Annotated in this window: 100 protein-coding genes, 1 pseudogene and 3 riboswitches (2 of these 104 only partly in view); of the genes and pseudogenes, 82 read left to right on the top strand and 19 right to left on the bottom strand. The window is 60.9% G+C overall.

Annotation, left to right across the window (positions count from 1 at the left end):
- From odhB to AC50YL_RS10795, 5 genes are all read left to right on the top strand, one after another.
- Positions 1-901: the 3' portion of a 2-oxoglutarate dehydrogenase complex dihydrolipoyllysine-residue succinyltransferase gene (gene odhB / locus AC50YL_RS10815; RefSeq protein WP_494831806.1), read on the top strand. 380 nt of this gene lie to the left of the window's left edge; 901 of the gene's 1281 nt are visible here — the last part of the coding sequence; the start codon falls outside the window, past its left edge; the stop codon is at positions 899-901.
- Positions 902-1069: 168 nt separating this feature from the next.
- Positions 1070-2386: a deoxyguanosinetriphosphate triphosphohydrolase family protein gene (locus AC50YL_RS10810; RefSeq protein WP_494831804.1), complete on the top strand. Its 1317-nt coding sequence runs from the start codon at positions 1070-1072 to the stop codon at positions 2384-2386.
- A gap of 23 nt (positions 2387-2409) precedes the next feature.
- Complete coding sequence (locus tag AC50YL_RS10805; protein WP_494831802.1) at positions 2410-2640, top strand: hypothetical protein; 231 nt, start codon at positions 2410-2412, stop codon at positions 2638-2640.
- A 66-nt stretch (positions 2641-2706) separates the two neighbouring features.
- The gene (locus tag AC50YL_RS10800) at positions 2707-3621 is read left to right on the top strand and encodes a hypothetical protein (RefSeq protein ID WP_494831800.1); all 915 of its coding nucleotides are present in this window, start codon (positions 2707-2709) and stop codon (positions 3619-3621) included.
- A 184-nt stretch (positions 3622-3805) separates the two neighbouring features.
- Positions 3806-4324, top strand: coding sequence for a glutathione peroxidase (locus tag AC50YL_RS10795; protein ID WP_494831798.1), 519 nt, complete (start codon positions 3806-3808; stop codon positions 4322-4324).
- Positions 4325-4421: 97 nt separating this feature from the next.
- On the opposite strand, the gene AC50YL_RS10790 is transcribed toward AC50YL_RS10795, so the two are convergent.
- Positions 4422-5753 carry an APC family permease gene (locus AC50YL_RS10790; RefSeq protein WP_494831796.1) on the bottom strand — a complete coding sequence of 444 codons (1332 nt, stop codon included), beginning with the start codon at positions 5751-5753 and terminating at the stop codon, positions 4422-4424.
- A 66-nt stretch (positions 5754-5819) separates the two neighbouring features.
- Positions 5820-5929: riboswitch (guanidine-I (ykkC/yxkD leader) on the bottom strand.
- A gap of 112 nt (positions 5930-6041) precedes the next feature.
- Here AC50YL_RS10790 and AC50YL_RS10785 point away from each other — a divergent pair.
- On the top strand, positions 6042-6263 hold the full coding sequence (locus tag AC50YL_RS10785) for a cold-inducible protein YdjO-related protein (RefSeq protein WP_494831794.1): 222 nt from the start codon (positions 6042-6044) through the stop codon (positions 6261-6263).
- A 56-nt stretch (positions 6264-6319) separates the two neighbouring features.
- On the opposite strand, the gene AC50YL_RS10780 is transcribed toward AC50YL_RS10785, so the two are convergent.
- Positions 6320-7219, bottom strand: a complete 900-nt coding sequence (locus tag AC50YL_RS10780) for a DNA-3-methyladenine glycosylase family protein (RefSeq protein ID WP_494831792.1) — start codon at positions 7217-7219, stop codon at positions 6320-6322.
- A 244-nt stretch (positions 7220-7463) separates the two neighbouring features.
- Here AC50YL_RS10780 and AC50YL_RS10775 point away from each other — a divergent pair, with 244 nt between their 5' ends.
- The 15 genes from AC50YL_RS10775 to AC50YL_RS10705 all read left to right on the top strand — a co-directional run bounded on the left by AC50YL_RS10775 (position 7464) and on the right by AC50YL_RS10705 (position 24623).
- Positions 7464-8054 (top strand): Ada metal-binding domain-containing protein, encoded by a 591-nt coding sequence (locus AC50YL_RS10775; protein ID WP_494832531.1) that lies wholly within the window; start codon positions 7464-7466, stop codon positions 8052-8054.
- A gap of 9 nt (positions 8055-8063) precedes the next feature.
- Positions 8064-8579, top strand: coding sequence for a methylated-DNA--[protein]-cysteine S-methyltransferase (locus tag AC50YL_RS10770; protein WP_494831790.1), 516 nt, complete (start codon positions 8064-8066; stop codon positions 8577-8579).
- On the top strand, positions 8576-9898 hold the full coding sequence (locus tag AC50YL_RS10765) for a sensor histidine kinase (RefSeq protein ID WP_494831788.1): 1323 nt from the start codon (positions 8576-8578) through the stop codon (positions 9896-9898). The genes AC50YL_RS10770 and AC50YL_RS10765 overlap by 4 nt, the downstream gene beginning before the upstream one ends.
- 9 nt (positions 9899-9907) lie before the next feature.
- On the top strand, positions 9908-10567 hold the full coding sequence (locus tag AC50YL_RS10760) for a response regulator (protein ID WP_494831786.1): 660 nt from the start codon (positions 9908-9910) through the stop codon (positions 10565-10567).
- Positions 10568-10794: 227 nt separating this feature from the next.
- A complete protein-coding gene (locus AC50YL_RS10755; RefSeq protein ID WP_494831784.1) occupies positions 10795-11754 on the top strand; it encodes a DoxX-like family protein in 960 nt (319 codons plus the stop codon).
- Positions 11751-12428: a DUF4166 domain-containing protein gene (locus AC50YL_RS10750; RefSeq protein WP_494831782.1), complete on the top strand. Its 678-nt coding sequence runs from the start codon at positions 11751-11753 to the stop codon at positions 12426-12428. Before AC50YL_RS10755 ends, AC50YL_RS10750 begins: the two co-directional genes overlap by 4 nt.
- A gap of 92 nt (positions 12429-12520) precedes the next feature.
- Positions 12521-12814, top strand: a complete 294-nt coding sequence (locus tag AC50YL_RS10745) for a DUF6509 family protein (protein ID WP_494831780.1) — start codon at positions 12521-12523, stop codon at positions 12812-12814.
- 105 nt (positions 12815-12919) lie between these two features.
- Positions 12920-13246, top strand: a complete 327-nt coding sequence (locus AC50YL_RS10740) for a hypothetical protein (RefSeq protein WP_494831778.1) — start codon at positions 12920-12922, stop codon at positions 13244-13246.
- 203 nt (positions 13247-13449) lie between these two features.
- Positions 13450-14328 (top strand): radical SAM/SPASM domain-containing protein, encoded by an 879-nt coding sequence (locus tag AC50YL_RS10735; RefSeq protein WP_494831776.1) that lies wholly within the window; start codon positions 13450-13452, stop codon positions 14326-14328.
- Positions 14329-14352: 24 nt separating this feature from the next.
- Positions 14353-16287 carry an LTA synthase family protein gene (locus AC50YL_RS10730; protein ID WP_494831774.1) on the top strand — a complete coding sequence of 645 codons (1935 nt, stop codon included), beginning with the start codon at positions 14353-14355 and terminating at the stop codon, positions 16285-16287.
- A gap of 133 nt (positions 16288-16420) precedes the next feature.
- Positions 16421-16552, top strand: a riboswitch (guanidine-I (ykkC/yxkD leader).
- 107 nt (positions 16553-16659) lie between these two features.
- Positions 16660-17382: an urea amidolyase associated protein UAAP1 gene (locus AC50YL_RS10725; RefSeq protein WP_494831772.1), complete on the top strand. Its 723-nt coding sequence runs from the start codon at positions 16660-16662 to the stop codon at positions 17380-17382.
- Positions 17383-17564: 182 nt separating this feature from the next.
- Positions 17565-18215 carry an urea amidolyase associated protein UAAP2 gene (locus AC50YL_RS10720; protein ID WP_494831770.1) on the top strand — a complete coding sequence of 217 codons (651 nt, stop codon included), beginning with the start codon at positions 17565-17567 and terminating at the stop codon, positions 18213-18215.
- 30 nt (positions 18216-18245) lie between these two features.
- The gene (uca, locus tag AC50YL_RS10715; RefSeq protein WP_494831769.1) at positions 18246-21890 is read left to right on the top strand and encodes an urea carboxylase; all 3645 of its coding nucleotides are present in this window, start codon (positions 18246-18248) and stop codon (positions 21888-21890) included.
- Positions 21887-23911: an allophanate hydrolase gene (locus tag AC50YL_RS10710; protein WP_494831768.1), complete on the top strand. Its 2025-nt coding sequence runs from the start codon at positions 21887-21889 to the stop codon at positions 23909-23911. The genes uca and AC50YL_RS10710 overlap by 4 nt, the downstream gene beginning before the upstream one ends.
- Positions 23912-24041: 130 nt before the next feature.
- Positions 24042-24623, top strand: a complete 582-nt coding sequence (locus tag AC50YL_RS10705; protein ID WP_494831766.1) for a hypothetical protein — start codon at positions 24042-24044, stop codon at positions 24621-24623.
- A 56-nt stretch (positions 24624-24679) separates the two neighbouring features.
- Here the strand turns inward: AC50YL_RS10705 and AC50YL_RS10700 are convergent, their stop codons facing one another.
- Positions 24680-25300 carry a biotin transporter BioY gene (locus AC50YL_RS10700; protein ID WP_494831765.1) on the bottom strand — a complete coding sequence of 207 codons (621 nt, stop codon included), beginning with the start codon at positions 25298-25300 and terminating at the stop codon, positions 24680-24682.
- A gap of 98 nt (positions 25301-25398) precedes the next feature.
- On the opposite strand from AC50YL_RS10700, the gene AC50YL_RS10695 reads away from it, so the two are divergent.
- The 4 genes from AC50YL_RS10695 to AC50YL_RS10680 all read left to right on the top strand — a co-directional run bounded on the left by AC50YL_RS10695 (position 25399) and on the right by AC50YL_RS10680 (position 29854).
- Positions 25399-26256: an energy-coupling factor ABC transporter ATP-binding protein gene (locus tag AC50YL_RS10695; protein WP_494831763.1), complete on the top strand. Its 858-nt coding sequence runs from the start codon at positions 25399-25401 to the stop codon at positions 26254-26256.
- The gene (locus tag AC50YL_RS10690; protein ID WP_494831761.1) at positions 26253-28007 is read left to right on the top strand and encodes an ATP-binding cassette domain-containing protein; all 1755 of its coding nucleotides are present in this window, start codon (positions 26253-26255) and stop codon (positions 28005-28007) included. Before AC50YL_RS10695 ends, AC50YL_RS10690 begins: the two co-directional genes overlap by 4 nt.
- Before the next feature lie 67 nt (positions 28008-28074).
- A complete protein-coding gene (locus AC50YL_RS10685) occupies positions 28075-29151 on the top strand; it encodes a M42 family metallopeptidase (protein ID WP_494831758.1) in 1077 nt (358 codons plus the stop codon).
- 58 nt (positions 29152-29209) lie between these two features.
- Positions 29210-29854, top strand: coding sequence for a hypothetical protein (locus AC50YL_RS10680; protein WP_494831756.1), 645 nt, complete (start codon positions 29210-29212; stop codon positions 29852-29854).
- A gap of 96 nt (positions 29855-29950) precedes the next feature.
- On the opposite strand, the gene AC50YL_RS10675 is transcribed toward AC50YL_RS10680, so the two are convergent.
- Both AC50YL_RS10675 and AC50YL_RS10670 read right to left on the bottom strand, forming a co-directional pair.
- Positions 29951-30904, bottom strand: coding sequence for a DMT family transporter (locus tag AC50YL_RS10675; RefSeq protein ID WP_494831755.1), 954 nt, complete (start codon positions 30902-30904; stop codon positions 29951-29953).
- A 92-nt stretch (positions 30905-30996) separates the two neighbouring features.
- Entirely contained in the window at positions 30997-31776 is a 780-nt protein-coding gene (locus AC50YL_RS10670; RefSeq protein ID WP_494831754.1) for a YheC/YheD family protein, read from the bottom strand.
- 169 nt (positions 31777-31945) lie between these two features.
- On the opposite strand from AC50YL_RS10670, the gene AC50YL_RS10665 reads away from it, so the two are divergent.
- The 14 genes from AC50YL_RS10665 (at position 31946) to rocF (AC50YL_RS10600) (ending at position 43093) form a co-directional block, all read left to right on the top strand.
- Positions 31946-32092, top strand: coding sequence for a hypothetical protein (locus AC50YL_RS10665; RefSeq protein ID WP_494831753.1), 147 nt, complete (start codon positions 31946-31948; stop codon positions 32090-32092).
- Positions 32093-32208: 116 nt separating this feature from the next.
- Positions 32209-32631 (top strand): SRPBCC family protein, encoded by a 423-nt coding sequence (locus AC50YL_RS10660; protein WP_494831752.1) that lies wholly within the window; start codon positions 32209-32211, stop codon positions 32629-32631.
- 1 nt (position 32632) lies between these two features.
- Positions 32633-32974, top strand: coding sequence for an ArsR/SmtB family transcription factor (locus AC50YL_RS10655; RefSeq protein ID WP_494831751.1), 342 nt, complete (start codon positions 32633-32635; stop codon positions 32972-32974).
- Positions 32975-33065: 91 nt separating this feature from the next.
- Positions 33066-33866: an MBL fold metallo-hydrolase gene (locus AC50YL_RS10650; protein WP_494831750.1), complete on the top strand. Its 801-nt coding sequence runs from the start codon at positions 33066-33068 to the stop codon at positions 33864-33866.
- Positions 33867-33929: 63 nt separating this feature from the next.
- The gene (locus tag AC50YL_RS10645) at positions 33930-34676 is read left to right on the top strand and encodes an ABC transporter ATP-binding protein (RefSeq protein ID WP_494831749.1); all 747 of its coding nucleotides are present in this window, start codon (positions 33930-33932) and stop codon (positions 34674-34676) included.
- Positions 34673-35431 (top strand): ABC transporter permease, encoded by a 759-nt coding sequence (locus AC50YL_RS10640; RefSeq protein WP_494831747.1) that lies wholly within the window; start codon positions 34673-34675, stop codon positions 35429-35431. The genes AC50YL_RS10645 and AC50YL_RS10640 overlap by 4 nt, the downstream gene beginning before the upstream one ends.
- 46 nt (positions 35432-35477) lie before the next feature.
- Entirely contained in the window at positions 35478-36398 is a 921-nt protein-coding gene (locus tag AC50YL_RS10635; protein WP_494831746.1) for an aldo/keto reductase, read from the top strand.
- A 211-nt stretch (positions 36399-36609) separates the two neighbouring features.
- Positions 36610-37851, top strand: a complete 1242-nt coding sequence (locus AC50YL_RS10630; RefSeq protein ID WP_494831745.1) for a D-alanyl-D-alanine carboxypeptidase family protein — start codon at positions 36610-36612, stop codon at positions 37849-37851.
- A gap of 92 nt (positions 37852-37943) precedes the next feature.
- On the top strand, positions 37944-38231 hold the full coding sequence (locus AC50YL_RS10625; RefSeq protein WP_494831744.1) for a HesB/YadR/YfhF family protein: 288 nt from the start codon (positions 37944-37946) through the stop codon (positions 38229-38231).
- A gap of 29 nt (positions 38232-38260) precedes the next feature.
- Positions 38261-38773 carry a DUF6886 family protein gene (locus AC50YL_RS10620; protein WP_494831743.1) on the top strand — a complete coding sequence of 171 codons (513 nt, stop codon included), beginning with the start codon at positions 38261-38263 and terminating at the stop codon, positions 38771-38773.
- A gap of 91 nt (positions 38774-38864) precedes the next feature.
- Positions 38865-39740: a LysR family transcriptional regulator gene (locus AC50YL_RS10615; protein WP_494831742.1), complete on the top strand. Its 876-nt coding sequence runs from the start codon at positions 38865-38867 to the stop codon at positions 39738-39740.
- A gap of 184 nt (positions 39741-39924) precedes the next feature.
- Positions 39925-40836: an arginase gene (gene rocF / locus AC50YL_RS10610; protein ID WP_494831741.1), complete on the top strand. Its 912-nt coding sequence runs from the start codon at positions 39925-39927 to the stop codon at positions 40834-40836.
- A gap of 55 nt (positions 40837-40891) precedes the next feature.
- Positions 40892-42082: an ornithine--oxo-acid transaminase gene (locus tag AC50YL_RS10605; protein ID WP_494831739.1), complete on the top strand. Its 1191-nt coding sequence runs from the start codon at positions 40892-40894 to the stop codon at positions 42080-42082.
- A 66-nt stretch (positions 42083-42148) separates the two neighbouring features.
- Positions 42149-43093: an arginase gene (gene rocF / locus AC50YL_RS10600; protein ID WP_494831737.1), complete on the top strand. Its 945-nt coding sequence runs from the start codon at positions 42149-42151 to the stop codon at positions 43091-43093.
- Positions 43094-43181: 88 nt separating this feature from the next.
- Here the strand turns inward: rocF (AC50YL_RS10600) and AC50YL_RS10595 are convergent, their stop codons facing one another.
- Positions 43182-44996, bottom strand: a complete 1815-nt coding sequence (locus AC50YL_RS10595; RefSeq protein ID WP_494831735.1) for a sigma-54 interaction domain-containing protein — start codon at positions 44994-44996, stop codon at positions 43182-43184.
- Between the two features lie 213 nt (positions 44997-45209).
- On the opposite strand from AC50YL_RS10595, the gene AC50YL_RS10590 reads away from it, so the two are divergent.
- From AC50YL_RS10590 to AC50YL_RS10575, 4 genes are all read left to right on the top strand, one after another.
- A complete protein-coding gene (locus AC50YL_RS10590) occupies positions 45210-46124 on the top strand; it encodes a proline dehydrogenase family protein (protein ID WP_494831733.1) in 915 nt (304 codons plus the stop codon).
- A 46-nt stretch (positions 46125-46170) separates the two neighbouring features.
- Positions 46171-47745, top strand: a complete 1575-nt coding sequence (gene pruA, locus AC50YL_RS10585) for an L-glutamate gamma-semialdehyde dehydrogenase (protein WP_494831731.1) — start codon at positions 46171-46173, stop codon at positions 47743-47745.
- A gap of 107 nt (positions 47746-47852) precedes the next feature.
- Positions 47853-49109 (top strand): Glu/Leu/Phe/Val family dehydrogenase, encoded by a 1257-nt coding sequence (locus tag AC50YL_RS10580; protein WP_494831729.1) that lies wholly within the window; start codon positions 47853-47855, stop codon positions 49107-49109.
- Positions 49110-49112: 3 nt separating this feature from the next.
- Positions 49113-50516, top strand: coding sequence for an NAD-dependent malic enzyme (locus AC50YL_RS10575; protein ID WP_494831727.1), 1404 nt, complete (start codon positions 49113-49115; stop codon positions 50514-50516).
- A 124-nt stretch (positions 50517-50640) separates the two neighbouring features.
- On the opposite strand, the gene AC50YL_RS10570 is transcribed toward AC50YL_RS10575, so the two are convergent.
- Entirely contained in the window at positions 50641-50787 is a 147-nt protein-coding gene (locus tag AC50YL_RS10570; RefSeq protein WP_201755251.1) for a hypothetical protein, read from the bottom strand.
- A 288-nt stretch (positions 50788-51075) separates the two neighbouring features.
- On the opposite strand from AC50YL_RS10570, the gene AC50YL_RS10565 reads away from it, so the two are divergent.
- The 19 genes and pseudogenes from AC50YL_RS10565 (at position 51076) to AC50YL_RS10475 (ending at position 73304) form a co-directional block, all read left to right on the top strand.
- Positions 51076-52140: a Gfo/Idh/MocA family protein gene (locus AC50YL_RS10565; RefSeq protein WP_494831725.1), complete on the top strand. Its 1065-nt coding sequence runs from the start codon at positions 51076-51078 to the stop codon at positions 52138-52140.
- 190 nt (positions 52141-52330) lie between these two features.
- Positions 52331-53437, top strand: coding sequence for a Gfo/Idh/MocA family protein (locus AC50YL_RS10560; protein ID WP_494831723.1), 1107 nt, complete (start codon positions 52331-52333; stop codon positions 53435-53437).
- A 72-nt stretch (positions 53438-53509) separates the two neighbouring features.
- Positions 53510-54313, top strand: a complete 804-nt coding sequence (locus AC50YL_RS10555) for a sugar phosphate isomerase/epimerase family protein (protein ID WP_494831721.1) — start codon at positions 53510-53512, stop codon at positions 54311-54313.
- A 22-nt stretch (positions 54314-54335) separates the two neighbouring features.
- Positions 54336-55784 (top strand): sulfatase family protein, encoded by a 1449-nt coding sequence (locus AC50YL_RS10550; protein ID WP_494831720.1) that lies wholly within the window; start codon positions 54336-54338, stop codon positions 55782-55784.
- Positions 55777-56775, top strand: a complete 999-nt coding sequence (locus AC50YL_RS10545; protein WP_494831719.1) for a Gfo/Idh/MocA family protein — start codon at positions 55777-55779, stop codon at positions 56773-56775. The genes AC50YL_RS10550 and AC50YL_RS10545 overlap by 8 nt, the downstream gene beginning before the upstream one ends.
- A 25-nt stretch (positions 56776-56800) precedes the next feature.
- Positions 56801-57370: pseudogene (gene cysC / locus AC50YL_RS10540) on the top strand (adenylyl-sulfate kinase); the annotation flags it as partial.
- A 1-nt stretch (position 57371) separates the two neighbouring features.
- A complete protein-coding gene (locus tag AC50YL_RS10535; protein WP_494831718.1) occupies positions 57372-58796 on the top strand; it encodes a sulfatase family protein in 1425 nt (474 codons plus the stop codon).
- Between the two features lie 55 nt (positions 58797-58851).
- Positions 58852-59736: a helix-turn-helix domain-containing protein gene (locus AC50YL_RS10530; RefSeq protein WP_494831716.1), complete on the top strand. Its 885-nt coding sequence runs from the start codon at positions 58852-58854 to the stop codon at positions 59734-59736.
- Between the two features lie 19 nt (positions 59737-59755).
- Positions 59756-61177, top strand: coding sequence for a sulfatase family protein (locus AC50YL_RS10525; RefSeq protein WP_494831715.1), 1422 nt, complete (start codon positions 59756-59758; stop codon positions 61175-61177).
- Positions 61178-61330: 153 nt separating this feature from the next.
- On the top strand, positions 61331-62356 hold the full coding sequence (locus AC50YL_RS10520; protein WP_494831714.1) for a HoxN/HupN/NixA family nickel/cobalt transporter: 1026 nt from the start codon (positions 61331-61333) through the stop codon (positions 62354-62356).
- Positions 62357-62424: 68 nt separating this feature from the next.
- The gene (locus AC50YL_RS10515; protein WP_494831713.1) at positions 62425-62700 is read left to right on the top strand and encodes a YqkE family protein; all 276 of its coding nucleotides are present in this window, start codon (positions 62425-62427) and stop codon (positions 62698-62700) included.
- A gap of 681 nt (positions 62701-63381) precedes the next feature.
- Positions 63382-65184 (top strand): ribosomal protection-like ABC-F family protein, encoded by a 1803-nt coding sequence (abc-f, locus tag AC50YL_RS10510; RefSeq protein WP_494831711.1) that lies wholly within the window; start codon positions 63382-63384, stop codon positions 65182-65184.
- Positions 65185-65232: 48 nt separating this feature from the next.
- On the top strand, positions 65233-65730 hold the full coding sequence (locus AC50YL_RS10505) for a hypothetical protein (protein ID WP_494831709.1): 498 nt from the start codon (positions 65233-65235) through the stop codon (positions 65728-65730).
- A 104-nt stretch (positions 65731-65834) separates the two neighbouring features.
- Complete coding sequence (locus AC50YL_RS10500; RefSeq protein WP_494831707.1) at positions 65835-66533, top strand: hypothetical protein; 699 nt, start codon at positions 65835-65837, stop codon at positions 66531-66533.
- A gap of 336 nt (positions 66534-66869) precedes the next feature.
- Positions 66870-68225 (top strand): ABC transporter substrate-binding protein, encoded by a 1356-nt coding sequence (locus AC50YL_RS10495; RefSeq protein ID WP_494831705.1) that lies wholly within the window; start codon positions 66870-66872, stop codon positions 68223-68225.
- Between the two features lie 68 nt (positions 68226-68293).
- The gene (locus AC50YL_RS10490; RefSeq protein WP_494831703.1) at positions 68294-69241 is read left to right on the top strand and encodes a carbohydrate ABC transporter permease; all 948 of its coding nucleotides are present in this window, start codon (positions 68294-68296) and stop codon (positions 69239-69241) included.
- Entirely contained in the window at positions 69241-70059 is an 819-nt protein-coding gene (locus AC50YL_RS10485) for a carbohydrate ABC transporter permease (protein WP_494832529.1), read from the top strand. The genes AC50YL_RS10490 and AC50YL_RS10485 overlap by 1 nt, the downstream gene beginning before the upstream one ends.
- 18 nt (positions 70060-70077) lie before the next feature.
- A complete protein-coding gene (locus AC50YL_RS10480; RefSeq protein ID WP_494831701.1) occupies positions 70078-71811 on the top strand; it encodes a cache domain-containing sensor histidine kinase in 1734 nt (577 codons plus the stop codon).
- Complete coding sequence (locus tag AC50YL_RS10475) at positions 71808-73304, top strand: helix-turn-helix domain-containing protein (RefSeq protein ID WP_494831699.1); 1497 nt, start codon at positions 71808-71810, stop codon at positions 73302-73304. Before AC50YL_RS10480 ends, AC50YL_RS10475 begins: the two co-directional genes overlap by 4 nt.
- A gap of 165 nt (positions 73305-73469) precedes the next feature.
- On the opposite strand, the gene AC50YL_RS10470 is transcribed toward AC50YL_RS10475, so the two are convergent.
- Complete coding sequence (locus tag AC50YL_RS10470) at positions 73470-74303, bottom strand: 3'-5' exonuclease (RefSeq protein WP_494831697.1); 834 nt, start codon at positions 74301-74303, stop codon at positions 73470-73472.
- Between the two features lie 180 nt (positions 74304-74483).
- On the opposite strand from AC50YL_RS10470, the gene AC50YL_RS10465 reads away from it, so the two are divergent.
- Positions 74484-75398, top strand: coding sequence for a permease (locus AC50YL_RS10465; RefSeq protein ID WP_494831695.1), 915 nt, complete (start codon positions 74484-74486; stop codon positions 75396-75398).
- A complete protein-coding gene (locus AC50YL_RS10460; protein ID WP_494831693.1) occupies positions 75395-76615 on the top strand; it encodes a TIGR03943 family putative permease subunit in 1221 nt (406 codons plus the stop codon). Before AC50YL_RS10465 ends, AC50YL_RS10460 begins: the two co-directional genes overlap by 4 nt.
- A 59-nt stretch (positions 76616-76674) precedes the next feature.
- On the opposite strand, the gene AC50YL_RS10455 is transcribed toward AC50YL_RS10460, so the two are convergent.
- The 6 genes from AC50YL_RS10455 to AC50YL_RS10430 all read right to left on the bottom strand — a co-directional run bounded on the left by AC50YL_RS10455 (position 76675) and on the right by AC50YL_RS10430 (position 87833).
- Positions 76675-78348, bottom strand: coding sequence for a hypothetical protein (locus tag AC50YL_RS10455; protein ID WP_494831692.1), 1674 nt, complete (start codon positions 78346-78348; stop codon positions 76675-76677).
- Positions 78345-85058 (bottom strand): DUF7507 domain-containing protein, encoded by a 6714-nt coding sequence (locus AC50YL_RS10450; RefSeq protein WP_494831690.1) that lies wholly within the window; start codon positions 85056-85058, stop codon positions 78345-78347. The genes AC50YL_RS10455 and AC50YL_RS10450 overlap by 4 nt, the downstream gene beginning before the upstream one ends.
- A gap of 77 nt (positions 85059-85135) precedes the next feature.
- Positions 85136-85765, bottom strand: a complete 630-nt coding sequence (locus AC50YL_RS10445; protein ID WP_494831688.1) for a class I SAM-dependent methyltransferase — start codon at positions 85763-85765, stop codon at positions 85136-85138.
- A 147-nt stretch (positions 85766-85912) separates the two neighbouring features.
- A complete protein-coding gene (locus AC50YL_RS10440) occupies positions 85913-86422 on the bottom strand; it encodes a C40 family peptidase (protein WP_494831686.1) in 510 nt (169 codons plus the stop codon).
- A 236-nt stretch (positions 86423-86658) separates the two neighbouring features.
- On the bottom strand, positions 86659-87114 hold the full coding sequence (locus AC50YL_RS10435; protein WP_494832527.1) for a cupin domain-containing protein: 456 nt from the start codon (positions 87112-87114) through the stop codon (positions 86659-86661).
- Positions 87115-87275: 161 nt separating this feature from the next.
- A complete protein-coding gene (locus AC50YL_RS10430; protein WP_494831684.1) occupies positions 87276-87833 on the bottom strand; it encodes a superoxide dismutase family protein in 558 nt (185 codons plus the stop codon).
- Between the two features lie 186 nt (positions 87834-88019).
- Here AC50YL_RS10430 and AC50YL_RS10425 point away from each other — a divergent pair, with 186 nt between their 5' ends.
- The 5 genes from AC50YL_RS10425 (at position 88020) to AC50YL_RS10405 (ending at position 92754) form a co-directional block, all read left to right on the top strand.
- Positions 88020-88991, top strand: a complete 972-nt coding sequence (locus AC50YL_RS10425; RefSeq protein ID WP_494831682.1) for a Gfo/Idh/MocA family protein — start codon at positions 88020-88022, stop codon at positions 88989-88991.
- A 151-nt stretch (positions 88992-89142) separates the two neighbouring features.
- Positions 89143-89574: a DUF2203 domain-containing protein gene (locus AC50YL_RS10420; RefSeq protein WP_494831680.1), complete on the top strand. Its 432-nt coding sequence runs from the start codon at positions 89143-89145 to the stop codon at positions 89572-89574.
- Positions 89575-89777: 203 nt separating this feature from the next.
- A complete protein-coding gene (locus tag AC50YL_RS10415) occupies positions 89778-90884 on the top strand; it encodes a glucosaminidase domain-containing protein (RefSeq protein WP_494831678.1) in 1107 nt (368 codons plus the stop codon).
- Between the two features lie 71 nt (positions 90885-90955).
- Positions 90956-91052: riboswitch (purine riboswitch) on the top strand.
- Positions 91053-91148: 96 nt separating this feature from the next.
- Positions 91149-92135 carry an EamA family transporter gene (locus AC50YL_RS10410; protein ID WP_494831676.1) on the top strand — a complete coding sequence of 329 codons (987 nt, stop codon included), beginning with the start codon at positions 91149-91151 and terminating at the stop codon, positions 92133-92135.
- A gap of 79 nt (positions 92136-92214) precedes the next feature.
- Positions 92215-92754, top strand: coding sequence for a DUF1697 domain-containing protein (locus AC50YL_RS10405; RefSeq protein ID WP_494831674.1), 540 nt, complete (start codon positions 92215-92217; stop codon positions 92752-92754).
- 177 nt (positions 92755-92931) lie between these two features.
- On the opposite strand, the gene AC50YL_RS10400 is transcribed toward AC50YL_RS10405, so the two are convergent.
- Complete coding sequence (locus AC50YL_RS10400; RefSeq protein ID WP_494831672.1) at positions 92932-93102, bottom strand: hypothetical protein; 171 nt, start codon at positions 93100-93102, stop codon at positions 92932-92934.
- Positions 93103-93448: 346 nt separating this feature from the next.
- Between AC50YL_RS10400 and AC50YL_RS10395 the strand changes: the two genes are divergently transcribed.
- Positions 93449-94153: an SDR family oxidoreductase gene (locus AC50YL_RS10395; RefSeq protein WP_494831671.1), complete on the top strand. Its 705-nt coding sequence runs from the start codon at positions 93449-93451 to the stop codon at positions 94151-94153.
- Positions 94154-94391: 238 nt separating this feature from the next.
- Here AC50YL_RS10395 and AC50YL_RS10390 read toward each other — a convergent pair whose 3' ends face one another.
- The 3 genes from AC50YL_RS10390 to AC50YL_RS10380 all read right to left on the bottom strand — a co-directional run bounded on the left by AC50YL_RS10390 (position 94392) and on the right by AC50YL_RS10380 (position 97132).
- Entirely contained in the window at positions 94392-95858 is a 1467-nt protein-coding gene (locus tag AC50YL_RS10390; RefSeq protein WP_494831670.1) for a DHA2 family efflux MFS transporter permease subunit, read from the bottom strand.
- A gap of 259 nt (positions 95859-96117) precedes the next feature.
- On the bottom strand, positions 96118-96726 hold the full coding sequence (locus tag AC50YL_RS10385) for a thymidine kinase (protein ID WP_494831668.1): 609 nt from the start codon (positions 96724-96726) through the stop codon (positions 96118-96120).
- Positions 96727-96844: 118 nt separating this feature from the next.
- The gene (locus tag AC50YL_RS10380; protein WP_161741740.1) at positions 96845-97132 is read right to left on the bottom strand and encodes a hypothetical protein; all 288 of its coding nucleotides are present in this window, start codon (positions 97130-97132) and stop codon (positions 96845-96847) included.
- Between the two features lie 237 nt (positions 97133-97369).
- On the opposite strand from AC50YL_RS10380, the gene AC50YL_RS10375 reads away from it, so the two are divergent.
- The 7 genes from AC50YL_RS10375 to AC50YL_RS10345 all read left to right on the top strand — a co-directional run bounded on the left by AC50YL_RS10375 (position 97370) and on the right by AC50YL_RS10345 (position 107810).
- Positions 97370-98476 carry a threonine aldolase family protein gene (locus tag AC50YL_RS10375; RefSeq protein WP_494831666.1) on the top strand — a complete coding sequence of 369 codons (1107 nt, stop codon included), beginning with the start codon at positions 97370-97372 and terminating at the stop codon, positions 98474-98476.
- Between the two features lie 184 nt (positions 98477-98660).
- Positions 98661-100220 carry a spore germination protein gene (locus AC50YL_RS10370; RefSeq protein WP_494831664.1) on the top strand — a complete coding sequence of 520 codons (1560 nt, stop codon included), beginning with the start codon at positions 98661-98663 and terminating at the stop codon, positions 100218-100220.
- Complete coding sequence (locus AC50YL_RS10365; protein WP_494831662.1) at positions 100217-101332, top strand: GerAB/ArcD/ProY family transporter; 1116 nt, start codon at positions 100217-100219, stop codon at positions 101330-101332. The genes AC50YL_RS10370 and AC50YL_RS10365 overlap by 4 nt, the downstream gene beginning before the upstream one ends.
- Positions 101329-102453, top strand: coding sequence for a Ger(x)C family spore germination protein (locus AC50YL_RS10360; RefSeq protein ID WP_494832525.1), 1125 nt, complete (start codon positions 101329-101331; stop codon positions 102451-102453). Before AC50YL_RS10365 ends, AC50YL_RS10360 begins: the two co-directional genes overlap by 4 nt.
- 90 nt (positions 102454-102543) lie before the next feature.
- Positions 102544-103347 carry a DUF2935 domain-containing protein gene (locus AC50YL_RS10355; RefSeq protein ID WP_494831660.1) on the top strand — a complete coding sequence of 268 codons (804 nt, stop codon included), beginning with the start codon at positions 102544-102546 and terminating at the stop codon, positions 103345-103347.
- Between the two features lie 158 nt (positions 103348-103505).
- A complete protein-coding gene (locus AC50YL_RS10350; RefSeq protein WP_494831659.1) occupies positions 103506-105062 on the top strand; it encodes an ABC-F family ATP-binding cassette domain-containing protein in 1557 nt (518 codons plus the stop codon).
- 336 nt (positions 105063-105398) lie between these two features.
- A complete protein-coding gene (locus AC50YL_RS10345; protein WP_494831657.1) occupies positions 105399-107810 on the top strand; it encodes a glycoside hydrolase family 95 protein in 2412 nt (803 codons plus the stop codon).
- A gap of 137 nt (positions 107811-107947) precedes the next feature.
- Here the strand turns inward: AC50YL_RS10345 and AC50YL_RS10340 are convergent, their stop codons facing one another.
- Positions 107948-109855, bottom strand: a complete 1908-nt coding sequence (locus AC50YL_RS10340; RefSeq protein WP_494831655.1) for an ABC transporter substrate-binding protein — start codon at positions 109853-109855, stop codon at positions 107948-107950.
- A gap of 133 nt (positions 109856-109988) precedes the next feature.
- On the opposite strand from AC50YL_RS10340, the gene AC50YL_RS10335 reads away from it, so the two are divergent.
- The 5 genes from AC50YL_RS10335 to AC50YL_RS10315 all read left to right on the top strand — a co-directional run.
- Positions 109989-111530, top strand: a complete 1542-nt coding sequence (locus tag AC50YL_RS10335; RefSeq protein WP_494831653.1) for a DUF4153 domain-containing protein — start codon at positions 109989-109991, stop codon at positions 111528-111530.
- Between the two features lie 181 nt (positions 111531-111711).
- Entirely contained in the window at positions 111712-112239 is a 528-nt protein-coding gene (locus tag AC50YL_RS10330) for an AAA family ATPase (RefSeq protein ID WP_494832523.1), read from the top strand.
- A 10-nt stretch (positions 112240-112249) separates the two neighbouring features.
- Positions 112250-112627, top strand: coding sequence for an MmcQ/YjbR family DNA-binding protein (locus AC50YL_RS10325; protein WP_494831651.1), 378 nt, complete (start codon positions 112250-112252; stop codon positions 112625-112627).
- 424 nt (positions 112628-113051) lie between these two features.
- The gene (locus AC50YL_RS10320; RefSeq protein WP_494831649.1) at positions 113052-114833 is read left to right on the top strand and encodes a proline--tRNA ligase; all 1782 of its coding nucleotides are present in this window, start codon (positions 113052-113054) and stop codon (positions 114831-114833) included.
- 148 nt (positions 114834-114981) lie between these two features.
- On the top strand, positions 114982-115343 hold the 5' portion of the coding sequence (locus AC50YL_RS10315; RefSeq protein ID WP_494831647.1) for a GyrI-like domain-containing protein. It continues 94 nt past the right edge of the window; 362 of the gene's 456 nt are visible here — the first part of the coding sequence; its start codon is at positions 114982-114984; its stop codon lies off the right edge, out of view.

The raw sequence follows: 115343 nt of genomic DNA, 5'->3' as shown, positions 1-115343 counted from the left end.
GATCTCCGCTACGCCTGCCGCGCGCAAGCTGGCCAGAGAACGGGGCATCGATCTGTCGCAAGTACAAGCGAGCGATCCCCTTGGCCGTATTCGCCAAGAAGACATCGCAGCGCATGGTACAGCCGCGCCTGCGGCAGTGCCTGCCGTTGCGCCGGCACCGCAAGCTCCTGCAGCGGCGGCACCTGCCGCTGAGCCAGGCAAACCTGCCGAGCGCCGCAAGATGTCCCGCCGCCGCATCACGATCGCGAAGCGTCTCGTAGAAGCGCAGCACACGGCAGCGATGCTGACGACGTTCAACGAAGTCGACATGACGGCCATCCTGGACGTACGCAAACGCCGGAAGCAAGCATTCCAAGAGAAGCACGAAGTCGGCCTCGGCTTCATGTCGTTCTTCACGAAAGCCGTCATCGGCGCGCTGAAAGCATTCCCGCTGCTGAACGCCGAGATCCAAGGCGATGAAATTCTCGTGAAACAATACTACGATATCGGCATCGCGGTATCCGCGAAAGAAGGCCTCGTCGTGCCGGTCGTTCGCGACGCGGACCGTCTGAGCTTCGCCCAAATCGAGAAGGAAATCGGCGATTTGGCGGGCAAAGCGCGCGCGAACACGCTGGGGCTGAACGACCTGCAAGGCGGAACGTTCACGATCACGAACGGAGGCGTCTTCGGATCCCTGCTCTCCACGCCGATCCTGAACGCGCCGCAAGTCGGCATTCTCGGCATGCACAAGATCCAAATCCGTCCGGTTGCCACCAACGCGACGGAGATGGAAAACCGTCCGATGATGTACATCGCGCTGTCCTACGATCACCGCATCGTCGACGGTTCGGAAGCCGTTCGCTTCCTCGTGACCGTCAAAGAATTGCTGGAAGATCCGGAATCCCTGCTGCTGGAAGGCTAATTCGCCGTCGGACAGCGTTTCGCATCGATTGCGATTCATGACCCAAACCTCACAAGCTGACGTCAGGCCATCTGCCCTGATTCGTCAGCTTATGAGGTTTTTTATTTGCTATTCCCGAACGTTCTACATAAAATAAGAGAAACGAGAGAGAAACGGAGGCGGATGTGCATGAACGTACGTAAAATGCGGCTTTTCGATTACGAGAACATCCACTCCAGCGAGGATCGGGACGAGTTTGAGAAGGACTATGCCAGGTTGATCCAATCGCCGGCGTTCCGGCGGCTGCAGGGGAAATCGCAAGTATTCGGCGCGGGCTCCGGCGACTACTACCGGACGCGGCTGACGCATTCGCTGGAAGTGTCGCAGATTGCCCGCGAGGTGGCGCGGAAGCTTTGCAAGAATAACCCGTTCCTGGCCAAGCGCGAGCATCCGGGTCTCATGATGGACCCCGAAGTGGTGGAATGCGCTTCGCTGGCGCATGATTTGGGCCATCCGCCGTTCGGTCATAAAGGCGAAGAAGTGCTGAATGACATCCTGATGGACGAGTGCGGGCTCAAATACGAGGGGAACGCGCAGAATTTCCGCATCCTGATGTTCCTGGAGAAGCGCGCGGGCAGCGACAGCGGTCTCGATCTGACGGCCGCGGTGCTGCTGGCGATCAATAAATATCCGTTCAGCCTCGAGGATCCCGGCCGGCTCAAAGGCGTGTACGGCATGGAGTGGGAGGGGATCGCCTCCCTGCGCAAAGCATGGGGCATGCCGGAAGGCTGCGCGACGCTGGAAGCCCAATTGATGGACTTATGCGACGACATCGCCTACTCGACGCACGATATCGAGGACGGGATCCGAGCCGGCAAGATCCAGATGAACACCAGTCTGTTCGAGGACGACCGGTTGATCGAAAGCGTCATGCAGGAGATCATCGACGATCCCGGCAATGCCGTCATGCACTGGGAGCAGGTCGACATGAAGCTGATGGTGAAGCAAGCGCTGCATCATTACCTGCAGCAGTGGGAAACCATTTACGTGGAATGCGGCAGGGAGCCCTCGCGCACGCGCAGGGAGATGAAGGCGCGCTGGGTGCGCAAATTCGTCAGCGGCGTCGGCATCATCGACGATCCGGCGACGGGCTGGAAGCGGGTGACGTTCATCCGCGACGGCGTGCAGGACCTGGAGTTGCTGAGGACGATGGAGATATTGAAAAAGCTCGCATGGGTAACCTTGATCAAGGATTTCCGCGTGCAGCGCCTTCACAAGCGCAGCGAGATCATGATTAGACGGCTCTGGGACAGCTTCAGAACGCAGGAATCGGGCAGACTGATCATTCCGCCCGACTGGCTCGAGAGCTACGAGCGGCAGCGCAGCAAATGGCCGTGGGAGCGGATGGTGGCGGATTACATCGCCGGCATGACGGATGCGTACGCCGAGAAGGTGTATACCGAATTTTACGCCAGCCGTTCCGGTTCGATCTACGAACGCGATTAGTCGTTAGCGGAGGAGAGGACGGCATGACGGAGTTTTCCGGGGAGGGCAGCCATTGCGTCGTTCGGCGTATCGGTCTCGTAACGGAAGCGGACGAGAACGGCGCGACGGTCGCGATCGGCGGCAAATCGCTAAGGCTTGCCAGGGAGAAAGTAGCGGAAGACGTCTCGCCGGGCGATGCCGTCGAGTGGGACGGCAAAATTTGGCGCGTGTCAAAGGATGCCGATAAGGGTACATCAAACATGAGAAAAGCTTAATGCCGCCCGCACCCTCTATTGCGGCGGACGATCCGAATCCTTCATAAGGAGAGGATGATGACACCCATGGAAGTATTGGACACCAAGAGATGCCTGTTCTGCGATTCGCTCGTGCAAGTAAAACATAAAGGCGGTTGCGATTGGTACATGAACTGCCTCTGCTCGCCAAGCGGCGCCTACGGCTTGGCGGACGACAGCTACGAACCGTTCCGGCAGCTGTCTTATTCGGATAAACGCAACATGTTCCCGATTATCTCCGCCTACATTCGGGAGAAAAGCGACTGCGAAGAAGTGGTGATCGTTTCTTTCGACGAACGGGACGCGATTCTGCTGTCGCCGCAAATCCCGCTGACGACCGAGGAGAAGGGACTGCGCCTGCTCCGGTATTTGCACCGTCATGCGAGCGGGCCTGACGATCCGGTCATGATCAATCAATTCTCGCAAAGCTTCAATCTTACGTATTCCTTGAACTTGCAAGAGCTCGTCTACATCGCCGAGAAGCTGAAGGAAGAAGGCATGATCGAACGGATCGGCTCGTCGTTCCGCCTTACGGACAAGGGCTGGCTGGAAGCGGAATCCAGCGCGTCGGGCAAGGCGCTCAAGCCTTGCTTCGTCTTGCTGCCGGATGGGGGAGAAGAGCTGGCGCAGGCATGGATGGAGACGGTGTTTCCGCGGTTGATCCAGCTGGGCTATGCGCCGAAGCTGCTGCAGGGGGAAGTGCGGAGTCCTTCCGCCAAGCCCGTTCAGGAAGCGATGCAGGAGGTGCTGACCTGCAAGCTGTTGATCGCGGACATCTCGGAGCCGGAAGCCGAAACGTGGATGTATGCCGGCTACGCGATCGGCAACGAAATCCCGGTGGCCTGGACTTGCCATTCGTCGGCGGCAGGCGCTAGCCGGCCTTCGGGCGTGCGGCCGATCATGTGGGACGATGCCGAGCAGCTTGCGGGCCAGCTGCAGCATGCCTTGGGCAGAGGCGCTTGATGCTCGGCTCGTGACGACGATAGCGGCTCCCATGTTCGATCGTGCATGAATGCAAGCCATGATTCGGATTCGTACGCCTTATCGATAATAAAATTTGCTCCCGGTTCCGGTATTCGTCTATAATGATTTTATGCAATTTAATTAAGCGAAATGTACGAACGACCGATATCGGGAGGGACAAAGCATGCGTATTTATGATTTCAACGTCACGGCGATCGACGGGACGGAACAAACGCTGGCGGCTTACGAAGGCAAGGTTCTGCTGATCGTCAACACGGCGAGCGCCTGCGGCCTGACGCCGCATTACAAGGGACTGCAGCATATTTACGATACGTTCAAGGATGAAGGCGTCGTCGTGCTCGGCTTCCCCTGCAACCAGTTCAAAGGCCAGGAACCGGGCACGAACGAGGAAATCGCGCAATTTTGCGAGCTGAATTATTCGGTTACGTTCCCGATGTTCGCGAAGATCGACGTGAAGGGCGACGACGCGCATCCGCTGTTCAAATATCTCGTCGACGAAGCGCCGGCTCCGTACCATACGGGCGATATCGAGTGGAATTTCGTCAAATTCCTCGTCGACAAAGAAGGCCATGTCGTGAAGCAGTATCCGGCGACGACCGATCCTTCGGCGATCGAGCCCGATCTGCGCAGCCTGATCGAGACGGGCAGCCTCGGCGCGGCTCCGAATACGGTTAACGATTGATTCGCGGCATGCGAAGCTGATCGTTGCAAGTTGCATCATTAACGCAAAAAAGCACCCGGCAACGGGTGCTTTTTTGCATGCGAGCGACTGCGCGCGGCTATGCGTCCCTGCGCGCCTGCAGCTTATTGCGGGCCAGCAGTCCTTTTGCGAAGGCGGTGTTCCGCGCGTTGTAGACGATGCCGGCCAGCAGCCAAGCCAGTCCCATGAGCAAGGCGTCCTTGCTGAGCAGCAAGAACAGCCAGCCGACGATGCCGGCTCCGACGGTCGGAAGGATCAGATAGAGGAGCGTTCCCGAGAAGGAACGACGGCGTTCCTTTGCGTAATAATGGCTGACGACGGATACATTAACGAAGAAGAAGGCGGTCAGCGCGCCGAAATTCACGAATTTCACGGCCAGGTCGAGCTGGATCGCGAGCGAGAGCATGGAGACGATCGCGACGATCAGGATATTGACGACCGGCGTCTTTAATTTGGGATGCACGTACGCGAAGCAGCGCGGCGGCAGGACTTTTTCGCGTCCCATCACGAACATCAGCCGCGAGACGCTCGCCACCGAAGACACGCCTTGGGTGAAGATCGCGAAGAGCAGCACGGCGATGAATACGGTGCCGAGCGCGGCTCCGCCGACCATTTTGACGATTTCGAGACCGGCGGCATCGATGTCGGCGAACGCGATGGCTTTCGGAAATACGAGCTGGGTCAAATATGACGGTGTGACATATAGGATGCTGGCGATTATAATAATAATGCCGATCGCACGGGGGATGTTCTTCTTGGCGTTCTTGGTTTCCTCCGCCATCGTGGTGATGGAGTCGAAGCCGAGAAACGAGAAACAGATGATGGATACGCCGCTAAGAATCGAAGATATAGGGATGGTCGTCTGCAGCATCGGCGCCAAGGGATCATGTAGCGTCGGCAGATTGCGGATCAGCAGCGCGCAGAAGAGCGCGATGAAGCCGATTTGCAGCAGGACGAACCACTTGCTCAGGTTCGCGGAGAAGGACGCGCCCTTCACGTTCACCAGCGTGATGACGAGGTTGATGCCGATGATCCACGCGTACTCCGGGATGGCCGGGAATTGCGCGTGCATATAGATGCCGAACGTCAGGCAAGCAATGATCGGCGAGAACAAGTAATCGAGCAGCAGCGCCCAGCCGACGAGAAAGCCGAGATAGGGGTGGACGGATTTTTTTACATAGGTATAGGCGGAACCGGACGTCGGATGGGCGACGGACATCAGTCCGTAGCTGTAGGCGGTGAACAGGATGGCGACGAACGCGAGCAAGTAGGCTTGCGTCAGCATGCCCGACGACGAATCGTAGGCGATCCCGTAAATGGAGAAATAAATCATCGGCGTCATCCAAGCGAGTCCCAGGAATACGACTTGCGTCAGCGACAGCGTCCGTGGCAGTTTGGCTTCCTCTCTCATGCGCGGCACAACCCTTTCGATGATGGCTAAAATAAAAAAAGCACAGGAGATATCCGTCGACTGATATCCTCCCGGGCTTTTATCCCTCCGTGCACACAGCGGTTGCCGTGCGTTTTCTCTCGGACCAGCCCGTCGGTCAGCTAATCTGCCGCGGCGGAACCCTAGAAAACGATTATGGTTGTTTTATTTGTTTTTCTTGTTAGATAATATAACATGAAGAATGCAATCGTCAATTGAAAACTTTGTTCAACCACGAATTAGCTTGATGGATGGAAAGGATGCTTACAGTTGGCAACGACAGAAGAAGAGAAACCGAAACTGATTCCGACGAAGATTTGGAAATGCAAAAACGCGGAGTGCAAAGCGTGGGTGAGGGAAGAATTCGCCGAGAGCGAGCAAAGCTGCCCAATCTGCAAAGGCCCCATGCATCGCAGCATGAGGCATCTCCCGGCCGTGCAAAACAAAATCAAACGACAACCGCGAAAACCGAAATCGGAATTCGACATCTAGCCGCCGCTTAGGCGGCTTTTCTTTTATGCTTCTCGAGAAAATCGTCCGATCAAGCGTCAGTAAAGCAGCCGCCACAAATAAAACGTCGCGTACGCTTTCCAATCGCCCCAACCGGCGGAAAGCTTCCGGATCTCGGCGATCGACGGTTTGTCCTCGCGGCCGAGCACCGCTTTGAGCGCGTTGTGGAGCCCGACGTCCTCGATCGGAAAAGCGCCGGGCATGCGCAGGCAGCGCATCAGCACGTAATTGGCCGTCCAAGGACCGATGCCGCGGATGCCGGTGAGCGCCTTCTCCATGGCCGTCCAGTCCGGCAGCGACAGCAGACCTTCCTTCGACAGCGCGCCTTCGGCCATCAACCGCGCGGTACCGATGACGTATTCGGCCTTGCGCCCCGTGAATTGCAGCTCTCTCAGCTCCGCGGGATCGATGACCGCGATGCGTTCGGGCGAGGGAAACAACCAATACCGTTCGCCGTTCCAGTCGAGGGCTTCGCCGAATTTTTCCACGAAGCGCCTTTTGAGCGTATAGGCGAAGGTCAAGTTGATCTGCTGGCCCATGATGCCCCAGCAGAGCGCCTCGAACAAATCCGCGATGCCGACGATGCGCAGGCCGCCGAACCGCTCGGCGACGGCGGACAGCACGGCATCGCGGCCCGCCAGCTCGAGGAACGGCGCAAGATCACGGTCCATGTCGAACCAATCGCGGACGTAAGCGACGATGTCCGCCTCCATAGCCTTGGCCTGCGCTTCCGGCAGCATCGGACAAGCGATGGACAGATTGCCGTCCCCGAGCACGGACAGGACGATGAGGACGGGCGAATCGCCGATGCGAATCAGCCGCGACACGATCGCATCGGCGACGCGGTACAGGCATTCATTGCTGGATCGTTCCAGATAACCGAGCGTATGCGGGAAGCTGAACGCTTCCGGCGGGGTTAACGTAATCGGTGCTGTCATTGGATGCGGATTCCTCCTCTACAGGGCAGATCGCCCCGCGTTACTTTACTAGTTGTACCACATTCCGGCGGATCGCGGCTTTCGTAATCTTGCGATTCTATTTCGAAATGGTTACATCCCGGCGGCAAAGCGGGTATACTTTGGCTTGGAGGTGGGTGACATGGCAACGGACGCAACCGGGGTGCCGGACGTACCCGACACGGCATCGAGGATGGAAGAGCCCGGATGGAAGCCGGCGGCGAAGATGTCGGAATCGCCGGACGCCGAACGATTGACCGACGCGAGATGGTCCGCGATCGTCGATTGCGATGCCGGCCAGGACGGCAGGTTTTATTACAGCGTCAGCACGACGCGGATCTTCTGCCGGCCTTCGTGCAGATCCAGGACGCCGAAACGCGAGAACGTGCGGGTGTTCGCCGCCGCCGCCGCCGCGGCTGCGGCCGGCTTCAGACCGTGCAAGCGCTGCAAGCCGGACGGCCTGCGGATGCCGGACGAAGAATGGGTCGACGCCATCGCGGAGTCGATCCGCGCGCATTATCCCGAACGGATCACGCTGCAATCGTTGGCCGAGGAGCAGCATGTCAGCCTGTTCCATTTGCAGCGGACATTCAAGCGGATTCGGGGAGCGACCCCGGCCGAATATTTGATCGGCGTGCGGATCGCGGCCGCCAAGGGGCTGCTTCGCGACTCCCGGCACACGGTAGCCGAGGTCGGGGCGCGCGTGGGCATCCCGAACGCGGCGCATTTCGCGACCGTATTCCAAAAGGCCGAGGGCCGGTCTCCATCTCGGTATAGACAAGAAACCAGCAACCCCATCGAATCGGAAAGCCGGTGAATAATAACCATGACTAAATTGATATGGACATTGATGGAAAGCGGCATGTGGAACATGCACCTTGCGGCCACGGAAGCGGGGCTGTGCTATGTCGGTACTCCGGACGCCCCGTTCGAAGAACTGGAAGCGTGGGCGCGCAAACGGCTGCCCGGCGTCGCGGCGGTTCGCGACGACGCGGCGATGCGGACTTACGTGGAAGCGCTGGACGCCTATTTGCACGCCGGGGAAGTAAGCTTCGACATTCCGGTCGACCTCCGGGGAACCGATTTTCAACAATCCGTCTGGCAGGAGCTGAAGCGGATTCCGCATGGCGAATTATGCGCCTATTCGGATATCGCGGAAAGGATCGGCAAGCCCAGCGCGGTTCGCGCGGTCGGCCTGGCCATCGGCGCCAATCCCGTGATGATCGTCGTGCCTTGCCATCGGGTCGTCGGGAAGAACGGCAAGCTGACCGGTTTTCGCGGCGGCTTGCGGGCGAAGGCCGAGCTTTTGCGGCTGGAAGGAACGCTTCAAGGCATCTCGTGATCTTCTATTTCTTCGCGTTGTCGGCGGCCGCGGCCGTGCTGCTGGTCAGCAATCCCCGCCACGAAACGAACCGCTGGGCGGCGTTCTTCCTGGTCTGCGCCTCGATCGGCGGCGCGGAGCCGACGCTGCGGGAGGCGGGATGGCCGCGGATCGCGGATGCGGCGGTCTACGTCAATCAGACCTTCACGCCCTGCGGCATATTGGCCTTCAGCCTCGCGTATGCGGAACGCTTGCCCCGCGGCCGGACGAGGAGGCGGCTGGCCGCCGCGCTGCTTTTTCTTCCCGCGGTCCTGATGCTGGCGGCGACGCCGATGCGGCCCGCGCTCGAGATCGATTTCCCGCTGCTGCTCTGCTGGGTCGGTCCCTATTACGCGGCGTCGTGTTACGTGCTGCTGCGCGCGCTTTGGAAGGAAGAGGACGCCCGGCGGAAGCGGAACCGGCTCATCACGACGCTCATCATCGTTCCGACCGTGCTGGCGACGTTGGCGTTCATCAATGTCGCCCGCGCGATCAAGCCGGACTTTGATTTCTTTACGTACATCTCGATCTTCATGATTTATTCGCTTGCGATGGCGTTGCTTTGCGTGTTCGTATACGGCTTCCTTGGCGTGAAGCTGCGGATCGAGCACGATCCGCTCGATACGACGATGAAGGCCGTCAGCTCGGGCACCGCGATGCTGAACCATACGATCAAGAACGAGATCGGGAAAATCTCGCTCAGCACGCTTAATCTCCGCCATCAGCTTCCGGACGCGGACGCCGAAACGCGCCAGCATCTCGCCATCATCGCGCAATCCTCCGATCATATGCTGGAGATGGTCACGCGCATCCATCACCGCACGAAGGCCATCGTGCTGCACGAGCAGCCGCATGCCCTGGACGACCTCGTCCGCGACTGTCTGGACCGGTACGCGGGGCTTCTGGAAGAGCGGGGCATCACGTTCGCGTTCAGTCCGCTGGAACGGCCGGTGCTGCTGCTCGACGCCATACATATCCGGGAGGTGCTCGGGAACCTGTTCATGAACGCGGTCGAAGCGATGGAAGGCGGCGGCCATCTTCATGTCGTACTGGACGGGAACAAACGCAATGTCCTGCTGACCGTATCGGATAACGGACCCGGCATTCCGAAGGAACGACTGCAGCGGGTCATGGAGCCGTTCTACAGTACCAAAAGCCGCGTCGACAATTACGGGCTCGGTTTGTCCTACGCCTACAACGTGATGCTGCTCGGCGGCGGAACGTTGAGCCTGTCGGGCGCAGCCGGCGGCGGGACCTGCGCCGCGCTGACGTTCCCGCGCAAGAAACAACGGAAGGAATGAACCGTTCCCATGAGTGTGATCCGCGTTTGTCTGGTCGAAGACGACCTCGATTGGATCAAAGCCATCAGCACGTTCCTGAACCGGGAGGAAGACCTGCTCGTCGTCGGCGCGGCGACGAACGCGCCCGAAGCGGCCGCGCTCGCCCGGACGCTGTCCTTCGACGTGGTGCTGATGGATATTCAGCTGACCGACCGCAAGCACGAAGGCTTGTACGCGGCGATGGAGATTCACGAGCTCGCGCCGGCGGCCAAGATCATCATGCTGACGTCGATGAACGAGGAAGCGGTCATGACGCAGGCGTTCACGGCCGGAGCCGTCAACTATATCGAGAAGACGAACTACCTGCACCTTCCGCATGCCATACGCGCGGCTTATCATCATTCGGCGCCGATGGACGCGCTGCTGAAGGAATTCGCCCGGCTGAAGCGCGAAGAGCAATTGAAGGAGCTGACGGCGGCCGAGCGCGAGGTGTTCGACCTTATCCAAGCCGGTTACACCCAGCCCGAGATCGAACGCAAGCTGTACAAGGCGGAGAGCACGCTCAAGAACCAGGTCAACAAAATGCTGAAAAAGCTCGGGGTCCGCAGCAGCCGGGAAGCCGTGGAGAAAGTGAAGCGCATCGGCATGACGCCGGACAAGCCGGTCAAGCCGGATAAACCGGAGAAGTGATCCGCGCTGCCGCCGCCATCGTCGGCGCTCCGATGCACGCCGCCTGCGGGCCATATCGCGAGCCGGGATCAGCCGACGAAAATACCAAAAAGCCCGCCGCAAGGGACGGCGCGAGCCAAGGGTACTAGGGAACCTAGTACCCTTTTTGCCGTGCGTTCTACGAAAGTTGGTTCTGCTCAGACCCCGCGGGATGCCGCTATACTAGGTCCAGAGGGGAGCTGAACGGAATGATGGCAGGAAGAAAACCGATTTACGTGGAAACGGTGATCCGCACCGACATGGACAGGCTTTGGCTGCATACGCAGCGTCCGGAGCTGCATCGGCAGTGGGATTTGCGCTTCACCGACATTCGGTATCATCCGCGGCAGAAGGAAGACGGCACGCAAACGTTCGCGTACCGGACGAAGATCGGATTCGGCTTGCGGATCTCGGGGACGGGGGAGACGAGAACGAAGGTTTCCCCGAATCGGAATGAACGCCTATCCACGCTGTCGTTCGGCTCGGAGCAGCCGCTGTCGCTCATCAGCCGCGGCGCGGGCTATTGGAAATACACGCCGCTGAACGAGCTTGACGAGGAAGGAGTCGCGCCGGGCATCCGATTCGCGACCCGGTACGATTACCGCACGCGATTCGGCTGGACGGGAATCCTATTCGACCGGTGGCTCTTCCGCCCGATGTTCGGCTACGCCACGGCTTGGAGCTTCGACCTGCTTCGGATATGGCTGGAAGCGGGCATCCCGCCGCGAACCCTGATCCGCCAGGCGCTCGCCCACTACGCATGCGCGGCGGTTCTGGCCGGTTTATGGATCGGGCAAGGGCTGCTGCCGAAGCTGCTGTATCCGGGTACCGGGGAGCTTGCCGTCATGCAGGCGGCGGGATGGATACCCGGCGGATGGGAGCCGGCGCTGCTCGCGCTGCTCGGGATTCTGGAGATCTCGGTCGGGACGGCGTTGCTGTTCCTGCACCGGTCCCGGTTCTATTACCGGTTCCAGACGTTCCTGCTTCTGCTGCTGGCCGTCTCGGGTGCCGCCGGCAACCCCGCGCTGCTGGCATCGCCGTACAATCCGGCCGCGCTCGCGGCGGCGATGATCGTCCTGTGCTGGGCGGCGTATCTGACGAGCCGCGAACTGCCGCAGGCCAGGCGCTGCCGGCGGAAGCCCGGCCCGAAAGGAGGCGGCCGGCCATGAGATCCATTTACGAGCGCGCGCTCGGTTCAAAGTTCGATCGGCTGCATCCGCGCATTCGGGAGCGGTTCGGCTTCGCCAGCGAAGCCGGCGTGGCTTCCATCGGCGAAGGCGTCATGGAACGCGTCTGGTACGCCAAATGGGCGGCCGCCCCGCTGCTGCTCCTGTCCTCGCGGAACATCATGTTTCCGCGGGGCGGGGAGGGCGTTCCGTTCACCGTGTCCAATTACGCGTACGCGGATTCCTACGGGCGCGAGACGGTGACGTGGAGCCGCCGGTTCCGCTTCCCGGACGGCGTCCGCAAGTTCGACGCGACGATGATTCACAGCCCGGTGCGCGGCTGCATCGTCGATTACATGGGCACGAAGCAGCATCTCGCGGTCGATCTGGAGATGGACGTTTCGCCGCTCGGCGGTATGCTGCTCCGGTCCGGCGAACAGCGCTGCTACGAAGGCCGTCTTCGGTTCCGGCTTCCGGATTGGTTGACGGCGCAAGCGATCGTGCACGAATGGTACGACGACGAGGCATCCTGCTACCGGATCGCCGCCGAGATCGCGAATCCGGTGCTGGGACCGGTATTCCGCTACGCGGGACGCTTCGACGCCAGGACGGTACAGATGGCCGGCAGGCGCGTGCCGTACGAGGTCAAGCCGACGCGGGAGGAATACAGGGAGTAACCCTGAGAGCCGTGCCGGCCGCCGAACTCGTAAGCCGTTGCCGAAAACGGTATAATGGGGGCTACGACGTCTGGAAGGATGAGGGAACATACATGGAAATCGAAGCGTACACCGTAGAAAAGATCAAGGATCCGTTCGGCATATTGTCCGGGGACCGGTATGAATTCAGGCTTGAGATCGAGGTCGCGGAAGACGACGATCTGCACGTCGAGGGCGGCTTGTACATCAGGGCCATTTACCGCGTGGACGGAGAGAACGGCAGCATCGTCAAGTACGAGCTGTACAAGCGGTTGAACGACGCTTACGTCGACGCCGAATTGGAAGACGAGGAAGAGCGGATGCTGGAAACGTTCTGCCGGGAGCATTTCTCCGAGGCGGAGGAATAGAATAAAAGCGGGCGGACGCCGGCGTTTCATTCCGGCATGGCCCGTGTAATAAGGAGTACGGCAAGCGGAAGCGGGCCGAAACAAAGTGATTAGGCGGTGAATGACATGACAGTCCATTATCTGTTGAACTGTTACAACAATCAAATCTTGGTGAAGCAGGTGGACGGCGAAGCTGAAGCCTTCCATGTCAACATCCAAAGCAACAACAATCCACTCAGTTTCGGCAATACGTTATATACGGCCGCGAACAAAGACCAGGCCGTGCGGATTGCCAACCAGCTGTGCGCGTTCTACTCCATGGCCAGGGCCAACGGTTACCGGCTCGAGGGCGCTACTTTCCGCAACGAGAACAAGTCGGATATATCCGTCGAGCACGTGCTGAAGGTCGAACGAACGAAGGACGAGATGCACAACCTGCTGCAAGAAGCATAACGATCGCCGAAAACGCTTGCAAATTCGGATCGGATCCCATACGCGCAGGACCTCATCGCGAGGTCCTGTTTCTTTGTTTATCGGGGTGCGGCGGGCGGAGCGGGCCTCGAAAGTGGACAGGCTTTACGCGAACGTCATATAATGTAGGGTATGTTATCGCAATCCATGACAGGTTGAACGAAGGAAACGGGGCTTACGACCGCATGAAAACATTCAAGAAATTTTATATCGAAATCACGAGCGTCTGCAACCTGGCCTGCTCGTTCTGTCCGCCGACCGAGCGCGCGAAGGGCTTCATCGCCGTCGACGATTTCACGAAGACGCTGGACGAGATCCGGCCGCATGCCGACCATATTTATTTTCACGTCAAAGGCGAGCCCCTGCTGCATCCCAAGATCGACGTGCTGCTCGACCTGGCCCATGAACGCGGCTTCAAGGTGAACCTCACCTCGAACGGCACGCTGCTGCATAAGGCGGGTGCCAAAATCCTCGGCAAGCCGGCGCTGCGGCAGATCAATTTCTCGCTGCACAGCTTCGACGGCCACGAAGGCTCGGTCGACAAGGAAGGCTATCTCGGCAAAGTGCTGACGTTCGTCAAGGAAGCCGTCGCCGCGTCGGACGTGCTGATCTCGCTGCGGCTGTGGAACCTGACCGAAGATAACGCGACGAACGTCGAGCGCCAGCGCAACCAGGACATATTGGACCGGATCGAGCGCGAATTCGGCCTCGACTTCCGCATCCAAGACCAGTTCACGCGGGGCAAGGGCATCAAGCTCGCCGAACGCGTCTATCTGAATCACGACCACGAGTTCAAATGGCCGGATCTGAAGGAGAAGGAAGACGAAAGCAAAGGCTTCTGCCACGGCCTTCGCAACCAAGCCGGCGTCCTCGTGGACGGCACCGTCATCCCTTGCTGCCTCGACGGCGAAGGCGTCATCAATCTCGGCAACATCCATCAAACCCCGTTCTCGGAAATCGTCGAAGGGGAAAGGGCGAACCGGCTGTACGACGGTTTCTCCCGCCGCGAAGTGGTGGAAGAGCTCTGCCGCAAATGCGGCTACCGTCAGCGGTTCAGCATGTAAGGAAAGAAGGTTTGTACTTCGCCTATGCGCAATCCCACATCCAAATCAAACGCCTTGTCTCTCCGCCGTCGCGGGGAGCGCAAATCGCGCATTCCCTTGTTCTACGTCGCCGTCGTCGTGCTCTTGGTCAAGCTGGCGCTGCTGCGGTATTTTCTGTTCGGCGACGTCAAATGGCCGCGGCTTGCGGCGGACGCGTCGGCGCTGCTCGTGCTCTTATGCGCGCTCGAGCTCGCGACGCCGGCCCGGTTCAAAGTATGGGCCTACGGCGGACTGAATCTACTCGTGTCGGTGCTGCTGTTCTCGTCGGCCGTGTATTTCGAGCATTTCGGCTCGGTTCCGACCTACTCGGCGCTTTACGAGCTGCATCAGGTCGCCAAGATCGGCGACAGCGTGGAATCCACGATCAAATGGAGCCATTATTGGTTCTTCCCGGACCTTGTGCTCGGACTCGCGTTCTGGCTCTATGCCGCGATCGGCTTGAGGCGCCGCCGCGAAAGCGGCAGACGGCGCTTCGTGCCCGCGACGCCGATGTACCGGGTCGTGCTGAGCGTCCTGTTTATCCTCTGCCTCGTCGCTTCGGCCCGGATCATTCAACTCGGCATGCCGATCGAGAACGAGCTGGTCGAGGCGGAGGACGAAGGCTTCCTGAACTACCAGGTGTCCGCGGCCATCAAGGCGGCGAAGGACAACAGCATTGCCGCGGAGGGCAATACGGCGGAATTCGTCAAGCAGGCAGCCGACCTGCAGGCGACCTTCCCGTACCGGGAAAAGCCGGGCGAAACGCCGGCCTATTTCGGCTCGGAGAAAGGAAAGAACGTCATCGTCATCCAAATGGAGGCGTTCCAGAACTTCCCGATCCATCTGAAGCTGGACGGCAAGGAGGTCACGCCGGTGCTCAACAAGCTGGCCGACGGCAGCTTCTATTTCCCGCATATTTTCCAACAAATCGGCCAGGGCAATACGTCCGATGCGGAATTCATGTCCAACACGTCGATCTATCCGACCGCCAAGATCGCGATGTCGACGGGCTACGGCGACCGCAATATTCCGAGCCTGCCGCGGCTGCTGCAGCAGAACGGCTACGTGGCCGATACGTTCCACGTCAACGACGTGACGTTCTGGGACCGCAACAAGCTCTACGCGGCGCTTAATTTCAACCACTATTACGACAAGCCGTTCTACAAGAACGATAAATTCAACAGCTTCGGCGCGTCAGACGAGGAGCTGTACCGCGTCGCCGTCGACAAGCTGAGCGAGATCGACAACAGCAAGCAGCCGTTCTACGGCCAGCTCATCACGGTGTCCAGCCACTTCCCGTTCGAGGTGCCTGCGGATCGCGCGAAGATGACGCTGCCCGCTAAGCTGAAGGGCACGCAGCTCGGCAATTATTTGCTCGCCGTCAATTATACGGATTACGCGATCGGCACCTTGATCGAACGGCTGAAGAGCGAGGGGCTGTGGGAAGATACCGTGCTCGTGCTGTACGGGGACCACTTCGGCCTGCAGCCTACCGATAACGATCCCGATCTGGTCAGCCGGACGCTCGGCATCAAGTACGATCCGCAGGTGACGCGGTTTAATATTCCGCTCATCGTGCATCTTCCGGGCGAACAGCAGGGCAAGGTCGTGGATCAGGTCGGCGGCCAGTTGGATATCATGCCTACGATCGCCAATTTGCTCGGCATCTCGCTGCAGCAGGAGCAATTCACGGCATTCGGCCATGACCTGCTGAACATCGATCGCAACGTCGTCGGCTCGCGCTATTATTTACCGACGGGGTCTTTTTTCAACGACGACGTGATGTTCGTGCCGGGCAAGGGTTTCGACGACGGGACCGCCGTCGACATCCGGACGCTCGAGCCGGTCAAGGATCTGGAGCCGTACCGGAAGGATTACGATTATATCTTGAAGCTGATGGACTTGTCCGACCGGTACGTTCGGTCGCTTCCGAAGCGGTAATGACGAGCGGCTCGAGTTTTGATGTAATAAAACCTGACATGGAGATTGACATATTGTCGGAGTCGCCTCTATAATGAGGATCAACAGCAGGTAAACACAACTGCATATTGGTTCTCATGTCAGCTATTGAGGACAACAAGCTATCTAGGGTTCCGTTGACGAGCGCGTGCGTCAAGTCTGGTCCAAGAGATAGCGTGCGGAGAAACGGAACGCGCCCTGCGCGTGATCGGCCCGCATAACACGGAAGGATAAAAGCCTGGGAGGTCGCGCTCTCAGGCTTTTTTGTTTTCCCAGACGGCGGAAGAAGCATGCGTACGGGCAAGCAGAGACGATCTTTCTTCCCGTTCGCGACCATTAAAGGAGGGTATTTCAATGACAAGCTTATGGAGCAAAACGCTCGCGCCCGGGGACAAATGGTCCGGCGTCATCGCGAAAGGCCGGCTGCTCGCGTTCACGGCGCTGCAGCGGGACGCGAACGTATCGATGATGCTGTTCAACGCCAACGATTTGACGGAGCGCTACAACATGCCGGATTCGTTGAAAGCCCAGTACACGGCGCGCTTGACGCGCGGCAACGTGCTGATGAGCGACAATGGGCGCGTGCTCGCGAGCTTCGTCGGGGACGATCTCGGCTGGCATGATACGATCAGCGGATATACGACCCGGGAAAGCACGGATGCCAAGTACGGCGCGACCGATTACCAGACGCTGCGCAACGATTGGCTGCGGAGCGGCTACGAGAATTTCGCCGTGGAACTGGTGCGCAGCGGACTCGGCGTTCGCGACCTCGGTCCGGTCGTGAATCTGTTCGCGAAAGTCGCATGCGACGAGGAAGGCCGCATGATCTACGACGCCGCGCATTGCCGCGAAGGCGCGACCGTCACGCTCCGTACCGATATGGACGTGCTGGTCGTGCTATCGAATACGCCGAACCCGCTCAATCCGAGCACGGCGTACCCGACTGCCGCCGTCAGGCTCGACGTGAGCCTTGCTCCCGCGTTCGACGCGGCGACGGATTACTGCTGCAATTACCGCGGCGAGAACCGCCGCGCGTTCGAGAATACGGCGGAATACCACTTGTTGGCTGGAAAGTAAGTAATCAAGGTCAAGTTCCGCATAGCGTAAAAACTTAGCGAATGCTTTCGAAGCGAGTTTTTACTCGTCGAGATGAATCTCGGGAAGCTTCGCAAAAACTGAGCGTATGCTTCCGAAGCGAGTTTTTGCTCGCCGAGATGAATCTCGGGAAGCTTCGCAAAAACTTTTAGGAGGACTCATCCATGACCGCATTTATCCGTTACGAAAGCGACTTGTTGGAAGCGCAGGCGATCGTCGATGAAACCGTTCTGGCCGGCGACGGTTGGATGAAGGTGCTGGAACCGGGCCAGGTGCTTCGCATCGTGGATCTGGAAGGCAACCAAGCGGCGGATACGCTGTTCTTCGACGCCGACAACCCTGAGGATCACTACAGCGCGGTCGCGACGATCGCGGGCCAGGGCAACATTTACCTGACGACCGGCTCCGTGCTGCGCGCGGAATCCGGCAAGCCGCTCGCGAAGATCGTCGCCGATACGTGCGGCCGCCACGATACGGTGGGCGGCTCATGCTCCGCCCAGAGCAATACGGTCCGCTATGCGCACGAGAAGCTGCAAATGCACAACTGCCGCGATACGTTCATGCTGCAGCTGGCGAAGCACGGCGGCGATTACAGCAAGCGCGACCTCGCGCCGAACGTGAACTTCTTCATGAACGTGCCGGTAACGCTGGACGGCGGCTTGACCTTCGCGGACGGCGTCTCGGCGCCGGGCTGCTACGTGGAGATGGAGGCGATCGCCCGCACGACGGTGCTGATCAGCAACTGCCCGCAGCTCAACAACCCTTGCAACGCCTATAATCCGACGCCGATTCGCGTATTGATTTGGAACCCATAGAGAGACACGGATAACCGGGAGGGACCTGACATGTTCACGAAAGTACTTATCGCCAATCGCGGCGCCATCGCCGTTCGCATCGAACGCACGCTTCGCAAGCTTGGGATTCAGTCCGTCGCCGTCTATACGAGCGCCGACCAAGACAGCCTGCACGTGGACGGCGCCGACGAAGCGGTCCTGATCGGAGCGGGACCGGCCAAGGAAAGCTACCTGGACGTCGAGCGGATTCTCCGTACCGCTGTCGAGACAGGCGCGCAGGCCATTCATCCGGGCTACGGCTTCCTGAGCGAGAACGCCGCGTTCGCGCGTGCCTGCCGGGAGCAAGGGATCGCCTTCATCGGACCCACGCCGGAGCAGATGGAAGCATTCGGCTTGAAGCATTCGGCGCGGGAGATCGCCGAACGCGCGGGCGTTCCGATGCTGCCTGGCACGGGGCTGATCTCGGAGCCGCCCGAAGCGCTCTTGCAGGCGGAAGCGATCGGGTACCCGGTGATTCTCAAGAGCACGGCGGGCGGCGGCGGCATCGGCATGCGCGTCTGCGGGGACGAGCGCGCGCTGCGCGAAGCGTTCGACGGCGTGCGGCATTTGGCGGAGACGAACTTCAAGAACGGCGGCATTTTCCTCGAGAAATACATCGCGCGGGCCCGCCACGTCGAGGTGCAAATCTTCGGCAACCGGTTCGGCGAGGTCGTAACGCTGGGCGAACGCGATTGCTCGATCCAGCGCCGCAACCAGAAGGTGATCGAGGAGAGCCCGGCGCCGAATCTGCCGGACGACGTCCGACATGAGATGTTCGCGTCGGCGAAACGTCTGGCGTCCGAGGTCGGCTACCGCAGCGCCGGCACGATCGAATATTTGTACGATCCGGAAGCCTGCCGCTTTTATTTCCTCGAGGTCAACACGCGGCTTCAGGTCGAGCACGGCGTAACGGAGGAAGTGCTCGGCGTCGATCTCGTGGAATGGATGGTAAGGGAAGCGGCGGACGAGCTGCGCGATCTCGAATCGCTCGTTCCGCGCCCGGTCGGCCACAGCATCCAAGCGCGGATCTACGCGGAGGACAGCCTGCAAAATTTCCGCCCGAGCGCGGGCAAGCTAGACCAGGCGAGATTCGCGGCAAATGCGCGCGTGGAAACCTGGGTGCGCGACGGCATCGCGGTCACGACGCTCTACGACCCGATGCTGGCCAAAATCATCGTGCACGGCGAGAACCGCGAGGACGCCATTGCCAAGCTGAGCACGGCGCTGGACGAGACGCGATTGTACGGCATTACGACGAATCTGCAGTACGTGCGGGCATTGCTCGGCGAGGAGGAATGCCTGAGCGGCAACGTGTACACGCAGCTGTTGAACGGCTTCGAGCCGTCCCAGCACGCGATCGAGGTCCTCGACGGCGGCGTGCAGACGACGGTGCAGGATTGGCCGGGACGCACCGGGTATTGGGATGTCGGCGTGCCGCCGTGCGGGCCGATGGATCCGCTGTCGTTCCGCATGGGGAACCAGCTCCTCGGCAACCCGGAGGACGCTTCCGGGCTGGAGTTGACATTGCGCGGAGGCGCGTATAAGTTTCGCAGCGAGATGCGGATCTGCTTGACGGGGGCGGACATGGGGGCCGAGCTGGACGAAGCGCCCGTGCCGATGTATCAACCCGTCCTGGTCCGCCGGGGACAGGAGCTGCGCTTCGGCGAAGCAGAGACCGGCATGAGAAGCTACCTGCTGATCGCGGGCGGTTTCGATATGCCGAAGACATTGGGGAGCGCCGCGACCTTTACGCTGGGCGGCTTCGGCGGGCACGGCGGCCGCGCGCTGCGCGCGGGAGACGTGCTTAACGTGAATCGCGGCCGCGAAACGAACCTGTCGCGGTTACAGCTCCGCGAGAACGACCGTCCGGCGATGACGCGGACATGGACGATCGGCGTCATTCCGGGCCCGCATTGCACGGAGGAATATCTGAAGCCCTCTTATTTAAAGGAACTGGCGAATACGGAATTCGAGGTGCATTTCAACAGCTCGCGCACCGGCGTGCGGCTGATCGGACCCGCGCCGCATTGGGCGCGCGAGGACGGGGGCCAAGCCGGCCTGCATCCGTCCAACATTCACGACAACGCCTATGCGGTCGGGACGCTGGATTTGACGGGCGATATGCCGATCCTGCTCGGTCCGGACGGTCCGAGCCTCGGCGGTTTCGTCTGCCCGGTGACGACGGCTTCGGCGGAATTCTGGAAGCTCGGCCAGCTGCATCCGGGAGACATGGTCCGGTTCCAACTGCTCACGCTGGAGGAAGCGGACGGCCTGCGCCGGCTGCAGGAGGCGAATTTGAACGCCATCGGCGAAGCCGCCTGGAGCAGTCTGGCGCCTGCCGCCCTGCCGCAGCCGAAGACGGAGGTCGTGCCGTCCTACCCGATGCTGCACCGCGAAACGGAAAACCGCCGGTTCCCGATCACGATCCGCTGCAGCGGCGACGAGAATATTTTGGTGGAATACGGGGAGATGGAGCTCGATCTGCTGCTGCGCTTCCAGGTGCATGCCTTGATGGAAGCCATCGAGCGCAGCGGCGCGATTCCGGTTCAGGACCTGACGCCGGGCATCCGTTCCCTGCAGGTGCATATCGATCCGAAAGCGACGACGGTGCAAGAAGCGTGCGAGCGGATCCTGGAGCTGGACCGCTGCCTGCCGCCGCTGGAATCGATCTCCGTGCCGTCGCGCATCGTGCGCCTCCCGCTGTCGTGGGACGATCCGGCGACGCAGCTGGCCATCGACCGTTATCAGCAGAACGTGCGTCCGGACGCGCCGTGGTGCCCGAGCAACCTGGAATTTATCCGCCGCATCAACGGCTTGGACGGCATCGACGACGTGCAGCGCATCGTGTACGACGCCAATTATCTCGTGCTCGGCCTGGGCGACGTGTACTTGGGCGCGCCGGTCGCGACGCCGATCGATCCCCGGCACCGGCTGGTCACGACCAAATACAATCCCGCGCGGACGTGGACGCCGGAGAATGCCGTCGGCATCGGCGGCGCGTACATGTGCATCTACGGCATGGAAGGCCCCGGCGGATACCAATTCGTCGGACGCACCATTCAAATGTGGAACCACCTGAACCGCGAGACGGCGAGCTTTCATTCCGGCAAGCCGTGGCTGCTGCGCTTCTTCGATCAGATCCGATTCTATCCGGTCAGCAGCGACGAGCTTCTGCAGCTGCGGGAAGACTTCACGCGCGGCCGTTTCGAGGCGGATATTACGGAGACGACCTTCAAGCTGAGCGACTACCTCGCTTTCCTGTCTTCCATTGAAGAGAGCGCCGCGGATTTCGTCAGCACGCAGCAGGCCGCGTTCCAAGCCGAACGCGAGAGCTGGAAGGCGCTTGGCCTGGCCGAATACGTGTCCGAGAACGACTCGGCGAAGTCCCCCGAGGAGGAGGAGCTGCCGGCGAACGCGGTCGGCGTGCGGTGCTCGATGCCGGGGAGCGTCTGGAAGGTCCTGGTAGAACCGGGCCAGGCGGTGAACAAAGGGGAGACGCTCATCATCGAGGAAAGCATGAAGATGGAGTTTTCCCAGACGGCGCCGTGCGACGGGATCGTCTCCGCGATCTTCGTCAAACCGGGCGACGAGGTGCATGCCGGCCAGCTGATCGTAAGCCTTGTCCATGAAACCGAAAGAGAGGTGTCGATTGCATGACGACCATGAAATGGCCCGACAAGTTGACCGCAGGATGGCTCAGGGAGCAGTACCTCCGCAAGCAGTTGACGCCCGTGGACGTCATGCAGGAAATCATCCGGCGCTCCCGGCGCGACGAAGCGATGAACATCTGGATCACGCCGCCTTCGCTGGAACGGATACGTCCGTACGTCGAGCGCTTGGACGGGTTGGACCCGGAGCGCTTGCCGCTGTGGGGCATTCCGTTCGCGGTGAAAGACAACATCGACGCGGCCGGCTTTCCGACGACCGCCGCCTGCCCGGATTTCGCCTTCCTGCCGGAACGGAGCGCGGTCATCGTGCAGCGGCTCGTCGATGCCGGCGCGATTCCGATCGGCAAGACCAACCTGGACCAGTTCGCGACCGGCCTCGTCGGCACGCGCAGCCCGTACGGCGAGACGCATAACGCGCTGCGCCCGGAGCTGATCAGCGGCGGCTCGAGCTCCGGCTCCGCCGTCGCGGTGGCGCGCGGGCAAGCGGTCTTCGCGCTCGGCACCGATACCGCGGGCTCGGGCCGCGTCCCGGCGGCGCTTAACGGCCTCGTCGGCTACAAGCCGAGCCTCGGTGCCTGGCCGACCCAAGGCGTCCTCCCGGCATGCGCGAGCCTCGACTGCGTGACCGTCTTCGCACATGGCATGGACGACGCGCTGGCCGTGGATGCGGTCGCCCGCGGCGCGGAGGCGTCCGACCCTTGGTCCAAATCGATCCCGCGGCCGCAAGCGGGCCGCCTGCCGAAGGCGATCTGCGTGCCGGACGAAGCGCCGGCATTCTACGGCCCTTACGCCGAGCAGTACCGCGCGGCATGGGAAGCCGCCGTCGCGGACGTGATGTCGCTGAACCTGCCGGTCGTCAAGGTCGGCATGGCGTTATTCGCGGATGCCGCGGCGATTCTATACGGCGGTCCGTGGGTCGCCGAACGCTGGGCGGACCTCGGCGAATTCGTGACGGCGCATCCCGGTGCGACGTTCCCCGTGACGGAGCAGGTGCTGCGCACGGGCGAATCCCCGGCATACACGGGTGCGGCGGTATTCCAAGCGATGCATAAGCTGCAGGCATACAAACGCGAAGCCTGGAATCTTCTCTCGGACGCCGTGCTGATGATGCCGACTTGCGGCGGAACATGGACGCGCGACGACGTGCGCCGCGATCCCGTCGCGACCAACAGCGATATGGGCCGGTATACGAACCATTGCAATTTGCTCGATCTATCCGCCATCGCGGTGCAGGCGGGCGAAGCCTTGGGCGACACGCCGTTCGGCGTCACGTTCTTCGCGACCGCGGAGAACGAGTCGTTGATTTGCGGCGCGGCCGCGGCTTTCCTTCATGCGAGGGAAACGACGGGGAGCGCGAATGCGATGAACGGTCATTCCCGGGCAGAGCAAGAGCCTGCGCAGGATCTTACGCCGTCTGCGACGGCAAGCGAGTCCGGGCTTGCGTCCGCGCAGCCGGAGGGGTTCGCGCAAATGCTTTCGCATCGGCCCTATAGAATGACGGTTGAGCCCAAGCCGGCATATTCGCAGCCGGAGGCATCCGCGCATATGCCGGCGCAACCGGCGAATAGCGATGCAGCCGAGTCCGTGCCGGGACATACGAAGCCGGACCAGCCGACCGAAGCGGCGATGATAACGACGCTGGTCGCGGTCTGCGGCCTGCATATGCGCGGTCTTCCGCTGGAGAAGCAAATGCTGGCCTGCGGCGCCGTGTTCGTCCGCGAGACGGAGAGCGCCCCGAAATACCGGCTCGTGAAGCTGCCGACCGTGCCCGCGAAGCCGGGCATGATCAAGCAGGAGCAGGGCGGCGCGGCGATCGCGCTGGAAGTATGGGAGATGCCGCTGCAGGCGTTCGGCGGCTTCGTCGCCGCGATTCCGGCGCCGCTCGGGATCGGCAAGGTGGAGCTGAGCGACGGCAGCGAGGTCCCGGGGTTCACCTGCGAGGCCTATGCCGCAGCCGCGTCCGAAGACATCACGGCAACCGGTTCATGGCGCAAGGCCATGCTCCTGTAAAGCTTCCTCGCAATCGGCAGGCCGCGTCCATTCAATGGACGCGGCTTCTGCTCGTTCAGGGCACCGTACGCGGGACTAGAAGGCGAAGCGGAAGGAGGTTTATAATAGGGAAGGTCGGAGGTGACGCCTAATGGTGAAGAAAGGCTTGATAACGCTCGGCGTCTTGATTCTGCTGATCGCCGTTCTCGGAGCGGCTGCCATCCGGTACGTAAAGCCCGGCGAGAAGCTGGACTTGCGGTACGATCAAGTCTCGCTGGCGGATCGCGCCATCGCGATGGTCCGCAATTTAAGCACGACGTTTACGCTCTCGGAAGCGGATGTCGACAATATCGGCAAAGCGTTCATCGCCGCCAATCCGCAATACGGCCCGAACGTGACGATTACGGGCGCGCGCTTTCAGTTCGAAGGCGACCGCGTGGCCGCGCACTATAATTTGAAGGTAAAGGATCGCATTCCGGTCGGCATCGTCGTGTATTACCGCGTGAAGTGGAGCGAGCCCAATCTGACCGCCGTGGTCGACGAGGCGAAGCTGAAGAGCCGTACGCTGCCGAAGCGTTATTTCGACGATATCGTCATCCCGCTCGGCGGGTACGTACCGAAGCCGATTCATATCCAATCCGCCTCGCTCGAAGGAAATCAATTGGTCATCCAAATCAAAAAGCCCACCCTCTCCGAGCTCTCCCGATTGCTGCGGCAGGAGCTTGGTTTCTAGGCGCGCTTCAAGATGATCCGTATCAAGACTACGATACAAGCATGACGTAATAATAATCAACGAAGCCGTGCGAGCAGCGGCCGGAGCGTGCCGATCATGACGCCGCCGACGGCTGCTTTGACGAAGTCGCCGAACAGGAACGGGTAACAGCCTCCTGTCATGGCAGCGCCGAACGAAAGCTTCGCTTTATAGGCCAGCCAGGGCACGCCGCCGACGTAGGCCAGCACGACGCTGAACAGCACGATGCCGACGAACAGGAGCGTCATGCCGCCGCGGTTCAGCTTTGCCGTGCGGGCAAAGAGCCGGTCGCTGACGAGTCCGATCAGCAGCGCGGATATCGGAAACATCCATATGTAGCCGCCGGTCGCGCCGAAGATCGCGGAGATGCCGCCGCTGCCGCCGAGAAGCGGGAGCCCGGCTGCCGTCAACAGCACGACGATCAGGATGCTCAGGAAACCGTAGACGGAACCCAGGAGACCGCCGGCGAGAATGACGGCCAGCGTCTGCAGCGTGATCGGGACGGCCGTGAACCAAAGCGGGATTTTGACGAAGCTGAAGGCGACGAAGAGGGCGGCGAACATGGCGGTGAAGACGACGCTCCGTATCCAATTGGCGGAATGGGCTTGATTGCCGGTCGAGATCTGGATTTGCTCGGTGGTGATCGGGGTGGTTTCCATTGTTTTTTCTCCTCTCGAATGTTAACCTTGTTATCTGTGATTGGTTAACAATTAGCATCTTATCATGGGAGTAAACTTTTGGGAAGAGGGAATTCGGATTGGATGTCAACTTACATACGAATATGATTTTGCGGGATGTATCGATCGAGCGTCAGCTCGAAACGGGCGAAGCGGCGCCGCGGCTGGCGGACGTGCATTTCGAGCTCGGCCGCGGGGAGTGGGTCAATCTGGTCGGCGTGAACGGTAGCGGCAAATCTTCGCTTGCCCGGCTGCTTGCGGGATTGGCCATTGCCGGCGTGCGGGGCACCTGGAACCGCGGCTTCGCCGGAACGTTGCCGTCGCCTTACGTCATGCAGCAGCCCGATGCCCAGCTGTTCGCCGAGACGCCGCGGGAGGAAATCCGTTTTGCGCTGGAGTGGCGGGGGCTGGCGCCGGAGGCGATCCTGCGGGAAACGGAAGCGATCCTGCTTGAAACCGGGCTTCATGCCATCGCCGATCTGCCGTGGGACAAGCTCTCCGGCGGTCAGCGTCAGCTTGCCGCCGTTGCGGCGGCATCCGCCTCGAGGACGCCGCTCATCGTATTCGACGAAGCGACTTCGATGCTTGACGAACAGTCGCGCCGCGGCGTGCGCGAGATCGCGGCGAAGCAGAACCGCGATGGAACGGCCGTCGTCTGGGTCACGCAGCGGCTGCAGGAGATCGGGGCAGGGGACCGGGTCGTCGCCATGTCGGCGGGCAGGATCGTTTTCGACGGCAGCGGCGGGCGGTTTCTGTACGGACGCGATTATCCGCAAGCGATCGGAAGCGAACCGCCGCCCTGCATGGCGTGCGGGCTGCGTCTGCCTTACGTCTCCATATTGGCGATCGAGCTGGCTCGCATGGGCAAGCTGAAGCCGCCGTTTCCGGAAACGGCGGCCGATTGGGAATCCGTGCTTAGGCAGGGGGCGGAGCGATGACCGGGCGTCCACCAGTCCATCTAAACCTGCAGGGGATTCGGCTCGCCGGCGACGGAGATCCCCGATCTGACGGATCCAACTCGGACGGGTTCCTGCAACTACGGGCCGGAACGATTACCGTCCTCGTAGGCGCGAACGGTTCGGGGAAAACCCGGTTCATGGAGATGATTGCCGGGCTGCGCCCGCCGGAGGGCATGGCCGTCAGCTTCGGAGATGAAGCTTTGCGCCTGGGAACGGGGCGGTCGCTCCGAAGAGGCGGCAAGCTGAATCCGAAGGCGCTGCTCGCTTACGCGTATTCCTGCCAGTCGCCCGAAGAGCAATTGTTCATGCGCAGCGTCGAAGAAGAGCTTCGCTATTCCCTCCGTCCGTATGCGCTGCCGGAGCCGGAGCTCGGCAGTCGAATCGCAGCCGCCTTGGCCGCGGTAAACTGGGACGAAGCCTGGCTCGGGCGCGATCCGTACGCGATGAGCGGCGGCGAGCGGCGGCGGACGGCGCTTGCCTGCTTGTTCGCGCCGCCCGCAAGCTGGCTGCTCCTGGACGAGCCGACGGCGGGATTGGACGCCGAAGGGCACGCGCTGCTCGGCGACAAGCTGAGGCGCTGCGCGGCCGAGGGGCAGGGCGTGCTGCTGATCTCGCACGAGAGCGACTGGGCGTTCGAACTCGCGGACCGCATCCTGCTGATGCATGCGGACGGAAGCCTCCGTTCCTGCGACAAATTCGAGCTGCTGTCCAATCCGAGCTGGCTGGCGGAAGCGGGCATGGATACGCCGGATTGGTTCGGCATCGCTGCCTTGAGCGCGCGAATCGGCGTTTCTCCGGAAGCGGTTTGGGATCCCGTCAAGCTGGCGGAGGCGATCGGCGGACTCTCGAACCAAGAGCAGCCTCCCTCGGACACGAGCACCGCAATCGAGGCTGCGCCGATGACGGCGCGCACGGCTGCGAGCGACATGCCCGAAAGCCGGTCGGCCGCATCCCCTGTTCCCGCCAGAACGCCGTTCGCGCTGCGCGCCGGCGCTGCCCGTCCGTCGCCGGTCGCGCGCTTTGACGCGCGGGCGGCATGGCTGACCTACATTCTGCTCTCGACGGCTATCCTTCAAGTGTCGGACTGGCCGACCATCGGCATCGCGGCAATCATGGTCGCGGCGGCGATTGGCTTCGGCCGCATCCCGCTGCGCCGATGGCGGGGAGCGATCAAGGCGATCGCGACGTTCACGGTCGCGATCTCGCTGTTCGCCGGATTCGGACACGGCGGCGACGGGGGCGGGTTTTGGGACGGTTCCGCGAGCCTGGCATCACTGGAATCGCTGGTACGCCCTTTGCTCGTCATGCTGCTCGGTTTCGGACTCCCGATGGCCGTCACGCCCCTTCGGCTTCGGCGCTCGCTGGAGCAGCTCTTCGTCCGGTTCGGCCGTATCCCGCTTTGGGGGACGAAGCTGTTGCTGATCATTACGCTGCTGCTTCGTTTCGTTCCCGTGCTGCTCGCGGAGTGGGAACGGTTCGCGCGGATCGCCGCCGCGAGAGGCAAGCAGACGGGAGGCGCGTGGCGGGGCGGGATCCGGCGCATCCGGGAAACGGCGCTCCCGTTCATGCTGTCGTTGTTCCGGCTGGGCGACGGGGTAACGGACGCGCTCGAGAGCCGCGGCGTCGGCGCGCAGGCGTATCCGACCGTGCTGGTCACGGAAGTCTGGAAGCCGCGGGATACGCTGCTGGTGATCGCGGGAGCGGCTGCCGGCGCGCTGCTATGGCTGTGAAAAATAGGATTTTCGCCCGGAATGGGCTATGATAGTCATAAGGTTTAGGAAAGGAGCATTCCCGTAAATGACGCAGCCGCTGCACCCGAATCTCGACCGCACTTATATGTTGAACATCCTTGAAAAATTGCTTGGAACGCCAAGCCCGAGCGGCTATTGCGCCGCCATCATGAAACTCATCCAGGCGGAAGCCGCGAAGCTCGGCCATGCGTTGGAGATGACGCCCAAGGGCAACGGCATGATCACGATTCCCGGAACGAAGCCCGATCCGATGGAGGTCATCGCGCTGACGGCGCATGTCGACACGCTCGGCGCGATGGTCCGCGCCGTCAAGCCGTCCGGCACGCTCCGGATTACCCCGGTCGGCGGTTATGCGATGGCGACGGTGGAAAGCGAGTACTGCCTCGTCCACGCCCGCGACGGACGAGCGTACGAAGGCACCGTGCTGACGACGAAGCCGTCCGTCCATGTCTATTCCGACGCCCGCGATTTCAAGCGGGAAGAGGCGCATATGGAAATCCGCATCGACGAGCCGGTGAAGAGCAAGGAGGACGTGCTGAACCTTGGCATCGGCGTCGGCGATTACGTATCCTGGGACCCGCGGACGCGCGTCTTTCCGAACGGCCTGATCAAATCGCGCCATCTCGACGACAAAGCGAGCGTCGCCGCGCTTTTCACGCTGCTGGAATGGATGAAGCGCGAAGGCAGAGCCCCGGAGCGCACCGTCAAAATCATCATTTCGACGTACGAGGAAGTCGGCCACGGCAGCTCGTACATCCCGCCCGACATCACGGAGATGATCGCGGTCGACATGGGCGCGATCGGCGACGACCTCTCCGCGACGGAATACGACGTCTCCATCTGCGCCAAGGACTCTTCGGGGCCGTACGATTACGAGATGACGTCGGCGCTGATCGCGCTCGCGAAGCGCGAAGGCATGGCGCACGCGGTCGACGTGTATCCGCATTACGGCTCGGACGCATCCGCCGCGCTCCGCGGGGGCAGCAATATCCGGGCGGCGCTGATCGGTCCGGGCGTCCACGCGTCCCACAGCATGGAACGCACGCATAGCGATGCCGTCGCCAATACGGCCGCCCTGCTGGCCGCCTATCTGTTCGAGCCGCGGGCGCAGATCTTGCCGTAAAATTACAAGTGGACAAGTGCAAAACGTACATTATATGATAATTGGTGGGTGATTCGACATGACGACAGAAAATAACGTATCCAATTCCAAGGATACGCAGGAACAAGGTAATCCATCTGAAGCCGAATTCCGGCAGGTCGTTCAAGCGCTGCACGAGAATGGCTTGAAAGCGCTCCGGTTTAAGTTCGAAGACGAGCAAGTGGACGGACAGGTGTTGAACCACGAGGTATACGGACCGATTTTCACGTTCAAAATCGAGACGAAGGACGGCGGCAAATACGCGACCGGCTTCTTCATGCGCGAGCTGCTGCACACCTTCCAAAACAACGACGATCCCGCGCTCTGGGTCTCCTCGTTCTTCTTCGATCTGATGGAAGGCAACGAAGGCCAGGACAAGCTCCTGCCGATGCCTCCGCAATCGGAAGACGAAGCCAAGGCGCTGATCGATAACGTTATCGTGCCATACTGCGCCAAAACGCTGCGCGAGGAATTTCCGAACGATCAAGTGTACGTCGACCTGGACCTCCACGAAGAGCATGGTCCCGTGCTGGAAGCCGGGTTCACGGCAGTCACGGACGGCAACAACATCTGCGCGCTGCCGCTGCACGTGTTGATCGCGCACTACTTGCTCAACCGCGACCCGGCCGAGCCGATGGTGCAAGGGTTGTACCGCATCCGCGAGGAGCATGGAATGGACGCATGACCGCGGCCGCGTTAACGGCGCAGCCCATAGAAAAAAGCCTGAGCGATCAGGCTTTTTCTTGTTTCCGGGTTCTTTTCGGACGAGCTTCGCGTCCCTTTACGCCTGCAGCGGTTCGGCGTCGACGGCCGTCTCTTGCTGCTCCGCGCTCATGACGGAGGCCGCTCCTTGCTTCTCCGCGCGCATATAGATGACGAGCCCGGCGATGATGAACAGGCCGCCGATCAGTTGGAAGCCGCTGATCATCTCGCGGAACAGCAGCATGCCGAGCAGGCTCGCGCCGACGGGCTCCGCCAGCACCGTCATCGAGATCGTGGTCGGCTTGACGTATTTGAGCAGCCAATTGAAGATCATGTGGCCGAATACGGTCGGCACGACGGCGAGCAGGAGGAAGACGAGCCATTCCTTGACGGGATAACCGGTCATGGCGATGCCCATGACAAGGTTGTAGACGAAGAAGCAAGCGGCCGTAATGCCGAAGACGACGAGGCTGTACAGGTACGACGAGAGGCGGCGCATGATTTGCTTCGCGATCAGCATATTGACGGCAATCGCCAGCGCGCCGAGGAAGGAGAGCATGTCGCCGTAGAACGCGCGCTGCGACAGCCCGATGTCGCCCGAGCCGATGCTGACGGCCCCGACGAGCGCGACTAGCATGCCGATGACCGCGAACCTGTGGGGCCGGTCCTTGAACAGGAAGAACGCGCCGATCAGGACGAACACCGGCTCGAGCGCGAGCAGGATCGTGGAGCTGGCGATGGACGTGTAGGTGAGCGAAGCCATCCACAGCAGGAAATGAAGCGCCAGGAAAAAGCCCGCCGCGGCGAGCAAGAGCCAGTCCTTGCGGCTGATCGTATGTAGCGTTCTCAGCTGTTTCGCGCCGAACGGCAGCATCAGGAGAAAGGTGAAAAGCATCCGGTACATGCCCTGCACGGATACGGGCGCGTCGGAGGCGCGGACGAGAATAGGGGCGAACGAAATAGCCAGCATGCCGATCAGGAGCGGAATGATCGGGGAAATCGGCATTTTGGCGGAATGGGACGATGACTGCACGATGGTGATGTTCCTTTCTGCTTCGGTGCTTGATTGTAGTTCAGCATCCTTCATTATGCACCTCGAGGCTTGTCCAGGCAAGAGAGGAGGAGCTATTTGGCAGAGAACCGCCCATAGCTTCTCGCGAACGACAGCATCCGCCTGTATGCCGGCGGATCGGTAACCCGCAAGGGATGAAATTGCGGGTGGTTGGAGTTGACCTCCAAAATCCATAATTGCCCGTTTCGGTCATCGGCAAAATCGATGCCTACCTCGTGCATGCCGGCTCGCCGGGCGCTCAGCCATACGGCCGTTTGCCGCGCGATGCGCGTCAAACGGGCGATTTTGGCATGACCGGCCGCAGCCGACAGTCCTTTGGAACGGTACATTTGCTTCAGGGTACGGATACGGCCGCCTTGGCTGTAATTCGTGACGATTTTGCCCGGCCTGGCGATTCTCGCGAACGAGCCGGTCACGGTCCAGGCGCCGCGGGGCTTGCGCTGCACCATCATGCGCATATCGTAAGGCCGGCCGCCGACGGTTGCGAGCGGTATGGCTTTCTGCACGATCATTTTGCCCCCGCCGATGCGTTTCGCATAACGGCAGAGCGCGTCGACCGTATGGAAATGCCGGTAGATCTGCCTGCGGTTCTTCACCGCGATGAGCTTGTAGCCGCTCCGCTCCGACGTCGCTTTGCAAACGCCGATGCCGAGCGAACCGACATCCGGCTTGATGTAGACGTTCCGGTACACGGCGAACATCGCCGACAAATTCGCGGCGGTCAGCAGCATGGTGCGAGGAACGAGCGGTCTCAATCGCGGGCTGGAGGCTAACATCGCGCAGACGCGTTTTTTGCCTCGAATCGCGGTACTATTGTACGTTTTCTTGGGCATGAACGATCACCTCATTTGTACCGTATGTCGCCGCAATAACGTCGAACTGTGCCAAAAGGCAAACTTTTCGTCAAAATGTTGTCATTTGAACCGGGTTATGAAGTCTGTTATGCTTTCAGAAAAGACGGGCAGAACCGGATGATCGGCCTGCCGAAGGAGAGACTTCGAGATGGGCGTACCGACAGGGGTGTGGATTTCGGCGGCAATCATCGCGGTGATTGTCACGTGGATGACGATTTGGGTGACGAACAAGGCGTATTCCCGGAGATGGGAAGACCATGGCATAGATAAGGACAAGGAAGACAAGCGCAGCTAAGGCGGATTGACACGTAACCATATGGTGTCCTATACTAAAAGCGAAACCAAAAGGTTTCGCTTTTTCGCTTGGCAACGCCAATTTATAAATCGCCCGAACAAGGAGAGGTACTTATTATGGAAACGCAAAACACGCTGCCCGATATTCGGCAATCGCAAGTCTTCAACGCCCCGATCGCGAAAGTGTGGTCGGTCATCTCGACGTCCGAAGGGCTGAGCGCTTGGTTCATGCCGAACGATCTCGAGCCGGTCGTCGGTCATACCTTCACGATCGATGCCGGTCCGTTCGGCATGCAGCCGTGCGTCGTCAAGGAAATCGAAGAGCCGAACCGCATCGCGTTCGAATGGGGCAAAGAGTGGACGATCACGATTCTGCTCGAAGACCAGGGCGACAACCGGACTTCGTGCACGCTGATCCACTCCGGCTGGCGCGCGGATGGCGTGAACGATTTCAACATTCCGTACAGCGTGGCGCACGATAAAATGGGCAAAGGCTGGGTCGGCATCGTGGCGAAGCTCGGCTCGATCGTCGAAGCCTGATATGGCGGCGCTGCCGTCCGGCAAACACGACGTGTTTCAGGCGATCGCGGATCCGACGCGGCGCGAGGTGCTGCGGCTGCTGGTCGATCGAGAAATGCCCGTCACCGCGATTACCGGCCATTTTGCCATGACGAGAACGGCCGTGTCGAAGCATCTGCGCATCTTGTCGGATGCCGGGCTTGTCAAGGAGCGGAAGGTCGGCCGCGAAACCCGTTACCGGCTGGAGCCGCAGCCGCTGCAGGAGCTGCGCAGCTGGCTGCAGTTTTACGAGCGGTTTTGGGAAAATAAAATGTCCGCCCTGCAGCGCTTGGTCGAAAGCGAAGACGGGCCGGCGGGCGAATAAACGCTTCAATAAAAGCGAGCATCGCGCAAACCCGTGGTTTCTAATCACGGGTTTTTCTGTTACCCTAAGCTTATGAAAGGGGGAATTATCCATGTCATTTTTATCCGCTGCGATCCAATACATCGGACAAGTCGGCGTCATCGTGCGCCGGGGCGGCTTCAAGCTCGCCGTCGATCCGTTTTTGACGGAAAACGTCAATCCGGCGCCGACCGAGTGGGTGCGGAGGTACCCGCCTCCGGTCGATCCCGGCAAGCTGCACGATCTGAATTTGGTGCTGATCACGCATGAGCATTCGGACCATTTGGACCCGGGGACGCTGCTGGCCATCGCCCAGGCTTCGCCTGCCTGCCGGTTCGCCGGACCGAGCGCCTGCGCGGACATTATGAAGAAAATCGGCATCGCGGAGGAGCGGATCGACGCGCTTCGCCATGGCGCGCCTTACGTCTGCGGAGGCGGATTGACGGTACATCCGATACCGGCCTGGCACGAAGTGCGCGACATGAACGCCGAAGGTTGGGACCGCTTTCTTGGCTATATGCTGGATTGGGACGGCATCACGATCTATCATGCGGGCGATACGCTCGTGCATGAAGCGCTCATAGACGCCTTGCGCGGCTATCGGATCGACATCGGCATGCTTCCCATCAACGGCCGGGACATCTTCCGCAACCGGCGCGGCATCGACGGCAACATGAATGCGCGGGAAGCCGCGGATCTGGCGGCCGACTTAGGGATGAGCACGGTCGTTCCGCTTCATTTCGACATGTACATGAACAACAGCGAAGGCATCACCGGCTTCGTCGGCGAGATGTTCGACCGTCATGCGGGACGAAAATACCATATTTTCCAGCCGGGCGAAGTATGGATTTACGTCAAAACCGACGAGATTTGAGCAGGGTTTGATTTCGCGCGCGGTCTCCGGCAATACTAAGCAAATCAGGGAGGCGGTGGTTGAGTGAGCATTCTGGCCTTCACGGACCTGACCAAAACGGTTGCGGGCGGCAGAACGTTGTTCTCGCGAATAACCGCGTCCGTCGAAGAACCGGAATCGATTGCGCTGATCGCGCCTTCCGGACAGGGCAAGAGCACGCTGCTTCGCTTGCTGGCATTGCTCGATGCGCCGACCGCCGGCGAGCTGCAGTTGGAGGGCAAGTTCGCTTCAAGCTGGCAGCCGCAGTCCTGGCGCAAAAGAGCCGCATACGTAGCCCAACAGTCCGTCATGCTGCCTGGTAGCGTAGAGCATAACTTAAGCACCTCCAGCCGGCTGCACGGTACGCCTTTTGACCGGGAGGATGCTGCACGGCTGATGGAGGCGGTAAGCCTGTCGTCCACAGGCTGGGAGAAGAGCGCGGAAGAGCTGTCGGGCGGGGAGAAGCAGCGCGTCTCGCTCGTGCGTTCGCTCCTCGGCCGGCCGGCGGTCCTGCTCCTGGACGAGATTACGGCTTCGCTGGACCAGCACTGCAAGCTCGCGGTTGAGAAGCTGCTGATGGAGATGCAGGCTCCGGCGAAGACGACGCTGGTCTGGGTCTCGCATGATCTGGAGCAAGCGCGTCGCGTCAGTTCGAGAGTCTGGTTCTTGGCGGACGGCAGCCTAGCCGATAGCCGGACGGAGGATTTCTTTCGGCAGCCTCCTACACTGTCCGCCGAACGGTTTCTGAGCAGGCACGACTCGGACGAGCAAGCGCGGGAGGACGAATCATGACGCCGACGGCGCTGGCGTTCACCTTGCTATTCGTCGGCATCACCGTCCTGTTGTCCATGCGCCAGAAACTCGGACTGGAGAAGGATCTCATCATCGGCACGGTCCGCGCGGCCGTACAGCTGCTTGCCATCGGGCTGGTGCTGCAGTATTTGTTCCGGACGCGCCATCCCGCGCTGCTGCTGCTCGTCGTGGCGGTCATGATCGCGGTCGCGTCATGGCATGCCGCCCGGCGCGGCAAGGGACTGCGGGGCATCGGCATCCGAATCGGGATCGCCCTAACGGCCACGGAAGCGCTCATCATGCTGCTTCTGCTTGGCCTGCGCATCATCGATAACACGCCGCAGTACGTCATCTCGATCAGCGGCATGACGATCGGCAACGCGATGGTGGTCGCCGGCTTGTTCCTGAATCACATGAAGCGCGACGTCGAATCGTCCTGCGGCGAGATCGAGACGCTGCTCGCGCTTGGCGCAAGCGCCCGCCAGTCGATTCAGCTCAGCCTGAAGCGGGCGGTCAAGGCTAGCATGATTCCGACGATCGACGGCATGAAGACCGTCGGCATCGTGCAGCTTCCCGGCATGATGACGGGCATGATCATCGCCGGCGCCGATCCGCTCCAAGCGGTCCGCTATCAGATCCTGATCGTGTTCGCGTTCACGTCTTCGGCGGCCGTCACGAGCATTTTGCTCAGCCTGCTCAGCTACAAATTATGGTTCACCAAGGAGATGCAGCTGCGCCAATTGGGTAAGGAATAGAGGCAAGGAATAGAAGGTTGGCCATTCGAGAGGAGAGATAGGAACGATGAAATACCGCAAACTCGGACGTACGGGACTAGAGGTTTCCGTGATCGGCGTCGGCACATGGCAATTCGGAGGCGAGTGGGGGCAGCAGTTCACGCAGGCGGAAGCCGACGCGATACTGGACCGGGCGGCCGAGCTCGGCATCAACCTGATCGATACGGCGGAGTGCTACGGCGACCATTTGTCGGAATCGCTGATCGGCGATTATTTGGCCCGCCGCAAACGCGAAGATTGGATCGTGGCGACGAAGTTCGGCCATCATTTTCACGAACGGTTCACGCGGACCGACGACTTCTCCCCCGGCGACGTCGTGAAGCAGCTGGACGCTTCGCTCAAGTCGCTGCGGACGGATTATGTCGATCTGTACCAGTTCCATTCCGGTCCGGACGCGGTCTTCGATAACGAGGAGCTGTGGTCGGTGCTCGGCGAACAGGTGAAGGCCGGCAAAATCAAGCATCTCGGCACGTCCATCGGCAGCAACGCCAACGTGCATCAAGTGGACGCGTCGACCCGGATCGGCTCCGACGTGATTCAAGTCGTTTACAACCGGTTGGATCAGGTGCCGGAGCAAGAAGTGTTCCCTTCTTGCATCCGCCAAGACTTAGGCGTGCTGGCGCGCGTGCCGCTCGCGAGCGGTTATCTCAGCGGCAAGTACAAGCCGGATGCCGTATTCGACAAGACCGACGTTCGCCACCGTCATGACCGCGAAAGCACCGTGCAAAAGCTGGAGGAAGTGCAGCGCATCGCCGCGGAGGAAGTGCCGCAGGGCGTGGACATGGCGGCGTGGGCGCTGGCCTGGTGCTTGAAGCATCCGGCCGTGACCGCCGTGATCCCGGGCTGCAAGAGTCCGGAGCAGGTGAGCTCCAACGCGAGCGTGACGGCGCTGATCGCGGACTCGCATCCGCAGGACGTGCAAAGGTAATTCGTATCGGCTTGATCAAGAACCGCTCCTTGCCGGAGCGGTTTTTTTGCATGGGCACGGACGGTCCGGATCATGCGGCTTTTGCGAAATTCATGCGGCCGGTCTATGCGGGGTTTCCATAAAATATTAATTGCCGTCCAGCCGACTCTAGTGGTACGGTAGAAGGAAACCGTGCTTTTACGTAGAGACGCAGGAGGTCGGCTGGAATACCATGATCGTTCGTAGACGGAATCGCATTCTCGCGCTGCTGCTCGTCCTGGCCTCGTTCGGATTCGCTTATCCGGTCCATGCGGAGTCTGCGGCCGAGGCGCCGCCCGACCTGGCCTCGGAGGCAGCCGTGCTGATCGACGCCAAGACGGGAACGGTGCTGTACGCGCGCAATCCGGAGAAGCAGGAATATCCGGCCAGCATTACGAAAATCATCACGGGCATCATCGCGATCGAGGACGAGAAGGACCATTTGCAGGATCTGGTCACGACGTCGAAGGAAGCGCGGTATGAAGAAGGAACGCGCATCTACCTGTCGGAGGGCGAGCAGCAGCCGCTCATTAACCTGCTGTACGGCATGCTGATGAATTCCGGCAACGACGCCGCGACGGCCATCGCGGAGCACATCGACGGCTCCAAGGCGAAGTTCGCGGAGCGGATGAACCGGTTCGTGCAGGAGAAGGTCGGCGCGATGCATACGCACTTCGTCAACCCAAGCGGCCTGCCGGATACCCAGCAGTACACGACGGCGATGGACATGGCCGAGATTGCCCGTTATGCGATGCGCAACGACCTGTTCAGAACGATCGTCGGCACGAAGAAGATGCCGTGGAACGGCCAGGAATGGAAATCGACGCTGATCAACCATAACGAAATGCTGGGCAACTACGATGGCACGACCGGCATCAAGAACGGCTACACGGGCGATTCCGGCTTCACGCTCGTCACGTCGGCCAAACGGGACGGCATGGAGATCATCGGCGTGCTGCTCAAGTCACCGACGCAATCCGTGCTTTATAAGGATATGACAAAGCTGCTGGACTACGGCTTTCAGCATTTCGACCTGCAGCGGGTATCGGTCGCGAACCAGTCCTTTCCGCTCGCAAGCGCGGGCGAGAGGGACTTCGTCGCCGAGGAGCCGCTCTACGCCGTCGTGCCGATGGGCGAGACGCCCGTCATCTCCGTCACGGCCGAAGGCGAGCTGCAGGTACGAACCTCGCTCGGCACCGAATCGGCGGGCCGGCTGCAGCCGGTCATGCCGAACCTCGGCGCCGTTGCGCTCCGGTACCCGGAGATCGCGGCGTCGGTGCGGATAGCGCCCGAGCGAGCGAGCGACTCCGCCGAGCCTTCCGCGAGCAAAAAACTGGGCATTTTCATCGTATGGATCGGCTTGATCGCGTATTTATGCCTGTTCGCGTTCATTCGCGCCAAGCGCCGACGGCAGGAACGGGAACGCGGATTCTGAAGTCCCTGAAATAGTTTGAACAAAGAGGTAATTACGACGAATGCGGCGTATATATATCATGTAACCGTATCCAAAACGAGGAGATGGTAGCGATGAGAATATCGGTGGAGCAATCGGCCGCGCGTTGGTATATCCGGGAAATGGACTTGACGGACGGCGATCATTTGCGGATCTTCGTTCGGCTCGGCGGCAGCGGCAGCGTTCAGCCCGGCTACTCGCTCGGCGTGATGAAGGACGTTCCCCGCAATCCGGGCGTCAAGGATATCGTGGAAGGCATCACGTTCTACATGGAAGCGGATAACCTGTGGTTCCTGGAGGACAAGGAGCTGTTCATCCGGTTCCTGGAGCAGGAAGACGACATCACGATGGACGTCGAATAGACGACGCTCCGCGAAACGGAGAGAATCGAGTGAAGCTGTACCATTTTAGCGAAGATCCGACGATCCGCTTGTTCACGCCGAGACAGCTGCCTTACCGCTTGAACGAGCCCGCCATGGTGTGGGCCATCGATGGGACGCATGCCTATAACTATTACTTCCCGAGGGACTGCCCTCGGGTTTGCTTTTGGCTGGACCCGCATACGACCGATGCGGACAGCGACAGGTTCTTCGGATTGTCCCGGACGAGCCATGTCGTCGCCGTCGAGAGCGGCTGGCTCGAGCGCATCCGGTCCGCGAGGTTGTACCGGTACGAATTCGAGCCGGGCCCCTTCGCGTCGTACGACGGAAACGCAGGGTATTATATAACCGAGGAAGCGGTCGAGCCGGCGGCCGTCGAACGCATGGACGATTGCCTGGGCCTTCTGGCGGCAGCGGGCATCGAGGTGCGCATCACGCCGTCGCTTCGGCCGCTGCAGGAGGCGATCCCGCGTTCCACCGTCAACTTCTCGATGATCCGCATGTCGAACGCGGCTGCGGAATAAGGATCTTGGGACGGCATCCGCGCCGCTTGTTCCGGGAGGCGGTTGCCGACTATAATGGTTCCATAGAAACGGGCAAGGACGTGAAGCGCGGATGGATTTCAAGAAGTACAAGACGTTTCAGGTCGTCGCGGACACGCTGAACCTGACGCGCGCCGCCGATCTGCTCGGGTATTCTCAGCCCACGATCAGCCTCCAGGTTCAGTCCCTGGAGAACGAGCTTGGCGTCTCGCTGCTTGGCCGCAGCGGGAAGAGGACGTTCCTGACCCCGGCGGGGAAGCTGGTCAAGCATTACGTGGACCAGACGTTCGCGCTGATGGAGGAAATGGAGACCGAGCTTCGCAAGCTGGAGCATCCTCACGGCCTGCTGACCGTGGCCGCGCCCGAATTTTACTGCACGCAATACTTGTCGCTCATCCTGCATTCGTATATTTCGGAGAATCCGAACGTGAAGCTGCAGCTGTTCTCCTGCGACAGCAACGACGCGATGAAGAAGGTCGCTTCGAACGAAGCGGATCTGGCCATTATCGCGGGTCCCTGCGATTTGCCGCAGATGGAGACGATGCCGCTCGGCAAAGAGGATCTCGTGCTCGTCGCGACGAGCGAGCTGCTCGCCCGTCACGAGCTGTCGGAGCTGCTGGAGCGCTATCCGTTCATTACGTACAAATCCGGCTCCAACATTCAGCGGCTCGTCAACGAATGCTTGCACGAATACGGCTTCACCCCGGATAAGTACATCGAATGCGTCTCGGACGAGACAATCAAGCGGACCGTCATGTACAACACGGGGATCGCGCTGCTCGGAGCGGGTTTGGTCGAAGAGGAATTGCGAAAGGGGACATTGGCGGAAATTCACCGCTTCCCCGGCAAAATCGAGACGAATATGGTTATGCTAAAGAAAAGGCTCGCGGAACAAAACATTCGCTCCTTCGCGGAAATCGTCCAGCGGATCTGGAAGGAATGGGATTGACGCTTGCGCCAACATACCGCTATCGGCCTCGGGCAGCTTCGGCAGCCCGAGGTTTCTTGTCCGTCCGGGCGGATGACGGGAACATTGCGTTTCTTAATCGTAACCATTGGATAATTCAATTTTTTGATCGAAAACCGCTATGCTACAATTAAAATAACCCAACGTTTGAGAAGGAGTGCAGCTTATGGATGCGGTGAAGAACACGAACATCTCGATTATCGGCGTGCCGCTGCCTTACGGGGCCGACCGCAAAGGCGTCGATCTCGGTCCGAACGCGATACGCGGCGCGAATCTTCATGAACGGCTGAGCTCGCTCGGCTATGCGATCGAGGATTTGGGCGACCTCCGGGTCCACGGGACGCTGCCGCACCCGCCGACGGGGGAGAAGCTGAAATATTTGGACGAAATCGTACGGGTCAACACGGAATTGTGCAGCACCGTCGCGGCCGAGATGGGGAAAGGCAGATTCCCGCTCGTGCTGGGCGGCGACCATAGCATCGCGATCGGCACGATCAAAGGCGTATTGCAGCGAGTCCGGCGCCTCGGCGTCATCTGGTTCGATGCGCATACGGACGTGAACACGGATGTCACGACGGCTTCGGGCAACATCCACGGCATGTCGCTGGCGGCCGTGCTCGGCTACGGCCATTCCGATCTGACGTCCGTCGGCGGGACGGACGCGAGACTGCTGCCCGAGAACGTCGTCATCATCGGCGCGCGCTCCATCGATCCCGGCGAACGCGCTTTCTTGAAAGCGAAAGGGATCAAAGTATTCACGATGCACGATATCGACCGCAACGGCATGAAGCAGGTGATGGAAGAGGCGATGGACATCGTGTCCAAGGACACCGACGGCGTCCACCTGAGCCTCGACCTCGACGGCATGGATCCGTGGGACGCGCCTGGCGTCGGCACGCCGGTCTCGGGCGGAATGTCGTACCGGGAGAGCCATCTTGCCATGGAACTGCTGTTCGAACGGAATCTGCTCGTGTCCGCCGAGTTCGTGGAAGTGAACCCGATGCTGGACCAGCATAACAAGACGGCCGTGGCGGCCGTGGAATTGATCGGCTCCGCGTTCGGCGAGCGTATCCTGTGAGCGTCAAGGCGGCTCAAGCCGGCTTCAAACCGGCAATCGAAAGGGGGAAGCGGACATGACGAACACGACGAACCGCATCATCGAACAGACGCAGCGGTACGGGGCCAACAATTACCATCCGCTGCCGATCGTCATCGCGAGAGCGGAGGGCGTCTGGGTGGAGGATCCCGAGGGCAATCGCTTCATGGATATGCTGAGCGCGTATTCGGCGCTGAATCACGGCCATCGGCATCCCCGCATTATCGCCGCGCTCAAGGAGCAGGCGGATAAAGTGACGCTGACCTCGCGCGCGTTCCATAACGATCAGCTCGGCGTATTTTACGAGAAGCTGACGAAGCTCACGGGCAAAAGCATGATCCTGCCGATGAACACCGGCGCGGAAGCGGTGGAGACAGCGCTCAAAGCCGCGCGGCGGTGGGCATACAGGGTGAAGAAAGTGCCGGCGGACCAGGCGGAAATCATCGTCTGCGGCGGCAATTTCCACGGCAGGACGACGACGATCACGTCCTTCTCGTCCTCCGACGAATACAAGGCGGACTTCGGACCGTTCACGCCCGGCTTTCGCGTCATTCCGTACGGCGACATCGACGCGCTGAAGGCGGCGATCACGCCGAACACGGCCGCCTTCATGGTGGAGCCGATCCAAGGCGAGGCCGGGATCGTCATACCGCCGGACGGATTCCTCCGGGCGGCGAGAGCGTTGTGCGACGAGCAGCGGGTGCTGCTCGTCGCGGACGAGATCCAGACGGGCTTCGGCCGGACCGGCAAGCTGTTCGCGAGCGACTGGGAGCGGGTCGTGCCGGATATGTACATCATGGGCAAGGCGCTGGGCGGCGGGGTGTTTCCGATATCCGCGGTGGCGGCGGACGAAGCGATCCTGGGCGTCTTCGAGCCCGGCTCGCATGGCTCGACCTTCGGGGGCAACCCGCTCGGATGCGCGGTCGCGATCGCGGCGCTTGACGTGCTCGCGGACGAAGGGCTGGTTAATCGTTCGGAGGAGTTGGGTACGTATTTCATATCGCTGCTGCGCGGGATCGAAAGCCCGGTCATCAAGGAAATCCGCGGACGGGGCTTGTTTATCGGCCTGGAGCTGCACGGCGAGGCGCGTCCGTACTGCGAGCAGCTGAAGGAGCTCGGCCTGCTGTGCAAGGAAACGCACGAGACGACGATCCGGTTCGCGCCGCCGCTGACGATCGCGCGCGAAGAGCTCGACTGGGCATTCGCCAGGATTCAAGCGATATTTTAACCTCCTGCAGCATGCAATCCGCAAGGCACGCCAAATCATGATCGGTGGAAGGTGGGACGGCAGCCCATGGCAGACGTCAAGCAAACAACGGACGGCAAGACGAAATTAAGCCTCATTCACGTACCCTTCGGACTCGGCGCCGGGAGACCCGGCAACGAAGCAGGTCCGGAATCGATGATGCAGGCCGGCCTGCTCCGGCAGCTGCGCAAGACCGAATTCGAACTGGCGACGGAGACGAAAATCAAAGGCGACTTCCGGGCGGCGCCCGGCTCGGCCGACTCGGCCGGCGAGGGCAACCTCAAGCATCTGCCCGAGGTCGTCGAGATGGGCAGGCAGGTAGCGAACCACGTCTCGCAGGCCGCGAACCGCGGAGAGCTTCCGCTCGTGCTCGGCGGCGACCGTAGCGTCACGATCGGGGTGCTTGCCGGGCTCGCCGCCGGCGGGAAACGGACCGGCGTCATCTATTTCGACGCGCATGCCGGACTGCACGCGGAAGCGGGCAGTCCGACCGGGGGCATCGGCGGCATGGCGCTTGCCGTCGCGCTCGGGTACGCGAAGCACGGGCTGTCCGACATCGCCGATAACGCGGACGTGACCGCGGTAAGCAAACACAACGTCGTGCTCATCGGCGTTCGCGACGTGGAGCCGGAGGAGCGCGAGCTGATCTTGGCCGAAGGGATTACCGTGTTCACGATGCATGAAATCGACCGGTTGGGCGTCGAGCAGGTGATCCGGCGGGCCGTCGAGATCGCGGGCGACGGGACGGAAGGCATCCATGTCAGCTTCTCCGCGGATTGCCTGGACCCGATGGAAGCGCCGGGCGTCGGCATGCAGGTGCCGGGCGGCTTGACCTACCGCGAAGCGCATTTTGCCTGCGAGCTGCTCGCGGAGACGGGGCTCGTTCGGTCCATCGACATGGTGGAGGTCAACGCCATGCTGGACGAAAGCCGCAGAACCGCGCGGCTGGCCATCGGACTGATCGCCTCGCTGCTCGGCAAACGAATCCTCTAAACGACAACAGCCGTTACGCGCCGCGACCTTGCCGGTCGCGCGTAACGGCTGTTGTTTTGTTACTCTGACGTCTTCGGCCGCAGCCCGGCTATTCGAGCCCGAGTTCCTTCATCTTGTTGTACAGCGTGCCTCGGGAGACGCCGAGCAGCTTGGCGGCGGCGCTTTTGTTGCCGGCCGTCTTGGCGAGCGCCTCCTGGATGAGGCGCTGCTCCTCCGATTGGCTGACGCTTGCCTTGAGCGGCTTAGCCGCGGCTTCGGCTCCGGTAGAGGAGGTTGCCGGAGCTTCTTCGCGTTCCCGCGCATGGACGGGCGTGTCTTCCAAGCTCGGCTGCGACGCCTGCAGCGCTTGGGGCAGCTGCTCCATCGTGATCAGATCGTCTTCGCACAGGATGACGCAGCGTTCCACGACGTTGCGGAGCTCGAGGATATTGCCCGGCCAATCGTAGCCCGCAAAGGCCAGCATCACCTCCGGCGACAGCGAAGGCAGGGGCTTCTGGTACTGCAGCGAGAACTGCTTCAGGTACATTTGCAGCATCGCGGGGATGTCCTCGCGCCGCTCGCGCAGCGGGGGCAGCGCGATGGACACGACGTTCAGCGCGTAGTACAGATCCGCGCGGAAATCGCCCTCGCGCGCCTTCGCGGCCAGGTCCGCCGTCGAGGCGGCGATGATGCGCGTCCGAATGGCGATCGGCTTGCTGCCGCCGATTCGCTGGAAGGTCTGCTGCGACAAATACCGGTAAAGCTTCGCCTGGAGCTCGATCGGCAGGCGGTCGATTTCGTTCATGAACAGCGTGCCGTCCTTGGCCAGCTCCAGCATGCCCGGCTGACCGCCCTCGCTGCCGGTGAACGCGCCGCCTTGGTAACCGAAGAGCTCCGTGTCCAGCAGGCCGGCAGGAACGGTGCCGCAGTTCACGTTAAGGAATACCTCGCCGGCGCGCGGGCTGGACTCGTGAATGATCTGCGCCAGCTGCTCCTTGCCCGACCCGCCTTCGCCGACGAGCAGCACCGGCGTGTCCGCGGAAGCGACCTTTTTCGCCCACTGCATGACCCGGCCGAGCGCGGAGCCTTTGCCTTTCGCGAAGGAGAACAGCCCGCTGTCGGCGGCCTTGTGCTGGTGGGAATACGTATGCGCGGAGGTCAGCTGCTCGTTCAGCTTCACGAGCTGCGTGATGTCTTGCTCCGCGGCGATGCCGCCGATGATCTCCCCCTGCGGATCGCGGACGGGAGAGGCGTTGATCAGCACGTGTGTGCCTTCCCGCGGCCGATGGTACGCATTGCGGATGACCCGGCCTTCGTCCAATATTTTGAGCACCATCAACGTCTCCGCTTCGAAATGCTCCCCGATCCGCCTGCCCAATATATCCGCGCCGGGCAAATCGTAGATGTCCTCCGCTACCGGATTCCAGCAGATAACCTCGCCTTTGCGGTCGACGACCGTAACCGCGTCCGTGACCGTATCCGCCAACGTGTGGAAATACGACTGCCAGCGCTCTTGCTCGGACAACGCGAACGCGAGCGCATCTCCGGCATGGACATAGCCCAGCAGCGTTCCGCCGGCATCGCGGAGCAGCAGCGTCCGGGGCAGGCGATTCGCTTCCCGGTCCGGCTCGACGGACAGGATGGCATCGAGCGCCGATTGCCCCGGCGTTAATGAAATAACGGCGGCGGCATAAGGCGAATCCGCCAGCGCGTCCGCCGCCGATTCCGCCAACCGCCCGGCGAACGCCGCCAGCAGGAATGCGCGATCTTCCGGCAGCACCAGAACGGCGCGATTCAAGCCAAGGGCTTTCGACCGAACGGCAACGGCCCGGCCGCTTTCCAAAATCGGCAGCAGCCCCGCAAGATCAGGGTTCGTCAACTCCGTCACGGGAGTGTTCAATGAGAGTTGTTCACGCTTGAACATAATCGCTCGTCTCCGCATCTATGTAAGGTATGAGAGTAATCTACCATGAAAAACACCCGCTTTCAATTCGTTGTCCAATTGTCTAACTGCATAATTGTTCAATACGGTGAATATTTATTATTTTAAACAATTATATGTTCAAATAAACCGAATACATGTATAATTGAGTTATTGAATTGAACAATTATGTACAAACACCTGGAGGAATGCAGCATGGATCTGCTTCTGAAGAACATGTTCCAAGCGCTCGGCAAAAGCCGTTCGGCAAACCGCCTGGCAAAGAAATACGGTTTGCGTTTCGGGGCCGCCCGATTCGTCGCCGGCGAATCGATCCAGCAGTCGATCGACGCCGTCCGCAGGCTGAACGAAGACGGACGGATGGCGACGCTCGATCATCTCGGCGAATTCGTCTTCAGCGCGGAAGAAGCCGAGCAATCCACGGAGATGTGCCTGCAAACGCTCGACGCGATCGCCGACGCGGAAGTGAAGTCCAATCTTTCGCTTAAAATGACGTCGCTCGGCCTCGATATCGACAGGGAGCTGTGCGTCGCCAATATGAAACGCATCCTGAACCGCGCGCGGTTGTACGGCAACTTCGTCCGCATCGACATGGAGGATTTCGCCCATTGCCAGATCTCGCTCGACATCTACCGCGAGCTCCGCGAAGAGTTCGGCAACGTAGGCATCGTCATTCAGGCGTACCTGTTCCGCACGGAGCAGGACGTGAAGGAGCTGAACGGGCTCCATGCGAACCTGCGGCTGGTCAAAGGCGCGTACAAGGAATCGCCGAGCGTCGCGTTTCCCGCGAAGCACGACGTCGACGAGAACCTGAAGCGCATCATCAAGCTTCATCTGCTGAACGGCAACTACGCCGCCGTCGCGAGCCATGACGAGGCCATCGTGAATTATACGAAGGCTTTGGTCAAGGAGCACGGCATCGACAGGGAAGCGTTCGAATTCCAGATGCTGTACGGCATCTGCGAAGATCTTCAGAAGCGGCTCGTTCGGGAAGGCTACCGCGTCCGCGTCTACGTGCCCTACGGCATCGACTGGTTCGGTTACTTCATGCGCCGGCTGGCGGAACGTCCCGCCAACGTCTGGTTCGTGCTCAAAAACATGTTCAAATGAAAAACTGGCTTGACTAAAAGTCCCGATCCGGGAGAGGAGAATGGATATGACAACAACGCCCTACACTGCGGTTAAACCTTACGCGAACGAACCGTTTACGGATTTTGGCAAACAGGAGAACCTCGACGCGATGCACGCCGCGATCGCGAAGGTCAAGTCCGAATTCGGACGCAGCTACCCGCTTAAGGTCGGCGGCCGGAAGATCGAGACGGAAGCGAAGATCACGTCCATCAACCCGGGCAACGTCGACGAAGTCATCGGCTTCGTGAGCAAGGCGACGCAGGAGATCGCGGAGGAAGCGATGCAGGCCGCGCTGCGTACGTTCGAGTCATGGAAGAAAGTCCCTGCCCGCGAACGCGCCGAATACCTGTTCAAGGCGGCGAACCTGATGCGCGAGCGCAAGCACGAGTTCTCGGCGCTCATGCTGCTGGAATCCGGCAAAAACTACGTCGAGGCCGACGTGGACACGGCGGAGGCGATCGACTTCCTGGAATTTTACGCCCGCGAGATGATCCGTCTGAGCACCGTCAACGAATCCCAGCCGCTGGCCAAGATTCCGGGCGAGGACAATCATTTGTCGTACATTCCGCTCGGCGTGGGGGTCATCATCCCGCCGTGGAATTTCCCGCTCGCGATCTGCGTCGGCATGACGGCCGCCGCGGTCGTTTCGGGCAACGCCGTGCTGCTGAAGCCGGCTTCCACGACGCCGGTCATCGCCCATAAATTCGTCGCGCTGATGGAAGAGGTCGGTCTGCCGGCCGGCGTCATCAACTACATCCCGGGCAGCGGCGCCGAGGTCGGCGACTACCTGACGACGCATCCGAAGACGCGCTTCATCAGCTTCACGGGCTCCAAGGAAGTCGGGCTGCACATCAACAAGCTCGCGGCCGATACGGTACCCGGCCAAATCTGGATCAAGCGCGTGATCGCCGAGATGGGCGGCAAGGACGGCATCGTCGTCGACGAGACGGCCGATCTGGACGCGGCGGCGTCCGCGATCGTGGCTTCGGCCTTCGGCTTCCAAGGGCAGAAGTGTTCGGCCGGCTCCCGCGCCATCATCGTGGAATCCGTCTACGACGAGGTTGCCGAGCGCGTGGTGCAGCTGACGGAGCAGCTGCAGATCGGCCTGCCGGAGCAAAACTTCGCGTCCGGTCCGGTCATCGACAACGTCTCGTACGCGCGCATTCTCGACTACATCGAGATCGGCAAAGCCGAAGGCACGCTGCTGACGGGCGGCTCCAAGGCCGAAGGCAACGGCTATTACATTCAGCCGACCGTCTTCGGCGACGTGGGCGGCAAGGCGCGAATCATGCAGGAAGAGATCTTCGGTCCCGTGCTGGCGCTGGCGAAGGCGAAGGATTGGCAGGACGCGATCGCGATGTATAACGACACGGAATTCGGCCTGACGGGCTCGTACTTCTCTTCGGACGAGGACCGGATCGCCGAAGCGCTGGACACCGTTCATTGCGGCAACCTGTACATCAACCGCAAGTGCACCGGCGCGCTGGTCGGCGTGCATCCGTTCGGAGGCTTCAACATGTCCGGCACGGATTCCAAAGCCGGCGGCCACGATTACCTGCTGCTCTTCACGCAGGCGAAGCTCATGTCCCGCAAAGCGTAAGCGAACGCCGCGGCCCTCTGCATTTCAGCGCGGAGGGCTGCTTTTTCTTGCCGAATTGGAAGCGCTGCCGCAACGGAATCGGACAACCACAAGGGGGATATCGGGCCATGCTGGTCGAAGAAAAAGAAAACACGGACGTGCTCGCCAGAACGCAGCAGGTAATCGAAACCGCATTGTCGAAGCTAGGGTACGACGAGGCGTACAACGAGCTGCTCAAGGAGCCGCTGCGGCTGCTGACCGTGCGCATTCCGGTCAAGATGGACGACGGCAAGGTGAAGGTATTCACCGGCTACCGGGCGCAGCATAACGACGCCGTCGGACCGACGAAGGGCGGCGTGCGCTTCCATCCCGACGTCACCGCGGACGAGGTGAAAGCCTTATCCATGTGGATGAGCATCAAATGCGGCGTCACGAACCTCCCGTACGGCGGCGGGAAAGGCGGCATCGCGTGCGACCCGCGCACGATGTCGTTCGGGGAGCTCGAGCGGCTTAGCCGCGGCTACGTGAGGGCGATCAGCCAGCTCGTCGGTCCGACCAAGGACATTCCCGCCCCCGACGTATTCACGAATTCGCAGATCATGGCCTGGATGATGGACGAGTACTCGCGCATTCGCGAATTCGACTCGCCGGGCTTCATCACCGGCAAACCGCTCGTGCTCGGCGGCTCCATCGGCCGGGAATCGTCGACCGCCCTCGGCGTCACCATCGTGCTCAAGGAAGCGGCCGCCGTGCTCGGTCTCCCGCTCGGGAAGGCGCGCATTATTATTCAAGGATTCGGCAATGCTGGAAGCTATCTGGCCAAATTCCTGCATGACGCGGGCGCGTCGATCGTCGGCATCTCGGACGCGGTCGGGGCGCTGTACGACCCGGACGGACTCGATATCGACGCGCTGCTCGACCGCCGCGATTCCTTCGGCACGATCACCAACTTGTTTCCGAACCGCATCACGAACCAAGAATTATTGGTGCAGGAATGCGATATCCTAATTCCGGCCGCCATCGAGAACCAAATCACCGCGGAGAACGCGCATCTGATCAAAGCCAAGCTGCTCGTGGAGGCGGCGAACGGACCGACGACCTACGGGGCGACGGAAATCCTGACCCGGCGCGGCGTCATGATCGTGCCCGACGTGCTGGCGAGCGCGGGCGGCGTGGTTGTGTCTTATTTCGAATGGGTACAAAATAACCAGGGCTACTATTGGACCGAAGACGAGGTCAACCAGCGGTTGAACAAAATCCTCGTCGACGCGTTCCGGAACGTATACGAAACGTCGCGGGCAAAGCAGGCCGACATGCGGTTATCGGCTTACATGGTGGGACTTAAACGGATGGCCGAGGCCGTCCGCTGGAGAGGCTGGGTGTAATAAATGGCGCAAACGAGCATGATTTTCCGGCTGGAGCTGGATCATAAGAAGGTAAGCTTCGGCGACGTCGCGGCGACGATCAGCCGGGCCGGGGGCGACGTGACCTCCATCGACGTCATTCGCCCCGGGCACGATGCTTCGACGAGGGACATTACCGTTTCGCTGCAGGACAACAACGAGACGGCCGTCGTCGAGGCGCTGCGCCGATTGGACGGCATCAAGGTCGTCAACGTCTCCGATCCGACGTTTCTCGTCCACCTCGGAGGTAAAATCACGGTGCAGCCGACGATGCCGATCAAGAACCGCGACGATCTGTCCAAGGTGTATACGCCGGGCGTCGCCAAAGTGTGCACGGCCATCGCCGAGGACGTCAGCAAGGCCTACTCGCTGACCATCAAGCGCAATACGGTCGCCGTCGTCACGGACGGCACGGCCGTGCTGGGGCTCGGCGATATCGGACCGCATGCCGCGGCGCCGGTCATGGAGGGCAAGGCGATGCTGTTCAAGCAGCTTGCGGGCGTCGACGCGTTTCCGATCTGCCTGGATACGAAGGACACCGAGGAGATTATCCGGACGATCAAAGCGATCAGCCCGATCTTCGGCGGCATCAACCTCGAGGATATCGGCTCGCCGCGCTGCTTCGAGATCGAGAACCGGTTGGCGGCGGAGCTCGACATTCCGGTCTTCCACGACGATCAGCACGGCACCGCGGTCGTGACGATCGCCGGATTGATCAATGCGCTCAAGTTCGTCGGCAAACGGATGGAAAATATCCGCGTCGTCGTGAACGGCATCGGCGCGGCCGGCGTCTCGATCTGCAAAATGCTGCTCGGCGCGGGCGTGCGGCATCTCGTGCCGATCGACCGGGACGGCGCGATCGTGCGCGGGGGAACGTATCCCCATCCGATGTGGCAATGGCTGGCGGATCAGCCGCAGGTCGAGGCAAGCAGCGGGACGCTCAAGGAGCTTATCGCGGACGCGGACGTCTTCATCGGCGTATCGCGCGCGCGGCTGCTGAACGAGGACGACGTGAAACGGATGAAGCCGGGCGCGATCGTCTTCGCGATGGCCAATCCCGAGCCGGAGATTTCGCCCGAAGAAGCGCTGCCGCATGTGGCGGTGTTCGCGACCGGCCGCAGCGACTATCCGAACCAGATCAACAACGTGCTCGTGTTCCCCGGCTTGTTCCGAGGCGCGCTGGACTGCCGCGCGCGGCATATCAACGAGCCGATGAAGCTCGCGGCCGCCCGGGCGATCGCCTCCGTCGTGACCGCGGACGAGCTTAACGAGTCCTACATCATTCCGAGCATCTTCAACGAGAAGGTCGTCGCCTCCGTACGGAAAGCCGTCATCGAGGCCGCGATTCTGACCAATACCGCGCGCAGGACGCCGAAGGATTTCAGGTAATTCGGCATGCGCGTAGGCGTACGCATGAAAGGCCGTCAGCTCTCCCATTGGAGATGCTGGCGGCCTTTTTGGCGTTCGTCCCGTACGATCCGATCGGCTTGTTCGAAATTGCTCCGGCCGCGGATCAGCCGGTCGAAGGGCTGTTCGGCACATGGCCTTTCTGGTTGCGGTTGCGGTCCGTCGAACCGGCGACGTCGTTTTCCGCTTGGCTGTCCTTCGCGCGCATGCCCTTCATTTTACCGGGTAACGCTGGATTCTGGTGGCGGCCCATATCGATACCTCCTGGCTCGTTGATCGTATGCTTGCAGCTGCTTGGGGAACTGCCGGCTTTTCTAGATTGCCCCAAACCGGGGAAACGGCATTCAGCGAAAGCCGATGGATGCCAAATGGTCCGAATCGGATAAATCGTTGTCCCGATCAGCCATGAATTACGCCTGCCGTACCGCTATGATGGGGTTAGAAAACGTTTTCTTGCGGGATGCGGCTTATAGGCTGCAGAAGGCCATCCTGCCATATTTCCTGCATTTGCTGCTTGGCCACTACGTTACGGAGGTTGGCTATGAACGAGATCATCGGCGTCGGCATCTTGGGTTTTGCGCACGGACATGTGAACGCGTATTGCGAGGAATGGAAGAACACGGACATGGGCGTTCGCGTCGTCGCGGGGTGGGATCACGATGCAGCGCGGCTGGATGCGGCGGTAACCGCCTATGGATTGGAAGGGTATGAGGACGCGGGCGCGCTGCTCGCGCGGGAAGACATCGGCGCCGTCGTCATCGCCTCGGAGACCTCCAGGCACGCGGAGCTGGTACGGCTCGCGGCGGCGGCGGGCAAAGCGATTATTCTGCAGAAGCCCATCGCGCTGACGATGGCCGAGGCGGACGGCATCGTCGCCGACGTCGCCCGGTACGGCGTGCCGTTCACGCTTGCCTGGCAGATGCGGGTCGATCCGCAGAACATCCAGATGAAAACCTGGCTGCGGGAAGGCGCGCTAGGCCAACTGTTCATGGTGCGCCGGCGCCATGGCTTGAACGCGGGGCTGAACGCGGACTTCGCGAACAGCTGGCATGTCGATCCGGCCAGCAACCGGGATATTTGGGCGGACGACACCGCGCATCCCGCCGATTTCATCCACTGGCTGCTGGGCGAGCCCGAGAGCGTGACGGCGGAGATCGCGTCGCTCTTCAATCCGCGCATCCCGAACGATAACGGTATCGCCATCTATCGGTACGCGGACGGGCCGATCGCCGAAGTCAGCTGTTCATTCACCTGCCACGCCATCCAGAACACGACGGAAATCATCGGCGAACGCGGCACGGTCGTGCAGAATTACGGCGACGCGCCAAGCGCGAACGCGCCGAGACCGGACGCCTCCGCCGGCCTGCGCCGGTTCGACGCGGAGAAGAATGCGTGGATCGACAGCGAGATCGCCTCGCCGCCCGCGCATTATCACCGGATCCGCGCATTGGCGGAGCCGCTGGCGGCTTTCTTGCGCGGCGAGCGGGAACCGATCGCGACCGCGGAGGAAGGCCGAACGTCGCTGCGCATGGTGCTGGCGACGTACGTATCCTCGCGAGAGGGCAGGAGAGTATCGCTTCAGGATCCTGCCGTCCGGTATGTCTAGCTTTCTGAAGACCGGCCGTACCGCGACGCCGCTGCCGACATACGGGGTTCGTCGCCGTCATGCGCCGTCGAAATACGCATGGGGAGATCGCGCGCATTTCGAATAAGTGCACCGTTAATCGTCCTCGGGCATTCGTCATCGGCCCGGCTGTCAGCGCTTTGCCAAAAATTCAGAACCAGGAGTGATCCACGTGCCGGTAAAAATCGGATTGGTCGGATTGAACGGAATCGGGAATTTGCATGCCGCTTGCTATCAGGAGGAAGAGTTGGCGGATCTGGTCGCGGTATGCGACGTCGTGAAGGAGCGCGCCGACGCGGCGGCCGAGAAATACGGCGTCAAAGCCTACTACAGCCTGAAGGACATGATCGAGCATGAGCCCGACATCGAAGTCGTGGACATCACGACGGGCGGGATCGACAACGGCAGCTGGCATTTCGAGCCGGCCATGGAAGCAATCGGCTACGGCAAGCATGTCCTCGTAGAGAAGCCGCTCTGCCATGATATTCGCGAAGCGAGGGAGCTGGTCGCCTTCGCCGAGAAGAAGAAGGTGTACCTGGGCTGCAACCTGAACCATTACTTCACGGAGCCGGCCGCCAAGGCGAAGCAATACGTCGACAACGGCGACATCGGCGAGCTCGTGTACTGCATGGCCAAAATGGGCTTCAACGGCGGAGAGGCCAATTACGGCTTGGCCGGCAGCCCGAAAGTGAAGGGGCATCCGTACTTCCACATGAAGGCGTTCCTGACGCATCCGTTCAGCGTCATCCGCCATTTCTGCGGCGACATTACGCATATTCAGACGTTCTCCGACCGTCCCGGCTTCCGCCGCAACGCGGGCGACGTCATGGCTTCCATCAACAGCATCCACATGCGCTTCGCGAACGGCGGCGTCGGCTATCTGCTGAGCCAGCGGGGCGATGCGGTCTATGGCCTCGGCGGCTGGTGGAGCCTCGAGATGGCGGGCTCCAAGGGCACGTTCTGCATCGAGAACTGCGTCGAGAAGGTGTCTTATTGGAAGGCCGAGAAAGGCATACCGGCAATCAGCAAGCAGCCGGAGCCGGAAGTGACGGATTACGGGACGACGAACTTCGACCGCACGTTCAACAACCGGTTGCGCGCGTTCCTCGAGGACGTGTCCGCGCGCGTGCCGTTCGAGCAGTTCCGCGCCAACGGCCGCGACGCGCTGGCCGTTCTGGAATACACGTTCGCGGTCATCGAATCGTACGAACGCGGAGGCGAACTGGTTCGCCCGAATCCGCTGCCGCCGCTGCACGGCGACCCGTTGACCATGCGCTAATCGGCGCAACCCAGGCAAGGCCGAATCACGGGGAAAGCAAGGCTTTCCCCATAAACAGGAGGTTATTCATTCATGATTTCATTAGGCGTCAACTCGGTCCTGTTCAAGAACTACGATTTCGCCGAAGCGGCCAGGCTGATCGCGTCCTGCGGCTATGACGGCGTCGAAATATCCGCCATCCAAGGCATGTGCGAGCATCTGGAGCTCGGCCGCTGGGAGGAGCAGAAAGAGGAGCTGCAGGCGATCGTGCGCGAGCATGGCCTGAAATTCCTGTCCATGGAAGTCGCTTCGCTCGCCGACGAACGCCTGATCCCGGCGTTTCAAGCCGCGGCCGCGATCGGCATCCCCGTCGTGAACGTCGGTCCGGGCGGCAAGTCCGGCGTCGCCGAAGACCTCGACGCGTCCATCGCGAACCTGGCGCGGCTGTCCGAGCTCGCCGCTTCGTACGGCGTCACGCTCTGCGTGAAAGCGCATGTCGGCAACGCCATTTATAATACGCCGACGACGCTTGCCGCGATGGAGCGCATCGCTTCGCCCGCGTTCGGCATCGACATGGATCCGAGCCACGTCCACCGCTCCGGCGAGAATGCCGAAGAAGCATTGCCGGCGGTGCTCGGCCGCGTGAAGCATATCCACATTCGCGACTGCCGGGGACGCGAGCAAGGTCCCGGTCCGATCCAGCTGCAAGCCTGCGGCCGCGGGGATATCGACCTGTTCGGCTACTGCGCCGCGATGGTGGCGGGCGGCTACGACGGCCCGGTCGTGCTCGAAGTCATCGGCGCGACGCCGGAGCATACGATCGAACAGGTGACGGCCGTCGCCGCCGAATCCTACGGCTATCTCAACGCCTGCCTCAAAAAACTAGGAGCGCGCTAACCGCCGCCAAGGAGGAACTTCCATGTCCGCCAAAAAACCGAATCTGATTCTGTTCGGCATCGACAGCCTGCGCCGCGACCATATGAGCGGTTACGGCTACGGCAAGCTGACGACGCCTTATATCGATAGACTCGCTTCCGAGGGCGTGCTCTTCGAGCAGCATTTCAGCCCGAGCATCCCGACGACGCCCGCGTACGCTTCCATGCTGACGGGGCGCGACGTGTTCGGCACCGACGTCGTGGCGCTGCGCCACGAAGGTCCGCTCGGCGGCCATGTGAAGACGCTGGCCGAGGTGCTGGAAGAGAACGGTTATAACACGACCTGCGTCGGCTTCACCGGCAACCCGTCGGCGCGCGGATTCCAAACGTACTTGAACTATGAATCTTGGGTGCCGGACGAAGCGACCGGGCGCACGCCGAAGGCCGAGAACCTAAACGACGTCGCGATTCCCGAGCTGGAACGCCTCGCGGCCGACGACAAGCCGTTCTTCCTGTTCCTGCGCCACATGGACCCGCATTCGCCGTACCTGCCGCCGCAGCCGTTCGACCGCATGTTTTACGGCAAGGACGAGAAGGACCCGGACAATGCGTCGATGGAGCCGGTGTACAATTTCAGGCCGTTCGGCGATTTCCTGAAATCATGGATTCCCGAGGGCGTCACCGACCACGAATACGTGAGCGCGCAGTATGACGGTTCCGTGGCGTATATGGACATTTGCATGCAGTCGCTGTTCACGAAGCTGACGGATATGGGCATCGAGGACGAGACGCTGGTCGTCATCACGGCCGATCACGGCGAGACGCTCTACGAGCACGACTGCTTCTTCGACCATCACGGCCTCTACGACTGCACGCTCGTCGTGCCGCTCATCTTCAAATTCCCCGGCCGCGTGCCTGCGGGCAAGCGCGTGGAGAGCGTCAGCGTCATCGCCGACATCATGCCGACCGTGCTCGGTCTGCTCGACGTGGAAGCGGAAGAGCCGTTCGACGGACGCAACCTGATTCCGCTGATGCACGGGCAAGCGGATTCGGCCGATGAGCTGAGCGAGCTGTACATCACGGAATGCACGTGGATGCGCAAGCACGGCTGGCGCACCAAGGAATGGAAGCTGATCTGCGCGTTGGAGCCGGATTTTCACGGCAAGCCGCCGGTCGAGCTGTACAATCTGATCCGCGATCCGGAGGAAAACGATAACGTGGCGGACCGGGAGCCGGAAGTCGTCGAATTCCTGAAGGGCCGCATGCTTGACTACATCGCCAAGCGCGAAGGCCAAGTGGACCGGACGAACCCGATCTACACGAATACGAACTGGCATGGCCAGAACAAACAGTTCACGTCTTCCGAAGATGCGTACAACTCGCTCTATATCGGTTCCATCGTCAATGCCCGCTCGCTGCAGGCGAAGGACAAAGTGCCGAAGGAGCAGGAGCAGCCGCAAGAGCAGGAGAAAGAGACGGTCGGCAATGATTAACGTCGCGGTCGTCGGCGTCAACCACATCGGCAAAATCCATTGCCAAGCGTATAAGCGCCATCCGGACACCGAGCTCGCCGCGGTATGCGACCTCATGCCGGAGCGCGCGGAAGCGGCGGGCCGCCTGCATGGCGTCCCGGCGTATACGGACCTGCGCGAGCTGCTCGCGCGCGAACGCGTCGACGTCGTCATCGTCGCGACGGCCGGCGTCGAGAAGGGCAGCCACCACTACGAGCCGGCGATGATCGCGCTGGAAGCGGGAAAGGCCGTCTTCGTCGAGAAGCCGATCTCGAACGATATCGAGGAAGCGCGGAGGATGGTCGCGTACGCGAGGGAGAAGGAGCTGGTGCTGGCCTGCAACCTGAACCACCGCTTCACGCCGGCAGCGGCTAAGGCGAAGGAGCTTGTCGATGCCGGCAAGCTCGGTTCCCTGCTCTTCCTCAACATGCGGCTGACGATCCAGAATCCGCAGGAAGACACGGAATGGCTGCACTTGCGCGCGCTGCACCCGCATTCCATCGACGTCATGCGCTACTTCGCGGGCGACATCGCGCGCGTGCAATCGTTCATGACGAAAGCGCCGGACCGCTCGTCCTGGTCGACGGCGTCCGTCAACGTGGAGTTCGCGTCCGGCGCCGTCGGCCATCTGACCGGCAGCTACGACATGTCGATGCGCCACCCGATCGAATTCTGCGAGGTCGCCGGCCATCAAGGACGGCTCGTCGTGGACAATGTGTACGAGAGCATGACGTACTACCCGCATCATTCCGACGAACTGACGGTCGTGCGCAATTCGCTCTTCGGGGGCATGAAAGGCTTCGACGATACGTTCGAGCATCGAATCAACCGTTTCATCGAGGAGCTTAAAGCCGGCGCGAAGCCGGCGGAGATTACCGCATCCGGCGCGGATGCGCTTGCGGCACAAGAGGTCATCGAGGCGGCCATTCGGTCGCAGCAGCTCGGCGGCGCTCCGGTAACAGTCCCTTCGTAGGGATGCTGCAGGAGATACGGAGGAGAGAAACCCTATGAACATCAGTCATGGCTCGGTCTTATGGTTCACCGGCTTGTCGGGCGCCGGCAAGACGACGACGGCCTCGGCCGTCCTGCAGAAGCTGCGCGAACGGGGACGACCCGCGGAGCTGCTCGACGGCGACGAGCTGCGAACCGTCATTTGCAAAGGGCTCGGCTTCAGCATGGAGGACCGGTTCGAGAACGTGCGACGGATCGCCTATGTCGCCAACCTGCTGTCGCGCAACGGCGTCGACGTGCTGGTGTCGGCCATCAGCCCGTACCGGGCGATGCGGGACTACGCGCGCGAGCAGATCCCGGGCTTTGCCGAAGTGTATGTCAAATGCCCCCTTCACGTCTGCGAGATGCGGGACGTGAAGGGCTTGTACGCCAAAGCGCGTTCGGGCGAGATCAAGCATTTCACCGGCGTGTCCGATCCGTACGAAGAGCCGCTCCAGCCGGCGATCACGCTCTGCTCCTCGAGCGTGCCGCTGGAAGAGAACGTGCAGGCCGTTCTGGCTTATCTCGACCAAAAGCAGGTCCGCCTCCACCACGTTCCGGGAAAGGACGTGATCTAGCATGAAGATCATCCTGGTCTCGCTGGATACGCTTCGGGCTTCCCGGCTGAGCGGATACGGGTACGGCAAACGGACCAGCCCGCACATGGACGCCATCGCGAGAGACGGCGTCCTGTTCGAGCGGGCATACGCGGCGGACATTCCGACCGAGGTGGCGCACACGGGCGTGTTTACCGGCAAGATCGGACTCACGACCGGCGTCGTCTCGCACGGCTCCGATCTGACGCAGCTGCCGAAGTCGGTGGAGTGGCTGCCGAATCTGCTGCGCGCCGCCGGCTTCACGACCGGCGCGGTCGACAACCTGTACCAGCTCAAGGAGTGGTTCGCCCGCGGCTACAACCATTACATCAACACCGTCGGCGGCAACCGCTGGATCGACGGGCGCACGATCAACGAGCACGCGATGCCGTGGATCGAGCAGCACAAGGACGAATCGTTCTTCCTGTTCCTGCACTATTGGGATGCGCATACGCCGTATTTGCCGCCGGAATCGTACGTTCCGGAGTTTTACGATGCCGCCAAGGACCCGTACGATCCCGCCAACGCGAGCATGGAGCCTGCCTACAATCATGCCGCGTACCCGTTCTTCAAGCACCACCATTACGACCTCGTCGGGCCCGTGACGGACACCGACTATTACGACGCGCTGTACGATGCCGAAATTCGCTATTTGGACGACCGGTTGAAGGAACTCGACGATCATCTGGCGAAGCTAGGTATTCAGGAAGAGACGCTGCTCGTGCTGTTCGGCGACCATGGCGAGAGCCTGACCGAGCACGACATTTATTGGGATCATTGCGGACTCTACGAAACTACGGTCCACGTGCCGGTCATCATGCGCTGGCCGGGACGGATTCCGCCCGGCAAGCGCGTACCCGGACTCGTGCAGCAGGCGGATCTGCTGCCGACCCTGCTGGAAGCCGTCCGCAGGGAAGCGCCGCCCGGCATCGCGTCCGCCAAGCTGGCGGATCCCGCCGGTCTCGACGGCAGAAGCCTGTGGGAGGCGATCGAAGGCACCGCGGAAGGGACCCGCGACGCGATTTATCTAAGCGAATGCGCCTGGCAGGCCGCCCGCGGCATTCGGAACGACCGTTACAAGCTGATCGTCACGTACGACCCGGGGCCGTTCGACAGGCCCTCGCGAGAGCTGTACGATCTGGGCAGCGATCCGCTGGAAACGGTCAATCTGGCCGAAACGATGCCGGACATCGCGGACGCTTTGGAAGGGCAATTGCAGGCGTTCGTCGCCCGGAAGCTCGCCGGCCGCCCGGATCCGATGCAGGAGCAATTGGCGCTTAGAGGGCTGCCGTTCCGCAGGCGGATCGAGCAGATCCTGAACGCGGCGGGAATGACTTGGGAGCAGTGGCGTCTCAACCCGGACCGCACGGTGTTCGATCATGCCGCGGCCGGGAAGCAGCACATCTAGGAGAATAGAACCGATATCAACCTGCAGGTCAGTCTGATCGCAAGGGTGGTCATGAATGAGAGAAGATATCCTAACCAGCAACAATTACATGAAGTCGGAGTTTCCGTTCTGGATATCGCGGACGGTTCAAGGCAATATTCACGAGCACGGCCATGAATTCGTCGAGCTTGTCTTCGTCGTCCGCGGCTTAGGCATGCACCTCTTCCAAGGGTCCCGCTACGAGATCCAAGCCGGCGACGTCTTCATCATCAATCCGGGGGAAACGCACGCGTACGCGGTGGAGCCCGGCGAACAGATGGAAATCATCAACTGCCTGTTCATGCCGTCCTTCATTCCGGACGCGCTCCTGACCGAGCTGGAGATCACGAATTCCATGGACTATTTCTACGTGCATCCTTTTCTGACGCACGAAGTAAGGTTTAATCACCGCTTGAACCTGCATGGCCAAGAAGCGGCACATGTGCTGACGCTGCTGGAAAGCATGATCCGCGAGATGAACGCCCGATCCACCGGGCACAAGACGATCATCCGGCTGCAGCTGATCGAGCTGCTCGTGCTGCTGTCCCGCTACTACACGCTGATGCCGCAGACGCGATCCCACCCGTCCCCGAGGCAGCTGGACCGCGAGATGACGGCCAAACGGATGCACGGTTACCTGGAGCGGAATTACGAGAAGAAAATCACGCTGCAGTCGCTGTCCGCGCTGTTCAACTCCAGCATCCGGCAGCTCAACCGGCTCATGCGCGAGGAGTACGACCGGAGCGTCTTCGAGGTGCTGCATGAGATTCGCATCGAACGGGCGAAGCATCTGCTGATCGAGACGGACGAGAAGGTGATCGTCGTGGCGACGATGGTCGGCTACGAGGATCAATCGTTCTTCAACCGCCTGTTCGTCCGCCATGTCGGCTGCTCGCCGAGCCGTTTCCGCTCGACGGGCTGAAGAGAAGGGAGCTGTACCCGTGAACGAACGAAAGCCCAATATCCTGCTCATTACCGCCGATCAGCTCCGTTACGACTGCATCGGCAGCAGCGGCAAATATCCCGTGCATACGCCCCATCTGGACCGGCTTGCGGAACAAAGCACTTTGTTCTCGCAAGCTTATTCGCATATTCCGGTGTGCGGTCCGGCGAGGCAGTCCATGCTCCACGGCCGCAGGCCGGAAACGTTCGGCGCGCTGTGGAATTACGACGCCTTCCTGCCGGTCGGCTGCTTGCGGCCGGAGCAATTCACCTGGTCGCAAGCGCTCTCGGACGACGGATATGCCACGGCCTTTCTTGGCAAATGGGGCGTCAATCCGGACAAGGACCCGACCGCGTTCGGGTACGACGCGTACGTCGGCGAGCGCGATTACCAAGCCTTCCGGCACAGCCGCCACCCCGAGGTCGCGTACGCGAACGGTTTTCTGGGCGAGACGGATCCCGTTCCGCTCGAAGACGCGCAGACCCACTGGTTCGCCGCCAGGGCGATCGAGACGATGGAGACGCTGAACGATAGCGGGAAGCCGTGGCATATGGCGCTGCATTTCTCCGAACCGCATCTGCCGTGCCGTCCCGCGGGCAGATTTGCCGATATGTACGACCCCGCCGGCATTCCGGAATGGGACGGATTTCGCGAGACGTTCCGCGGCAAACCGTATATTCAGCGGCAGCAGCTCTACAGCTGGGGCATCCAGGACTACGAATGGCAGGACTGGGCGCCGATCGTAGCCCGATACTACGGCATTATCAGCCAGCTGGACGAAGCGGTCGGCAGGGTGTTGGCCGCGCTCGGGGGGATCGGCGCCGCCGATGAAACGATCGTGATCTTCACGGCGGATCACGGCGATATGTGCGGCTCCCACCGCATGATCGATAAGCATTACATCCTCTACGACGACGTCGTTCGCGTGCCTTTCATGATTCGGCATCCGGGCGCTTCCGGCGCAGGGAAGCGGTCTCCGCAGTTCGTGTACAATTTGCTCGATCTTGGCCCGACCTTGCTGGAACTGGCCGGCGCGGGGGCCGTGTCCGAGCGGCCGTTCCATGGCCGGTCGCTCGTTCCGCTGCTTCATTCCGAGGACGGGCTTGCGCCCGGCGAATGGCGCGATTGCGTCGTGGCTACCTACAACGGACAGCAGTTCGGGCTGTTCACGCAGCGCATGATTCGCACGGATGAGTGGAAATACGTCTGGAACCTGACGGACGTGGACGAATTGTACGATCTGAACCTGGATCCGGCAGAGCTCGTCAACCTGATCGGGGCAGAGGAGCACCGCGGGCTTGAAGCGGAGCTTCGGGGCCGGCTGTACGCGCTGCTGCGCGCCGACGAGGATCCCGCGGTCGACAATGAATGGACCCGCAGGCAGCTGTTGTCCGGCGCGATCGTCGATACCCGCGATTGAATGCGGCGGCGGCGGAGCAAGCTCCGCCGCTTGTTTGAGAAATGGCGTCGAGTTCGCCGCGTTTTCCGACTTTCTCTTGGCTTTTTCCATGCAATGCCTATATAATACGTATAGTCATGTTAGTTAATCTCACATGGAAAGAGGAGGTCTCGCATGCTGCGACAACTTTGGGCAAGCAGAAAATCATGGTCGGGTTACGTTATCGTCGTACTGGCGCTGCATGTGATCGGTTTTATCGGATTGATGACGGCCGCGAGGGCCGATGTCACGTTCTGGAGTCTCGGCTTATTGGCCTACACGCTCGGCATGCGGCATGCGTTCGACGCCGACCATATCGCCGCCATCGACAATACGGTGCGCAAGCTCGTGCAGCAGAAGCGCAGCCCGCTCGGCGTCGGCTTCTATTTCTCTCTCGGCCATTCGTCCGTCGTCTTCCTGATGGTGCTGGCCGTCGCGTGCTCGGTCAAATGGATCCAATCGAACATGCCTTCGCTTCAGGAAACCGGGAGCCTCATCGGCACGTCCGTCTCCGGTATTTTCCTGATCTTGATCGGCATCCTGAATTTTATCATTCTCATCAATCTGTATCAGGTGTTCAGACGCATGCGCGCGGGTTCCCATAGCGGGGAAGAGCTTGAGGGGTTGCTGGAATCGAGAGGCTTGTTCGCGCGGCTGTTCAAGCCGCTGTTCCGTCTGATCAGCCGCAGCTGGCATGTGTACCCGCTCGGCTTCCTGTTCGGGCTTGGCTTCGACACGGCCACGGAAGTCGGGCTGCTGGCCTTGTCCGCCGGAGCGGCGAAGAGCTCGGTGTCCATTCTCGGCATTCTCTCGCTGCCGATCCTGTTCGCGGCCGGCATGAGCCTGCTGGACACGGCCGACGGCATGTTCATGACGAAGGCGTACCGCTGGGCTTTCAATACGCCGCTTCGCAAACTGTACTACAATGTCACGGTCACGACGGTGTCCGTCATCTCCGCGCTGCTTATCGGCGTGGTGGAGGTCGTTCAGATCTTGTCCGAACGGCTTCATTTGGACAACCCGATGATCCGGTGGGTCAACACGATCCAGCTGGGCGACCTCGGATACGTCCTGGTCGGCTTGTTTATCGTCGCCTGGCTCGTCTCGGTTACGATCTGGCGATCGATGAAGCTCGAGGAACGCTCCGATTTCGCCGGTTGACGGCAGGCGCCGCTTGGCAGGCAGCCAGCGATCTTGCTATAATGGGTGGAAATAATCGAGGTGATCGCATGGCGAAGAAAGATAAGCATCGCGCGGCTGCCGCGCAATCGAACGCGCAGCCGAAGGAAGAGAAACCGGCAACGCTGAAGGATCTGCTCAGGCCGGACGTGCTGGATAAGCTGAAGGCGACCGTGCAGGATCTCAAATCCGCGGAGGAGCAGCGCAAGGAGGACCTCCGGAAACAGGAGGAGGAAGCCCGCAAAGCCGAGCAAAAGCGGCTGGACAACGATTTCGAATACCTGCTGAACAACAGCAAACTGGATTGGCGGTCCAACAAAAGCTGATCCCGCCGCTTTAGAGGAAGAGCTCCCTTTTTATCCAAAGGGAGCTCTTCTCTTCTTTAGCGGAGCCGCCTGGATTAGTTTCTATCGCGCGCCGCCGATGCCCGTGCATCGTCGCCCTTGCCGCCGTCGCTTCACCGTCCTATCTGCCGTCGACTCACGGCCAGATATGCTCGAGCACCGCTGTTTCCTATTATTTTTGCCGGCTTTTTGACCCAATCAGGCGGATGGGGGTTGCATTTTAATACCGAAGCCGTGTTATAATGAGGCCAATTGACACGCATTGGAGGTATCCATTTAGACATCATGTGGACTTAATTCCCTGTCGTTCATGATTTTCGAATAATGACGATCAGAGAGGCTTTGCCGAGCGCGAAGCGGAATAGGTTACGTGTGTCTAAAGGGAACGACTCCCGCTGCCAAGGCGCCATCATGCGCGCCTGTCCAAGCCGAAACTTTCCATGCCGCCATTCGTTTGCATCCGGGCGCGCATCGTTTCGGGACGGCAGTCTGTTCACGTACAGCCTTTTCCGATTATCGCGAGCCGCGGGCCTTAGCCTGCGGCTCTTTTCGTTGCGACGGCGCATCCGCCCTCGCGCTTCGGGCAGCATCGCGCTCTGTGCGGTTATCGTTAATCATCGCCCTGGTCAGTAGGTAAACTACACTAAAGGAGTGGTGATGCACATGACATTGATTACGATACGGGACATGAAAAAGCATTTCGGCGATACGGCCGTGCTGGAGCGGGTCAACGCGGATATCGCGAGGCACGAGCGGATCGGTCTCGTCGGCATGAACGGCGCGGGCAAGTCGACCTTCGCGAACCTGATCTTCGGGACGCTGCAGCCGGACGGCGGCAAGTTGACCTACCATGTCGACGGTCTGCGCATCGGCTATTTGCGGCAGTCGTCCTCTTATGCGGTGCATACGTTCAGCGGGTCGGCCGGCCGCGAAGACGACGAGCAGGAGAGCAGGCGGTTCTTGGAGGTATCGAGCCATCTCGGCCTGCGGAACGTGAAGGATTGGGACGACGAGCGTTTCGCCGGACTAAGCGGCGGCGAAAAGACGAAGCTGGCGATCGCGCATATCTGGGCGTCGAAGCCGGATATCCTGCTGCTCGACGAACCGACGAACCATCTGGATTTTCAAGGCGTCGACTGGTTGATCGGAGAATTGAAAACCTTCGGCGGCACGACGATCGTCATCTCCCATGACCGGTATTTCCTCGACGCGACGGTGGACCGGATCATCGAGCTGCAGGACGGGACATCCGTGGATTATCCCGGCAGCTATACGTTCTATCGGGAGGAGAAGGAGCGCCGGTACGCGAGCCAGCTGCATCAGTACGAGGAGCAGCACAAGTACGAGCGCAAGATCGAAGCGGAGATTGCCCGGCTGAAAAATTGGTCCGCCAAGGCGCACCGGGATTCCGCCGAGGCGGCGGCGACGCGCGGGGGCATCAAGGAATTTTACCGCAACAAGGCCAAAAGCATGGATAAGCAGATCAAGTCGCGCCTTCATCGGCTCGACAAGATCGACCACGAAGGCGTCAAGAAGCCGAAGGAAGAGGCGAAGGTCTCGTTCGGCTGGGACGATCCCGGCAAGCGCGGGCGCCGGATTATCGAGGCCTCCCGGATCGGGAAGCGCTATGGCGGGCGGAAGCTCTTCGAGGATAGCTCGTTCTATCTCCAGCGAGGCGAGAAGATCGGGCTGATCGGTCCGAACGGCGCGGGCAAAACCACGCTGATCGAAATGGTGCTCGGGCGGAAAACCGCAGACGCCGGCAAGCTGTGGATCAGCCCGACGGCCAAAATCGCTTATCTCACGCAGGACGTGACCGATCTGGACGCGGAGCGAACGGTACTGGGGCTGCTGCAGGCTTCGTTCGAGATGCGGAGCGATGTCGGCAAAGCCAGGACGCTGCTCGCGAATATGGGCTTCGACGAGGGGATGCTCGAGAAACCGATCCGCCAGCTCAGCTTGGGCGAGCGAACGCGGGTCAAACTGGCCCAGCTGATCATGCAGGAGCAGGACGTGCTGATTCTCGACGAACCGACGAACCATCTGGACCTGGCAAGCCGCGAGCAGCTGGAGGAGACGCTCGGTACCTATGGCGGCACGCTGCTCATCGTATCCCACGACCGGTATTTAATCGAGAAGATATGCGATAAGCTGCTCGTGTTCGGCGATGGCGCCATCCGCCGCTACGAGACAGGATACCGGGAATACGCGGAACGAAACGCGCAGGACGAGACGGAAGCGCGCCCTGCAGCGGCTTCAGAAGCAGCCTCCGCGGAATCGCTCCCGAAGCTCGCGAAACAGCAGCTGAAGCAGCAGCGCGAAGAGGAGCTGATGCTCGTGACGACGCGCATCTCGTTCCTGCTCGGCGAGATCAGCATGCTGAAGCCGACGGAAGCCCGGTACGCGGAGCTCGACATAGAGCTCGCCGAGCTGCTCGCGAAGAAAAAGGCCTTGCTTGCGCAGTGAAACTTTTCCTCCGCTGCCGGCGTAAGGTGCTATAGGGGAGGCGATGCGATGAAGCTGTATTTTCGCGATAATTTCTTCAACGCCGGCGTGACGGAGATCGTGAACGAGGAGAAGGAACATGTCGGGGAAGTGGATCTCCGCAGCCTGTTCGGTTCCGGACTCGACGTCTACGGCGTCGACGGACGCAAGGCATACAGCGGCGGATTCCCGCTGCTGTCCGGCAAATGGTCCGTCTCGGGGCCGTCGGGAGACGAATGCGGCGTGCTCCGCGCGCGCATGTCGTTTTTGACGAAGCGATTCGAATACGAGGCGTACGGCCGCGGCGAATACGAGATCACGGCGGGGGCTTTTTCGCGGGAATACCAGATTGCGGAGGCGGACGGCGGCATGGCCGCCTCGTTCTCGCGGGTAAACGGTTTTTTCGAAGCCTCGGCCTACTGCTTGGACAATTACGCGGACGCGGTGGACGCTTACGAATGGGTTGCCGTTATTCTGGGCATGCACGAAATCCAGAAGCGAAGACGCAACGCTCAGAATACGATATAGTAACCGTTTGCACCGTGAATGTTGCCGTATTCAATGCCGCATACTACTTGTTAGTAACGCCGAGCGGTCAGCACGGGGTGAGATAACAGGGCGGTGATGTGTCCATGCAGGGAGAGATTGCCCTCGATTGGGATATTTATTTGTTGGCCGGCATCGGATCGACGAGAACGATATTCTCGGAATGCATCAAGGAGCTGCAGCGGCGATACTCGGAATCGGGCAAAAGCTCGCGGATCCGCGAACTGTTCCCGTACGGCGATCATACGCATAACTTCTACCGGCAGCTGCTGAAGGTCGGGAAGGATCTGTACCGGCTGAGCAAATCGATGCAATACGGCGCGCACGCGGCGGCGGAACAGGTCAGGCAGCTGTCGGCGGGGAGGCCGGTGCTGTTCATCGGCCACAGCGGCGGCGGCGTCGCCGCGTATCGGGCGGCGGTCATGCTGTGGCGGGAAGGCGTGATCCCGGACTGGCGCGTCGTGCAGATCGGCTCGCCCCGGCATCCGGTTCACGCGGACCATGCCGACAAGGTGCATTTTATCGTCGCGGTGGACGACAAGGGCGAGTGCGCCGATTTCATCACGCGGATCGGCACCTGGGGCGGCTTCAGCCCGAGCCGCAAAGGCGTCCCGTTGTGGAACCGGGTCAAATACGCGCCGAAGCATATCGTGCCCGTTCCGATGCTCGGCGGCCACCAGCATTATTTCCGCAAGGAAGCGCCGTTCGTGCATCCCGAGCGGGGCTCCAACTTAGGGATGGTCACCGAAACGATCTGGGCGTGCATCGCGGGCGGGCTGGGGTAATCGGCTTGAGGACGGGATGCATGTCCCGCTTCGTCTCCCGCATAAGGCGGAGGCTGTCTCGCGCTCTCGCTCTCGGCGGGGGTTCAACATTTCGCGTTCTGCGCGACAAGGGCTGCAGCCCACCGGCTGCGGCCCTTATTTTTTATGATTAATCGCTCCGCCTGCGTTCGGGCGAAAGGGAAAACGGCGGCATTGCGCGAAATGGGACTGAGGGCGAGCAAATAAATGAGCGCGAGGAGCGAATATTCGGGGCATTTGAAAGCGCTATCAGAGGTGCTAGGATAGGGATGTGGCATTCGCTTCCAAATACAAGCCAATTCAAGGAGGTTTCGAAGGATGAGAAAGACGTGGATCACCGTTATCGCACTCCTGCTGATCGTCTCGACCGCGCTCGTCGGCTGCTCGCAGCGGTCCGGCGGCAACGACGGCGGCAACGTCGCGAACGATTCCGGCAAGGCCGGGAACGATGCGGACGGCAACGCCCCCAAAACCGACGATTCGGCAGAGCCCGTCAAATCGGACGGCGGCGAGAAAATCCGACTCACGGTATACAGCACGATCGGCGAGCTGAAAAACCAGGATATGATGAAGTCGATCGCCGCCGATTTCACCAAGGAAAATCCGAACATCCAAGTGGAATTCCAATTCCCCGGCGCGGAATACGAAAATATTTTGAAGGTCAAGATGGCCGCGAACGACCTGCCCGACGTCTTCGACACGCATGGCTGGGCGGTAATCCGCTACGGTAACTATTTGGCCGACCTGAAGGATGAGCCTTGGGCGGGCAATCTGACCGACACGATCAAGCCGGTCGTCACGGACAAGGACGGCAAGCTCGAGGCGCTCGTGCTGAGCGAGGCGAAGGACGGCATCTCCTACAACGCCGATCTGCTCGAGAAATACGGCATCGCGCCGCCGACGACGTTCGCGGAGCTGATGGATGCCGCCGATATGCTCAAAACGGAAAGCAACGGGGACGTCACGCCGTTCTTCATGTCCGGCATCGACAACGGCATGATCGGCGGCTTCCTCGATCTGTACGCGACTTCGCAGTACATCAGCCCGTCGACGAACGATTCGGCTTCGCTGCTGGACGGTACGTTCGATTGGAAGAAATGGACGCCGCTCGCGCAAAAGCTGCTCGACATGCAGAAGAAAGGCTATATCAACAAGGACGTGCTCACCGCGAAATACACGGATATGCCGCAGCGCTTCGCGCAAGGGAAAATCGCCTTCGTCTTCGGCGCGCCGTCGTTCGCGGACGAAGTGTACAAAGTGAACAAGGATATCAAAATCGGCATCATGCCCTTGACGACGATGGTGGACGGCGATTCGCAGACGTTCTCCGGCGGCGAGCGGTATACGATGGGCGCTTGGAAGGACGGCAAGCACCTGGAGGAGTCGAAGAAGCTGATCCAGTTCTTCGCCAAGCCGGAGAACATGTCCAAGATCGCCAACGCGACGAAGCTGCCCCCGGGGCTTAAGGATATTCCGTCCCAGCATGAGTTCACGACCTATTACGAGCAGTTCAAGGACGTGCGCGTCTTCCCTTATTTCGACCGCGTATATTTGCCGAACGGCATGTGGGACGTCATGTGCAAGACGGGAACCGCGCTTGTCGCCGGCGACGTCACGCCGGCGCAATTCGCCGACAAGATGAAGCAGGAGTACGACCGGCTCCGCAATCAATAAGGATGGCCGGGGCAGGGAGGGGCAAGTTCTCCTTGCCCCGAACGACGGAAATGCTCGGAGGGGAGCGCATGGCAAACGTACGACCCGTTACTTCGAATGACGTCCGGCCGGACCCGGCGGCGCCGCTTCGCAGCCCGGCCGGGAAACGGATGCGCGGCAGCGCATGGCTGAATTTGCTTTACGTGCCGGCGTTGATCCTGTTCGGCGTGTTCATTTTCTACCCGTTCATCAAGGGCGTCCAAATCTCGTTCACGAACTGGGACGGTTACAACCAGGATTTCAAATGGATCGGCGGTTCCAACTACAAGCGGATGTTCAGCGATCCCGACATGGGCAGGGTCATTCGCAATACGATCATCTACGGCGTCGGCAGCGCCTTCCTGCAGAACGTCATCGGCCTCGCGTACGCGCTGTTTCTCAACATGAACCTCCGGACGCGCGGCCTCGTGCGGACGGTCATCTACTTGCCGGTCATCATCAGCTCCCTGATCATGGGCTACATCTGGTATTTCTTCTTCCAGTACGACGGCGGCGCGATCAACGATATTCTGCTGCTGTTCCAGGACGAACCTTCGAATTTGCTCGGCGACAAGGACTTCAACAGCTGGATCATTACGTTCGTCAATACGTATCAGTATCTGGGCATCGCGATGGTGCTCTTCCTCGCCGGCCTTCAGACGATCCCCAAGGATTACTACGAGGCGGCGACGATCGACGGGGCCACGGCGTTCGACCGGTTCCGCCACGTGACCTGGCCGTTGATCGCGCCTTCCTTGACGGTCAGCATGGTGCTGAACCTGATCGGCGGCTTGAAGCTGTTCGACGTCATCGTCGCGATGACGAACAGCGGTCCGGGATACGCGTCCGCGTCCATGTCCTCGATCATGTACCTGCTTTATTTCGGCAGGGAAGACGCGGGCTATGCCGCGACGATCGGCTTTCTCATGTTCGTCATGATCTCCATCGTCAGCCTCGTCGCGTTGTTTCTTCTCCGCAGAAGGGAGGTGCACGCTTGATGGGACGCAATCGCAAGGCGTGGGCGACAATCGCGTCGCTCGTCGTCTGCCTCGTGCATATCCTGCCGTTCTACATTCTGCTGACGACGTCGTTCAAGGCCTCCGACGATCTGAGCTCCAAGTGGGTGTTTCCGGGCTACTTGTACCTCGACAACTTCTCCAATGCGTGGCAGGAAGCGAATATGCTGACGGCTTTCCGAAGCAACGTCGTCGTGACGGCGATTTCCGTGGCGCTCATCATCGTCGTCGGTTCCGTCGCCGCGTATCCGCTGGCCCGCTATCAGACGCGCTGGAACAAGTTCATCTACGCGTTGTTCGTCTCGGCGCTCATCGTGCCGCCGCTGACGATTCTCGTGCCGTTGTACAAATTCATGGTCGACATCGGCGGCATGAATCACTACTGGGGCATTATTCTATTGTTCGTGACGTTCAACCTGCCGATGACGATCTTCCTGTACACGGGCTTTATCGGCACGATTCCCCGCGAGCTGGACGAGGCCGCGATGATCGACGGTGCCGGGCGCTTCGAATTGTTTTTCCGGATCCTGCTGCCGCTGCTGAAGCCGATTACGGCGACCGTCGTCATCCTGACCGGCGTCGCGGTGTGGAACGATTACCAGTTCTCGGTCTTCTTCCTCCAGCATCCGCATACCCGGACGATCACGGTCGCGCTCGCTACCTTCTTCGGCCAGTACAACAGCAACATCGGCTGGGTGGCCGCGGGCTCGCTGATGGGCGCGCTGCCGATGATCGTGCTGTATCTGTTCCTTCAGCGGTATTTTATCTCCGGACTAGCCTCCGGCGCCATCAAAGGGTAGGAGGCGGTCATGCGGCAAATGAGACAATCCATCCGGCTCAAATTGACGCTTTTGTTCCTGCTTACGATCATCCTGCCGATTGTCGTCATCGTCGTGGAGCTTCCGGCCTATTACGTCACCTCCATCAAAGAGCAGCAGTCCTCGCTTATGGCGGGGACTTTAGCTGCTCTTACGTCGCATATCGAGACGTATCTCGACGACCTCGACCGAATGACGGTCACGCCGTACTTCTACGACGACGTCATGCGCGCGCTGAAGCTCAAGTCGACCTACGGCTGGAATTTGCTGACGGATTACGAACGGTACGAGGCGGGACAGACGCTCTCGACCACGCTCCCGAACGCGCTCAAGAATACCCGCAAAGACATTCTCGGCACGATCCTGCTGCCGATGGACGGTTCCGTGTACGTATCCTCGACCAGCAATCTGACCGGCGCCGTGGAGGGTTATCCGTTCGAGAAGCAGGATTGGTACATTCAAGCGCTTCGGGCGGACGGGGACGTGGCCTTCATCAGCGTCCACGAGCAGGATTACCTGAACGGGGCCAGGGCGAGCGTCTTCTCCGTCGCCCGGCTGATCAAGGATCCGGATTCCAGGCGACCGCTCGGCGTAATCATGGCGGACGCGGATACGGTCGCCATCGAGCGGATGATCTTGGGGATCGGCTTGAAGCGCGGTTCGTTGGCCGCGATCCTCGACGATAAAGGGAAGCTGATCTACGCCAGCGGGCCGATCCCCGACGAGGTGCGGGCTCAATTGGCGAAGGGGCGCGGCATCGTCCGCGCGGCGAACGGCGATTACAACGTCGTGAGCAAGATGGTAACGCGCTCCAAATGGGGCTTGTACGTGCTGTTTCCGGAGTCCGCGGTCAAGCGGCAGCTCGACCGCTTGTACGAGGTCGGCTTTTGGTTTGCCGGCGGCGGCATCGTCGTGGCCGTCATTCTCTATACGGCCGTGTCCCATTGGATGGTGACGCCGTTCAAGCGGATGGTCCAAACGATGAAGCGCGTGCAGCGCGGCGACATGACGGCGTTCTATCCCGTGAAGGGCAGCGACGAAGTCGCGCAGCTCGGCGCGAATTTGAACACGATGATCAGCCGTCTCGGCGAGCTGATCGACCGCGAATTCCGTGCCGTGCTCGGCCGGCGGAATGCGGAGTACCATGCGCTGCAGTCTCAGATCCAGCCCCATTTTCTCTATAATACGCTGAACGGCTTCATCGGCTTGAACCGGGCGGGACAGCGCGCGCTGCTGGAACGGGCGATTCTCTCGCTGAGCGGCATGCTCCGCTATACGCTTGAGAAGAACGACCGCGCGAGCCTGAAGGAGGAGATGGCGTTCGTGGAACAATACTGCGAGCTGCAGCAGATGCGCTTCGCCGAGAAGCTGGAGCTGGACATCGATTTCGCTCCCGGCGTCCAAGATATGCTGCTTCCGAAGCTGCTGCTCCAGCCGCTCGTCGAGAACGCCGTCATTCACGGCGTCGAGCCGTCCGTGACGCCATGCGTGCTGCGCATTCGCGCGGACGTTGAAGCGCCCGGCGAACCGGAAGCGGCATGTCTCTGCATACAAGTGTCGGACGACGGCGTCGGCTTCGAGCCCGGGGAAGGACGGAGCGGCGTCGGTTTGCCCAACGTGCGCGAACGGCTGATGCTGGCGTACGGGCAGGCGTCCATGCTCGTCCAATCCAAGCCGGGGCAAGGCACGACGGTAACGCTTCGAATTCCGTTAAAGGATGTGGTGCGCGCATGAAGATCGTCATTGCCGACGACGAAAATCCCGTTCGTTACGCCCTCCGAAGCATGATCGGCGAGATGGATGCGTCCTGGACGATCGCCGGCGAGACGTCGAACGGCGAAGGATTGCTGGGTCTGTTGTCCGAGCATCGGCCTAACGTCGCCATCGTCGACATCCGCATGCCCGAAATGAACGGACTCGAGGCGATCCGACGGGGCAAGCTGCTGTCGCCGATGACCAAGTGGATCATCTTGAGCGGCTATTCCGATTTTCGCTACGCGCAGGAAGCCCTCAAGCTCGGCGCCTCGGAATACATGCTGAAGCCGGTCGGGCCGGAGGAGCTGGAGCGGGCGCTGTATGCGACGTACAAGGATGGCAGGGACCTGCTTCAGCTGCATAACGAGCGGTTCGGCTGCAACCTGTCCGCGCTCGTCAACGGCTTGATCTCCGTCCGGCTCGAGGAACGGGAGAGCATATTCCATCAAGGAAGCTTCATGGGGGCCGTCTTCGAGCTGGACCGGCCTGCGGGCGGCGTCGGGCGCGCCGAAGCGCATGAAGCGTTCTACCGGAACTTGACGGACTGTCTCGAGGCGCATCTGCACTCCGGCGTCATGCTTGCGGTCGTGCCGCTGCCGGGCGGCGAGCTGGCGGCGGTCTCGGCGCGGGAGAAAGGAAATCAATGCGGTGGAAAGCGCCAGACCGCGGACTTCTTCGAAGCCGTCAAACGCATCGCCGCGAGCGCCGGCGGGCCGGATGAGGCGATCACCGTGCTGATGACGGGTGAATGCCGTGGCTTCAAGGAGCTTAACGGCAGACTGTCGCTGCTGCAGCGGGTGCGGGATCTGCGTTTTTTTTGCGGTTTCGGGGAAGCGATCGAATACGAGGCATGGCAAGGCATGGCAGGCAGGGAGGAACTGCTGGCAATCGGGAAGCTGTTGTCCGCGGGACTTGAATATTTGCAGGATAGGCAATATTTAAACTTTCAAAATGCGCTGTCGGAGCTGGAGCCGTTGTGGTCGAAGTGGGAGATCGACGGACGCGAATCCGAGAAGCGCTCGCTGCTTCGATACTTGAGGCATGCGGCGGCCGGTATCCGGCTGCCCCAAGACGGATTGGCCGAGGGCATGATCGTCGAGCTGCGGTCGTACGGGGAAAAGGTTTTGCGCGAACGCAAGTCGAAGGAAGACGCGAGGCACGACGTCGTCGCGCAGGTGCTGCGGTATATCGAGCGGCATTATGCCGAGGAGGTCGGCATCGGCCAGCTGGCCGATCTGCTGAACGTGTCGCCGAGCTATCTCAGCACGCAATTTCATAAGAAGACCGGCATGACGTTCATGAAGTACCTGACCCAGCTTCGCATGGGCAAGGCGGAGGGGCTGCTGATCGGCACCCGCCTGCAAATCAAACAGATTGCCGAAGAGGTCGGCTACTTCAGCACGCGTCATTTTACGAAGCTGTTCACGGAGGCGTACGGGAAATACCCGTCCGATTACCGGAAGCCGGTCTGAGAGCGGCCCTCCGATGAGCAGGCGGGTGGAATAACAAATCCGATAGAACCAGGAGGCGGATCCGATGCTTCCGGCGGAAGGCATTTCGTTCAATGCCGGAATTCCGGAAGCCGATCCGATCCGATGCGATAACCGATAAACCGGCGCGGGCTCGAGGCCGGCCGGTCACTGCACGGAGGACGATTCATCCGCGGCCCGCGATTCCGTCTTGGCCGTCGCAGGCTCCGCGGCCGGCTTCGGCTTGCGCTGCGGTTTGGCCATTTCGGCGTCGAACACCGCCTCGAGCTCCGCCATCTTGCGCGCGTCGTCCGTCGCGAGCTTGCCCGTCAATACATGCTCCACGATGAGCGGCCACGTCGGCGCGACCTTCTGCGCGGCGATGATCCGGATGGCGTTCTTCACGAGCTTTCGTTCCTTGGCGTTGGAGTAGACGTCCACGTATTGCTGGACGCGCTCGAAGTCCAGGTGCGGGAATACCGCCCTCAGTATCTCGGCCGTCATGCGGGCATCGTCCAGCGCGCGATGGGCTTGGATGTCGTCGCCGCTGATCCCGAGATCGGCCAGGGCGTTCTCCACGCTCACGTCGTTGGTGACGCCTTTGTAGCGGATATACCCTTTGAGCAGATCGTAATAATTGACCCCGAGCCAGTACGCGTCGTCCAGGCCGTGCATCCGGGTGTCGAAGACGATCCGCTTCATGTCCTCGCCGCCCCACGTGACGATCAGATACCGTTCGTTCGGACCGAGCCAGTCGAGAAATTGCCGGATCACGGCCGGAAAGCCTTCCGCGGCGTCGATGCCCTCCTGCGGAATGCCGGTCTTCTTCTGGATGAAGTCGTTCAGCTTGGCGAAATAAACCGGCTTGACGAGCGCCGTGAATTGGTCCGTCTGGCGAAGCTCCGCGTCCAGTCTGACCGCGCCGATCTCGATGACCTCCATCGGCAGGTCGCTGGCGAATTTTCTTCCGTTGAATTCAATATCGAGTACGATGTAGTCCACGTCCGTTAACCTCCGCTGCAATAATGTCGCTCTCCATTCTAACAGACTACCGCCGCCGCTGTCGCGGTGCAAAAAATCCCCGCGTGCGCGGACGCAGAAGCGTCATTGGATTTCGGCCGCGGAATGATAGATAATGGGGAAAAGTAGATAGAGTAGGGGACTTTGCTTCGGAGGTATAGTGTGGTTACGTTTCTTCAGCTTAACACGATTTTTCTCAGCATGATCATGGAAGCGATTCCGTTCATCCTGCTCGGCGTCATCGTCTCCGGCCTCATCCAGACGTTTCTGTCGGAGCGCTGGATCGCGCGGGTGATGCCGCGCAACCGATTCGCGGCTTCGCTGCTCGGATGCGGCGTCGGACTGCTGTTCCCCGCGTGCGAATGCGGCATCGTGCCGATCACGCGAAGACTGCTCCGCAAGGGGGTGCCGCTGCACGCCGGCATCGCGTTCATGCTGACGGGGCCGATCATCAATCCCATTGTCCTGGCGGCGACGTACATTGCCTTCGGCAATGACTGGCGCATGGTGCTGGTTCGCGGAGGGGCTGCCGTCGTCGTCGCTTACGTTACGGCGATCGTTATATCTTTCCTCTATCCGAAGCTTCCGATGCGCTTGCGCGAGGATGCGATGCTGGAGACGGCCGCAGCCTCGGATATGTCAGCCGGCCCGACTGACCGGGCACCGCTCGGGCGCCGCCTGTACCATGTCATGCTCCATGCGATCGACGAATTTTTCTCGGTGGGCAAGTATTTGGTGCTCGGCGCCTTCATCGCGGCTTCCATGCAGACGTTCATTCCGACGTCTTCGCTCATGAAGCTGGGCGGCAACCCGGTAACCGCTTCGCTTGTCATGATCTGCCTGGCGTTCGTCATGTCGCTGTGCTCGGAAGCCGACGCCTTCATCGCGTCTTCGTTCCGCGGCACGTTCTCGATCGGAGCGCTCTCGGCGTTCCTCGTCTTCGGTCCGATGATCGATATCAAGAACACCTTGATGCTGCTCGGCGTGTTCCGCGGCAAGTTCGTGCTTGTCCTGATCGGACTCATCGTCGCCAGCACGCTGGGCGTATCGCTGCTCGTGGGGAGGCTGCTGGGATGATTCGATTGTATGTGTTGGCGGGGTTCGCCTGCTTGTTTCTGATGATGAACATGAACGGCAATTTGAACAAATACATCAATACCAAATACGCATACCTGTCGGAGAGCGCGATCGTGCTGCTGGGCGTCCTGTTCGTGTTCGAGTTTATCCGGTTGTACGCGAAAGAGCGCGAAGCGGGCAAGCGGAAGGCCAAGCTGGCGGAGGAGTCGGCGGCCGAGGAAAGCTTGAGCGCTGTAGAGGCGGCGGGCGGAGGAGTACTTCCCGAGCGCCAAGAGCACGCTGAGCAAGAGCGCGGCGAGCATCTTATACGATCTCAAGTTCCGGACCGTCGTTCCGAGCATAAGGAACAGGGGGACGAGTTTGAAGGAGATCACGGTTATGATCGTCATGACCATGGCCATGATCACGGTGCGCATGACCATCATAATCATCGCGAACATGATCATCATAAGGATGGCCGTCATAGCCAAGACAACCATGACGATCATAACCATAACAGTCATGATTATGACCGCCACGACCATAATCACCACGGTCATAACCACGGCCATGACCACGGCCATGACCACGACCATGACCATACCGGGCACTCGCACGAGCAGCCGATTCGATGGAAACGGTACCTCGGCTACGGCATTCTCGTCTTCCCGCTGCTGACCGGGTTCTTCTTGCCCGTGCAGACGCTGGACTCCAGCTTCGTGAAAGCGAAGGGCTTCTCGTTCCCGGATTTCAACGTATCCGCCGACAACCCCGGCTTCCATCAGTTTCTGAAGCCCGACACGAGCGTCTTCTACGGCAAGCAAGGCTATGCCAAGGTGTCCAAGAAGGAGCTGGACGAGTTCCTGACGGCGAAGGACGTGAAGTTCACGGACGCGAACTTCTTGAAAGGTCTTGAGGCGCTGTACAATTATCCGGACGCGTTCATTGGCAAGACGGTCAGCTTCGACGGCTTCATTTACAAGGGCGATCAGGCGAGAGGCAATCAATATTTCGTCTTCCGGTTCGGATTCATCCACTGCGTGGCCGATTCCGGCGTGTTCGGCATGCTGGTGAATTTTCCGGCAGGCTCGACGTTCCAAAACGATCAATGGGTGCACGTGACCGGCAAACTGGGCTCGGAATTTTACCAGCCGTTCAAGCAGACGCTGCCGGTGCTGACCGTGAAGGATTGGACGGGCATCGAAAAGCCCAAGGACCCGTACGTGTATCGCGCATAACGCATAACGAATACAAAAGCGCGGCGCTTCCGTTGGAGGAGCGCCGCGCTTTTTCGCGTCTATTCATCGTCCGTTTCGATCCGGACGGTCGCTTCGTTCGAGAAGACCGAGGACGAGGTCTGTTGCTTGTTTACGACATAGCTGTACGCGGCGCGAACGCGGAACCGGATCCGCTGCTGCAGCGGATGACGGAAGACGCGCAGCAGATAGGTCACCGACGCGGCGCCGTTCGGCGGCAGGGTGCCGACCGGAATCGCTTCGCCGGTTGCGGCGGATACCGCATTTCCGTCAACGAAGACGCTGTCCGGCACCAGCGTCGTCTCGCTTGGCACGATATCGTAAAGCGTGATATTTGCGGAATAGTTGCCATTGTTCGTAAGCCGGACATCGGCTTGAAACGTTTCGCCGGCTTCGATGAGTTCCGGCTTGGCTTCGAGATGCGCATTGACGACTGGGAGAACGAGCGGGACTACGACCGTATTGGTCAGCAGCGCATCCGTAACGGGCAGACCGTTCGGCAGCCGGAAGGCATATTCCAGAATGGCGCGGTTTACGAGCACGGTCTGCAGCGGTTGGATAACCGCTCGAGTTACGGTTACGTTGTACGTCAACGTAAATGAGAGGCCTGGCGGCAGAAAACCGAGCGCTACGCCGTTGATCGGATCGGCACCGGGAATCGTAACGCCGTTCAGCACGACGCTGCCCTGCACGAAAGCGGTACCCGACGGAATGAGGTCTTTGGCAACGACGCTGGTATCGAGCGTTCCCGCATTGGTGATGAAGACGGTATAGGTGAGCGTATCGTCGATCGTTGCCAAGTCCGGGGCGACGTCGATGACCGCGCTTAACGCCGGCCCGTAGACGATCGCCGTCGCGGGATTCGAATCCGCGGTTTGCTCAAACTGTCCGTAATTGAAGACGAGCCTTGCCTGGTTGGTCAGCCGGGTTTGGACGGGCACGTCGAGCACGACGGCGTTGAACAGAAGCTGCCTGGAGGTGCCCGGCTCGATGGTTCCGAGCGGAATGCCGCCGGCTGGCGATGCCGAAGGATTGCGGACCCCGTTAATCGTCACGCTCCCCGGAACGAAGCCGGTTCCGGAGGGAAGCGTATCGAACAGCACGCTTTGCCGGAGCGGTTCCGATCCTTCGTTCGCGGCGATCACGCTGTACGTGATCATGTCCCCGACGAAGGTCACGGCGGTGGATACGCTCTTTTGCACGCTGACGGCCAGCGCCGAGACGGGCAGCGAGACGACGTTGGACAAGGACGAGCCGCTGATGACGCGATGGTCCAAGGTGACGAAGGTATAGTCCGCCCGCGCCTGGTTCTCCAGCACGCCGGACGGCGGCACGACGGTCAGGATGAGCTGGTATACGATCGTGGAGACGCCGCCTGGTGTAATCTCGCCTAGCGGAATGCCCGCTCCCGGCGCAATGCCGGGAACGGGCGTTCCATTGACCAGAATGCTGTTGGGAACGTAGATCGTTCCGGGGGGCAGGCTGTCGTACACGATGACGTTCGCGGTGCGGTTGCCGCTGTTGCCGACCGTGATCCGATACGTGACGGGAAGCGACAAGCCGGCCTGAACCGCATCGGCGAACTTGGCGACCGCGATGCTCGCCCCGTTGATCTGGGTATTCACGGTATTGGAAAACGCGAATTCGGTGGTCGTGCCGTTATCGAAGGTCACGACCGATTGGTTGCTGACCGTCTGCGGCAGGCTTTCGGTCATAACACGAGCACCTGGAACGTGACGGTCGATACGGCTCCGGCGGCAATGGTGCCGACCGGAATCCCGCTGCTCGGATTGGCCGCGGGAACCGGCACTCCGTTCACGGTCACGCTGCCCGCGATGAAGGTGACGCCGGCGGGCACCGGATCGACCACGGTGACGCTATTGACCGGCGAGATGCCGTTGTTCGTGACGGTGATCGTATACGTGATCGTATCGCCGCTGACCGCGTCGATGGCATTGGTGGTTTTGACCACCGTGACGTTCGGAGAAGACACCGGAATGACGACGACGTTGGAGAGCACGGAGCCGAACAGGGTTCTGCCGTCCGGCGGCGAGAACGAATAAGATGCGGTCGCCTGGTTGACCAATTGCTGCGGCGACGGCAACGCGTCGACCGTAACCTGCAGCGAGACGAGCACGTGCACGGAAGCGCCCGGGGGGACGACGCCGATCGGGATACCGGTCGTAGGGTCGGCGCCCGGCAGCGGAACGCCGCCGACGGTCACGCTGTTCGGCACGAATTCCGCGCCGACCGGAACCGTATCGAAGACCGTGACGGTCGCCGCCAGGTTGCCCGTATTGGTGACGTCGAGCGAATAGGTGATCGTGTCGCCGACGGTGGCATTGGCCGTGCTGGCGGTCTTGAGCACGCCGATGATCGGATTGAACACGGGCGTCGTGACCGTGTTGGACGTGCTCGTGCCGGAGAACGCGCCGGAGGTGAAGCTGACCTTCGATTGGTTGCTGATGAGTCCGGACCCGGGCAGCGAATTGACCGTGACGTTAAAGGATACCGTAACCGAGGCGCTCGGCGCGATCGTGCCGACCGGTATGCCCGTTGCAGGGTCGGCGCTCGGCTGCGGAATGCCCCCGACGACGACGGTTCCCGGCACGAACGTCGTTCCCGCCGGGACGATGTCGCTCAGCACGACGCTGGTTACGGTCGCGATGGACACGTTCGTCACGAGACTCGAGTACGTCACGATATCGCCGATGACGGCATCCGTCGACGGCGTGCTCTTGACGACCGTCACGTTCGGCGAGCTGACCGGAATTTGCAGGATGTTCGATTGGGCGCTGCGCGAGAAGGAACGCGTATCCGGCAGGGTATAAAGGTAATTGCTCGTCGCTTGGTTGATGAGCTGCTGCGTCGCCGGAAGCGAGACGATCAAGTATTCGAACGTCGTCGTCACGCTGCCGCCAGGCGGCACGATCCCGATGCTGAACCCGACCGACGGATCGGCCCCGGCTTGCGGCGCGCCGCCGACCACGACGCTGTTCGGCACGAACGTCGTGCCGTCCGGCACGTTGTCGAAGAGCGTGACCTGCGCCGGATAATTGCCGCTGTTCGTCGCGACGACCGTGTAGCTGACGTTGCTGCCGACGCTGGCGAGAATTGTCGGCGAGCTCTTCGCCAGGGCGATCACCGGTTCGAAGACCGGCGTCGTGACCGTGTTCGAGAACGTAACGGCCGAGAAGACGCCGGACGTGAAGCTGACCGAAGAGCGGTTGCTGACCAGTCCGCCTTCCGGAACCGTGATGACGGTAACGCTGAACGTCACCGTCACCGAGCCTCCCGCCGGGATGGAGCCGAGCGAGAACCCGGCGGCCGGGTTGGCGTTCGGCTGCGCGACGCCGCCGATCGTGACGCTTCCCGTCTGGAAGGAGGTCCCCGGCGGAATCGGATCGGAGAAGACGACGTTGTCGACGGGCGCGATGCCGCCGTTGCCGACGACGATGCTGTACGTCAGCGTATCGCCTGTCGTGAGCGCGGTGCTCGCCGTGCTTTTGACGACGCTGACGTCCGGCGGGGATACCGGGAACGATAGCGTATTGGAGAGCGCAGAGCCCGTCAGCGTGCGGCCGTCCGGCAGCGTGTAGGCGTAAGAAGCGGTTGCCTGATTGGAAAGCTGTTGCCCCGGCGGCAGCGAGTTGATGACGACGGAGAACGTCACGGTCGTCGTCGTGCCCGGCGCGATGATGTTGAGCGGGATGCCCGTGACGGGATCCGCGCCCGGCTGCGGCGTGCCGTTCACGATGACGCTGTTCGGCACGAACGAGACCTCCGGCGCGATCGTATCCGTCAGGGTGGTGAGCGCCACGTAGTTGCCGGTATTGGAGACGGCGAATGAATAATTGACCGTATCGCCGACGGTGGCGTTCGTCGTGCTTGCCGATTTCACCACGCCGATGACCGGCTGGAAGACCGGGATGTTGACGGTATTCGAGAACGTGATGCCGGAGAATGCGCCCGACGTGTAAGAGACGGTGGACTGGTTCGTGATCGTCGCCGGCGTCGGCACGGACGTGACGGTCAATGCGTACGCGACCGTCGCGTTGGCGCCGCTCGCGATCGTGCCGAGCGAGACGCCGGAAGCCGGATTGCCGCCCGGCACGACGATGCCGTTCACCGTCACGCTGCCGGGAACGAGCGCCGTGCCGGCCGGAATGCCGTCGATGAACACGACATTGGAGATCGGCGAGATGCCGGCGTTCGATACCAGCACCGAATACGGGATGACGTCTCCGACGGATACGGCCGTCGAAGTGGACGATTTGGCAACGGTCACATTCGGCGAGGAGACGGGGATGGACAGCGTGTTGGACTGCTGCGTCCGCGTCAGCAGCCGGCCGTCGGGCGGCGTGAACGTGTAGGTCGACGACGCTTGGTTGACCAGGAATTGCGGACTGGGCAGCGAGTCGATGACGACGGAGAACATGACGAATGCCGTCGCCCCGGGATTGATCGTGCCGGCGTTGATGCCGCCCGTCGGCGTGGCGCCCGGCTGCGGCGTGCCGTTTACGATGACGCTGTTCGTCTGGAACGTCGTCGTCGGCGGCACGGTATCCGTCACGGTCACGTTGGCGGGCAAATTGCCGGTGTTGCTGACCGCGATCGTGAACGTGACGGTATCGCCGACGGACGCGTTCGCCGTATTGGCCGTTTTCACCATCCCGATGATCGGCTGCGTCACCGGCGTCGTCGTCACGTTGGACGAGGACGTGGCGGAGAAGGCGCCCGACGTGAAGCTGACGGTCGACTGATTGAGAATCTGATCGGAAACAGGCATATTAATATTCACCCCATAGGTCACGGTCGCAGAGGCGCCTGGCGCCAAGGAACCGATCAGAATACCGGCGGAAGGATCCGCCTGTGGTCTTGCCGCTCCGTTCACCGTCACGCTGCCCGGCACGAAGGTCGTGCCGGGTATCGCGGGCCCGACGAAGGTGACGTTGTTGACGGTCGCGATGCCGTTGTTCGTCACGACGCCGGTATAGACGATCGTGTCGCCCGTTACCGCATCGACGGCCGTGGTGATGAGGACGACGGAAACGTTCGGCGCGGAGACGGGAATGGTCACGACGTTGGATGGCGAATTGCCGGAGATCGTTCTGTTGTCGGGCAGCGTGTAGGAATAGGCGGCGTTTCCTTGGTTGACGAGCTGCTGCGGGTTCGGCAGGGAATCGACGACGACCTCGAAGGTGACGACGGCCGAGCCTGCCGGAGCTACCGTGAAGATCGGAATGCCGGTGGACGGGTTGGTGCCAGGCTGCGGCGCGCCGTTCAACTGAACGGAGTTCGTGATGAACGTCGTGCCGGCGGGGATATTGTCGGTCACATTGACGAAGGCGCCGATGTTGCCGGCATTTTGCACTTGCAGCGTGTACACCACCGTGTCGCCGAGCGTCGCCGCGGTCCGGTTCGCGCTCTTCAGCACCGAGATGATCGGCTGAAACACGGGAATATTGATCGTGTTCGAGAACGACGATCCGGTGAAGGCGCCGGAGGTGAAGCTGACCGCCCCGCGGTTGCTTAAGGAACCGCCGGCCGGTATCGCGACGACCGCGACCCGGAACGAGACGGTCACCGAGGCGGACGGCGCGATCGAACCGACGGCCACGCCGGATGCCGGATTGGCCGAAGGCGCGGGAACGCCGCCGACGAGTACGCTGCCGGCGATGAACTGGGAGCCGTCCGGGATCGGATCCGAGACGATGACCTGCGTAACCGGCACGATGCCGTTATTGGTCACGACGAGCGTGTACGTGACTTCGTCCCCGACCGCGGCGACCGACTCGCTGGCGGTCTTGGCGACCGTCACGTTCGGCGAGGATGCGGGAATGTTGACCGCATTGGAATTGACGGCGCCGTTGAACGTCCGGTTGTCCGGCAGCGTATACGCATACGCGATCGATGCCTGGTTGATCAGATTCGGCGGATTCGGCAGCGTCTGCAGCACGACAGAGAAGACCACCGTCGCGGAACCGCCCGCGGCGACCACGCCTATCGGGATGCCGGTTTGCGGCGTGGCGGCCGGCCGGGGCGAGCCGTTGACGGAGATGCTGTTCGGGACGTAGACCGTGCCGGCGGGCAATGCGTCCGTCAGCGTCAGGAGCGCAACGTAATTGCCCGTATTCTGAATCGCGAACGTATACGCGATGGTATCGCCGACGGTAGCCTGCGTCTCGCTGGCTGATTTCTGCGCGGTGATCACCGGCAGGAAGACCGGTACGCTGACCAGGTTGGACAGCGATATGCCGCTGAAGGTGCCCGAGGTATATGAAGTGGAAGCCCGGTTATTGAGCTGCGCCGGACTTGGCAGCGACGTGACGATCACCTGAAACACGACCGTCGCGGAGCTTCCCGCCGCGATCGTGCCGAGCGAGATGCCGCTGGCCGGCACGGCGTTTGGCTGGGCGACGCCGTTAACGGTGACGGAGCCCGAGACGAAGAGGCTTCCCGCGGGAACGGGATCATTGAAGATGACGTTCGTCACCGCGGCCACGCCGCTGTTGGCCACGACGGTCGTGAACGTGACGGTATCCCCGACGGTCGTCGCCGTCCGGTTCGCGCTTTTCGTTGAATTGACATTCGGCAGGCTGACGGGAATCGTGAGCGTGTTCGATGCCGCCGAACCGTTCAGCGTTCGACCGTCAGGCGGACTGTAGGTATACGTCGCGGTCGCTTGGTCCGTCAGCTGCGGCGGCGACGGAAGGCTGTTCACGAGCACTTGGAAGGTAACGGTCCGCGAACCGCCGGCGGGCACGACGCCGATGCTGACGCCGGTTGCCGGATTGGCGCCCGGCTGGGTGACGCCGTTCACGGTAAAGCTGTTCGGCACGAACGTGCTGCCCGTCGGGATGTTGTCGGTGAAGGTCGTGGTCGCCCCGATGCTGCCGGTATTCGAGACGAGCACCGAGTAGGTGACGGTAGAACCGACGGACGCATTCGCGGTATTCGCGCTCTTGGTCATCGTGATGACCGGCGCGTAGACCGGCGTATTGACCGTGTTCGACGGAATGACCCCGCTGATCACGTCCCCGCCCGCGACGCTCTGGAACGTAAAAGCGGCGTTGGCGGAGTTCGACAGCTGTTGCGAGTTCGGCAGCGAGGTCACGACGGCCCGATATGTAAGCGTGACGGAGCTGCCGAAGGCCAAGGAGCCGATGGGAACGCCAGCCGTGATGTCGGCCGTCGGCCTGGATACGCCGGCGACGATGACGCTTCCGGCGACGAAGGCGGAGCCGGCCGGCAGCGTATCGCTGACGACGACGCTCGCCGCGCTCGCGTTGCCGGTGTTGTTCACGGTGACGGTATACGTGATCTGATCGCCGATGACGGTACCTGCGACGTTCGCGCTCTTCGAGACGGTGATCGTAGGCGAATTGATATTGACCTGAATGGCGACGCCGTTGACGACGTACGCATCGCCGGAGGTCGTGAGCCGGAGCACCGCCGACGATTGATTGTTCGCGAGTTGGGAGGAGACGTTAATGTTGGTGATGTCCCAGCCTTGCCGGCCGCCGACGATATTGGAGCCCGGAGCCCCGTTGACCTGATTCCGGGTGCCGAAGGTGCCGGTCGTGTCCAAGTTGCCCGCATCGTTGTTGATCTGCGAAGCGAAGAAGTTGTTCGCGAAATTGTTCGGTCCCGACAACGCGACGAGCGCTGCCGTGGTCGGTCCGAACAACGCTTGGTCGCCGGATCGGTTGGCGTCGCCTTCCTGCGCGCTGAATAACGCCCTGCCCCCGAGCGTCCCGGTTACCGGCGTTGCGAAGCCCGTCAACGTCGTCGTGACGGGACCGGAATCCGCTTGGATAAGCACGGCGCCGGCGCGCAACGACATGTTGCGGAACGGAAGGGCCGGATTGGCGTAAATGACGCCAAGCGTCCAACCGGCATGATTGATGGTCGCGTCGGTGACGGTGATGGTTCCGACGATGGCGCCGGCGGTGTACGTTCCCGCGCCGCCTTGCTGGATGAGCGACGTGACGTTGGCGGAGCGGGTATAGCCGAGCTGCCCCGAGCCCAGGTCGAACGTATTTGCGGTCGCGGGATCCGGCGTGACGCTGGCCGACGTGTTGTTCGGCAGGATAAGCGTGACGGGATTGTTGATTGCCGCGCTCAAATTCACGCCCGGAACGAGATAAGAGCCGCCCCAAATCAGCTCCGCGTAGACGACGGAGCTGCCTGCGGGCAATACGAGTATCGCGGACGAATTGTTGAGCAGGTAGTTATTCGTCGTCCCGAACGGATACGTGCCGAACCGGACGGCGGTGTTGGTCGTGACGAATGCGCCGATGCTGTCTTGGGTACCTGGAACGCCTTCCGTCGTCGAACGGCTGAGACCGAGCGTATTGCCGGTAAAAGTGATGGCGCCGGTCAAATTCACGGTAGCCCGAACTACGAGAGCAATGTTCCTCACCCCCTATCGTGTAAGTGGCTGAATACACTATAGGAGCATATGCGCGAAGGAACTGGCGTATGAGCCGCAATGAGCGACTATTGCCCGCGGCACCGCAGCTGCCGGACGCCGTGCGGCTCGGAGTGATCTTGAACGCACAGCTGCTGCCAGTCCTCTAAGCTCAGCGCGCTTTTGACCGCGACGAAGCGGTAAAGGATCTCATCCACGACGTTCGCCTGCAGTTCCTTCAGCATCTCCAGTTCGTCGGGTTCATATAGCGGAGGGGCATAGGCCGGCTCGTAGAACAGCTCCATGTGAAGCAGCCGGAAATCATAGGGGAGCGGGGGCAAAAAATCGTACGGGGCAAGGGGCGGACAGGCAGGCCCGTCTTCGGGCTGCATGAAGCGCGCGGTCATGTAGCGGGGGGTATATTCGTCGAAGCTGTGCTTCAAGTAAGGGTTGGAGCTGTGGCGGAAATGATGCGCGTACGGGCATAAGACGGTTAGGACGGCCCTGTCCATGCTGATGCGGTAAAGCTCCGACAGCGTGTGCGCGAGATCGTCCACGTAGGGGAGCATCCGGCATACCGCGATGGATTCCACGGAGTGGTCCGGGAACGGGAGGTCGCCGTTCAAGTCGCTGACCCAATTGACGCCGGGCAGCGCGACGCGGTCGATCCCGTAATGATCCGGCCGTTTATGAGCGCCGCAGCCAATATCCAATTTCATCGCAAACGCCTCCCTGAGCGGATATCCCTTTCTTCTCCAGTGTATGGGGTGCCGGCGGGACGGGACTATACGCTTGCCCATCCACGCAAAAAACGTGCGGGAGCATGATGCTCCCGCACGCTATCTCGTGGATGGCGGCGAAGAAATCTAAAGGACGCGGCGCGCCGTGACGAAGCGATGGTCCCACGTGCTTCCCTTGAACGTGGAGACGGTCACGCCGATGCCGACCCGGTATGTATGCAGCAGCTTGCCGTCGCCGATGTAGAGGCTGACGTGGTTGATGACGCCGTCGCCGTTCGTGTCGGAGAAGACGAGGTCGCCCGGCTTGAGCGCGCTCTTGGACACTCTGACGCCGACCTTCGACTGCTGCTTGGACGAGCGCGGCAGGCTGATGCCGTTTTTCTTGAAGATGTATTGGATGAAGGACGAGCAATCGAATGCGCTCGTGATGCCGGATTTCGCGCCGAATTTATAAGGAACGCCAAGGTATTTTTTGCCGGTCGATTCGATCTTGTTCGCGAGGGCCGTCGTCGACGAGGACGACGCGGCATGCGTCGTGTGCGGCGTCAAGGTCAGCGCGCCCGTGCAGGCGATCGATACGCCAAGCGTAATGGCGAGCAGTTTTTTGGAGAATGTTGCTTTCATCGTGGTATTCATGCTGTCTTCCTCCCGGTGGATAAGGTTTGGTGTTGGCCGTGAACGGTGTAAGCTCGAGAATTACTATATCACGCCCAAACCTTCCACAACTTACCAATGTAAACGGAAACCCTTTCACACCAAGGCAGAAATGCGGTTTGTTAGAAAAAAATGAGAAATGCTTCATAAACCAGGGGTTGACAATGAGAAAGCCAACCAGTTTTTTCTGGTTGGCTTTTGCATGTTCCGTATCCGGCCTAATCTCGCGCGATCAGCTTGAAGTCGTCATAATGGAAGCCGGGGGCGACGACGCAGGAGACGAGCACCGGCTCGTCGCCGAGGGGCTTCGCCATCTGCCATGCGTTCGCCGGCACGAGCGCCTGCGGATGCTGGCCGTTCGCGATATCCGGGCCGATCACGATGTCCTCGGTCTTCCGCGGCTCCGCATCCGTTCCGCCCAGCGTCAGCAGCAGCGGGCTGCCGGCATGCCACAGCCACAGTTCGTCGGACAGGACGGTATGCCAGTCCGAAAATTCGTCCGGGTGCAGCACGAAATATATGGACGTTGCCGCGAATCGCGCCCCGGAATACGCGCCGCCGAGCACCTCCTGCGGAATCGCGAAGGATGCCTTCCATAGTTCTTTATACCAACCGCCCTCCGGATGGGGCTTCAGGTCGAGCGCCTCCACCCAGGGGGATAATGCTTTCGTCATGCCAGTGTTCATTTGCGCTTCCTGCTCCTTCATGCTGGTCTGGTTTCTCTCTTACTCTCCGATTCTGCAACTCTACCAATGTAGCGGATTTCCGGACGCCTGTAAACGAAAGAAGCCGCGGCAGCGGTGTCGCGGCCGTGGCTTCCGATCGAAGCGTTTCTTTATTGAATGACCCCGCAGGCGATCCGGTCGCCGGAATTGCCGGACGGATCGGTGACGTAGTCGTCGGCTTTATCGTGAATGACAAGCGCGGTTCCGCCGGTTTTGAGCAGCGAGTTCGGCTCGCCCTGCTTCAGCGTCACGACCTTGGTTTCGAATTCGGCTTTGGCGTTGCCGCCGGCATCCGCCTTGAGGTTCGGCAGATCGCCGTTATGGAAGCCTTTCGGATTATTGAAGCCGTGCATTCTCGCGGCCGGATTAAAATGCGCGCCGGCCGTCGCGAAGCCCGGAATTTCGCATTTGCCCGTCTCGTGGAAATGCAGCCCGTGTTCGCCCGGGGTCAGCTTGCTCGCTTCGACGCGCACCGTTACCGCATCGTGCTTCTGGGTGAGCGTGGCGGAGCCGATCGCTTCGCCTCTGGCGTTGATGAGCTTTACCGTCACCGCCGGCGCCTGCTGCTCGTGATGGTCGCGGGCCAGCGCCTGGAGCGGATTGACGGCCGCGAGTCCGATAAGCAATGCGGCGGCAGCCGTTCCTTTCAACAATCGTGCGTGTTTCATGGTCGTCATCATCCTCCTGTATGCAGCTCCGTGAATTCGTGGTTCCCGTATATCATTGCCTACATTGCCGCCGAGCAAACATTTCGTCCCGCATTCCGCAGATTGGCGTAATTTTGGATTGGTCGCGCTTGCAAGGTATGCTAATTTAATGAGGAAAGAGCCATTTATCATCGGGAGGCGAAGCAGGTGGACGCAATTCGCATTGGCATTATCGGTACGGGCGGTATCGCAGGCTGGCACGCGCGCCAGCTCCAGGAGCTGCCGGAAGCGGCGATCACGGCCCTGGCGGACACGAGCACGGACAATCGGGATAAATTCATCGCCGAGCACAAGCTGGACGGCGTCAAAACCTTCACGGATTACCGGGACTTATTGGATAGCGGCGAAGCGGACGCCGTGATCATCTGCTCGCCGCATACGCTGCACTTCGAACAAGCGAGCGCCGCGCTGCGCAAAGGGCTGCATGTCATGCTGGAGAAGCCGATGACCTGTTCGTCCGTCGAAGCGGGCCAGCTGATCCAGATCGCGGAGCAATCGGGCAAACTGCTGCAGGTGTCGTACCAGCGGCATTTTCAGCCGGAATTCCTGTACATCCGGGATGCGATCGCGAGCGGGGAAATCGGCAAGCTGACGTCGGTCACGGCATCGCTCTATCAAGAATGGAAGCCCGGCACAAGCGGTTCGTGGCGCCAGGATCCGTCCTTGTCCGGCGGCGGGTTCCTGATGGATTCCGGCAGTCACATCATCGACGTGCTCCTCTGGACGACGGGCTTGACGCCGGTCGAAGTCAAGCCGCAGCTGCACATGCACGGCACGCCGGTCGAGATCGACACGTTCACGTCGATCCGGTTCGCGGAAGGCGCGGTAGCGGGACTGAATCTGGTCGGCAATGCGCCTTGCTGGCACGAGACGTTCGTCTTCTGCGGCGAGACGGGCGGCATCTTCTACGATAACGGCAAAATCACGCTGCGCCGCTGGAAGCAGGAGCCGATGGTTCCGGATCTGCCGCAGGCGACCACGAACCAGGACAAGAGCTTCGTCGATGCCATCCTGGGGCGGCATGAAGTGCTGGTGCCGGGCGAGTTTGCCCTGAAAGTGGTCAAGCTGTCGGAGATGATCTACGAAGCGGCAGGCTACGCGCCGCTGGCGACCGTCTGACCTGACGCGGCACGAACGAACGGCCGGAGCTCACTCGGGAGCTCCGGCTTATTCTTTTTTTGGGCTGCGGAACGCCGGAGTCGGGCGGCCCTTGGCAAATGGCATTTTTCCGCGAGATGCAGTAAACTGGCTCTAAGGAGTGGATTGTCGCATGAAGCCAGTCGTTACGTTTACATTGGAGGAAGCAAACGCGATGCTTCCCGAGCTGCAGGAGGATCTGTTCAAGCTGCAGCTGCTGACGCAGCAATTCGAAATGAAATTCGAGCTGCTGCATCAATTGACGAAGAAGCATAGGGAAGGCACGCTTCCCGCGGACAACGGGACGGACGATCCGTTCTTCGAGCTGGAAAGCCAGCTGGAGTTCATGCGGATGGAAGTGGAGCTGGCCGTCGGCAATTTCGAACGCAAGGGCGTTTTGCTCAAAATGATCAATCCCGGCCTGATCGATTTCCCTTCCGTATTGAATGGTGAGGAAATTCTAATCTGCTGGAAGCAAGGCGAGGAGCAAGCGGCGTATTATCACGGTTACGACGACGGGTTCACGGGCCGTAAACGCTACCCTGACGCGGGTTTGGCGGAATAATCGCGGTTCCGATAAAAGATTGGAAAATTCTCATTCGGGAAGCCTGAGCAATCAGGCTTCTTTTTGTTTCGCCAGAAGAGGAATGTCCATCGACAAAAGTTCATAAGTTTTTCACAGACGCTTTGACATGCTTTTCATTAGACAGCCTTTACAATCTAACTCATATCGGAAAGGCCCTAAAAATCCAAGGAAGAGGTGTATCCATGTCTCGGAGTATCCAGTGGAATGTAGTGGCTTATATGATGATCTGCGCGGCGCTGCTCGCGTCCTTGTTCGTTTCGTTTAATCTTCCGGCAAACGTTTGGAATAAAAGTTCGTCCGATATCGCGCTTCCCCAGTGGCACGGCCAACTGCCGACCGCCGCTGCGCTTCCTCAGCCGGCGCCGATAGCCGCGACGCAGCCGAAATCCCAATTTCAACCCGCAACCGTCATCCCCAAAGCGCCTCCCGTAACGGCCGCAGCCGTTCCCGCGAAGATAAAAACCGTCTCCCCTCCGATCGAAACTCCTTTACATACATATAAAGTAACCTCCTACTATCTCAATGTCCGCGCTTTGCCGAGCGCCGATGCCGATATTCTCCGCGTCGTGGAACAGGGCACGCTCCTTCAGGTGCAGCAAGTCACGCCATCCGGCTGGCTGTCGATGAAAGACGGCGGCTACGTGAACGGCCGTTACGCCGAAGCGGCGGATCCGGCGTCACCCGCGAAAAGTAACCATCCCGATTCTCCGGTCACGGTATTATCCGCGTCCGCATCCACCGCGATTGCGATTCCAGCCGATCAATCCCCCCAACCGATCCTGCAGGCCAAAACCGCCCCTTCTGCCGAATCGGTCGCCTTGCCGGCGAAGCCGTCGAAAGCGGGCAATCCCGTCAAGCCGACCTCCAAGGTGTTATCCGCGTCGGGAATGACGAAGGAGCATATCGCCAAGCTGCTGAAGGGCACCAAGCTCTCGGGGCAGGGACTCGAGGACGTCATTCTCGGCGTCGAAGAAAAATACGGCATCAACGCGTTCTTCACGATCGCGGTCATGAAGCTCGAAAGCGGCAACGGCAAGAGCACGCTGTCCCGAACCAAGAACAACCTGTTCGGCCTCAACGCGGTGACCGGCAATGCGCATAAAATGGCATTCAGCTTCAAAACCAAGGGGGACAGCATCCGGAAATTCGGACAACTCATCAACGACAATTACGTCGAGCGTGGCCTGACGACGATCGAAAAGGTCGCGCGCAAGTATTGTCCGGCGAACGGGTTATGGGCCGGGCATGTCCGAACGATCATGCGAAGCGACTACGGCAAGCTGGATTAACCAAGTTTGGGCGTAAAGAGCGATTGACAGGAACTCACTTGTCATGTAAGATTCGCAAGAGAGCATAAAGCGGTATGAAGAACGATTCGATTCGTATAGCCTCGCAACAGGGCGGGGGTTTCTACAGGAAGCCGTAACTTCCTAACTACGAATATGGAATGATCCCCGGATGATTCCATATTTGCGGTTAGGAAGCTTTTTTGCGTGTTCGCATGCCTTCCGCAACCATCGGACTGCTCAGCTCAGGGAGGGGACAACATAGAGATGAAATACGCAGTCGCTGTTCTAACGGGTGCCGTCAGCTACGGCATCCTATCGACGATCGTCGTCAAAGCCTACGGCGAGGGCTATCAATTGGGCGAGGTGGTCGGTTCGCAATTGCTGGTGGGCTTCGTGCTCTCCTGGCTGCTGGCGCTGTACACGAAAATCCGGGCAAAGCGCAAGCTGTCGCAACGCGGAGAAGCCGATTCCCGGGGAGCAAATGCGGTCGCGGCAGCAATGCGGCCGCGCACGGCGCTAAACTGGAAGCAGCGGCTGATGCTCATGGCGGCCGGCATGCCGACGGCTCTGACCGGTCTGCTCTACTATCAATCGCTGCGCTATATTCCGAATTCGCTCGCGATCATTCTGCTCTTTCAATTTACGTGGATGGGCGTGCTGATCCATGCGATCCGCATGCGCAAACGGCCGAGCGGCATGATGCTGGCCACGCTCGGCGTGTTGTTCGGCGGAACGCTGCTGGCGGCCGGCATCGTGGACCAAGGCTTGTCGAATTTCGATTTGCTCGGCGTCGCGTTGGGATTGCTGGCGGCCGTCAGCTATTCCTTGTTCGTTCTGTTCAGCGGCAAAGCCGTGCCTTCCGCGGAGCCGGCCTACCGCAGCGCATGGATGATTACCGGCGGCCTCGTGCTCGTATTCGTGCTGTTCCCGCCGGCGTTTCTGTTCAACGGCTTGCTCCTCGGGCATCTGCTGCTGTTCGGATTCCTGCTCGGCTTGTTCGGCGCCTTTATTCCGCCCGTGCTGTTCGCGGCCGGCGTGCCGCATATCGGCGAAGGGATGGCCACGATTCTAGGAGCGTCGGAGCTACCCGTGGCCGTCATGCTGTCGGCGGTCGTGCTGCACGAGAACGTCAGCGTCCTGCAGTGGGCAGGCGTCGCGCTGGTGCTGTTGGGCGTGGCGTTGCCCGAGCTCTCGAAGCGGCTGAAGCGGCTTCCTCAAGCGCGGACGAAGGGCTACGCGCACCGGGCGTAATGCCGGGCTGCCGTTGTCATCCGACGGCGCGTTGGGTATAGTGGAAGCAAAGCAATCGGATGGATGGAGTGGATCGGGCATGACGAATTACGCGGCGCTAATCAGAGGCATTAACGTCGGCGGCAACAACAAGCTGCCCATGGCGGAGCTGAGGCGCGAGCTGGAGGCCATCGGCCTCGGCCGCGTGCAGACGTATATCCAGAGCGGCAATATCGTCTTTCAATCGCCGCTGGACCAAGGTGCGGCCGCGCGCGAGATCGAGCAGGCGATTCTGCGGATATCCGGCATTTCCGCCAAGGTGATGGTTCGGACCGGCGCCGAGCTGGACGCGATCGTGGCAGGCTGCCCGTATGCCGACGAGGCGAAGGAAGAAGGAAAGCGCGTCCACTTGTCGGTGCTCCGGGAGCCGCTGACGCCGCAGCAGATCGAGAAGCTGCACGTCGGCATCTCGGAGCTGGATCGCTGTCATATCGACGGCACCGCCGTGTACTGCCATTACCCGGAGGGCATGCGCGACTCCAAGCTGGCGGCGAATCTCGGCAAGCTCGGCGACGGCGTGACGACGCGCAATTGGAACACGGTCCTGAAGCTGCAAGCCATGCTGCAAGCGATGGCATAAACGTCTCGGCCCGAATCGGCCGGAACCGTGCGAAGAAGCCTCCCGGGACCCGGGAGGCTTCTTCGTTGACGGTCGCGATGGCACATGAGATGCGCATGTTCGCTACCTGCCGTAGCTGCCGACGATTGAAGCGGTGGCGTAGTTCATGCCATGCTTGCCGTCGTCGTCAGCGGTCGGCTAGTCTTGTTCTTGGTTTTGCGGTAAACGCTTCGCGGATGCGTTCTGCTCGAACGCTTTCGCTGCATCTTCCGCGGAGAACTCGGTGTCGTCTTGGCCCGGAACCGGCAGTTTGTTCAGTTCGGAAGACTGCACGTCGGCTTTCGATACTTGATTTTGTTCGTTGTTCATATGTATACCTCCTCGTATGGCTGTGCTGGATGTTGATGGCAACAGAGACTAGAGTGCCCCTAATCGGATAGGTTTTATACGCGTTTACGAATCCTTCATCAATGGTGACGGCTAATCCCCCTTCGGAATTGTTTCGGCATGGAAACCAAGTTATGCGCGACAGGATCGGATTGGAGCAGCGGAATCGCCGTGCGGCCGTCAAATACCGCTGTTTCGCCGGCAAGACGATCGGAATTCGGCCGCCAACGTCCCGCAGGGGTTCCGATGGCTCGGCCGCGATTGGCTTTCGCCCTCTTGAAAGCGTTATAATAAAGACCGGACTACTTACGGAGAGGGGTATGGAAGCATGAGAATTGTCATTACAGGCGCAAGCCGCGGATTAGGTTACGAGCTGGCGGTCGTTGCCGCGAAGCGCGGTCATCACGTGATCGCGGGCGTTCGCGACAAGGCGGCGGCCGAAGCGCGTTACGGGAAATTGGACGATTCGCTGCGCGCGCAGATCGCGTTCGTCGAGCTCGACGTGACGAGCGACGAGTCGATCGAGCGATTGGCTGCCGGATTGAAAGAAAGCGGAGCGCCCGTCGACGCGCTCGTGAACAATGCCGCCATCCTGCTCGGCCGCGATCACGATATCGAATCGATGTCCTTTAACGATTTGGCGGAATCGTTCGAGACGAACCTGTTCGGCCCGATCAAAATGATCCAGGCGCTGCTGCCGATGCTCCGCACGGCCAGCATGCCTTCCATTATGAACATTTCCTCCGAAGCCGGAGCGTACGCCGGCGTCTATGCGGGCGACTACCCCTACGGCTTGTCCAAGTCGGCGCTGACCTATCTGTCGGAGAAGCTGCGCAAGGAGCTTGAGCCGCAAGGATTTCAAGTGCTGGCGATCCATCCCGGCTGGATGAAGACCGACATGGGCGGGGAGCAGGCGCCCGGCGATCCGGCGCAGACGGCCGAACAGCTGGTCGGCATTCTGGAGCGCGTTCGACCGCTGAAGGTCAAGCAGCACGGCTTCGTGGATGCCGCGGGCCGAGAGATGGAGATTTAAGCGTGACGTTTGTTTCGAATGGCTGATAGCGGCCATGGTTGCCCGGCTCGATCGGGGACCATGGCTTTTTTGTACGTCTATGCGAAAATCGCGATAAGCGAATTTGCCCGTGATATACAGCGCATGCGCAAGCAGGGAACTGCGGGAGGCAGCGAGAAAAAAGCGTTCCGGGCTGGAAGCCCGAAACGCTTATTCGCTTGTTGCGCCGATCGATGACATGCCCGATCAGATACTACTATTAGCCCATATCCACCGCGTGTGCGACAGGCGCATTCACTCCGCCGGTCTTCGGACGTTTGAGCGTGAGGGCGCAGAGCAGGCCGAAGACGGCGAGTCCGACCAGCACGAGGTAGGCATCGTGGAACGCGCTCGTCATCGCGTCCGGCATCGCCTGTTCGCCGCCGGCCACGTAGTGCGCCGTTCGGTTGGCGATGATGGTCGTGAGACCCGCGACGGAGAACGACGTCATGATCTGCTGCGCCGCGCTCGTCAGCGACGTAACGCGGCTGACGAGATTGCTCGGCGCCGATTGGATCAAGTGCGTGTTCAGCGCCAGGAAGGACAAGCCCATGCCCATGCCGAGCATCGCGCGCGGGATCAGGAACTGCCAAGGCGTGTCCGTCGGATCGATCCGGGAGATGAGGAATGCGCCGACGCCGACGATCGTCAACCCGACCAGCACGAGCGGCCTGGCCCCGATCCGGTCGTACAACCGTCCGCCGATCGGCATGAATATGCCGGCCGCGAGCGCCTGCGGCAGGGTCCACATGCCGGCATTGAACGCGGTCATGCCCATCAGCTTCTGCATGAAGTACGGCACGGAGAAGATGATGCCGAACATCACGAACTGCAGCACCCACTGGATCAGAATCCCCCGGGTGAACAGCGACGAGCGGAAGACGCGAAGCTCCAGCAGCGGTTCTTCCCGGCGGGTCAGCTCGACGACGATGAAGGCGGCGAGCGCGACGGCGCCGACGATCAGCCCGATGATCGTCTTGTCCGAGGTCCAACTCGTGGAACCCTCGCTGAGACCGTAGGATAGACCGGAGAACGCGAGCGGGCCGAGAATGATGCCGAGCATATCCAAGGAAGTGGAAGATTTCTTCGGCAGGCTCGGGAGCAGCAGGACGCACAGGATGACGCCGAGGATACCGACCGGAATATTGATGAGGAAGATCCATTGCCATTGGACGTAATCGACGAGATAACCGGAGATGATCGGGCCAAGCGCCGGAGCGAGCAGAATCGGAATGCCCATCAATCCCATGATGGATCCCGCTTTCTCGGGCGGGCTGAACCGGTACGTCATCGCGAACGCGATCGGGGACACCATGCCGCCGCCGAGTCCTTGCAGCACGCGGTACAGGATAAGCTGGTCGACGCTTTGCGCGGTCGCGCACAACACGGAGCCGAGCGTGAACAGCACGAGCGAGACGATGAAAATCTGCTTGGAGCCGAACTTGTCCGTGATCCAGCCCGCGAGCGGAATAACCGCGGCTTGGGCGAGCGCGTAGCCGGTGATGGTCCATTGGACGGTTTCCAGCTTGCTGTGGAAATCGTCGACGAGCTTGGGGACCGCGACGTTCACGGCCGTGCTGTCGAGGATAACCATGAAAATGCCGACGATGATGGCGAGAAGCGGGCCGACCAGCTGACGCATCGACGTGAAGGGGACGACGGGCGGGTTGGAACGTTGTGCGGACATAAGAGCCTCCTAATTACTATTTCCTTCCACTTTAAGTCTGCGCCGGACGGAAGTCAAAAGAAAATTATGTGATATTTTTGACATATGTAGACCGGCCTTCGACAGTGGATCGGACTGCGAACTTTCTTCGTTCGGTCCCGTCCATTATAGCGCTTGAACCTTGACGGCTGCTGTCAGCCAACGAAAAATCGGCGTCGCCGCGATAAACAAAAAAGAGGCGCCCTCCGCCTCTTGGTTGCTTGCGATCCCATTCTCCGTTCTATTCTTCCAACGACGTGTCGACCGCGCGAAACGCTTGATTGTAGCAGCGCCTGCAGACCGGCTTGTAGTCCTCGTTGCCCCCGACTTGAATCTGCTCGCCGGAATTGACCGGCTCCCCGTCCCGGAAGCGGATGACCATCGTCGCTTTGCGGTCGCAATACCAGCAGATCGTCTTGATTTCCTCGATCTTGTCCGCTTGGATCAGCAGATTGTAGCTGCCTTCGAAGAGTTGGTTCTGAAAATCGTTCTTCAAGCCGAAGGCCATGACCGGAATGTTCAGCTCGTCCACGACCCGCGTCAAGTCAATGATATGATGCTTCTTCAGAAACTGGGCTTCGTCCACGAGCACGCAGTAGATCTGCTTCGGGCCCGAGGTGGACAGATGGGATTTGACGTTCTCGTACAAGTCGGTGTCTTCTTCGACCGGGATCGCTTCCCGTTCGAAGCCGACGCGCGAGCCGACCAGCATCGACGTCCCGCGCGCGCTGAAGGACGGCGAATAGATCAGCACCCGCTTCCCTTGTTCCTCGTAGTTATGGGCGACTTTGATGATCTCGAACGATTTGCCGCTGTTCATCGTTCCGTATTTATAATAGAGCTGTGCCATTGGAATCTCTCCTAAGCGATGATGTCTTTACTTGTTTAACATATTTGCTCGCGGCTGGCAAGGAGCCGCGAGCAAAAACAAACAGCCGCCGGCGTGCCGGCGGCTGTCCTGTATCCGATTACAGTTTGTTCTTCAAGTCCATCACGTATTTGACGACGACGCCGAACGCGCCGACGTAGTAAGCCGTTTCCATGATCCAGCCGGTATTGTCGAAGACGGTCATGTTCGAGAGCATGAACAGCGGGAGAACGAGCATGAGCAGATCCGTCAGATAAGCCGTGATCAGCTCGCTGGAGAACGTGCTGCTTTTCAGGGATTTGTACAGTCCGAGGAGGAAATTCAAGCCCATGGCTCCCATAACGATCCACATCGAATACAGCATCCAATCCGTAAGTGCGAATGTCATTTGAAATCACCTCCCCGCGGGAAGAGTAATTGCATACTCCATCATATGTCGGATGAGCTCGGGTTGTACTGGGGCGAAGCTGATTTTGTCCGCGGAAGGAGATTGGGTCCGGGAAGAAGAATTGATATACTGGTACGGGCATCGGTCCGCGGGCGATCCGCGAGAGTCCGATGATCCGCGCGACATACCATCACTCACGATGAACGGTCCATCCCGTTCTTGATAAGGAGCATGAACATGAGCGACGCCAAGACGCTGCTGCAGGCTTTCAACGAATCGGTCTATCCCGTCGGCGGGCATTCCAGGCGAAATGCGGAGGTGCTGCTGGAAGCCTTCCGCGGCATCGACGGAGAGACGGCGAGCGATATGTACGGTTCGGGCGAAGTGATCGAGCGATTCCAGGCGGACATGGCGGAAGTGCTCGGCAAGCCGTCCGCCGTCTTCTTCCCGAGCGGAACGATGGCCCAGCAGATCGCGCTGCGCATCTGGAGCGACCGCCGCGGAACCGCCAAGGTAGCCTATCATCCGCTGTGCCATTTGGAAATCCATGAACAGAACGGGCTGCGGGAGCTTCATCGGTTGGAGCCGATCCTGCTGGCCGACAAGGACCGCTTGATCACGCTCTCCGACGTGGAAGCGATGACCGAGGATATCGCCTGCCTGCTGCTCGAGCTGCCGCAGCGCGAGATCGGCGGCCAGCTGCCGGACTACGCCGAGCTTGAAGCCATCTCGGCGCATTGCCGCGATCGGGGAATCAAGCTTCACTTGGACGGGGCGCGGTTGTTCGAGATTTTGCCGTATTACCGCAAGACCGCCGCGGACATCTGCGCGTTGTTCGACAGCGTCTATGTCTCGTTCTACAAGGGCATCGGCGGCATCGCCGGGGCGATTCTGGCGGGCGGCGAGGAGATGACGGCCGAGTCGAAAATCTGGAAGCGCCGGCATGGCGGCGATCTGATCAGTCTCTATCCTTATATCATTCCGGCGGCGCATTACTTCCGGGAACGGATGCCGAAGATGGCGCAGTATTACCGGGATGCCGTCGAGCTCGCCGCGATGTACAACGAATGCCCGGCCGTATCGACGCTGCCGGCTGTCCCGGTATCCAACATGTTCCATGTGCATATCGGGCTGCCGAAGGAGACCGCGGAGCGGATCTTCGTCGGCATCGGCGAGCGGACCGGCGTCGGCTTGGCCCATAACGTCAATGCCGGGCCGGAGGGAGACAGCCGTTACGAAGTCAGCTTGGGCGACCGCTACGGCGAGATCCCGAAAGCGAAACTGAACGAAGCGTTTCGTCTATTGAAGGAAGCCATCGGAGAAGCGATCGCGGCGCGGCAGTAAGCGGGCGTTTCCGCCGCTGCCGTCGCATGCAACCCATCATACGAATGTCGGCGATGATCAGGCAGCCCCGCGGGGCTGCCTTTTTCGATTCGCGCCCGACGCGGTCAAGCGCTCTATGGCGCATAAAAACTGGCTGCAATTGGCAAAATGAAGTATCCAAGCTTGAGAGGAAAAGAGGAACGACATGTCGATGATCTGGCGAATATTCAAGCTGGCCGCGGCTGCCAAGCGCTTATCCGCGCGTCCCTCGAACGGCGGTCCGGCGGATAAGCGCGGCGGCGGGCTGGCGTCCGGGCTGGAGCGCAATCTGAACGAGCTGCGCCGCGTGTTCAGCCATGCGCCGGACCTCGTGATTCGCACGTTCCCCTACAAACAGGCCGGCCAACAAGCGGCGCTCGTCTATATGACCGGTCTTACGGACAAGAATTCGATCAACAACAATATTCTCCGGGAATTGATGTTCCGCATCGCGGACGATGCCGCGTCCGGCGAGCTTCCCGTCACGCTCGGCAAGCTTGAAACCTGTTCGAGCTGGTCCCAAGTCGAGAGAGCCTTATTGAACGGCATGAGCATGCTGTTCATCGACGGCATGGCGCACGGCTACGCGATGGATACCCAGGGCTGGCCGCAGCGGGCCATTACCGATTCCCAGATCGAAGCCTCGCTCAAAGGCGCGCATCAAGCCTTCGTGGAGACCGGGGAATCCAACATTGCGCTCATCCGCCGGTATCTCTCGACGAGCGAGCTCAAGATCAAGGAGTACCAAGTCGGGGAACGCGCGCCCTGCAAGGTTTCGATGCTCTACATGGAGGACGTAACGGAGCCCGAGCTGATTCGATCGATGGAAAAGCGGCTGCTGGCATTGGACACCGACTGCATCCTCAACACGGGCGAGCTGGCGGAGCTGCTGGAGGACGACCCGTACGCGTTCCTGCCGCAGTTCATCACGACCGAGCGGCCGGATACGGCGGCGTCCCAACTGCTGCAAGGACGGGTTTGTCTCGTGGTCGACCGTTCCTCGAGCGTCATGATCGCGCCGACCAACTTCGTCGCGTTCTTCCACGGCATCGACGACTACAGCATGCGCTGGCCGATCGCGAGCTTTCTTCGGCTGCTGCGTTTCTTCGCCTGCTTCGTCGCGGCCTTCCTGCCCGGCATTTATATCGCGTGCATTTCATTCAATTACGAAGTGATCCCGCTCGACCTGATCCTCTCGATCGGGCAATTCCGGGCGGCGGTTCCGTTTCCGCCGTTCGTCGAGGCGTTGATCATGGAGATCACGCTGGAGATGCTGCGCGAGGCCGGCGTACGGCTTCCCGCCCCGGTGGCGCAGACGGTCGGCATCGTCGGCGGGATCGTCATCGGGCAAGCGGCGGTGCAGGCGGGCATCGTCAGCAATCTGATGGTCGTCGTCGTCGCGTCCACGGCCGTCGCGTCGTTCATCATTCCGAACTACGATATGGCGGCGGCCGTCCGGTTGATCCGTTTCCCGGTGATGCTGCTCGCGTCGCTGTTCGGCGTGATCGGCATCATTGTCTGCGTCATGGTGCTCATCGCGCGCATCATCGGCCTGCATTCGCTCGGCGAGTCGTACAGCACGCCGATCGCGCCGATCCGCTTCCGCGATTGGAGGGACGTATTCGTACGGCTGCCGCTGTGGACGATGGTCAATCGACCGCGCAGCATCCGCACGCGGCAGAAACGAAGAATGGGCTCCGGCAGCCATGGAGGCGACGAGGAATGAGCAGGGACAGGCTGAAGCCGGACAGCAAACAGAACAGCATTACGATCGTTCAGTTCGTCCTGACGATCCACAGCATGCAGCTCGGCGTCGGCGCCATCTCGATCCCCGCGGATTTGGCCAGAATCAGCGGCACCGACGGCTGGATCGCGCTGATCATGGGCTGGGCGGTATCCGTCGTCGCCAGCCTGATCATCGTTCAGATCATGAAGCGTTACCCGAAGGGCACCATACTCGAGCTGATCGCCCATTATTTCGGCAAGTCGGCCGGCTGGCTGGCCGCGTTCGTCTTCGTCGTCTACAGCGCGATCTTCGCGTACTTGATTCTCGATCGGATGGTGCTCATCATCCAGAGCTGGATCATGCAGCAAACGCCGCCGTACACATTGATGCTGCTGTTCATCGTTCCCGCTTACGTCATCGTCAAAGGCGGCGTGCGCATCATCGGCCGTTACTCGGAAGTCGTCGTGCTGTGCTCGCTCTGGATGCCCGTGGCGATGCTGGTGCTGCTGAAGGAAGCCAATTGGCTGCACTTGCTGCCGGTGTTGAAGGAAGGATGGATGCCGGTATTCAAAACGGTGAATACGACGATCATCACGTTTCTCGGGTTCGAGTCGATCTATTACATCTATCCGAATCTGGACCGCAAGAAGTACGCGTCCGTCGGCGTGGTAATCGCCAATACGCTCACGCTCCTGGTCTATCTCTTCTTGACGCTGATCTGCTTCCTGGTATACAGCCCGGACCAAATCACCCAATTCAACGACGCGGTGCTGTCCGTCGTGAAGATCATCGAGTTCCGCTTCCTGGAGCGATTCGATATCGTCATGCTGACCTGTTATCTGCTCATCATCTCGAAGACGTGGATTCCGCCGCTCTACATTGCCGTGTATTGCACGAAGCGGCTCCTGTTCGTCGGCAAGCCGGAGTTATACCTCGGCGTGTTCCTATCGAGCATGGTCGTCGTCACGTACATTTGGAATCCGAATTGGAACGAGAGCGTGAACGCGCTCAAATGGTTCAGCCTCTTCGGCATCGCGATCGCCTATATCTTCCCCCTGTGCCTTTGGGGCGTCCTGTCCGTCATGCTGAAGTTTAAACGGTGGCAGACATGAAGCGGGCCGCGGCAATCCTGCTCATCGCTTCGATGTTGGCCTTGCTTCCCGGCTGCAAGGACAGGCTTGACCTGGAAGACATTACGCTCGTGCTCATGTTCGGGCTGGATCTGGACAAGGACAACAATCTCGTGATCTACGCGTCCAGCCCCGTATTCAACAAGGAAGCGAAGGACAAGAACGAGGTGACGCAGGTCAACGCGATCACGTTGCGGCAATCCAGAGGGGAACTCGAAGCCCGCGTATCGGCCTTGGTCAGCACGGGCAAGCTCCAGTGCATCCTGATCGGCAAGAAGCTCTTGCAGCATCCCGAGTGGGTGAAGCTGCTCGACGTGTTCTACCGCGATTCCAAGACCCGCATCAAAGCGCGGCTCGTCGCCGTCGACGGGTCCGTGGCCGATATCATGTACTTCGCGCCGCCCGACAAACGCAGGCTTTCGCTCCATATCGCCAATTTGCTGGATACGGCCTACGAACGGAATTTGGTCGAGGAGACGTCCCTCTGGGAATTCCACCGCCAGCTGCACGAGCGGGGAAGAACGCCGGACATGACGGAATTGCGCAAGAACAAGCGGGAAGTCGTGGCCGACAGTACCGCCTTGCTGAACGACGACGGGAAGTACGTGACCTCGATCGGCATCGAGGAGACCGAGTTGCTGCAAATTTTGCAAAAGGACAAGAAGTCGGATCTGTCGCTCACGCTCGTGCTTCCGGAACAGGAGAAGGCCGGGACGTCGTTCCTCCACGCGGGATCGGTCAGCTTCTACGTGCTCGACATCGGCCGCAAGGTCCGTACCGCCTATTCCGGCGGCAAGTTTCGGTTCGACCTCGATTTCGACCTTGAGATCCGGTTGACGGAACGTCTCTTCGCGTTCGACGTCCTGCATGACGCGGAGCAATTGGAGGCGCAAATCGATAAACGGCTGCAAGCGCAGATGACTGCCCTGATCGCCAAGCTTCAAGCGAACCGGATGGACCCCGTCGGCTTCGGTCTCCATGCCCGCGCGTTTCAGTATGCGGCGTGGAAGAAGGTTCAGGATCATTGGGGCGATGCGTTCGGACAAGCGGAGTTCAAGGTTCGCGTGCACGCCAAAATCGTCGACATGGGCGAAATCACGTAACCGGCCATGCGCCGACCGGCCGTATTTCCAGCCTCCTGCCCGCATAGGCTAGAGGGATGGAACAGACTTACGAGAGGTGGCGGTCGTTGCGTGGATGGGAAAGACGCGGCGTTGTTCGAGCATCGGTTCTGGCTGCAGATCTTAGGCGATCACAGCCGCTTCATCTTCAATGCGCTGGCGCCGATGGAGACGAAAGACATCGAGATCGCCGGGCAATTCATCAAGGCGTTCGACGATCTGCTCGCCCGCGCGCGGCAGGCCGCGACCGAAGCGGATGCGGAGGCGATCACGCGGCTGGCCTGTCCGCTGACGGAGGAGCTGCGGAATTTCAAGCTGCATTTGCTCGAACGGATCCTACTGGGCCAGATCACGTTCGGACTGACGCCGTCGTTCATCAATCATATGGTCAACGAGCTGGAGGAGTACATGCTCATCCTGGCCGAGCTGGAAGAGGGCCGCCCGGTGCCGCGGTTCGCCGCGCTGCATCACGACATGCTCTGGTTGTCCGATGCGTCCTTCCATGCGGCGACGATCACCGGCGGGCTCGATCCGGTCGAGAAGCGGCTGCAGCTGCGAAGCCGCGAATTCTCCAAGCATTTCGACGACTTGTACCTCAAGAGCATCGAGCTGGCGGGCTATATGCGCACGCAACTGCATGATTTCCCGGCCTTCCGGCGGTTCCACAGGGACGTGGACCTGGAGATGAATTTGTTCCGGAGCTTCTTGACGGAGCTGGATTCCTGGGAGCTGACCGCCGAAGTGCTCGACAGCCTGACGCCGCTCGTCCCCGATCACATGCTGCGGGAAGAATGCTACTACTTGGGCAAACTGGCCGATCTCGGCCAGGTTCCGCGCCCGAACTGCGATCCGGACCGGCCGAGAGTCGGCGCGTGACGGGAAGGCAAGTCCATCGAGGCAGCCGACGGCTGCCTTTTTTGCTGCCGGATTCCGCGCATGCGGGCACGCGCGGAAAGCTTCACTTTCTCATTGAGTTGTACGGGGCGTAACGCTATAATATAACGAGAAAAAGTCTAACAGAAAAGGTGTCATCGATGAGTATATTAAACGTAGAACGGCTCAGCCACGGCTTCGGCGACCGGGCGATTTTCAACGACGTTTCCTTCCGCCTGCTGAAGGGCGAGCATATCGGACTGATCGGCGCGAACGGCGAAGGCAAGTCCACCTTCATGAACATCATCACGGGCAAGCTGCAGCCGGACGACGGCAAAGTGGAATGGTCGAAGCGCATGCGCGTCGGCTACCTGGACCAGCACGCGGCGCTGCAGCGCGGACTGTCGATCCGCGACGTGCTGAAGGGCGCGTTCCAATATTTGTTCGACATGGAACAGGAAATGAACGACATGTACGGCCGCATGGGCGAAGTGACGCCCGAGGAGCTGGAGCAGATGCTGGAGGACGTCGGCACGATCCAGGATACGCTGACGAACCAGGATTTCTACATGATCGACGCCAAGATCGAAGAGACCGCGCGCGGCCTCGGGTTGACGGATATCGGCCTCGACAAGGACGTGACGGACTTGAGCGGCGGGCAGCGCACCAAGGTACTGCTGGCCAAGCTGCTGCTCGAGAAGCCGGACATTCTGCTCCTCGACGAGCCGACCAACTATCTCGACGAACAGCATATTACGTGGCTGAAACGCTACCTGCAGGAATACGAGAACGCGTTTATTCTGATCTCCCATGATATCCCGTTCCTGAACGACGTCATCAACTTGATCTATCATATGGAGAATCAAGAGTTGAACCGCTACGTCGGCGACTACGAGCATTTCCAGCAGGTCTACGAGATGAAGAAGCAGCAGCTGGAATCGGCCTTCAAGCGCCAGCAGCAAGAAATCGCAGACCTGAAGGATTTCGTCGCGCGGAACAAAGCGAGCGTCGCGACCCGCAACATGGCGATGTCCCGCCAGAAGAAGCTCGACAAGATGGACGTCATCGAGCTGGCGAAGGAGAAGCCGAAGCCGCAGTTCAGCTTCAAGGAAGGACGGACCTCCGGCAAGCTGATCTTCGAGACGAATCAGCTCGTGATCGGCTACGAGGAGCCGCTGTCGAGACCGCTCGACCTGCGCATGGAACGCGGGCAGAAGATCGCCCTCGTCGGCGCGAACGGCATCGGGAAGACGACCCTGCTGCGCAGCATCCTCGGGGAGATTCAAGCCATCTCCGGTACCGTCCAGCGCGGCGAGCACCAGCAGGTCGGCTACTTCGAGCAGGAAGTGAAGGACGCCAACTACAACACGTGCATCGAAGAGGTGTGGAAGGAATTCCCTTCGTTCACGCAATTCGAGGTTCGGGCGGCGCTCGCGCGCTGCGGTCTGACGACGAAGCACATCGAGAGCAAGATCGCCGTGCTGAGCGGCGGCGAGAAGGCGAAGGTCCGCCTCTGCAAGCTGATCAACCGCGAGACCAACCTGCTCGTATTCGATGAGCCGACCAACCATTTGGACGTCGACGCGAAGGAAGAGCTGAAGCGCGCGCTGCAGGCGTACAAAGGCAGCATCCTGCTGATCTCCCACGAACCGGAGTTTTACCGCGACGTCGTGACGGAGACGTGGAACTGCGAATCATGGACGACGAAAGTATTCTGATTCGTCGCGAGAACGATTGAGAGAAGCTGCTTGGCGGACACGGTCCCGAACCGTGCCGCCGGGCGGCTTTTTCGCGTTACGCGGCCTAACGCAGGAGGGATCGCGATTCGCGTGACAACGGCGGATGTTCACGCTGCCGAAGGAGCCCTGCCGCAGGCGGGCAGGGGCTCGACCGAAGCAACGCAGCATCTCGGCGCTTATGGCGAACGGATCTTCGTCTTCGCGCGAGCCGGAGCCGAATCAAGCCGAAATTGTTGCCTTATCCCTTGACGGACTTTGTCGCATTGGATACATTTGCAATGTGCGACTATGCGAATGTTGGGGAGGAAACATCTTTTGGAACTGCGATATGGAAGACCCGCGCGCGTCTGGACGGAAGCGCTTCCGGTCGGTAACGGCAGGCTCGGCGCCATGGTATACGGCGGCGTCGAGAGCGAAGAAATTCAACTGAACGAGGACACGCTGTGGTCGGGGCATCCGACCGACGGAAGCAATCCGCGCGCCAAGGAAGCGCTTCCGGAGGTGCGCCGCCTGATCGCGGAGAAACGCTTCGTGGAGGCGGACCTGCTGTGCAAGGAAATGATGGGCCCGTTCACGCAAGCCTATATGCCGCTCGGACATTTGCGGCTGACGTTCGAACACGGCAACGTGCATTCGGCATACGAACGGACGCTGGATTTGGAGCAAGCGGTTACAAGCGTCACCTATAAAATCGGCGGCGTCGTCTATACGAGAGAGGTGTTCGCTTCTCATCCGGACGGCGTCATCGCGATCCGCCTGCAGGCGAGCGCGCCGGGCAAGCTGAGCTTCCACGCGCGGCTCGACAGCCCGCTGCGGTACAAGACCTCAGCGGCCGAGGCGCGCTACGTCATGCACGGCGTCGCGCCGGAGCATGCGGCGCCGAGCTATTATCCCGTGGACGAGCCGCTCGTCTACGGCGATCCGTATACGTCGGAAGCCATATCGTTCGAAGGCTGCCTGAAGGCAAGCGTCGAGGACGGGGCGGGCTTCTCCTGGATCGACGGCGACGGGCTGCACGTCATCGGCGCGACGTCGGCCGTGCTCTATTGGAGCGCGGCGACGAGCTTCAACGGCTACGACCGGATGCCGCGCAGCGAAGGACGGGAGCCGGGACCGATCGCGGCGGCCGCGGTCGAAGCCGCTTCCGCGCAGGCTTACGAAGAGCTGCGCCGTAAGCACGTCGACGACTATCGGTCCCTCTACGGCCGCGTGGAGCTGGAGCTCGGCGCGTCCCAGGCGCCTGCCGGCATGGCGACCGACGAGCGGGTGGCCGCTTACGGGGCGAAGGACCCGGGCCTGGCGGAGCTGATCTTCCACTACGGGCGTTACCTGACGATCGCAAGCTCGCGCCCCGGGACCCGGGCGACGAATCTGCAGGGCATATGGAACAAGGAAACCCGGGCGCCGTGGAGCAGCAATTATACGATCAACATCAATACCCAAATGAACTATTGGCCCGTCGAAAGCTGCAATCTTGCCGAGTGCCACGGGCCGCTGCTCGCCTTCATCGAAGAGCTGGCGGTGAAAGGCAAGCGGACGGCTTCCGTCAACTACGGCACGCGGGGTTGGACGGTCCACCACAATACCGACCTCTGGGCGCAGACCGATCCGGTCGGCGATTTCGGCCAAGGCGACGCGAGCTGGGTCAGCTGGCCGATGGGCGGCGTCTGGCTGTGCCAGCATCTGTGGGAGCACTTCGCGTTCGGCCGGGACGAAGCGTTCCTGCGGGAACGCGCGTATCCCGTCATGAAGGAAGCCGCGTTGTTCTGCCTCGATTGGCTGGTCGACGACGGCGGGGGCAAGCTGGTCACGATGCCGTCGACGTCGCCGGAGCATAAATTCCGCACGCCGGACGGCGTTGCGGGAGTAACGAGCGCGTCGGCGATGGACCTGGAGCTGATCTGGGACCTGTTCACGAACCTGATCGAGGCCTCGACGATCCTGGGCGAGGACGAAGCGTTCGCCGCCGAGCTCGCCGAGGCTCGCGAGCGCATGCTTCCGCTGGCAATCGGCAAATACGGCCAGCTGCAGGAGTGGGCGAGCGAGGATTTCGAGGACGAGGATGTCCATCACCGTCACGTCTCCCATCTGTTCGGCGTCTATCCGGGCAGGCAGCTGACGGCGGAGACGACGCCCGAGTTGTTCGAAGCGGCCAAACAGTCCCTCGAACGCAGGGGAGACGGCGGAACCGGCTGGAGCTTGGGTTGGAAGGTTTCGCTCTGGGCGCGCTTCGGCGACGGTAACCGGGCGCTGGGGCTGCTCGACAATCTGCTCAAGCTCGTTCGCGAGGACGAGCCGGACAATTACCATTCCGGCGGCGTCTACCCGAACCTGTTCGACGCGCATCCGCCGTTCCAGATCGACGGCAATTTCGCGGCGACGGCCGGCATCGCCGAGATGCTGCTGCAATCGCACCGGGACGAGCTGCGGCTGCTGCCCGCGCTGCCCGACGCCTGGCCGGAGGGCCGGGTATCCGGCTTGCGCGCGCGCGGCGGCTTCGAAGCGAGCCTGCGCTGGTCGCAAGGCCGTTTGGCCGAGGCGGAGGTGCGCTCGCTGAGCGGCGGAGATTGCGTGATCGCCGCCGATGGCCCGGTCACGGTATCGCTGGTGCCTGAGGACGGTTCGGCCGGCGGCGGGGAAATCTCGCTGGACGTCGTCGCGCTGGATGGCGGGCGCGTGCGATTCCGGACCGAAGCCGGCCGGAGTTACCGGATTACGCGGGCTTAGCTGGATCGAGTCATCGGAGCGCCGATAACTGCCTATCAAGCTTGAAAGAGCCGGATCCTTGGGATCCGGCTCTTTTCGCTATTATCCGTTCTTAAGTTTCGTTCGTAAGTTATCGTTCGTAAATTGTCGTTCGCAAGCTATCCGTTCGCAAGCTCTTCCGGCTTGAACCACAGGTCCCTGAACCGGACCCAGCCCAGCGATTCCAGCGAGATGCCCCGAATGGAAGGGTGGAAGGCGGTTTTGAGATGCTTGCGGTACAGAAACAGCAACCGGTGCGTCGAGCGGAGCTCGTCTTCGATCGCGAGCAGCGCCTCGGTGCGCTGCTCCGCGCCGTGAAGGGTGAGCAGGGCGTCGATACGCCGTTCCATGTCGCGCTGCGTCTCGGGCAGCAGATGATGCAGCATGCTCTTGAATAATTCGATGAGACGCAGCTCGCGATGCTCGTCGAGCATGACCGCGAAGAGCAGCAGATCGGCCGCGAGGCGGGATTCGCCTTTGAAGATTTCCGCGGGAATGAGCTCGATGTCGAGGCGGATGCCGGACGCGGCGCATTCGTCGCGGACGAGCTCGGCGTCGGCTTCGTACTGGGGAATGGTGGCCAGCACGATGCGCTCGCCTGCATAGCCCGCGGAAGCGAGCAGCTCGGAGGCCGTAGGCGGGCCGCAGGAAGCGGTGCCCGACAGCTCCGTTCCGTGCAGCACCGTGCCCAAATGGCCGACTCTATACCGTTCCGTTTCATCCGGATCCGTTTCACGTGCTTTCGATCCAAGCGAGGCGTCTCCATGCAAGTCCGGCCAGAAGCTGTTCGCAGCCTCGATGACGTCGCCGGACAACCGCTCGATCAGGCTGGCGCGGTTCAAGGCCGCGTCGAATGCCTGCCGGATCGCCGGATCGCGCAAAGGCCCGTCGCGCAGCTCGTTGACCGTCACGAACTTGCAGGTCGTCCCGGATTGCCTGACCTGCTGCAGCCGCTGCGATGCCGGGCCGGACAACCGCACGTTATGCATCACCTCGAAGACGGGCAGCCCCTCCGATTCGCCGCCGCCGCCGCGCGCGCTGCCCGGCTCCGTCCAAACCTCCACGACGTCCAGGAATCCCCTCCCGCGAAAATACGCGTCGAACGCTTCGAGCGTGAATATGCCGTGCTCGCTCCCGGCAAGCCGGAAAGGGCCCGTTCCGATCGGATGCAGGCCGAACAGCGCGCCTTCCCGCAGCTCGTCCGCCGCCGGTACGATCGAAGCCCGGTTCGTGGTCAAGAACGGCAGGAACAGCTCGTTCGGCGACCGCAGCCGGAACGTCACCGTCCGTTCGTTCGGCGTGTCGATCTCGTCGATCTCGCCGTATACCCAGTGGAACAGCCCTTTCGGCGCCAATCGCTTCAGCCGCTCGAAGGAGAACCTCACGTCGGCGGCGGTCATCTCCCGGCCGTTATGGAACAGGACGCCTTTGCGGAGGAAGAACGTCCAGCAGCGCCGCGATCCGTCGACCTCCCAGGCATGCGCGAGATGCGGCAGCGCGGCTTCGCCGCCGGGACTCATCCGGACGAGGCCATCGAACAGCTGATTGACGAGATGGGACTCGCCGGCGTAATGCATGTCCGCGGGATCGAGAGAATGAATATGCTGCGGGAGCGGAAAGCGCAGCAAGTCCAGCCGGCGTTCGCCCCGGACCTCCGTCTGAAATCCGAACCGTCCCGACAGCCAGGCTTGGAATCGGTTTCGCAGTCCGCCGCCGTCGTCGTCCATCTCCTGCAGATAAGAGACGGCGCGCTGCAGATCCTGCCGCTCCGCGATATCCTGCGCCTCCGCGAGCAGCAGCTCTTCCTTGCCCGCCAGGAACCGCAGGACGGAACGGTTGCCGCGGCCGCGCTTCGGCTCCCAGCCGATCCAGTGCTCCCGCTGCATGCGCTGCAGCAGCAGCACCATGTTCCGGTGGGTGCAATCCAGCGCTTCCGCCAGCTCCTGCGTCGTCACTTCGAGCGGCTCGCGCTCGCCGATCTGCGGATACAGCGCGCGCAGCGCCAAATAATGCCGCCTGATCTTCATGTCTTCAGCTCCCGTCGTTAAAATATGAAATCAAGGGAAAATATCTTTCACTTTTTGTTCTTATTTTATCGGCTACAATAAATGGAAGCAAGACATTCGCGCCGTCCGCGGCGCATGCATGAGGAGTGAGACGATGCGAAATCCGGCGCCTTGGCAGCGAAGATACGAGAATATCGCTTTGCTGTCGCTGTTGTTTGGAATCGTCAGCCAGTATTTATTCGTGTGGAACGGGTTTAATTTGTCCGTCCCGTTATTCGTCATTGCGTTCTACGGTTTGTTCTTCTATGCGGTTCAGGGGAGAATCGGCGGCTTCGACCGCTGGCGGGGACAGTCCAAATCCGGCTGGCTGCTCAGCCTGCCGGTCGCTCTGCTGGCCTTGTCTTACGCGATATACGCGAACGCGCTGTTCCGGGGGCTGAATCTGGTAATCCTGCCCGCGCTCGTTGCCGCTCAGACGGTGCTGCTGACGCGCAGCAGCGCCAAGCCCTGGTACCGTCTCGCCTTCTACGGAGAGGTAATCTTCTTGTGCCTGATCAAGCCGTTCGCTTATCTGGCCGTTCCGTTCAGCCTGCTCGGCAGCCGCCTGCTCCCGAGATCGGGCGAGCATGGCGCGCATGCCGCGGCGGGGAAGGCGCGCCGGATTCTGTTCGGCCTGCTGCTCGCGGCGCCGCTGCTCGGACTCGTCATCGGCCTGCTCGCGTCCGCCGACCGCATCTTTAACGAGCTGCTGTGGCGCATCCCGAGGCTGTTGTTCCATTGGGATATCTTTGACGGCTTCATCCGGATCTTCGTAGGCGCCATGTTCGCTTTCTATGCCTTCTGCTACTTATGGACGCTGTTATTCCACCGCGGCGAGGGAGGCGCCGCCGACTCGCGCGGCTCGGAATGGAACGGGCTCACGATCGAACGCTACGGCGGCAAAAAAGAACCTGTCGCGCTCGATCCGTTGACGGCCTGCACGCTGCTCGTCAGCTTCAACCTCGTTTACCTCGTGTTCGCGGCGATTCAGTTCTCGTATCTGTTCGGCGCGGCGAGAGGGCTGCTTCCCGCCGGCGCGGAATACGCGGAGTATGCCAGGCAAGGCTTCGCGCAGCTGGTCGTCGTCGCGCTGATCAACCTGATCCTGCTGCTTTGCGGCCTGCATCTCGTGAAGCGCGGCGAGCGGGCCGGCGAGCTGGTTCGCAAAATATCCCTCAGCATGATCGTCGGCTGCACCATCATCATGCTCGTCTCCGCCTTCGGCCGGTTGTCGCTGTACGAGCAAATGTACGGCTATTCGCAAACCAGGCTGCTCGTGCACGGCTTCATGATCTTCCTCTGCTTTATTCTGGCCGCGTCGCTGATTCGCATCTGGCGCGAGCATTTCTCGCTGGCGAAGACGTATATCGGGCTCGGCGTTGCGGCGTACGTCATCATGAATTACGCGAATCTGGACGCGCTGATCGCGCAGCGGAACTGCGAGCGATTCGAGGCGAGAGGGCAGATCGATACGGCGTATCTGATGACGCTCTCCGCGGATGCGCTGCCCGCCCTGCTCAAGCTGCAGGCCAAGCATCCCCGGGATATCGAAGGCTTGGATGCGGCGATTCGCGGCATCGTCGATCGGTCAGGCGGCGATGGCGGGTGGCCGGGGTGGAACTGGTCGACGTCGCGGGCGGCGCGCGTTGACGATTGATTCGCGGCATGGAACGACGGGGGCGTCGAGCTCCGGCGGTTCCATCATTCGTCGAGGTCGGGATGATCACGCATGTCGCGTGTGTATTTTGGCACAAGCATGAACGCCCATTGCGCGCCAATGCGTCTGTCAAAGCGTATTGATAGGCCATACTATTAACAGGAGTGATCGCGTGATTATCATGATAAACGGGGCGTTTGGATCCGGAAAGACTTCCGCGGCCAGAATGCTGCAACCTTTGGTCGCGAATAGCCTGGTATTCGATCCCGAAGAAATCGGACTTATGATTAGAAGGTTACTACCCGAGGAAGCAAGGGATATCCATGAACGAACGGATGATTTCCAGGACATCGAACTTTGGAGAATCTTGACCGTTAAGGTCGCGGGAGAGGTAAAGAAGAAGTATCGAAAACACTTAATCGTGCCCATGACCCTGTATAAAGAGGAAAATTTCACTTATATTTACAATGGATTTAAAGCATTAGACGAAGATCTCTATCATTTTTGTTTAATCGCTTCAGAGGCCACCATTACGAACAGATTAGCCAAGCGCGGCGAAGCAATAGGAGGCTGGTCATCCCAGCGGACGGCTGAATGCGTCGAAGCTTTTAGGAAAGAGATTTATCAAGAGCATTTAATTACGGATCACTTAACGACGACCGAAATTATCGACATTATTATCAAGCGAATACAACCAACATGGAAATGAGGGGTTGCGAATGCCTGAACATGACCATCCGCTGTTGAATCGGGTCCGGGAATTTTGTCTCGCGCTGCCCGGCGCGAGCGAGCGCGACAGCCACGGGTCGCCGGGGTTTTTCATCGACGGGAAGAAAGCGTTCGTGCATTACCGGCACGATCATCACGGCGACGGCATCGTCGGGCTGTGGTGCGCCGCGCCGCCCGGCGTCCAGGGCTTGCTCGTCGCGGGCAACCCGGAGCTCTATTACGTGCCGGCCTACGTCGGGCATCTGGGCTGGGTCGGCGTTCGATTGGACCGCGGTACCGGCTGGGACGAGATCGCCGCCGCGATCGGCGAAGCTTACGCCGTCCGTGCGCCGAAGAAATACCTCAAGCAACTGGCGGAACGCGGCTGAACGCCGCTTCGGTCGGCTTCCGCTTGACTTGCGTGCCGAACGTGGTGTATTTTAAGTACCAATCATACTAAGACCGTGATCAAGGATATGCCGATTCTTCGAACCTGCGCACAGAGAGGGAGCTCCCCGGCTGAGAGGCTCCCCGCAGTCGCGAATCGCGCCCCGCCTTGTAGTCGCTGCGAGGAAAGCGAGTATTCGCAGCCGGGATCATCCCGTTATCCGAACCAGAGTGCCGATCCGCAACGCTGCCGATCGGCTGAATTTGGGGTGGTACCACGAGCGCGCACTCGTCCCTTTACCGGGGACGGGTGCGCGTTTTCGTTTGGCCGTTTGCGCGTTCGCTTGCGGGAGAGGGTCGGGTTGATCCGGCCGAAGTCCTGGAGCAGGCAAGCGACGGCAAAAACATTCACGAGGAGGAAGAAGGATGCGACAACAAGCTGCGTTTATGCCTACGATGCGGGAGGTGCCGGCCGACGCGGAAGCGATCAGCCACCAATGGCTCGTCAAAGGCGGGTTCATCCGCCAGCTGTCCGCGGGCGTGTATTCGATATTGCCGCTGGGCCGCCGCGTGCTGCGGAACGCGGAACGGATCGTCCGGGAAGAGATGGAGGGAACCGGCGCGCAGGAGGTGCTGCTCCCGGCGATGCAGCCCGCCGATCTCTGGCGCCAATCCGGCCGGTACGAGGTGTACGGACCGGAGCTGATCCGGCTGCGCGACCGCGGCGACCGCGAATTCGTGCTCGGACCGACGCACGAGGAAGTCATCACCGCGCTCGTCGGACAGGAAATCTCGACGTACCGCAAGCTTCCCGTGACGCTCTACCAGATCCAGACCAAGTTTCGCGACGAGCGCCGGCCGCGGTTCGGACTGCTTCGGAGCAGGGAGTTCCTTATGAAGGACGCGTACTCGTTCTCGGCGGATTGGGAGAGCCTCGATGTCGTTTATCGGGCGATGTACGGGGCGTATCACCGGATATTCGAACGCTGCGGCCTCGAATTCAGAGCCGTGGAAGCCGACGCGGGCGCGATCGGAGGCGAAGGCGGCACGCATGAATTCATGGCCATCGCCGCATCCGGCGAGGACGACGTCGTCACGTGCAGCCATTGCGATTATGCGGCGAACATGGAGAAGGCCGCCGGCCGCGGGTCCGCCGCCGTCGGCAAGGACGGCCGGGCGGCGCACCCGGCGTCCGGTGGAACGGCGCCGACGGCAGGGGACCCCGTCCCGGCCGCGGAAAAGCTTCATACGCCCGGTCTCAGGAGCATCGAGGATCTAGTGACGGGACTCGGCATTCAGACGAGCGTGCTGATCAAGACGCTCATCTACTTGGCGGACGGCAAGCCGGTCGCGGTGCTGGTCCGCGGCGACCGCACGCTGAACGACACGAAGGTAAAGAACGCGCTGGACGCCATGGAGCTGGAGCTGGCGGATAGCGCGGTCGTCGCCGGCATCACGGGGGCGGCAACGGGCTTTGCCGGTCCGGTCGGGCTGAACGCGACGCTGCTGGTGGATGAAGAAGTCGCCGCCATGGCGCATGGCGTCTCCGGCGCGAACGCGACGGATTATCACTTGAGGCATGTCGTGCCGGGCAGGGACTTCCCGCTGGAGCGGATCGGCGATTACCGCAACGTCGAGGAAGGCGAGGCGTGTCCGAACTGTCTGGAAGGCACGCTGCGCGTCATCCGCGGCATCGAGATCGGCCACGTCTTCAAGCTCGGCACCAAATACAGCGAGAAGCTGGGCGCGCGGTTCGTGGACGCTTCCGGCGAGAACCGGCCGATGATCATGGGCTGCTACGGCATCGGCGTCACGCGGCTGCTGTCCGCCGTCATCGAGCAGCACCACGACGCGAACGGCATGTTGTGGCCGGTCGAGCTTGCGCCGTTTCAAGTGCATGTCATCCCGGTCTCCCATCAGGACGAAGCGCAGATGGCGGCGGCCGAGCGATTATACGAGCAGCTGCGGGCGGACGGCATCGAAACGCTGCTCGACGATCGGGGCGAACGTCTCGGCGTGAAGTTGAAGGACGCCGATCTGATCGGCATCCCGATTCGGATCGTCATCGGCAAAGGAATTGCCGAGGGCGAGGTCGAATGGAAAGAGCGGGGAAGCGGCGAGCCTGCCGAACGTCTGGCGCTCGCGGATGCCGGCGCGTCCGTCCGGCGATGGCTGGAAGACCGTCGCGCGCGGCGGCGGAAGAGCTAAGCCGGACCGCCGTCCGCTTGCGCTCGGAACACAGTTCGTTCGACATGCACGGGCGCGAACGTACAAGCGGAGGTTCGGCATGCGGGCATGACGGAAACCGCCGCTTACGCCAAGGATGATAGTCGGGCAGAAGAGAGGAGCCGATCGGATGAGTTTGCAATGGAGAATCGTCGATGAACCGTTTACCGTCACGCTGCACGGGGTCGCGAAGCCTCGCCTCGGCGACGAACCTTACGGGGATATCGTCATGGAGCTGCTGGGACGCGTATGGACGGAAGTGCGCGGTCAAGCGCTTCCGCATCGCGGCGTGAATCATGTGTTCTACGGGCCGGACGACGTGGTCTTCGCCGGCGTCGAACTGGATTCGGCGCAATTGGGCGACCGCGTCATATCGCAGTTGACGCGCAGGATGCTGACACTGAACGAGTATGCCTATTGCGTCCACCGGGGTTCATACGCCGGGCTTGGCCGCACGTATGACGAGCTGTGCGCGGCCGTCTCGGCCTCCGG

It is taken from the genome of Paenibacillus sp. J22P277, from assembly GCF_059383675.1.
The sequence above is the reverse complement of the archived record's forward strand: the minus strand, read 5'-3'. Positions and strand labels throughout refer to the sequence as shown.

Excerpts from the sequence above, each read along its gene's own strand:
- AC50YL_RS10725 (WP_494831772.1), top strand. The coding sequence starts at position 16,660 with ATGACAAGCTTATGGAGCAAAACGCTCGCGCCCGGGGACAAATGGTCC.
- AC50YL_RS10760 (WP_494831786.1), top strand. The coding sequence starts at position 9,908 with ATGAGTGTGATCCGCGTTTGTCTGGTCGAAGACGACCTCGATTGGATC.
- AC50YL_RS10330 (WP_494832523.1), top strand. The coding sequence starts at position 111,712 with ATGATAAACGGGGCGTTTGGATCCGGAAAGACTTCCGCGGCCAGAATG.
- AC50YL_RS10630 (WP_494831745.1), top strand. The coding sequence starts at position 36,610 with ATGATCGTTCGTAGACGGAATCGCATTCTCGCGCTGCTGCTCGTCCTG.
- AC50YL_RS10485 (WP_494832529.1), top strand. The coding sequence starts at position 69,241 with ATGGGACGCAATCGCAAGGCGTGGGCGACAATCGCGTCGCTCGTCGTC.
- AC50YL_RS10320 (WP_494831649.1), top strand. The coding sequence starts at position 113,052 with ATGCGACAACAAGCTGCGTTTATGCCTACGATGCGGGAGGTGCCGGCC.
- AC50YL_RS10480 (WP_494831701.1), top strand. The coding sequence starts at position 70,078 with ATGAGACAATCCATCCGGCTCAAATTGACGCTTTTGTTCCTGCTTACG.
- AC50YL_RS10340 (WP_494831655.1), bottom strand. The coding sequence starts at position 109,855 with ATGAAGATCAGGCGGCATTATTTGGCGCTGCGCGCGCTGTATCCGCAG.
- AC50YL_RS10405 (WP_494831674.1), top strand. The coding sequence starts at position 92,215 with ATGACGAATTACGCGGCGCTAATCAGAGGCATTAACGTCGGCGGCAAC.
- AC50YL_RS10545 (WP_494831719.1), top strand. The coding sequence starts at position 55,777 with ATGATTAACGTCGCGGTCGTCGGCGTCAACCACATCGGCAAAATCCAT.
- AC50YL_RS10415 (WP_494831678.1), top strand. The coding sequence starts at position 89,778 with ATGTCTCGGAGTATCCAGTGGAATGTAGTGGCTTATATGATGATCTGC.
- AC50YL_RS10420 (WP_494831680.1), top strand. The coding sequence starts at position 89,143 with ATGAAGCCAGTCGTTACGTTTACATTGGAGGAAGCAAACGCGATGCTT.
- AC50YL_RS10570 (WP_201755251.1), bottom strand. The coding sequence starts at position 50,787 with ATGGGCCGCCACCAGAATCCAGCGTTACCCGGTAAAATGAAGGGCATG.
- AC50YL_RS10375 (WP_494831666.1), top strand. The coding sequence starts at position 97,370 with ATGAGCGACGCCAAGACGCTGCTGCAGGCTTTCAACGAATCGGTCTAT.
- AC50YL_RS10435 (WP_494832527.1), bottom strand. The coding sequence starts at position 87,114 with ATGACGAAAGCATTATCCCCCTGGGTGGAGGCGCTCGACCTGAAGCCC.
- AC50YL_RS10460 (WP_494831693.1), top strand. The coding sequence starts at position 75,395 with ATGATTCGATTGTATGTGTTGGCGGGGTTCGCCTGCTTGTTTCTGATG.
- AC50YL_RS10800 (WP_494831800.1), top strand. The coding sequence starts at position 2,707 with ATGGAAGTATTGGACACCAAGAGATGCCTGTTCTGCGATTCGCTCGTG.
- AC50YL_RS10565 (WP_494831725.1), top strand. The coding sequence starts at position 51,076 with ATGAACGAGATCATCGGCGTCGGCATCTTGGGTTTTGCGCACGGACAT.
- AC50YL_RS10505 (WP_494831709.1), top strand. The coding sequence starts at position 65,233 with ATGAAGCTGTATTTTCGCGATAATTTCTTCAACGCCGGCGTGACGGAG.
- AC50YL_RS10615 (WP_494831742.1), top strand. The coding sequence starts at position 38,865 with ATGGATTTCAAGAAGTACAAGACGTTTCAGGTCGTCGCGGACACGCTG.
- AC50YL_RS10705 (WP_494831766.1), top strand. The coding sequence starts at position 24,042 with ATGGTGAAGAAAGGCTTGATAACGCTCGGCGTCTTGATTCTGCTGATC.
- AC50YL_RS10665 (WP_494831753.1), top strand. The coding sequence starts at position 31,946 with ATGGGCGTACCGACAGGGGTGTGGATTTCGGCGGCAATCATCGCGGTG.
- AC50YL_RS10755 (WP_494831784.1), top strand. The coding sequence starts at position 10,795 with ATGATGGCAGGAAGAAAACCGATTTACGTGGAAACGGTGATCCGCACC.
- AC50YL_RS10740 (WP_494831778.1), top strand. The coding sequence starts at position 12,920 with ATGACAGTCCATTATCTGTTGAACTGTTACAACAATCAAATCTTGGTG.
- AC50YL_RS10520 (WP_494831714.1), top strand. The coding sequence starts at position 61,331 with ATGCTGCGACAACTTTGGGCAAGCAGAAAATCATGGTCGGGTTACGTT.
- AC50YL_RS10590 (WP_494831733.1), top strand. The coding sequence starts at position 45,210 with ATGGATCTGCTTCTGAAGAACATGTTCCAAGCGCTCGGCAAAAGCCGT.
- AC50YL_RS10325 (WP_494831651.1), top strand. The coding sequence starts at position 112,250 with ATGCCTGAACATGACCATCCGCTGTTGAATCGGGTCCGGGAATTTTGT.
- AC50YL_RS10530 (WP_494831716.1), top strand. The coding sequence starts at position 58,852 with ATGAGAGAAGATATCCTAACCAGCAACAATTACATGAAGTCGGAGTTT.
- AC50YL_RS10680 (WP_494831756.1), top strand. The coding sequence starts at position 29,210 with ATGACGACAGAAAATAACGTATCCAATTCCAAGGATACGCAGGAACAA.
- AC50YL_RS10780 (WP_494831792.1), bottom strand. The coding sequence starts at position 7,219 with ATGACAGCACCGATTACGTTAACCCCGCCGGAAGCGTTCAGCTTCCCG.
- AC50YL_RS10790 (WP_494831796.1), bottom strand. The coding sequence starts at position 5,753 with ATGAGAGAGGAAGCCAAACTGCCACGGACGCTGTCGCTGACGCAAGTC.
- AC50YL_RS10350 (WP_494831659.1), top strand. The coding sequence starts at position 103,506 with ATGAGTATATTAAACGTAGAACGGCTCAGCCACGGCTTCGGCGACCGG.
- AC50YL_RS10655 (WP_494831751.1), top strand. The coding sequence starts at position 32,633 with ATGGCGGCGCTGCCGTCCGGCAAACACGACGTGTTTCAGGCGATCGCG.
- AC50YL_RS10720 (WP_494831770.1), top strand. The coding sequence starts at position 17,565 with ATGACCGCATTTATCCGTTACGAAAGCGACTTGTTGGAAGCGCAGGCG.
- AC50YL_RS10810 (WP_494831804.1), top strand. The coding sequence starts at position 1,070 with ATGAACGTACGTAAAATGCGGCTTTTCGATTACGAGAACATCCACTCC.
- AC50YL_RS10430 (WP_494831684.1), bottom strand. The coding sequence starts at position 87,833 with ATGAAACACGCACGATTGTTGAAAGGAACGGCTGCCGCCGCATTGCTT.
- AC50YL_RS10445 (WP_494831688.1), bottom strand. The coding sequence starts at position 85,765 with ATGAAATTGGATATTGGCTGCGGCGCTCATAAACGGCCGGATCATTAC.
- AC50YL_RS10770 (WP_494831790.1), top strand. The coding sequence starts at position 8,064 with ATGACTAAATTGATATGGACATTGATGGAAAGCGGCATGTGGAACATG.
- AC50YL_RS10710 (WP_494831768.1), top strand. The coding sequence starts at position 21,887 with ATGACGACCATGAAATGGCCCGACAAGTTGACCGCAGGATGGCTCAGG.
- AC50YL_RS10550 (WP_494831720.1), top strand. The coding sequence starts at position 54,336 with ATGTCCGCCAAAAAACCGAATCTGATTCTGTTCGGCATCGACAGCCTG.
- AC50YL_RS10650 (WP_494831750.1), top strand. The coding sequence starts at position 33,066 with ATGTCATTTTTATCCGCTGCGATCCAATACATCGGACAAGTCGGCGTC.
- AC50YL_RS10670 (WP_494831754.1), bottom strand. The coding sequence starts at position 31,776 with ATGCCCAAGAAAACGTACAATAGTACCGCGATTCGAGGCAAAAAACGC.
- AC50YL_RS10395 (WP_494831671.1), top strand. The coding sequence starts at position 93,449 with ATGAGAATTGTCATTACAGGCGCAAGCCGCGGATTAGGTTACGAGCTG.
- AC50YL_RS10495 (WP_494831705.1), top strand. The coding sequence starts at position 66,870 with ATGAGAAAGACGTGGATCACCGTTATCGCACTCCTGCTGATCGTCTCG.
- AC50YL_RS10750 (WP_494831782.1), top strand. The coding sequence starts at position 11,751 with ATGAGATCCATTTACGAGCGCGCGCTCGGTTCAAAGTTCGATCGGCTG.
- AC50YL_RS10775 (WP_494832531.1), top strand. The coding sequence starts at position 7,464 with ATGTCGGAATCGCCGGACGCCGAACGATTGACCGACGCGAGATGGTCC.
- AC50YL_RS10660 (WP_494831752.1), top strand. The coding sequence starts at position 32,209 with ATGGAAACGCAAAACACGCTGCCCGATATTCGGCAATCGCAAGTCTTC.
- AC50YL_RS10605 (WP_494831739.1), top strand. The coding sequence starts at position 40,892 with ATGACGAACACGACGAACCGCATCATCGAACAGACGCAGCGGTACGGG.
- AC50YL_RS10365 (WP_494831662.1), top strand. The coding sequence starts at position 100,217 with ATGAGCAGGGACAGGCTGAAGCCGGACAGCAAACAGAACAGCATTACG.
- AC50YL_RS10805 (WP_494831802.1), top strand. The coding sequence starts at position 2,410 with ATGACGGAGTTTTCCGGGGAGGGCAGCCATTGCGTCGTTCGGCGTATC.
- AC50YL_RS10535 (WP_494831718.1), top strand. The coding sequence starts at position 57,372 with ATGAAGATCATCCTGGTCTCGCTGGATACGCTTCGGGCTTCCCGGCTG.
- AC50YL_RS10555 (WP_494831721.1), top strand. The coding sequence starts at position 53,510 with ATGATTTCATTAGGCGTCAACTCGGTCCTGTTCAAGAACTACGATTTC.
- rocF (WP_494831737.1), top strand. The coding sequence starts at position 42,149 with ATGGCAGACGTCAAGCAAACAACGGACGGCAAGACGAAATTAAGCCTC.
- AC50YL_RS10400 (WP_494831672.1), bottom strand. The coding sequence starts at position 93,102 with ATGAACAACGAACAAAATCAAGTATCGAAAGCCGACGTGCAGTCTTCC.
- AC50YL_RS10635 (WP_494831746.1), top strand. The coding sequence starts at position 35,478 with ATGAAATACCGCAAACTCGGACGTACGGGACTAGAGGTTTCCGTGATC.
- AC50YL_RS10455 (WP_494831692.1), bottom strand. The coding sequence starts at position 78,348 with ATGACCGAAAGCCTGCCGCAGACGGTCAGCAACCAATCGGTCGTGACC.
- AC50YL_RS10745 (WP_494831780.1), top strand. The coding sequence starts at position 12,521 with ATGGAAATCGAAGCGTACACCGTAGAAAAGATCAAGGATCCGTTCGGC.
- AC50YL_RS10730 (WP_494831774.1), top strand. The coding sequence starts at position 14,353 with ATGCGCAATCCCACATCCAAATCAAACGCCTTGTCTCTCCGCCGTCGC.
- uca (WP_494831769.1), top strand. The coding sequence starts at position 18,246 with ATGTTCACGAAAGTACTTATCGCCAATCGCGGCGCCATCGCCGTTCGC.
- AC50YL_RS10475 (WP_494831699.1), top strand. The coding sequence starts at position 71,808 with ATGAAGATCGTCATTGCCGACGACGAAAATCCCGTTCGTTACGCCCTC.
- AC50YL_RS10690 (WP_494831761.1), top strand. The coding sequence starts at position 26,253 with ATGACCGGGCGTCCACCAGTCCATCTAAACCTGCAGGGGATTCGGCTC.
- AC50YL_RS10575 (WP_494831727.1), top strand. The coding sequence starts at position 49,113 with ATGGCGCAAACGAGCATGATTTTCCGGCTGGAGCTGGATCATAAGAAG.
- AC50YL_RS10360 (WP_494832525.1), top strand. The coding sequence starts at position 101,329 with ATGAAGCGGGCCGCGGCAATCCTGCTCATCGCTTCGATGTTGGCCTTG.
- AC50YL_RS10685 (WP_494831758.1), top strand. The coding sequence starts at position 28,075 with ATGACGCAGCCGCTGCACCCGAATCTCGACCGCACTTATATGTTGAAC.
- AC50YL_RS10410 (WP_494831676.1), top strand. The coding sequence starts at position 91,149 with ATGAAATACGCAGTCGCTGTTCTAACGGGTGCCGTCAGCTACGGCATC.
- AC50YL_RS10440 (WP_494831686.1), bottom strand. The coding sequence starts at position 86,422 with ATGAATACCACGATGAAAGCAACATTCTCCAAAAAACTGCTCGCCATT.
- pruA (WP_494831731.1), top strand. The coding sequence starts at position 46,171 with ATGACAACAACGCCCTACACTGCGGTTAAACCTTACGCGAACGAACCG.
- abc-f (WP_494831711.1), top strand. The coding sequence starts at position 63,382 with ATGACATTGATTACGATACGGGACATGAAAAAGCATTTCGGCGATACG.
- AC50YL_RS10500 (WP_494831707.1), top strand. The coding sequence starts at position 65,835 with ATGCAGGGAGAGATTGCCCTCGATTGGGATATTTATTTGTTGGCCGGC.
- AC50YL_RS10595 (WP_494831735.1), bottom strand. The coding sequence starts at position 44,996 with ATGTTCAAGCGTGAACAACTCTCATTGAACACTCCCGTGACGGAGTTG.
- rocF (WP_494831741.1), top strand. The coding sequence starts at position 39,925 with ATGGATGCGGTGAAGAACACGAACATCTCGATTATCGGCGTGCCGCTG.
- AC50YL_RS10335 (WP_494831653.1), top strand. The coding sequence starts at position 109,989 with ATGCGAAATCCGGCGCCTTGGCAGCGAAGATACGAGAATATCGCTTTG.
- AC50YL_RS10370 (WP_494831664.1), top strand. The coding sequence starts at position 98,661 with ATGTCGATGATCTGGCGAATATTCAAGCTGGCCGCGGCTGCCAAGCGC.
- AC50YL_RS10580 (WP_494831729.1), top strand. The coding sequence starts at position 47,853 with ATGCTGGTCGAAGAAAAAGAAAACACGGACGTGCTCGCCAGAACGCAG.
- AC50YL_RS10380 (WP_161741740.1), bottom strand. The coding sequence starts at position 97,132 with ATGACATTCGCACTTACGGATTGGATGCTGTATTCGATGTGGATCGTT.
- AC50YL_RS10515 (WP_494831713.1), top strand. The coding sequence starts at position 62,425 with ATGGCGAAGAAAGATAAGCATCGCGCGGCTGCCGCGCAATCGAACGCG.
- AC50YL_RS10625 (WP_494831744.1), top strand. The coding sequence starts at position 37,944 with ATGAGAATATCGGTGGAGCAATCGGCCGCGCGTTGGTATATCCGGGAA.
- AC50YL_RS10700 (WP_494831765.1), bottom strand. The coding sequence starts at position 25,300 with ATGGAAACCACCCCGATCACCACCGAGCAAATCCAGATCTCGACCGGC.
- AC50YL_RS10735 (WP_494831776.1), top strand. The coding sequence starts at position 13,450 with ATGAAAACATTCAAGAAATTTTATATCGAAATCACGAGCGTCTGCAAC.
- AC50YL_RS10385 (WP_494831668.1), bottom strand. The coding sequence starts at position 96,726 with ATGGCACAGCTCTATTATAAATACGGAACGATGAACAGCGGCAAATCG.
- AC50YL_RS10390 (WP_494831670.1), bottom strand. The coding sequence starts at position 95,858 with ATGTCCGCACAACGTTCCAACCCGCCCGTCGTCCCCTTCACGTCGATG.
- AC50YL_RS10795 (WP_494831798.1), top strand. The coding sequence starts at position 3,806 with ATGCGTATTTATGATTTCAACGTCACGGCGATCGACGGGACGGAACAA.
- AC50YL_RS10640 (WP_494831747.1), top strand. The coding sequence starts at position 34,673 with ATGACGCCGACGGCGCTGGCGTTCACCTTGCTATTCGTCGGCATCACC.
- AC50YL_RS10490 (WP_494831703.1), top strand. The coding sequence starts at position 68,294 with ATGGCAAACGTACGACCCGTTACTTCGAATGACGTCCGGCCGGACCCG.